Source organism: Aeromonas rivuli, assembly GCF_020149575.1.
Lineage (GTDB): Bacteria > Pseudomonadota > Gammaproteobacteria > Enterobacterales > Aeromonadaceae > Aeromonas > Aeromonas rivuli.
Map to the genome: position 1 here is coordinate 4,017,501 of NZ_CP079742.1, position 112,447 is coordinate 4,129,947.

The 112,447-nt window shown below is 60.2% G+C and carries 111 protein-coding genes, 1 tRNA gene and 5 pseudogenes (2 of these 117 only partly in view); 43 read left to right on the forward strand and 74 right to left on the reverse strand.

The features are described 5' to 3' along the window. The 27 genes from KYK33_RS18455 to rpsJ all read right to left on the reverse strand — a co-directional run. Positions 1-920: the 5' portion of a DNA-directed RNA polymerase subunit alpha gene (locus KYK33_RS18455; protein WP_005307997.1), read on the reverse strand. 70 nt of this gene lie to the left of the window's left edge; only the first 920 of its 990 coding nucleotides appear in the window; it begins with the start codon at positions 918-920; its stop codon lies off the left edge, out of view. Positions 921-945: 25 nt separating this feature from the next. After that, the gene (rpsD, locus tag KYK33_RS18460; RefSeq protein ID WP_005890929.1) at positions 946-1,566 is read right to left on the reverse strand and encodes a 30S ribosomal protein S4; all 621 of its coding nucleotides are present in this window, start codon (positions 1,564-1,566) and stop codon (positions 946-948) included. A 39-nt stretch (positions 1,567-1,605) separates the two neighbouring features. Continuing rightward, positions 1,606-1,995, reverse strand: coding sequence for a 30S ribosomal protein S11 (gene rpsK / locus KYK33_RS18465; RefSeq protein WP_005319702.1), 390 nt, complete (start codon positions 1,993-1,995; stop codon positions 1,606-1,608). A 14-nt stretch (positions 1,996-2,009) separates the two neighbouring features. Next, positions 2,010-2,366 carry a 30S ribosomal protein S13 gene (gene rpsM, locus KYK33_RS18470; protein ID WP_005307991.1) on the reverse strand — a complete coding sequence of 119 codons (357 nt, stop codon included), beginning with the start codon at positions 2,364-2,366 and terminating at the stop codon, positions 2,010-2,012. Between the two features lie 139 nt (positions 2,367-2,505). Further along, complete coding sequence (gene rpmJ, locus KYK33_RS18475; RefSeq protein ID WP_005319705.1) at positions 2,506-2,619, reverse strand: 50S ribosomal protein L36; 114 nt, start codon at positions 2,617-2,619, stop codon at positions 2,506-2,508. Positions 2,620-2,646: 27 nt separating this feature from the next. Next, on the reverse strand, positions 2,647-3,975 hold the full coding sequence (secY, locus tag KYK33_RS18480; protein WP_005890927.1) for a preprotein translocase subunit SecY: 1,329 nt from the start codon (positions 3,973-3,975) through the stop codon (positions 2,647-2,649). A gap of 8 nt (positions 3,976-3,983) precedes the next feature. Beyond that, positions 3,984-4,421: a 50S ribosomal protein L15 gene (gene rplO, locus KYK33_RS18485; protein ID WP_005890925.1), complete on the reverse strand. Its 438-nt coding sequence runs from the start codon at positions 4,419-4,421 to the stop codon at positions 3,984-3,986. A 2-nt stretch (positions 4,422-4,423) separates the two neighbouring features. Then, positions 4,424-4,603: a 50S ribosomal protein L30 gene (gene rpmD / locus KYK33_RS18490; RefSeq protein ID WP_005307985.1), complete on the reverse strand. Its 180-nt coding sequence runs from the start codon at positions 4,601-4,603 to the stop codon at positions 4,424-4,426. A 6-nt stretch (positions 4,604-4,609) separates the two neighbouring features. Continuing rightward, positions 4,610-5,110 (reverse strand): 30S ribosomal protein S5, encoded by a 501-nt coding sequence (gene rpsE / locus KYK33_RS18495; RefSeq protein ID WP_005890922.1) that lies wholly within the window; start codon positions 5,108-5,110, stop codon positions 4,610-4,612. 14 nt (positions 5,111-5,124) lie between these two features. Next, complete coding sequence (gene rplR, locus KYK33_RS18500; RefSeq protein WP_005890919.1) at positions 5,125-5,478, reverse strand: 50S ribosomal protein L18; 354 nt, start codon at positions 5,476-5,478, stop codon at positions 5,125-5,127. 9 nt (positions 5,479-5,487) lie between these two features. Beyond that, positions 5,488-6,021 carry a 50S ribosomal protein L6 gene (rplF, locus tag KYK33_RS18505; protein WP_005890917.1) on the reverse strand — a complete coding sequence of 178 codons (534 nt, stop codon included), beginning with the start codon at positions 6,019-6,021 and terminating at the stop codon, positions 5,488-5,490. A 13-nt stretch (positions 6,022-6,034) separates the two neighbouring features. Then, complete coding sequence (rpsH, locus tag KYK33_RS18510) at positions 6,035-6,427, reverse strand: 30S ribosomal protein S8 (protein WP_005890915.1); 393 nt, start codon at positions 6,425-6,427, stop codon at positions 6,035-6,037. A gap of 19 nt (positions 6,428-6,446) precedes the next feature. Beyond that, positions 6,447-6,752 (reverse strand): 30S ribosomal protein S14, encoded by a 306-nt coding sequence (gene rpsN, locus KYK33_RS18515; protein WP_005319722.1) that lies wholly within the window; start codon positions 6,750-6,752, stop codon positions 6,447-6,449. 10 nt (positions 6,753-6,762) lie between these two features. Further along, positions 6,763-7,302, reverse strand: a complete 540-nt coding sequence (gene rplE / locus KYK33_RS18520; protein ID WP_005890912.1) for a 50S ribosomal protein L5 — start codon at positions 7,300-7,302, stop codon at positions 6,763-6,765. A gap of 13 nt (positions 7,303-7,315) precedes the next feature. Beyond that, positions 7,316-7,633, reverse strand: a complete 318-nt coding sequence (gene rplX / locus KYK33_RS18525) for a 50S ribosomal protein L24 (protein WP_005890910.1) — start codon at positions 7,631-7,633, stop codon at positions 7,316-7,318. A gap of 11 nt (positions 7,634-7,644) precedes the next feature. After that, the gene (gene rplN / locus KYK33_RS18530) at positions 7,645-8,013 is read right to left on the reverse strand and encodes a 50S ribosomal protein L14 (protein WP_005890908.1); all 369 of its coding nucleotides are present in this window, start codon (positions 8,011-8,013) and stop codon (positions 7,645-7,647) included. A 147-nt stretch (positions 8,014-8,160) separates the two neighbouring features. Next, entirely contained in the window at positions 8,161-8,409 is a 249-nt protein-coding gene (rpsQ, locus tag KYK33_RS18535) for a 30S ribosomal protein S17 (RefSeq protein WP_005890905.1), read from the reverse strand. Further along, positions 8,409-8,600: a 50S ribosomal protein L29 gene (rpmC, locus tag KYK33_RS18540; protein ID WP_005319733.1), complete on the reverse strand. Its 192-nt coding sequence runs from the start codon at positions 8,598-8,600 to the stop codon at positions 8,409-8,411. Before rpmC ends, rpsQ begins: the two co-directional genes overlap by 1 nt. Beyond that, entirely contained in the window at positions 8,600-9,013 is a 414-nt protein-coding gene (gene rplP, locus KYK33_RS18545) for a 50S ribosomal protein L16 (protein WP_005307963.1), read from the reverse strand. The genes rpmC and rplP overlap by 1 nt, the downstream gene beginning before the upstream one ends. A gap of 13 nt (positions 9,014-9,026) precedes the next feature. Beyond that, positions 9,027-9,737: a 30S ribosomal protein S3 gene (rpsC, locus tag KYK33_RS18550; RefSeq protein WP_005890900.1), complete on the reverse strand. Its 711-nt coding sequence runs from the start codon at positions 9,735-9,737 to the stop codon at positions 9,027-9,029. Positions 9,738-9,740: 3 nt separating this feature from the next. Then, entirely contained in the window at positions 9,741-10,085 is a 345-nt protein-coding gene (gene rplV, locus KYK33_RS18555; RefSeq protein ID WP_005890899.1) for a 50S ribosomal protein L22, read from the reverse strand. Between the two features lie 10 nt (positions 10,086-10,095). Further along, positions 10,096-10,374 carry a 30S ribosomal protein S19 gene (gene rpsS / locus KYK33_RS18560; protein ID WP_005307960.1) on the reverse strand — a complete coding sequence of 93 codons (279 nt, stop codon included), beginning with the start codon at positions 10,372-10,374 and terminating at the stop codon, positions 10,096-10,098. 22 nt (positions 10,375-10,396) lie between these two features. Then, the gene (gene rplB, locus KYK33_RS18565; RefSeq protein WP_042042663.1) at positions 10,397-11,218 is read right to left on the reverse strand and encodes a 50S ribosomal protein L2; all 822 of its coding nucleotides are present in this window, start codon (positions 11,216-11,218) and stop codon (positions 10,397-10,399) included. A 15-nt stretch (positions 11,219-11,233) separates the two neighbouring features. Next, the gene (gene rplW, locus KYK33_RS18570) at positions 11,234-11,536 is read right to left on the reverse strand and encodes a 50S ribosomal protein L23 (RefSeq protein ID WP_005319747.1); all 303 of its coding nucleotides are present in this window, start codon (positions 11,534-11,536) and stop codon (positions 11,234-11,236) included. Beyond that, complete coding sequence (gene rplD / locus KYK33_RS18575; RefSeq protein WP_005890881.1) at positions 11,533-12,138, reverse strand: 50S ribosomal protein L4; 606 nt, start codon at positions 12,136-12,138, stop codon at positions 11,533-11,535. The genes rplW and rplD overlap by 4 nt, the downstream gene beginning before the upstream one ends. A 17-nt stretch (positions 12,139-12,155) precedes the next feature. Further along, positions 12,156-12,788 (reverse strand): 50S ribosomal protein L3, encoded by a 633-nt coding sequence (gene rplC, locus KYK33_RS18580; RefSeq protein WP_042042661.1) that lies wholly within the window; start codon positions 12,786-12,788, stop codon positions 12,156-12,158. 21 nt (positions 12,789-12,809) lie between these two features. Beyond that, on the reverse strand, positions 12,810-13,121 hold the full coding sequence (rpsJ, locus tag KYK33_RS18585) for a 30S ribosomal protein S10 (protein WP_005307944.1): 312 nt from the start codon (positions 13,119-13,121) through the stop codon (positions 12,810-12,812). Positions 13,122-13,498: 377 nt separating this feature from the next. On the opposite strand from rpsJ, the gene KYK33_RS18590 reads away from it, so the two are divergent. After that, the gene (locus tag KYK33_RS18590; RefSeq protein WP_224431458.1) at positions 13,499-14,413 is read left to right on the forward strand and encodes a DMT family transporter; all 915 of its coding nucleotides are present in this window, start codon (positions 13,499-13,501) and stop codon (positions 14,411-14,413) included. Between the two features lie 62 nt (positions 14,414-14,475). Here the strand turns inward: KYK33_RS18590 and envZ are convergent, their stop codons facing one another. The 3 genes from envZ to greB all read right to left on the reverse strand — a co-directional run bounded on the left by envZ (position 14,476) and on the right by greB (position 17,079). Continuing rightward, the gene (envZ, locus tag KYK33_RS18595) at positions 14,476-15,783 is read right to left on the reverse strand and encodes a two-component system sensor histidine kinase EnvZ (RefSeq protein ID WP_224431459.1); all 1,308 of its coding nucleotides are present in this window, start codon (positions 15,781-15,783) and stop codon (positions 14,476-14,478) included. Next, entirely contained in the window at positions 15,780-16,499 is a 720-nt protein-coding gene (ompR, locus tag KYK33_RS18600) for an osmolarity response regulator transcription factor OmpR (RefSeq protein WP_005890831.1), read from the reverse strand. The genes envZ and ompR overlap by 4 nt, the downstream gene beginning before the upstream one ends. A gap of 67 nt (positions 16,500-16,566) precedes the next feature. Beyond that, positions 16,567-17,079, reverse strand: coding sequence for a transcription elongation factor GreB (gene greB / locus KYK33_RS18605; protein WP_042042658.1), 513 nt, complete (start codon positions 17,077-17,079; stop codon positions 16,567-16,569). A gap of 94 nt (positions 17,080-17,173) precedes the next feature. On the opposite strand from greB, the gene KYK33_RS18610 reads away from it, so the two are divergent. Further along, positions 17,174-19,501, forward strand: a complete 2,328-nt coding sequence (locus KYK33_RS18610; RefSeq protein WP_224431460.1) for a Tex family protein — start codon at positions 17,174-17,176, stop codon at positions 19,499-19,501. A gap of 126 nt (positions 19,502-19,627) precedes the next feature. Here KYK33_RS18610 and KYK33_RS18615 read toward each other — a convergent pair whose 3' ends face one another. The 3 genes from KYK33_RS18615 to bioH are packed head-to-tail and all read right to left on the reverse strand — an operon-like array spanning position 19,628 to position 21,310. Continuing rightward, positions 19,628-20,167: a hypothetical protein gene (locus tag KYK33_RS18615; protein WP_224431461.1), complete on the reverse strand. Its 540-nt coding sequence runs from the start codon at positions 20,165-20,167 to the stop codon at positions 19,628-19,630. A gap of 40 nt (positions 20,168-20,207) precedes the next feature. Next, positions 20,208-20,453 carry a flagellar biosynthesis protein FlgE gene (locus tag KYK33_RS18620; protein WP_224431462.1) on the reverse strand — a complete coding sequence of 82 codons (246 nt, stop codon included), beginning with the start codon at positions 20,451-20,453 and terminating at the stop codon, positions 20,208-20,210. Between the two features lie 50 nt (positions 20,454-20,503). Then, complete coding sequence (bioH, locus tag KYK33_RS18625) at positions 20,504-21,310, reverse strand: pimeloyl-ACP methyl ester esterase BioH (RefSeq protein ID WP_224431463.1); 807 nt, start codon at positions 21,308-21,310, stop codon at positions 20,504-20,506. A gap of 32 nt (positions 21,311-21,342) precedes the next feature. Here bioH and KYK33_RS18630 point away from each other — a divergent pair, with 32 nt between their 5' ends. Together KYK33_RS18630 and nfuA are read left to right on the forward strand one after the other, a co-directional pair. Continuing rightward, entirely contained in the window at positions 21,343-22,059 is a 717-nt protein-coding gene (locus tag KYK33_RS18630; RefSeq protein ID WP_224431464.1) for a ComF family protein, read from the forward strand. Between the two features lie 178 nt (positions 22,060-22,237). After that, complete coding sequence (nfuA, locus tag KYK33_RS18635; RefSeq protein ID WP_042042648.1) at positions 22,238-22,816, forward strand: Fe-S biogenesis protein NfuA; 579 nt, start codon at positions 22,238-22,240, stop codon at positions 22,814-22,816. Positions 22,817-22,954: 138 nt separating this feature from the next. Here the strand turns inward: nfuA and gpsA are convergent, their stop codons facing one another. From gpsA to KYK33_RS18650, 3 genes are read right to left on the reverse strand one after another with little or no spacing between them, the layout of a single operon-like run. Then, positions 22,955-23,959: an NAD(P)H-dependent glycerol-3-phosphate dehydrogenase gene (gpsA, locus tag KYK33_RS18640; RefSeq protein ID WP_224431465.1), complete on the reverse strand. Its 1,005-nt coding sequence runs from the start codon at positions 23,957-23,959 to the stop codon at positions 22,955-22,957. 3 nt (positions 23,960-23,962) lie between these two features. Then, positions 23,963-24,433 carry a protein-export chaperone SecB gene (gene secB / locus KYK33_RS18645; protein WP_042042645.1) on the reverse strand — a complete coding sequence of 157 codons (471 nt, stop codon included), beginning with the start codon at positions 24,431-24,433 and terminating at the stop codon, positions 23,963-23,965. A 44-nt stretch (positions 24,434-24,477) separates the two neighbouring features. After that, positions 24,478-24,909 carry a rhodanese-like domain-containing protein gene (locus KYK33_RS18650; protein WP_005890807.1) on the reverse strand — a complete coding sequence of 144 codons (432 nt, stop codon included), beginning with the start codon at positions 24,907-24,909 and terminating at the stop codon, positions 24,478-24,480. A 347-nt stretch (positions 24,910-25,256) separates the two neighbouring features. On the opposite strand from KYK33_RS18650, the gene gpmM reads away from it, so the two are divergent. After that, positions 25,257-26,786 carry a 2,3-bisphosphoglycerate-independent phosphoglycerate mutase gene (gpmM, locus tag KYK33_RS18655; protein ID WP_042042644.1) on the forward strand — a complete coding sequence of 510 codons (1,530 nt, stop codon included), beginning with the start codon at positions 25,257-25,259 and terminating at the stop codon, positions 26,784-26,786. A 9-nt stretch (positions 26,787-26,795) separates the two neighbouring features. Continuing rightward, complete coding sequence (locus tag KYK33_RS18660) at positions 26,796-28,190, forward strand: peptidoglycan DD-metalloendopeptidase family protein (RefSeq protein ID WP_224431466.1); 1,395 nt, start codon at positions 26,796-26,798, stop codon at positions 28,188-28,190. A gap of 108 nt (positions 28,191-28,298) precedes the next feature. Here KYK33_RS18660 and KYK33_RS18665 read toward each other — a convergent pair whose 3' ends face one another. Further along, a complete protein-coding gene (locus KYK33_RS18665) occupies positions 28,299-28,949 on the reverse strand; it encodes a Qnr family pentapeptide repeat protein (protein ID WP_224431467.1) in 651 nt (216 codons plus the stop codon). Positions 28,950-29,035: 86 nt separating this feature from the next. Here KYK33_RS18665 and KYK33_RS18670 point away from each other — a divergent pair. After that, positions 29,036-30,036: pseudogene (locus KYK33_RS18670) on the forward strand (substrate-binding domain-containing protein). Positions 30,037-30,157: 121 nt separating this feature from the next. Here the strand turns inward: KYK33_RS18670 and KYK33_RS18675 are convergent. Beyond that, complete coding sequence (locus KYK33_RS18675) at positions 30,158-30,799, reverse strand: bifunctional 4-hydroxy-2-oxoglutarate aldolase/2-dehydro-3-deoxy-phosphogluconate aldolase (protein ID WP_224431468.1); 642 nt, start codon at positions 30,797-30,799, stop codon at positions 30,158-30,160. Between the two features lie 25 nt (positions 30,800-30,824). Then, a pseudogene (locus KYK33_RS18680) lies at positions 30,825-31,187 on the reverse strand (phosphogluconate dehydratase); the annotation flags it as partial. Here KYK33_RS18680 and KYK33_RS18685 point away from each other — a divergent pair. The 4 genes from KYK33_RS18685 (at position 31,131) to KYK33_RS18700 (ending at position 37,181) form a co-directional block, all read left to right on the forward strand. Beyond that, on the forward strand, positions 31,131-31,343 hold the full coding sequence (locus tag KYK33_RS18685; protein WP_263480054.1) for a GntT/GntP/DsdX family permease: 213 nt from the start codon (positions 31,131-31,133) through the stop codon (positions 31,341-31,343). The pseudogene KYK33_RS18680 and the gene KYK33_RS18685 overlap by 57 nt on opposite strands. 147 nt (positions 31,344-31,490) lie before the next feature. Next, the gene (gene pssA / locus KYK33_RS18690; protein WP_224431469.1) at positions 31,491-32,840 is read left to right on the forward strand and encodes a CDP-diacylglycerol--serine O-phosphatidyltransferase; all 1,350 of its coding nucleotides are present in this window, start codon (positions 31,491-31,493) and stop codon (positions 32,838-32,840) included. A 157-nt stretch (positions 32,841-32,997) separates the two neighbouring features. Beyond that, complete coding sequence (gene recG / locus KYK33_RS18695) at positions 32,998-35,067, forward strand: ATP-dependent DNA helicase RecG (protein WP_224431470.1); 2,070 nt, start codon at positions 32,998-33,000, stop codon at positions 35,065-35,067. A gap of 56 nt (positions 35,068-35,123) precedes the next feature. Beyond that, the gene (locus KYK33_RS18700; protein WP_224431471.1) at positions 35,124-37,181 is read left to right on the forward strand and encodes an AsmA family protein; all 2,058 of its coding nucleotides are present in this window, start codon (positions 35,124-35,126) and stop codon (positions 37,179-37,181) included. Between the two features lie 63 nt (positions 37,182-37,244). On the opposite strand, the gene KYK33_RS18705 is transcribed toward KYK33_RS18700, so the two are convergent. Then, positions 37,245-38,147, reverse strand: a complete 903-nt coding sequence (locus tag KYK33_RS18705; protein ID WP_042042633.1) for a bifunctional GNAT family N-acetyltransferase/hotdog fold thioesterase — start codon at positions 38,145-38,147, stop codon at positions 37,245-37,247. Between the two features lie 51 nt (positions 38,148-38,198). On the opposite strand from KYK33_RS18705, the gene KYK33_RS18710 reads away from it, so the two are divergent. Then, positions 38,199-38,852 (forward strand): spermidine synthase, encoded by a 654-nt coding sequence (locus KYK33_RS18710; RefSeq protein ID WP_042042631.1) that lies wholly within the window; start codon positions 38,199-38,201, stop codon positions 38,850-38,852. A 6-nt stretch (positions 38,853-38,858) separates the two neighbouring features. Here KYK33_RS18710 and dtd read toward each other — a convergent pair whose 3' ends face one another. From dtd to typA, 3 genes are all read right to left on the reverse strand, one after another. Next, a complete protein-coding gene (gene dtd, locus KYK33_RS18715) occupies positions 38,859-39,296 on the reverse strand; it encodes a D-aminoacyl-tRNA deacylase (RefSeq protein ID WP_224431472.1) in 438 nt (145 codons plus the stop codon). 202 nt (positions 39,297-39,498) lie between these two features. Further along, a complete protein-coding gene (locus KYK33_RS18720) occupies positions 39,499-40,371 on the reverse strand; it encodes a virulence factor BrkB family protein (RefSeq protein ID WP_224431473.1) in 873 nt (290 codons plus the stop codon). 262 nt (positions 40,372-40,633) lie between these two features. Then, positions 40,634-42,445, reverse strand: a complete 1,812-nt coding sequence (gene typA / locus KYK33_RS18725) for a translational GTPase TypA (protein ID WP_042042628.1) — start codon at positions 42,443-42,445, stop codon at positions 40,634-40,636. A gap of 349 nt (positions 42,446-42,794) precedes the next feature. Between typA and glnA the strand changes: the two genes are divergently transcribed. From glnA to KYK33_RS20265, 5 genes and pseudogenes are all read left to right on the forward strand, one after another. Continuing rightward, positions 42,795-44,204 carry a glutamate--ammonia ligase gene (glnA, locus tag KYK33_RS18730; protein WP_042042627.1) on the forward strand — a complete coding sequence of 470 codons (1,410 nt, stop codon included), beginning with the start codon at positions 42,795-42,797 and terminating at the stop codon, positions 44,202-44,204. A 100-nt stretch (positions 44,205-44,304) separates the two neighbouring features. Continuing rightward, on the forward strand, positions 44,305-44,859 hold the full coding sequence (locus tag KYK33_RS18735) for a DUF4124 domain-containing protein (protein WP_224433055.1): 555 nt from the start codon (positions 44,305-44,307) through the stop codon (positions 44,857-44,859). A gap of 80 nt (positions 44,860-44,939) precedes the next feature. Then, a complete protein-coding gene (gene glnL / locus KYK33_RS18740) occupies positions 44,940-45,995 on the forward strand; it encodes a nitrogen regulation protein NR(II) (protein WP_005890758.1) in 1,056 nt (351 codons plus the stop codon). 9 nt (positions 45,996-46,004) lie between these two features. Beyond that, positions 46,005-47,423: a nitrogen regulation protein NR(I) gene (gene glnG, locus KYK33_RS18745; RefSeq protein ID WP_042042621.1), complete on the forward strand. Its 1,419-nt coding sequence runs from the start codon at positions 46,005-46,007 to the stop codon at positions 47,421-47,423. A 20-nt stretch (positions 47,424-47,443) separates the two neighbouring features. Beyond that, positions 47,444-47,567 (forward strand): annotated as a pseudogene (locus KYK33_RS20265) (helix-turn-helix domain-containing protein); the annotation flags it as partial. Between the two features lie 273 nt (positions 47,568-47,840). On the opposite strand, the gene KYK33_RS20270 reads toward KYK33_RS20265, so the two are convergent. The 6 genes and pseudogenes from KYK33_RS20270 to rluD all read right to left on the reverse strand — a co-directional run bounded on the left by KYK33_RS20270 (position 47,841) and on the right by rluD (position 54,206). Then, positions 47,841-48,317 (reverse strand): c-type cytochrome, encoded by a 477-nt coding sequence (locus KYK33_RS20270; RefSeq protein ID WP_370736615.1) that lies wholly within the window; start codon positions 48,315-48,317, stop codon positions 47,841-47,843. A 21-nt stretch (positions 48,318-48,338) separates the two neighbouring features. Then, positions 48,339-48,755, reverse strand: a pseudogene (locus KYK33_RS20275) (c-type cytochrome); the annotation flags it as partial. Beyond that, positions 48,752-49,381: a c-type cytochrome gene (locus tag KYK33_RS18760; protein WP_224431476.1), complete on the reverse strand. Its 630-nt coding sequence runs from the start codon at positions 49,379-49,381 to the stop codon at positions 48,752-48,754. The pseudogene KYK33_RS20275 and the gene KYK33_RS18760, both read right to left, overlap by 4 nt. A 166-nt stretch (positions 49,382-49,547) precedes the next feature. Next, a complete protein-coding gene (clpB, locus tag KYK33_RS18765; protein ID WP_224431477.1) occupies positions 49,548-52,136 on the reverse strand; it encodes an ATP-dependent chaperone ClpB in 2,589 nt (862 codons plus the stop codon). A gap of 237 nt (positions 52,137-52,373) precedes the next feature. After that, the gene (gene pgeF, locus KYK33_RS18770) at positions 52,374-53,111 is read right to left on the reverse strand and encodes a peptidoglycan editing factor PgeF (protein ID WP_224431478.1); all 738 of its coding nucleotides are present in this window, start codon (positions 53,109-53,111) and stop codon (positions 52,374-52,376) included. 114 nt (positions 53,112-53,225) lie between these two features. Then, positions 53,226-54,206, reverse strand: coding sequence for a 23S rRNA pseudouridine(1911/1915/1917) synthase RluD (gene rluD, locus KYK33_RS18775; RefSeq protein WP_042042615.1), 981 nt, complete (start codon positions 54,204-54,206; stop codon positions 53,226-53,228). A 116-nt stretch (positions 54,207-54,322) separates the two neighbouring features. Between rluD and KYK33_RS18780 the strand changes: the two genes are divergently transcribed. Next, positions 54,323-55,078 (forward strand): outer membrane protein assembly factor BamD, encoded by a 756-nt coding sequence (locus KYK33_RS18780; protein WP_042042677.1) that lies wholly within the window; start codon positions 54,323-54,325, stop codon positions 55,076-55,078. A 135-nt stretch (positions 55,079-55,213) separates the two neighbouring features. Here the strand turns inward: KYK33_RS18780 and KYK33_RS18785 are convergent, their stop codons facing one another. The 4 genes from KYK33_RS18785 to yqhD form a co-directional block, all read right to left on the reverse strand. After that, complete coding sequence (locus KYK33_RS18785) at positions 55,214-56,497, reverse strand: L-cysteine desulfidase family protein (RefSeq protein WP_396021404.1); 1,284 nt, start codon at positions 56,495-56,497, stop codon at positions 55,214-55,216. A gap of 363 nt (positions 56,498-56,860) precedes the next feature. Further along, entirely contained in the window at positions 56,861-58,345 is a 1,485-nt protein-coding gene (pntB, locus tag KYK33_RS18790; protein ID WP_224431479.1) for a Re/Si-specific NAD(P)(+) transhydrogenase subunit beta, read from the reverse strand. An 11-nt stretch (positions 58,346-58,356) separates the two neighbouring features. Continuing rightward, complete coding sequence (locus KYK33_RS18795; RefSeq protein WP_224431480.1) at positions 58,357-59,880, reverse strand: Re/Si-specific NAD(P)(+) transhydrogenase subunit alpha; 1,524 nt, start codon at positions 59,878-59,880, stop codon at positions 58,357-58,359. A gap of 507 nt (positions 59,881-60,387) precedes the next feature. After that, positions 60,388-61,551 carry an alcohol dehydrogenase gene (gene yqhD, locus KYK33_RS18800; RefSeq protein ID WP_224431481.1) on the reverse strand — a complete coding sequence of 388 codons (1,164 nt, stop codon included), beginning with the start codon at positions 61,549-61,551 and terminating at the stop codon, positions 60,388-60,390. Between the two features lie 144 nt (positions 61,552-61,695). Here yqhD and KYK33_RS18805 point away from each other — a divergent pair, with 144 nt between their 5' ends. Together KYK33_RS18805 and KYK33_RS18810 are read left to right on the forward strand one after the other, a co-directional pair. Beyond that, complete coding sequence (locus KYK33_RS18805; RefSeq protein WP_224431482.1) at positions 61,696-62,598, forward strand: AraC family transcriptional regulator; 903 nt, start codon at positions 61,696-61,698, stop codon at positions 62,596-62,598. 16 nt (positions 62,599-62,614) lie between these two features. After that, positions 62,615-63,142 carry a lipocalin family protein gene (locus tag KYK33_RS18810; RefSeq protein WP_224431483.1) on the forward strand — a complete coding sequence of 176 codons (528 nt, stop codon included), beginning with the start codon at positions 62,615-62,617 and terminating at the stop codon, positions 63,140-63,142. Positions 63,143-63,184: 42 nt separating this feature from the next. Here KYK33_RS18810 and KYK33_RS18815 read toward each other — a convergent pair whose 3' ends face one another. Together KYK33_RS18815 and KYK33_RS18820 are read right to left on the reverse strand one after the other, a co-directional pair. Continuing rightward, complete coding sequence (locus KYK33_RS18815) at positions 63,185-65,074, reverse strand: methyl-accepting chemotaxis protein (RefSeq protein WP_224431484.1); 1,890 nt, start codon at positions 65,072-65,074, stop codon at positions 63,185-63,187. A 468-nt stretch (positions 65,075-65,542) separates the two neighbouring features. Beyond that, a tRNA-Trp gene (locus KYK33_RS18820) sits at positions 65,543-65,619 on the reverse strand. A 202-nt stretch (positions 65,620-65,821) separates the two neighbouring features. On the opposite strand from KYK33_RS18820, the gene KYK33_RS18825 reads away from it, so the two are divergent. The 4 genes from KYK33_RS18825 to KYK33_RS18840 all read left to right on the forward strand — a co-directional run bounded on the left by KYK33_RS18825 (position 65,822) and on the right by KYK33_RS18840 (position 68,837). Continuing rightward, positions 65,822-66,364, forward strand: coding sequence for a hypothetical protein (locus KYK33_RS18825; protein WP_224431485.1), 543 nt, complete (start codon positions 65,822-65,824; stop codon positions 66,362-66,364). A gap of 274 nt (positions 66,365-66,638) precedes the next feature. Further along, positions 66,639-67,559, forward strand: coding sequence for an aspartate carbamoyltransferase (gene pyrB, locus KYK33_RS18830; RefSeq protein ID WP_224431486.1), 921 nt, complete (start codon positions 66,639-66,641; stop codon positions 67,557-67,559). Positions 67,560-67,648: 89 nt separating this feature from the next. Further along, a complete protein-coding gene (gene pyrI / locus KYK33_RS18835) occupies positions 67,649-68,113 on the forward strand; it encodes an aspartate carbamoyltransferase regulatory subunit (protein WP_005890729.1) in 465 nt (154 codons plus the stop codon). A gap of 232 nt (positions 68,114-68,345) precedes the next feature. Then, on the forward strand, positions 68,346-68,837 hold the full coding sequence (locus KYK33_RS18840) for an arginine repressor (protein ID WP_224431487.1): 492 nt from the start codon (positions 68,346-68,348) through the stop codon (positions 68,835-68,837). A gap of 188 nt (positions 68,838-69,025) precedes the next feature. Here the strand turns inward: KYK33_RS18840 and KYK33_RS18845 are convergent, their stop codons facing one another. The 4 genes from KYK33_RS18845 to arcA form a co-directional block, all read right to left on the reverse strand. Further along, complete coding sequence (locus tag KYK33_RS18845; RefSeq protein WP_224431488.1) at positions 69,026-70,432, reverse strand: YfcC family protein; 1,407 nt, start codon at positions 70,430-70,432, stop codon at positions 69,026-69,028. A gap of 119 nt (positions 70,433-70,551) precedes the next feature. Further along, positions 70,552-71,556, reverse strand: coding sequence for an ornithine carbamoyltransferase (argF, locus tag KYK33_RS18850; protein WP_224431489.1), 1,005 nt, complete (start codon positions 71,554-71,556; stop codon positions 70,552-70,554). 82 nt (positions 71,557-71,638) lie between these two features. Next, a complete protein-coding gene (arcC, locus tag KYK33_RS18855; protein ID WP_224431490.1) occupies positions 71,639-72,565 on the reverse strand; it encodes a carbamate kinase in 927 nt (308 codons plus the stop codon). Between the two features lie 62 nt (positions 72,566-72,627). After that, positions 72,628-73,848: an arginine deiminase gene (gene arcA / locus KYK33_RS18860; protein ID WP_224431491.1), complete on the reverse strand. Its 1,221-nt coding sequence runs from the start codon at positions 73,846-73,848 to the stop codon at positions 72,628-72,630. Positions 73,849-74,623: 775 nt separating this feature from the next. Here arcA and KYK33_RS18865 point away from each other — a divergent pair. Continuing rightward, positions 74,624-74,800: a hypothetical protein gene (locus KYK33_RS18865; protein WP_198135285.1), complete on the forward strand. Its 177-nt coding sequence runs from the start codon at positions 74,624-74,626 to the stop codon at positions 74,798-74,800. Between the two features lie 122 nt (positions 74,801-74,922). Here KYK33_RS18865 and KYK33_RS18870 read toward each other — a convergent pair whose 3' ends face one another. From KYK33_RS18870 to KYK33_RS18900, 7 genes are all read right to left on the reverse strand, one after another. Continuing rightward, the gene (locus KYK33_RS18870; protein WP_224431492.1) at positions 74,923-75,081 is read right to left on the reverse strand and encodes a hypothetical protein; all 159 of its coding nucleotides are present in this window, start codon (positions 75,079-75,081) and stop codon (positions 74,923-74,925) included. Positions 75,082-75,767: 686 nt separating this feature from the next. Continuing rightward, positions 75,768-77,501 (reverse strand): methyl-accepting chemotaxis protein, encoded by a 1,734-nt coding sequence (locus tag KYK33_RS18875; RefSeq protein ID WP_224431493.1) that lies wholly within the window; start codon positions 77,499-77,501, stop codon positions 75,768-75,770. 55 nt (positions 77,502-77,556) lie between these two features. Further along, complete coding sequence (mglC, locus tag KYK33_RS18880) at positions 77,557-78,567, reverse strand: galactose/methyl galactoside ABC transporter permease MglC (protein ID WP_224431494.1); 1,011 nt, start codon at positions 78,565-78,567, stop codon at positions 77,557-77,559. Between the two features lie 16 nt (positions 78,568-78,583). Then, positions 78,584-80,104 carry a galactose/methyl galactoside ABC transporter ATP-binding protein MglA gene (gene mglA / locus KYK33_RS18885; protein WP_224431495.1) on the reverse strand — a complete coding sequence of 507 codons (1,521 nt, stop codon included), beginning with the start codon at positions 80,102-80,104 and terminating at the stop codon, positions 78,584-78,586. Between the two features lie 52 nt (positions 80,105-80,156). After that, positions 80,157-81,143 (reverse strand): galactose/glucose ABC transporter substrate-binding protein MglB, encoded by a 987-nt coding sequence (gene mglB / locus KYK33_RS18890; RefSeq protein WP_224431496.1) that lies wholly within the window; start codon positions 81,141-81,143, stop codon positions 80,157-80,159. Between the two features lie 235 nt (positions 81,144-81,378). After that, positions 81,379-84,441 carry a beta-galactosidase gene (locus tag KYK33_RS18895; protein WP_224431497.1) on the reverse strand — a complete coding sequence of 1,021 codons (3,063 nt, stop codon included), beginning with the start codon at positions 84,439-84,441 and terminating at the stop codon, positions 81,379-81,381. Positions 84,442-84,734: 293 nt separating this feature from the next. Continuing rightward, positions 84,735-85,739 carry a substrate-binding domain-containing protein gene (locus tag KYK33_RS18900; protein ID WP_042042586.1) on the reverse strand — a complete coding sequence of 335 codons (1,005 nt, stop codon included), beginning with the start codon at positions 85,737-85,739 and terminating at the stop codon, positions 84,735-84,737. A 204-nt stretch (positions 85,740-85,943) separates the two neighbouring features. Between KYK33_RS18900 and galE the strand changes: the two genes are divergently transcribed. From galE to bacA, 6 genes are all read left to right on the forward strand, one after another. Beyond that, the gene (gene galE / locus KYK33_RS18905) at positions 85,944-86,957 is read left to right on the forward strand and encodes a UDP-glucose 4-epimerase GalE (protein ID WP_224431498.1); all 1,014 of its coding nucleotides are present in this window, start codon (positions 85,944-85,946) and stop codon (positions 86,955-86,957) included. A gap of 85 nt (positions 86,958-87,042) precedes the next feature. Further along, positions 87,043-88,089 carry a UDP-glucose--hexose-1-phosphate uridylyltransferase gene (locus tag KYK33_RS18910; RefSeq protein WP_224433057.1) on the forward strand — a complete coding sequence of 349 codons (1,047 nt, stop codon included), beginning with the start codon at positions 87,043-87,045 and terminating at the stop codon, positions 88,087-88,089. Then, on the forward strand, positions 88,086-89,237 hold the full coding sequence (galK, locus tag KYK33_RS18915; protein ID WP_224431499.1) for a galactokinase: 1,152 nt from the start codon (positions 88,086-88,088) through the stop codon (positions 89,235-89,237). Before KYK33_RS18910 ends, galK begins: the two co-directional genes overlap by 4 nt. After that, positions 89,234-90,202 (forward strand): galactose-1-epimerase, encoded by a 969-nt coding sequence (locus KYK33_RS18920; RefSeq protein WP_224431500.1) that lies wholly within the window; start codon positions 89,234-89,236, stop codon positions 90,200-90,202. The genes galK and KYK33_RS18920 overlap by 4 nt, the downstream gene beginning before the upstream one ends. Before the next feature lie 126 nt (positions 90,203-90,328). Then, a complete protein-coding gene (locus KYK33_RS18925; protein ID WP_224431501.1) occupies positions 90,329-91,324 on the forward strand; it encodes an aldo/keto reductase in 996 nt (331 codons plus the stop codon). A 104-nt stretch (positions 91,325-91,428) separates the two neighbouring features. Beyond that, positions 91,429-92,244, forward strand: a complete 816-nt coding sequence (bacA, locus tag KYK33_RS18930) for an undecaprenyl-diphosphate phosphatase (RefSeq protein WP_224431502.1) — start codon at positions 91,429-91,431, stop codon at positions 92,242-92,244. Positions 92,245-92,339: 95 nt separating this feature from the next. On the opposite strand, the gene KYK33_RS18935 is transcribed toward bacA, so the two are convergent. The 3 genes from KYK33_RS18935 to KYK33_RS18945 form a co-directional block, all read right to left on the reverse strand. After that, positions 92,340-92,993, reverse strand: coding sequence for a ChrR family anti-sigma-E factor (locus KYK33_RS18935; protein WP_224431503.1), 654 nt, complete (start codon positions 92,991-92,993; stop codon positions 92,340-92,342). An 86-nt stretch (positions 92,994-93,079) separates the two neighbouring features. Beyond that, positions 93,080-93,655 carry a sigma-70 family RNA polymerase sigma factor gene (locus KYK33_RS18940; RefSeq protein WP_224431504.1) on the reverse strand — a complete coding sequence of 192 codons (576 nt, stop codon included), beginning with the start codon at positions 93,653-93,655 and terminating at the stop codon, positions 93,080-93,082. Between the two features lie 201 nt (positions 93,656-93,856). Continuing rightward, positions 93,857-94,423, reverse strand: coding sequence for an LON peptidase substrate-binding domain-containing protein (locus KYK33_RS18945; RefSeq protein WP_224431505.1), 567 nt, complete (start codon positions 94,421-94,423; stop codon positions 93,857-93,859). A 312-nt stretch (positions 94,424-94,735) separates the two neighbouring features. Between KYK33_RS18945 and argS the strand changes: the two genes are divergently transcribed. From argS to hslU, 4 genes are all read left to right on the forward strand, one after another. Beyond that, a complete protein-coding gene (gene argS, locus KYK33_RS18950) occupies positions 94,736-96,481 on the forward strand; it encodes an arginine--tRNA ligase (RefSeq protein WP_224431506.1) in 1,746 nt (581 codons plus the stop codon). Between the two features lie 3 nt (positions 96,482-96,484). Continuing rightward, positions 96,485-97,297 carry an SPOR domain-containing protein gene (locus tag KYK33_RS18955; RefSeq protein WP_224431507.1) on the forward strand — a complete coding sequence of 271 codons (813 nt, stop codon included), beginning with the start codon at positions 96,485-96,487 and terminating at the stop codon, positions 97,295-97,297. A 224-nt stretch (positions 97,298-97,521) separates the two neighbouring features. Next, a complete protein-coding gene (gene hslV, locus KYK33_RS18960) occupies positions 97,522-98,055 on the forward strand; it encodes an ATP-dependent protease subunit HslV (protein WP_042042565.1) in 534 nt (177 codons plus the stop codon). An 81-nt stretch (positions 98,056-98,136) separates the two neighbouring features. After that, complete coding sequence (gene hslU, locus KYK33_RS18965) at positions 98,137-99,465, forward strand: HslU--HslV peptidase ATPase subunit (protein ID WP_224431508.1); 1,329 nt, start codon at positions 98,137-98,139, stop codon at positions 99,463-99,465. Positions 99,466-99,530: 65 nt separating this feature from the next. Here the strand turns inward: hslU and KYK33_RS18970 are convergent, their stop codons facing one another. Then, entirely contained in the window at positions 99,531-100,937 is a 1,407-nt protein-coding gene (locus tag KYK33_RS18970) for an MFS transporter (protein WP_224431509.1), read from the reverse strand. A gap of 183 nt (positions 100,938-101,120) precedes the next feature. On the opposite strand from KYK33_RS18970, the gene KYK33_RS18975 reads away from it, so the two are divergent. The 7 genes and pseudogenes from KYK33_RS18975 to KYK33_RS20280 all read left to right on the forward strand — a co-directional run. Then, the gene (locus tag KYK33_RS18975; protein WP_224431510.1) at positions 101,121-102,041 is read left to right on the forward strand and encodes a LysR family transcriptional regulator; all 921 of its coding nucleotides are present in this window, start codon (positions 101,121-101,123) and stop codon (positions 102,039-102,041) included. Between the two features lie 302 nt (positions 102,042-102,343). Continuing rightward, positions 102,344-104,890: a nitrite reductase large subunit NirB gene (gene nirB / locus KYK33_RS18980; protein ID WP_224431511.1), complete on the forward strand. Its 2,547-nt coding sequence runs from the start codon at positions 102,344-102,346 to the stop codon at positions 104,888-104,890. A gap of 37 nt (positions 104,891-104,927) precedes the next feature. After that, entirely contained in the window at positions 104,928-105,245 is a 318-nt protein-coding gene (nirD, locus tag KYK33_RS18985; protein ID WP_224431512.1) for a nitrite reductase small subunit NirD, read from the forward strand. Between the two features lie 51 nt (positions 105,246-105,296). Further along, on the forward strand, positions 105,297-106,109 hold the full coding sequence (gene nirC, locus KYK33_RS18990) for a nitrite transporter NirC (RefSeq protein WP_224431513.1): 813 nt from the start codon (positions 105,297-105,299) through the stop codon (positions 106,107-106,109). Positions 106,110-106,121: 12 nt separating this feature from the next. Then, positions 106,122-107,522, forward strand: a complete 1,401-nt coding sequence (gene cysG, locus KYK33_RS18995) for a siroheme synthase CysG (RefSeq protein ID WP_224431514.1) — start codon at positions 106,122-106,124, stop codon at positions 107,520-107,522. Positions 107,523-107,706: 184 nt separating this feature from the next. Then, positions 107,707-108,192, forward strand: coding sequence for a ribonuclease E activity regulator RraA (gene rraA / locus KYK33_RS19000; protein WP_224431515.1), 486 nt, complete (start codon positions 107,707-107,709; stop codon positions 108,190-108,192). Positions 108,193-108,325: 133 nt separating this feature from the next. Next, positions 108,326-108,469, forward strand: a pseudogene (locus KYK33_RS20280) (hypothetical protein); the annotation flags it as partial. 48 nt (positions 108,470-108,517) lie between these two features. Here KYK33_RS20280 and KYK33_RS19010 read toward each other — a convergent pair. The 3 genes from KYK33_RS19010 to KYK33_RS19020 form a co-directional block, all read right to left on the reverse strand. Then, entirely contained in the window at positions 108,518-109,192 is a 675-nt protein-coding gene (locus tag KYK33_RS19010; RefSeq protein WP_224431516.1) for a 7-cyano-7-deazaguanine/7-aminomethyl-7-deazaguanine transporter, read from the reverse strand. Between the two features lie 104 nt (positions 109,193-109,296). Then, positions 109,297-109,590 carry a DUF3630 family protein gene (locus KYK33_RS19015; protein ID WP_224431517.1) on the reverse strand — a complete coding sequence of 98 codons (294 nt, stop codon included), beginning with the start codon at positions 109,588-109,590 and terminating at the stop codon, positions 109,297-109,299. 55 nt (positions 109,591-109,645) lie between these two features. Beyond that, positions 109,646-111,073, reverse strand: a complete 1,428-nt coding sequence (locus KYK33_RS19020; protein ID WP_224431518.1) for a protein adenylyltransferase SelO — start codon at positions 111,071-111,073, stop codon at positions 109,646-109,648. A gap of 105 nt (positions 111,074-111,178) precedes the next feature. On the opposite strand from KYK33_RS19020, the gene KYK33_RS19025 reads away from it, so the two are divergent. Further along, on the forward strand, positions 111,179-111,481 hold the full coding sequence (locus KYK33_RS19025) for a c-type cytochrome (RefSeq protein ID WP_042042549.1): 303 nt from the start codon (positions 111,179-111,181) through the stop codon (positions 111,479-111,481). 173 nt (positions 111,482-111,654) lie between these two features. Here KYK33_RS19025 and recQ read toward each other — a convergent pair whose 3' ends face one another. Continuing rightward, positions 111,655-112,447, reverse strand: partial view of an ATP-dependent DNA helicase RecQ gene (gene recQ, locus KYK33_RS19030; RefSeq protein ID WP_224431519.1) — the end only. It continues 1,043 nt past the right edge of the window; the window shows 793 of its 1,836 coding nt (coding positions 1,044-1,836); the start codon falls outside the window, past its right edge; it ends in the stop codon at positions 111,655-111,657.

Consider the following 112,447-nt stretch of genomic DNA (forward strand, 5'->3'; position numbering starts at 1 on the left):
AACACATCCTTGATCTCAGTCAGGGACTTCTTACCGAGGTTGGGAGTCTTAAGCAACTCAACCTCGGTACGCTGTACCAGATCACCAATATAGTGGATAGCTTCTGCCTTCAGACAGTTCGCAGAACGAACTGTCAGCTCCAAATCATCGACAGGACGCAGCAGGATCGGATCGAACTCGGGTTTCTCTTCTTTCTTCTCGGGCACGCTGACATCGCGCAGATCCACGAAGGCTTCCAGTTGCTCAGCCAGAATAGTGGCAGAACGACGGATAGCTTCTTCAGGATCCAGAGTACCATTGGTCTCCATGTCGATGACCAGCTTGTCCAAGTCGGTACGCTGTTCCACACGTGCTGCCTCAACATTGTAGGCAATACGAACGATGGGGCTGAACGCAGAGTCCAGCAACAGGCGACCGATAGGACGCTCTTCATCATCGTTGTGAACACGAGCAGAAGCAGGCACATAACCACGACCGCGCTGAACTTTCAGGCGCATGCTGATCTCAGCGTTTGCACCAGTCAGGTGGCAGATTACGTGCTCCGGGTTAACAATCTCGACTTCATCACCGTGAGTGATATCACCTGCGGTAACGGGGCCTGTTCCAGACTTGGTCAGGGACAGAGTTACCTCGTCCTTGCCTTCCAGCTTCACAGCGATACCTTTCAGGTTGAGCAGGATTTCAAGAATGTCTTCCTGTACACCTTCTTTGCTGCTGTACTCATGCAGCACGCCGTCGATCTCGACTTCTGTGACTGCACAACCGGGCATAGATGACAGCAAAATACGACGCAGGGCATTACCCAGCGTGTGACCAAAACCACGCTCAAGTGGCTCAAGAGTCACTTTTGCGTGAGTCGGGCTAACTTGCTCGATGTCAACTAGCCGCGGCTTAAGAAAATCTGTTACAGAACCCAGCATTGTGTCCTCTCTTTAGAAGCTAGCTTTACTTGGAGTAAAGCTCGACGATCAGCTGCTCGTTAATGTCGGCAGACAGGTCAGAACGCTCTGGCAGGCGCTTGAAAGCACCTTCCATTTTAGCGGTATCAACCTCTACCCAAGTCGGCTTCTCACGCTGACCAGCAACTTCCAGGGAAGCTTTGATACGCGCTTGCTTCTTAGCCTTCTCACGAACGCAGATCACGTCCTCAGGGGAAACCTGGAAAGAAGGAATGTTAACAACGCGACCGTTTACCAGGATAGCCTTGTGGCTCACCAGCTGACGTGATTCAGCGCGGGTAGCGCCAAAGCCCATGCGATAAACGACGTTATCCAAACGACCTTCCAGCAGCTGCAACAGGTTTTCGCCGGTGTTACCTTTTTGACGGGCAGCATCACGGTAGTAGTTGCGGAACTGTTTTTCCAATACGCCGTAGATACGACGAACTTTTTGTTTCTCGCGCAGTTGCACGCCGTAGTCAGACAGACGCGCTTTACGCGCACCGTGTTGACCAGGAGCAGTGTCAATCTTGCACTTGGAATCTATCGCACGAACACCTGACTTCAGGAAGAGGTCGGTGCCCTCACGACGGCTAAGCTTAAGCTTAGGACCGATATATCTTGCCATCTTCTTTCTCCAACAATCCTAGACCAATAAGCAACAGCGTTATACGCGGCGCTTCTTGGGAGGACGACAACCGTTGTGCGGGATCGGAGTCACATCAGTAATATTAGTGATGCGGAAACCAGCCGCGTTCAGCGCGCGGATGGAGGACTCACGACCGGGACCCGGACCTTTGACCATGACTTCCAGGTTCTTCACGCCGTATTCTTTGGCGATCTCACCAGCACGCTCAGCAGCTACCTGGGCAGCAAACGGAGTGGACTTACGGGAACCACGGAAACCTGAACCACCAGAGGTAGCCCATGACAGAGCATTGCCCTGACGGTCAGTAATGGTCACGATTGTGTTGTTGAAAGATGCATGAACGTGTGCAATACCGTCGCTCACTTGCTTTTTAACGCGCTTGCGAGCACGAGTCGGAGTTTTAGCCATTTTCTACCTTCCCGTTACTTCTTGATAGCCTTGCGCGGACCCTTACGGGTACGAGCATTGGTCTTGGTACGTTGACCACGAACAGGCAGGCTACGACGGTGACGCAAACCACGGTAGCAACCCAGATCCATCAAGCGTTTGATGTTCATGGATATCTGACGACGCAAGTCACCTTCAACGGTGAATTTACCTACTTGCTCGCGCAGACTCTCGATCTGAGCTTCGTCCAAGTCTTTAATTTTCACATTCTCAGCGATACCGGCTGCGGCACAAATGGCCTTGGAGCGGGTACGACCGACGCCATAAATCGCAGTCAACGCAATGACTGCATGTTTATGGTCAGGAATGTTAATGCCAGCGATACGGGCCACTGTTCACTCCTACATAGAGTAGATAACGACCACCACAAAGCCCGTGAGCGGATACGTGGCGGTCAACCAATACACAACAAAAGTTGGCTGGCTATATTAGCCAGCACAACTGTTTGTTGCAAGTCCTAACCGTAAAAAATTAGCCTTGGCGCTGTTTATGCTTTGGCTCGCTGCAAATCACACGCACCACACCGTGACGCTTGATGATTTTGCAGTTACGGCAGATTGCCTTAACGGAAGCACGAACTTTCATTGCTTAACTCCGTAACTACGCCGACCTTTAGCGGCCGTAGCCCTTCAGGTTGGCCTTCCTCAGGACGTCGCCATATTGATGAGACATCATATGGGTTTGTACCTGAGCCATGAAGTCCATGATAACCACCACGATAATCAGCAGCGAAGTGCCGCCGAAATAGAACTGTACGTTCCAGGCAGTCATCAGGAACTGGGGTACCAGACAGATAAAGGTTATATAGAGTGCACCTGCCAATGTCAGGCGAGTCATAACCTTATCGATATAACGTGCTGTCTGCTCGCCCGGGCGGATCCCCGGGATAAAGGCTCCACTCTTCTTCAGGTTATCTGCCGTCTCGCGTGGATTGAACACCAACGCAGTATAGAAGAAACAGAAGAAGATAATGGCTGCTGCATACAGCATCTCATACAAGGGCTGACCCGGCTGCAGGACCATAGAGACCTGCTGCAGAACGTCTGCTACCTTGCCCTCGCCCTGACCAAACCAAGAGGTGATGGTCCCTGGGAAGAGGATGATACTGGATGCGAAAATCGCAGGAATCACACCGGCCATATTCACTTTCAATGGCAGGTGTGTGCTTTGCGCGGCAAATACCTGGCGGCCTTGTTGACGTTTTGCATAGTTAACGACGATACGACGCTGACCACGCTCTACGAACACCACAAAGTAAGTCACTGCGAAAACAATCAAGCCCAGCAACAACAACAGCAGGATGTGCAATTCCCCTTGACGTGCCTGTTCGGCCGTAGCACCAATGGCATGAGGCAGCCCAGCAACGATCCCGGTGAAAATAATCAACGAGATGCCGTTACCGATACCACGCTCGGTAATCTGTTCACCTAACCACATTAAAAACATGGTGCCGGTAACCAGACTCACAACCGCCGTGAAATAGAAGCCCAAACCCGGATGAGTCACGAGTCCTTGCATCATATTCGGCAGACCGGTTGCGATACCAATGGCCTGGAAGGTTCCCAAAATCAATGTACCCCAGCGGGTATACTGATTGATCTTGCGACGGCCGGATTCACCTTCTTTCTTGAGTTCAGCAAGAGCGGGATGAACCACGGTCAGTAACTGGATGATGATCGACGCCGAAATGTACGGCATGATCCCCAACGCAAGAATAGAAGCACGCGAGAGTGCACCACCACTGAACATGTTGAACATCTCAATGATGGTGCCCTTCTGTTGCTGGAACAACTCGGCCAGTACGGCGGCGTCAATACCAGGAATCGGCACATAAGAGCCTGCACGGAAAACGATAATCGCCCCGAGAACGAAGAGCAGACGGCTCTTCAGTTCACTCAGACCACCCTGCGCTTTAACATCCAATCCTGGTTTCTTAGCCATTGTACTGATTATTCCTCGATTTTACCGCCAGCGGCCTCGATGGCTGCACGTGCACCTTTGGTGACGGACACACCACGAACGGTCACAGCACGGTCAATGTTGCCAGACAGAACAATTTTAGCGAAAACGATGTTCTTAGTCAGAACGCCGGCTTGCTTCAAAGTGCTCACATCGACCACATCACCTTCTACCATGGCGATTTCGTTCAGACGCACTTCGGCAGAAACCAAAGATTTGCGAGAGAAGAAACCGAACTTCGGCAGACGGATTTTCAAAGGCATCTGGCCGCCTTCGAAACCAGCGCGGACTTTACCGCCACCGGAACGAGAGGTCTGACCTTTAACACCACGACCACCAGTCTTGCCCAGACCAGAACCAATACCACGGCCTGGACGGTGCTTGACAGACTTAGAGCCTGGGGCCGGAGACAGAGTGTTCAGACGCATGCTTAGCCCTCCACCTTAACCATGTAGTAAACCTGGTTGATCATACCACGGACGCAAGGAGTATCCTCCAGCTCAACGGTGTGACCAATGCGACGCAGACCCAGACCACGCAGAGTCGCCTTATGCTTAGGCAGACGGCCGATAGAGCTGCGCGTTTGAGTTACTTTTACAGTGTTAGCCATGTCGCATTACCCCAGAATTTCTTCAACGCGCAGACCACGCTTGGCAGCGATCTGGGCCGGGGATTGACCCTGTACCAGAGCGTCTACAGTTGCGCGAACAACGTTGATCGGGTTAGTGGAACCGTAGGTCTTTGCCAGCACGTTGTGGATACCAGCAACTTCCAGCACAGCACGCATGGCGCCGCCTGCAATGATACCAGTACCTTCAGAGGCCGGCTTCATGAACACGGTGGAACCGGAGTGAACGCCTTGCACCGGGTGGTGCAGAGTGCCATTGTTCAGTTCTACCTTGCTCAGGTTACGTTTAGCCTGTTCCATCGCTTTTTGAATAGCGGCGGGAACTTCACGGGCCTTACCGTAACCGTAACCTACACGGCCGTTACCATCACCCACCACGGTCAACGCGGTGAAGGACATGATACGACCACCTTTAACAGTTTTCGAAACACGGTTTACTGCAATCAGCTTTTCTTGCAGTTCGCCGGCTTGAGATTCGACTTTAGCCATCTTCGACTCCTAGCTTAGAACTGAAGACCAGCGTCACGAGCAGCGGTAGCCAGAGCGGCTACACGACCGTGATACTTGAAACCGGAACGATCGAAAGATACGTTCTGAATGCCTTTGGCGATAGCTCGCTCAGCGATAGCTTTACCGACTGCGGTAGCTGCATCTGCATTACCGGAGTACTTGATTGCTTCACTGATGGCTTTCTCTACTGTGGAAGCAGAGGCCAGAACTTCGGAACCGTTGGCTGCGATTACCTGCGCGTAGATATGACGCGGGGTACGGTGAACAACCAGACGGGTTGCTCCCAGTTCCTGCATCTTCTTCCGAGCACGAGTAGCACGACGGAGACGAGCTGCTTTCTTGTCCATAGTGTTACCTTACTTCTTCTTAGCTTCTTTAGTACGCACTTGCTCGTTGGCATAGCGTACACCCTTGCCCTTGTAGGGCTCCGGAGCGCGGTAAGCACGGATATCGGCGGCGACTTGGCCAACCATCTGCTTGTCTACACCACGGAGAATGATCTCAGTAGCAGTAGGACACTCAGCGGTCACACCAGCCGGCAGCGCATGCTCAACCGGGTGAGAGAAGCCCAGGGCCAGCGCGACAGCATTGCCCTTGATGGAGGCTTTATAACCTACACCAACCAGCTGCAGCTTACGCTCGAAGCCTTGGGTAACACCGATTACCATGTTGTTGACCAATGCACGTGCAGTACCAGCCTGAGCGTCGGCACCAGTGGAGCCGTCGCGCGGGGCGAACTTGAGTACATTGTCTTCTTTGGTCACTTCTACACCGGCGTGAATAGAACGAACCAGGGAACCTTTACCACCTTTGATGGACAGTTCCTGACCGTTCAGAGTCACCTCTACGCCAGCAGGAATAGTGACGGGTGCCTTAGCAACACGAGACATATCCTACCTCCTATTAAGCGACGTAGCAGATGATCTCACCGCCCATGCAAGCTTTACGAGCTGCACGGTCAGTCATCACACCTTTAGACGTGGACACGATAGCAACACCGAGACCGCCCATAACTTTCGGCAGGTCAGTAGTGCGCTTATAAATACGCAGGCCGGGACGGCTTACGCGTTGGATCAGTTCTACAACCGGTTTGCCCTGGAAATATTTCAGTTCAATTTCCAGTTCCGGTTTCACATCGCCAGCTACGGAGTAGCCAGTGATGTAACCTTCTTCTTTCAGCACGTGGGCGATAGCCACTTTCAGCTTGGAAGAAGGCATGGAAACCGCAACTTTGCTCGCCGCTTGACCGTTACGGATGCGGGTCAGCATGTCCGCGATCGGATCTTGCATGCTCATAGTCTAACTCCCGAGATTCTTACCAAGAGGCCTTTTTGAGACCTGGAATTTCGCCCTTCATGGCATGCTCACGCACCTTGATGCGAGACAGGCCAAACTTGCGCAGGAAACCGTGCGGACGACCAGTAATATTGCAACGGTTACGCTGGCGGGACGGACTGGAATCACGGGGCAGCTGTTGCAGTTGCAAGACAGCATCCCAACGCGCTTCTTCAGAAGCGTTCATATCAACGATGATAGCTTTCAGCTCGGTTCGCTTAGTGGCGAACTTGGCTACCAGCTTCGCACGCTTTGCTTCACGTGCTTTCATGGATGTTTTAGCCATAACCCTAACCTTACTTGCGGAATGGGAAGTTAAAGGCAGCCAGCAGAGCACGGCCTTCTTCATCGGTATTCGCGGAAGTGGTGATGGTGATATCCAGACCACGGACGCGATCGACTTTGTCATAGTCGATTTCCGGGAAGATGATTTGCTCACGCACGCCCATGGAGTAGTTACCACGACCATCGAACGCTTTAGCATTCAGGCCACGGAAGTCACGGATACGCGGTACGGAGATGCAGATCAGCCGTTCCAGGAACTCCCACATACGCTCGCCACGCAGGGTTACTTTACAACCTATCGGGTAGCCTTCACGAATCTTGAAGCCCGCAACAGATTTGCGAGCTTTGGTGATCAGCGGCTTCTGACCGGAAATGGCAGCCATATCGGCAGCAGCATTTTCCAGCAGTTTCTTATCAGAAATCGCCTCACCAACACCCATGTTCAGGGTGATTTTCTCGATCCGAGGGACTTGCATGATCGTCTTGTAACCGAACTGCTTTGACAGTTCTTGTGCTACATCGGATCTGTAGTAATCATGCAGTTTCGCCATCGTTAAACTCCAATTACTTCACAAGTTCGCCGGTAGACTTGAAGAAACGAACTTTTTTGCCGTCTTCAATCCGGAAACCAACACGGTCAGCCTTGCCAGTGGCAGAGTTGAACAGTGCTACATTTGAAACATCGAGGGGGGCTTCTTTGGTGACGATACCGCCAGCCTGACCCAAAGCGGGTACCGGCTTCTGGTGTTTCTTCACCTGGTTGATGCCTTCCACGAGAACCTTACCTTTAGCAATCAGAACTTGAGTGACTTTGCCACGCTTGCCCTTGTCTTTGCCGGTAAGAACTATCACTTCGTCTTCGCGACGGATTTTAGCTGCCATCGTTCGACTCCTTACAGTACTTCGGGTGCCAGGGACACAATCTTCATGAACTTCTCATTACGGAGTTCACGGGTCACCGGGCCAAAAATACGAGTACCGATTGGCTGTTGGTTGCCGTTAAGCAAAACAGCCGCATTGTTGTCGAAACGGATGACTGAGCCGTCCGGACGACGAACGCCTTTACGGGTGCGTACGACCACCGCGTTATATACATCACCTTTCTTCACTTTACCGCGAGGAATGGCTTCCTTGATGGAAACTTTGATGATGTCGCCGATGCCGGCATAACGGCGGTGCGAGCCACCCAGAACCTTAATACACATTACACTGCGAGCGCCGGAGTTGTCGGCTACACCCAGCATACTTTGCATCTGGATCATTTTAGTGCTCCGCTTTGTTTACTTCTTATCCCTTACGGGATCTGGCTGCCTTCAAAAGGCGCGAAACTATAACACAGAGAAATTGGAAAAGGTAGCCTAAAAAACAAACGGCCCCCGATGGGGGCCGTTTGGACTACAAAAGGCTGATTAAGCCTTTTCCAGGATCCCGACCAGGGTCCAAGACTTGGTCTTGGACAGCGGACGGCACTCGCGGATTTCCACGAGATCGCCAGCTTTACACTCGTTGGTCTCATCGTGTACGTGCAGCTTGGTAGTGCGCTTGATGATCTTACCGTAGATCGGGTGCTTTACCTTGCGCTCGATAGCGACGGTGATGGATTTATCCATCTTGTCGCTAATTACACGACCTTGCAGAGTACGGATTTTGTCAGTCATTACGCACCTGCCTTCTCAGTCAGTACAGTCTTGATACGTGCGACATCACGACGCACTTGCTTCAGAGTGTGAGTCTGAGCCAGTTGGCCAGTGGAAGCTTGCATGCGCATGTTGAATTGCTCACGCAGCAGACCCAGCAGCTCCTGGTTCAGTTCATCGACGCTCTTTTGACGCAGATCTTGAGCTTTCATCACATCACCGTCTTAATTACGAAAGTGGTCTGAACGGACAGCTTAGCAGCGGCCAGGGCGAATGCTTCACGGGCCAGAGCCTCGGGAACACCGTCCATCTCGTACAGAACCTTGCCAGGTTGGATCGGGCATACCCAGTATTCGACGTTACCCTTACCTTTACCCATACGAACTTCGAGGGGCTTTTCGGTAATGGGTTTGTCCGGGAACACACGGATCCAGATTTTACCCTGACGCTTGACGTGACGGGTCATGGCACGACGGGCTGCTTCGATTTGACGAGCAGTCAGTTGACCACGGGATGTCGCCTTCAGGCCAAAGGTACCGAAGGATACTTCGTTACCAGAGTTGGCCAGACCGCGGTTACGACCCTTATGGGTCTTGCGGAATTTAGTACGCTTTGGTTGCAACATTTACCGAATCTCCTTACTTACCGCGGCGTTTGTTATCGCGCTTGGGCTTCGCAGGAGCTTGCTCTTGAGCAGCGGCAGCATTAACTGCAGCCAGACCACCCAGAACTTCGCCCTTGAAGATCCAAACCTTAACGCCGATCACACCGTAGGTGGTGTGGGCTTCAGAAGTTGCGTAGTCGATGTCGGCACGCAGGGTGTGCAAAGGCACACGACCTTCACGGTACCATTCGGTACGCGCGATTTCAGCGCCGCCCAGACGACCAGACACTTCCACTTTGATGCCCTTGGCACCCAGGCGCATTGCGTTTTGTACGGCGCGCTTCATAGCACGACGGAACATTACGCGACGTTCCAGTTGGGAAGTGATGCTGTCAGCAACAAGTTTGCCATCCAGCTCCGGCTTGCGGACTTCGGAAATGTTGATCTGTGCAGGCACGCCAGCGATAGCGGCGACAGCTTTGCGCAGTTTCTCAACGTCTTCGCCTTTCTTGCCGATCACGACACCCGGACGAGCGGTGTGAATGGTCACACGGATGCTCTTGGCCGGACGCTCGATGGTGATCTTGGACAAGGAAGCGTTTTTCAGCTCCTTGGTCAGGAACTGGCGTACTTGGAAATCGCTGTACAGGTTGTCAGCGAAGTCTTTGGTGTTCGCGAACCAGGTAGAATTCCAAGGCTTGGTAATACCCAGGCGAATGCCATTAGGATGTACTTTCTGACCCATTGCTTATCTCCCAGCCTTAGCGTCGGATACCACTACAGTGATGTGAGCGGTACGCTTGAGGATACGATCCGCGCGACCTTTGGCACGAGGACGGATGCGCTTCATGGAAGGACCTTCGTCGACCATGATAGTAGCAACACGCAGGGCGTCGATATCGGCGCCTTCGTTGTGCTCAGCGTTTGCAATGGCAGATTCCAGCACCTTCTTCACCAGCACTGCAGCCTTTTTCGGGCTGAAGGTCAGGAGAGTCAGAGCCTTGTCTACGGACAGACCACGTACTTGATCGGCTACCAGACGAGCTTTCTGGGCAGAAGTACGGGCATAACGGTGTTTAGCGATAGCTTCCATCATTTATCCCTTAGCGCTTCTTAGCCTTCTTATCAGCAGCATGGCCGCGATAAGTACGAGTCGGTGCGAATTCACCCAGTTTGTGACCGATCATTTCTTCGGTAACGAAAACCGGAACGTGCTGACGACCATTATGGACAGCGATGGTCAAACCGATCATGTTCGGGATGATCATTGAGCGACGGGACCAGGTTTTAACCGGCTTTTTATCCCCGCTTTCCACCGCTTTCTCTACCTTCTTCAGCAAGTGCAGGTCAATAAATGGACCCTTCTTGAGAGAACGTGGCATGGTGATTCCTCTATGTTAACAATTACTTGTTACGACGACGTACGATGTACTTGTCGGTACGCTTGTTCTTACGGGTCTTGAAGCCCTTAGCCTTCTGGCCCCAAGGGGACACAGGCTGCATGCCCTTGTTACGACCTTCACCACCACCGTGCGGGTGATCAACCGGGTTCATCGCCATACCGCGAACGGTCGGACGAATACCACGCCAGCGGTTGGCACCGGCTTTACCCAGTTGACGCAACATGTGCTCGGAGTTACCCACTTCGCCGATGGTAGCGCGGCACTCGGACAGAACTTTACGTACTTCGCCGGAACGCAGACGCAGAGTTACATAGTTACCTTCACGAGCCAGGATCTGGATGAAAGTACCAGCGGAACGAGCCAGCTGGGCACCTTTACCAGGTTTCATCTCAACGGCGTGAACGGTAGAACCGACCGGGATGTTGCGCATCGGCAGGGAGTTACCCACCTTGATGGCAGCATCAGCACCAGAAGCGATCGGATCGCCAGCTTTCAGGCCTTTAGGGGCCAGGATGTAACGACGCTCACCGTCTGCATACAACACCAGGGCGATGTTAGCGGTACGGTTAGGATCGTATTCCAGACGCTCTACTTTGGCAGGAATGCCGTCTTTGTCGCGTTTGAAGTCGACGATACGGTAATGCTGCTTGTGACCACCACCGATATGACGGGTAGTGATACGACCGTTGTTGTTACGACCACCGGACTTGCTTTTGCTGTCCAGCAGAGCGGCGAAGGGCTTGCCCTTGTACAGCTCTTGGTTGACGATCTTAACGACGTGGCGGCGGCCCGGAGAAGTAGGCTTGCACTTAACGATTGCCATTTTTCAGAACTCCTCTTACTCGGCTGCGCCCATGAAGTCGATGTCCTGACCAGCTTTCAGGGTCACATAAGCCTTTTTCCAATCGGAACGACGGCCTACACGCGCACCTGAGCGCTTGGTCTTACCCTTCATGTTCAGGGTACGGACGGTCTCAACTTCGACCTCGAACAGTTTCGCAACTGCAGCTTTGACTTCCGCCTTGGTGGCGTCGACAGCAATTTTGAACACGATAGTGTTCTGCTTCTCGGCGACCATGGTGCTCTTTTCAGAGATATGCGGAGCCTTCAGAACTTTCAACAGACGCTCTTCGCGGATCATGCCAGCATCTCCTCGATTTGCTTAACTGCATCAGCAGTCATCAGAACCTTGTCGAAAGCGATCAAGCTGACGGGGTCGATACCGGCTACGTCACGCACATCGACCTTGTACAGGTTGCGAGCGGCGAGGAACAGGTTCTCATCGACTTCAGCAGTCACGATCAGAACGTCTTTCAGTTCCATCTCTTTCAGCTTGGCGATCAGTTCTTTGGTCTTCGGCGCTTCGATGCCGAATTTCTCGACAACGATCAGGCGCTCTTGACGTACCAGCTCGGACAGGATGCTACGGATAGCGCCGCGGTACATCTTCTTGTTTACTTTTTGGCTGTGATCTTGCGGCTTAGCAGCAAAAGTCACACCACCGGAACGCCAAATAGGCGAACGGATGGAGCCAGCACGGGCACGACCAGTACCCTTCTGACGCCACGGCTTTTTGCCGCCACCAGACACTTCAGAGCGAGTCAGCTGCGCGCGAGTACCCTGACGGGCACCTGCGGCATATGCAACGACGACCTGGTGAACCAGAGCTTCGTTGAATTCGCGCCCGAAGGTAGTCTCGGAAACTTCAAGAGCGCTCTTGGCGTCTTTCATTACCAATTCCATTACTATCTCCTCAGACGTTACGCTTTAACGGCAGGTTTGACGATCACGTTGCCGTTGGTAGCACCCGGTACTGCACCTTTGATGAGCAGCAGGTTGCGTTCAGCGTCAACACGAACCAGTTCCAGGTTCTGAGTCGTTACACGCTCAGCTCCCATGTGACCAGCCATCTTTTTGCCCTTGAATACCTTACCCGGGGATTGGTTCTGACCGATAGAACCCGGAGCGCGGTGAGACAAGGAGTTACCGTGGGTCATATCCTGGGTGCGGAAGTTCCAGCGCTTAACAGTACCGGCAAAACCTTTACCCTTGGATGTGCCAGTAACATCTACCAGCTTAACGTCAGCGAAAAGATCTACTTTCAACTCGCCGCCAACAGTGAAAGTTTCACCGTTGTTCAGACGGAATTCCCACAGACCACGACCGGCTTCTACACCAGCTTTGGCGAAGTGGCCCGCTTCCGGCTTGGTCACACGGCTGGCTTTTTTGGCGCCAGTGGTAACCTGAATAGCGTTGTAGCCATCGGTTTCTACAGATTTGACCTGAGTTACACGGTTAGCTTCAACTTCGATAACAGTCACCGGGATAGAAACGCCATCTTCAGTGAAGATGCGAGTCATACCCACTTTGCGACCTACAAGACCGATTGTCATTGTTATCAATCCTTTCCGTAATTAGCCCAGGCTGATCTGGACGTCTACACCGGCTGCCAGATCCAGACGCATCAGGGCGTCTACGGTCTTGTCAGTCGGCTCAACGATGTCTACCAGACGCTTGTGAGTGCGGATCTCGTACTGATCACGCGCATCTTTGTTGACGTGCGGGGAGATCAGGACGGTGAAGCGCTCTTTGCGAGTCGGCAGCGGGATAGGACCGCGAACCTGCGCGCCAGTGCGCTTTGCAGTTTCAACGATTTCCGCTGTGGACTGATCTATCAGACGATGATCAAAAGCCTTCAGGCGAATACGGATTCTTTGGTTCTGCATTGACAGAGCTCCAATAGATAAAAGAACATAAATCAACACCGCCCGACTGGAAATTATCCCGCCAGAGGTGTGATTTTTCACGTTTCCCCCCATATCGGGAGGACTGTAAGGCTGGCAACTCGTAAACGGGAAGCTCAGCATGCAGACATATCGTCTGGCTTACCTCATGGGTAAGCGGGGGGAATTATACGGATATTTTCAATTGGCGCAAGCTGACTCGTGCAGATAGTGCGCAATTTTTACCCGCAATGGTTCTCCCCGGAGAGCCAGACCTCCGGACAGCCGCCAATCCCATCCAGCTAACGACAGTAGCGAGGTCAGACTGCTAGACTGCGGAGCCAATTGCCCCTTCAGCTGATCATGCAAGGATCTGCAGTATGTTGAAAAATCAGAAGAGAGCCTATCAATACGGTCTGTGCGCCGTGGCACTCTGGTCCACGGTTGCCACCGCCTTCAAGCTGTCGCTGCGTTACTTCGAGCCGGTACAACTGCTACTGGTCGCCGCCCTCACCTCGACCCTGGCTCTGGGTGCCCTGGTGCTCAAACAGGGTAAGCTGCCGCTGCTGGGGCTCTATTTGCGAGAGCGCCCTCTCTATTATCTGGCGCTGGGCACTCTCAATCCTTTCCTCTATTACCTGCTGTTGTTCAAAGCCTATGACCTGCTGCCGGCGCAACAGGCGCAGACCATCAACTACACCTGGGCCATCAGCCTGAGTCTGCTGGCCGTGCCCTTCCTCGGTCAGAAACTGCGCCGCCGGGATGGGGTGGCCATACTGCTCGGCTACTTCGGCGCCCTGGTGATCGCCACCAAGGGTGATCTGCTCGGCCTGCAGTTCGACAGCCCGCTCGGCGTGGGGCTGGCACTGCTCTCTACCCTGATCTGGGCGGGCTACTGGATCCTCAACACCCGTAATCAGGGGGATCCCATCGTCAGTCTGTTGCTCGGCTTCCTGCTCAGCCTGCCGCTCATTCTGGTGGCGACCTGGTGGCTGGCCGACTTCCGCATGACCGCCTGGCAAGGCTGGGCTGGCGCCATCTATGTCGGGCTGTTCGAGATGGGCTTTGGCTTCGTACTCTGGTTGATGGCCATGCGCAGTGCCACGGACACGGCGCCGCTCAGCAATCTTATCTTCATCTCCCCCTTCGCCTCCCTGATCCTGCTCAACCTGCTGATCGGCGAGGAGATACATCCGGCCACCCCCATAGGCCTGGCTCTCATCGTCATCGCCTTGCTGGTACAGCAGCTCAAATACGGCAAACGCTACCGCCAACCAGCCGCGCCAGATGCCTGAGCAAGATCCCGGATAACAGAGAGGGGGCCATTGGCCCCCTCTCTGTCTCTAGATTCACCCCATTAGTCAACCCACTCCAGGGGCTGCTGTTTGGGCAGGCGGATCTCGACCAGCAAGCCGCCCCACATCGAGACGCCGAGCCGCAATGTGCCGTGGTGCTGCGCCACTATCTTGGCGACGATGGCGAGCCCCAGGCCACTGCCCCCTCCGGTGCGCGCCAGGCTGCCCTGAGTGAAGGGTTTGAGCACCCGCTGATAATCTCCCTCCGGGATGCCCGGGCCATCATCGGACAGCCGCAGGCGGACCCAGTGACCATCGTCCCTCAGCTCAGAATGTACCCGAGTGGCGCCATAACACTGGGCATTACCGCACAGATTATTGAGCACCCGCCGCAAGCCAAGGGGGTGGCACTCGACCAGCACGGCCTCGGTTGGCAGGGCCAGCTCCAATTCCAGTCCCTGATCCCCCTGTAGCAGCAGCACATCGTGGATCAGCTGGGTCAGGTCGGTGGTCCGGGTTTCGACCTCGCCAGCCGGTCTTATGTAGTCGATGAACTGATCGATGATGGCATTGGTTTCATCGATGTCGGCGTTGATACTCTCCTTGAGTCCCTCTTCCCGGGACGACATCATCTCGGTGGCGAGACGGATGCGGGTGAGCGGGGTGCGCAAATCGTGGGAGACGCCAGCCATCATCAGGTTACGCTCCTCGATCAGATCCTTGATGGAATGGGACATGTGGTTGAAGCTGCGGGTCAGCCGGCGCAGCTCCCGCGAGCCCTTCTCGGGCAGTGCATCGGGGAATTGTCCCCTTGCCACGGCGACAGCCCCCGCCTCCAGCGCCTCGAGCGGGTGCATCAACTGACGGGCAAAATGCCAGGCGCCAAACAGCACCACTACCAGCAATATGCTCAGATAAAGGAGCAGTGGCTGAATGTCGTCATCATCTATCTCGGTGAGCGGCACCCGCAGCCAGATCTCGCTCGCCTGGGGCGGCTGGATCCAGATGATGTAGTGATCCTGGATCTCCACCCGGACCTGGGCCGGGCCGCCCAGCTCATGACTGATCCCCTCCTCCAGATATTCATAACGCTTGGCCATCTTCAGGCCGTGCTGCTCAGCCTCGTGCTGACTGTAAATATCGATGCCCGTCGCCATGTGGACCAGGGCCTCAGCTTCATCGGGCAGGGTACCGTCCAGTTCGGCGGGGAAGATGAGCTTGACCTGATTGGCCAGCAGGTGACTGATCTGCTTGACCGTGGGCTCCAGCAGATAGTTGTAGAAGGCGGCATAGGAGACCAGCTGATAGACCAACAGCACCGAGCCCAGAAACCAGAGGGTACGGGAGAACATGCTGGTCGTGCGCCTCATCGGCTCTCTCCGTCCGGTACAAACACATAGCCCAGACCCCAGACGGTCTGCAGATACCTGGGTTGGGCCGGATCCTGCTCCAGCAAGCGACGCAGGCGCGACACCTGCACATCGATGCTGCGCTCGGTGGCGGTATATTCCCGGCCACGGGCCAGATTCATCAACTTGTCACGGGATAGCGGCTCACGGGGATGACTGACCAGCACCTTGAGCACGGCGAACTCGCCGCTGGTCAGGGAGAGGGGCTCATGGTCCCGGGTCAGCTCCCGGGTCGCGAGATCGAGGCGGTAGGCACCAAAGCTGACGACCTTCTCGGTGGCGGAGGGGGCACCTGGCAGCTCCACCTGATGGCGGCGCAGCACGGCACGGATCCGGGCCAGCAATTCCCGCGGGTTGAACGGCTTGGGCAGATAGTCATCGGCGCCCATCTCCAGGCCGACGATGCGATCGACCTCGTCCCCCTTGGCGGTGAGCATCAACACCGGGATCTGGTTGCCCGCTTCGCGCAGACGGCGACAGATGGAGAGGCCATCTTCCCCGGGCAGCATGAGATCGAGCACCATCAGGCTGAAGTTCTCCCGCGCCAGCAGGCGATCGGCCTGCTCACCATTGGCGACGCCGCGCACCCCGAACCCCTGTTCGCTCAGATAACGCTCCAGCAGGGCCCGCAGCTTGAGGTCATCATCGACCACCAACACCTTGTATTGCTGACTCATTTTGCCTCTCCTTACCCATGAGGGGTCATCCTAGGCGCTTGCCCTGCCCCGGCCAAGACGAAAAGTGTTACCGGTTATTGCTTGGGAGCGTTGCCCGCGCCTCGAAGGGGCTGTAACGGATTTCGTTGATATACCAGAACTGCAAGCCGGACGGCGTGCTCACCTCCACCTCGTCATCGACCTGTTTCTTGAGCAGGGCACGCGCCAGGGGGGAGTCCACGCTGAGTTTGCCTTCAGAGAGGTTGAACTCGTCGGGCCCCACCAATCGATAGCGCACCCGCTGACCGGCTTCATCTTCCAGCTCAACCCAGGCGCCAAAGAAGACCCGCCCCTGCTGCTGGGGGCTGGGATCCACTATGGTGAGGGCATCGAGCCGCTTGCCAAGAAAGCGCAGCCGCCGGTCTATTTCCCGCAGTCGCTTCTTGCCATAGATGTACTCGGCATTCTCGGATCGGTCGCCGAGGGCCGCGGCCTCAGACACCGCCTGCGTCACCCTGGGCCGCTCCTCCTTCCAGAGGGTCTTGAATTCCCGATCCAGTTCGAGCCACCCTTCACGGGTGATATAATCGCTTTTTTTCATCTTTACATGTCCTTGCCACTTGGGTTCTATTCTAACCCCGCGTGGGGTGGGCCCGCGAGCCGCCAGCCAGTGACCATGGAGACCCAGAGCACAGATGCAAACCATAGAACGACAGATAGCCAGCGAGCTGAATGCCCGCCCACAGCAGGTACAAGCCGCCATCCGCCTGCTGGACGAAGGGGCCACCGTGCCCTTCATCGCCCGCTACCGCAAGGAGGTCACCGAAGGGCTGGATGACAGCCAGCTACGCACCCTGGAAACCCGGCTCGGTTATCTGCGCGAACTGGAAGATAGGCGCCAGGTGATCCTCAACTCCGTCAAGGAGCAGGGCAAGCTGACCCCGGAACTGGCCCGTGCTTTGGGCGAGGCCGATACCAAGACCCGCCTCGAAGATCTCTACCTGCCCTACAAACCCAAACGCCGCACCAAGGGGCAGATGGCCATAGAGGCTGGGCTGGAACCCCTGGCCGATCGCCTGTTCGCCAATCCCAATCTGGATCCCGAGCGAGAGGCCGCCGCCTTTATCAATATCGAGGCTGGCATAGCCGATACCAAGGCGTCCCTCGACGGTGCCCGCTACATCTTGATGGAGCGCTTCGCGGAGCAAGCCCCCCTGCTCGCCCGGCTGCGCGATTATCTGTGGCACAACGCCACCCTGCGCGCCCGGCTGGTCGAGGGCAAGGAGCAGGAGGGAGCCAAGTTCAAGGACTACTTCGAACATGACGAACCGCTACACAAGGCCCCCTCCCATCGGGTGCTGGCCATGTTGCGTGGCCGCAACGAAGGGATGCTCAATCTGGCGCTGATAGTGGGTGAGGATGAGGCCAGCCACCCCTGCGAGGGCATCATCGCCCAGCAGGTTGGCGTCAAGGCCCAGGGCCGTCCCGCCGACAAGTGGCTGCAAGGGGTGGTGAGCTGGACCTGGCGCATCAAACTCTCCTTGCAGATGGAGACCGAGCTCATCGGCCAAGTCCGCGAACAGGCCGAAGAAGAGGCGATCAAGGTGTTCGCCATGAATCTCCAGGATCTGCTGATGGCGGCGCCGGCCGGCATGCGTTGCACCATGGGGCTGGATCCCGGCATCCGCACCGGGGTCAAGGTGGCAGTGGTCGACGCCACCGGCAAGCTGGTCGATAGCGCTACCATCTATCCCTTCGAGCCGAGAAAGCAGGTGGAACAGAGCCTGACCACCCTGCGCGATCTCTGCGTCAAGCATAAGGTAGAGCTGGTCAGTATCGGCAATGGCACCGCCTCCCGCGAGACGGATCGCCTGACGGCTGAACTGTTCAAACGCTACCCGGAGGCCCGTGCTCAGCAGATCGTGGTCAGCGAGGCGGGTGCCTCCGTCTACTCCGCCTCCGAGCTCGCCTCCCAGGAGTTTCCGGGTCTTGATGTCTCCATCCGCGGCGCCGTCTCCATCGCCCGCCGCCTGCAAGATCCCCTGGCCGAGCTGGTCAAGATAGATCCCAAGAGCATAGGGGTGGGCCAGTATCAGCATGATGTCGGTCAGAGCCAGCTGGCCCGCAAGCTCGATGCCGTGGTGGAAGATTGCGTGAATGCGGTCGGTGTGGATGTGAATACCGCCTCGGTACCGTTGCTGACCCGGGTCTCCGGCCTCTCCCAGACCCTGGCCCAGAACATAGTGGCTTACCGTGATGAACATGGCGCCTTCAAGAGCCGCCAGCAGTTGCTCAAGGTGAGTCGACTCGGCCCCAAGGCGTTCGAGCAGTGTGCCGGTTTCCTGCGCATTCGTGGCGGCACTCATCCCCTCGATGGCTCGGCGGTGCATCCCGAGTCTTACCCTGTGGTGGAACGGATCCTGGCGCAGCTCCAGCAGGCGGTAGACGACCTGCTCGGCAACGGCCCCCTGCTACGTAGCCTCAAGCCAGCCGACTATGTCGATGACAAATTCGGGGTGCCGACTGTCACCGATATCATTGGCGAGCTGGACAAGCCGGGCCGGGATCCCCGTCCCGAGTTCAAGACCGCTACCTTCAAGGAGGGGGTGGAGAAGATAAGCGACCTGCAACCCGAGATGGTGCTGGAAGGGGTGGTCACCAACGTCACCAACTTCGGCGCCTTCGTCGACATAGGGGTCCATCAGGATGGCCTGGTGCATATCAGCTCCCTGACCGATCGCTTCATCAAGGATCCCCGCGAGGTGGTCAAGACAGGGGACGTGGTCAGGGTCAAGGTGCTGGAGGTGGATGCCCCCCGCAAACGCATCAGCCTGACCATGCGCCTGGATCAGCAGGCCGGCGATCAGGGGGGACGCAAGCCCAGAGCAGAGACAAACGACCGGGCGGCGCCCCGGGGGCAAGCTGCCAAACCGGCTCGCCCCCCACAGCCAGGCAGCAAACCGGCCGAGAATGCCGCCTTCGGCAACGCCTTTGCGGCCGCGTTTGCGAAGGCTAAAAAATAGCGCCTCAAATGCCCGGATAAACAAGAAGCCCCGCGAGGGGCTTCTTGTTGTAGGGGATCTCCCCTTCTCTGCCGCTATCCCGTGCAGAGCATCAGGCTCAAGGAGCCCTGTCATGGCAACGGCGGTTCAGATTTTCAGATCGAATTGCTGGGGCGTGGCGGGTCGGCTGGCAGTGCGATAGCGCTGGGCGATGGCCTGGCTGCGTATCTCCATGTAGGCATTCAACACCCCGCCTTGCATGCCGGGATGAGCATATTGGCCAACCCGGGTTGATAGCCCACCACCGAACACCAACGCCGAGGCGACCCCGTGGCTGCCCCTCTGATCCCCTGCCCGCTCGGCATCTTGATGACTCTCCCGATGCGTCCCTTGCTGGCTGCCCTGGCCGTCCTGATGCCCACGCTCATCGACCCGCTGAGGTAGCGAATGAGGAGCCGAGGAGAGGGTGCCCGCCCCCTCCCGCATCGCACCGTCACGGAGCAACCCCTGGCGGAGGGTCTGCCTCTCCTGATCCTGCTGACTGGCCGATTTCTGGCTGCCGCTCGCGGCAGCACCCTGGGGGGGCTGGGGGATCAGTTCGGCGCGGCGATTGTCGGTGCGCGCCGCTTCCGTCTGAGGTTGCAGCGCGTTGGGCAGGCTGGGGGGAAGCGTGACGTTGAGGCTCATGATAGTGCTCGGCCGCCCCAAGGGTGGCCAAGCAGGCCTCTTAGACCCGAATGTCGATCAGACTGCCGAGCATGTCACTGGCCGTCTGGATCACCCTGGCCGAGGCACCGGCCTGCAGCTCACCGAGCTTGAGGTTGATCAGCTCGTCGGTGAGCGCCACCGGGGCCGCCTCGGGTTCAGGTCGCGCCACATTGACGCTGGCAATGGCCTCGCTTGCCTGGTCAACCCTCTGCTCGGCCCGCTGATATCCCTGCAGGCCAGTGGTAAAGGCGGAATCAATTTGCATGGTGCTATCTCCCTGACAGTGGAGTAAGTATCCACCGCCTCGCGGGATTATCAAAGCATGGCGCTCGATTTTGAATCAGCGCAGTCAGTCCCCATGGCGAGCCACTCCCTCAGACCGCTGACAAAAAGCTCAGGGTGAGAAATAAAGGGAGCATGGGAAGCCTTGGCCAGTATCTGGCTCTCGCTGCGAGGATAGCGTTCATCGAGCAGCGCAATGCTGGCCCTGGGCACCAGGGAGTCGAGGCGACCATAGACTCGTAGCCAGGGCAGAGCCAGCTGCGCCAGCTCCTCGCGCAAGTCCACCTCGGCCAGCATGGTCAGGCCCGCCGTGAGAGCGGCCAGCTGCGGCGCAGGCCGCTGCGCCAACCACTGTTTCAACTGGCGGATATCGTCCCGGGCATGTTCGCTGCCCATGGCCTGAATGGCCAGGAAGCGCTCCACCGTCTGGCGAAAATCCCCCCCCAGCGCCGTCATGAAACCCTCCAGCACCTTGGGAGCTATACCGGGCCACTCCTCTCGCGCCATGAAGCAGGGGGAGCTGGCAACGGTGATGAGGGAGGCGACCCGCTCCGGTGTATCGAGGGCAATGCGGCTCGCCACCAGACCACCGAGGGACCAGCCGAGCAGGTGGGCGCGCGGCGGCAATATGGCAGCGACCTGCCGCGCCAGCCAGTTGAGGTCGTAATCCACCCCCTCGGCCAACGGGCTGGCGCCAAAGCCGGGCAAGTCGATCAGATGCAACCGAAAATGCGGACTGAGCAGGGGGGCTATCCCATGCCAGACGGCACCATTCATGCCCCACCCATGCAACAACACCAGATCTGGCCCCTGACCGAGGCGCTCCACCACTATGCTCATCAGACTCCCTCACATCCATTCATTGGGGTCGCATGTTAAAGCGCCTGCTCGCCAAAGCAAGTCCGATCCTCGGTACCCCGGTCGACTGGTTGGGACTCTGCCTGCTCTGTCGACAACCCTGTGACACCGATCCCCTACTCTGCCACTGGTGTCGTACCAGCCTCCGCCAGCAAGAGCATCGCTGCCGACTCTGCGCCACCCCTCTCGAAGAGATGTGGCCACTCTGTGGCCGCTGTCAGCGCAGGCCGCCCCCCTGGGACAGGTTGCAGGTCATAGGGGACTATCTGCCACCCTACCCCTGGCTTATTCCTCGCCTGAAATATGGTGGCGACTTGCTGCTGGCCCCCCTGCTCGCCAGGCTGCTGGCCGATCACCTGACCCTGGAGGATCCCCCCGAGGCCATCATCCCTGTGCCCTTGCATTGGTGGCGCCAGTGGCGCCGTGGTTTCAATCAGGCCGAGCAGCTGGGTCTCTGTCTGAGCCGTTTAACCGGCATCCCTCTCGATCTTCGGGTCATTCGCCGCATCCGGGCGACCCCTCAGCAGACCCAGCTCAGCGCCAGCCAGCGCCGCCGCAATCTCAAGGGGGCCTTCCACATCGCTCCCCATCACTACCAGCATGTCGCCCTGCTCGACGATGTGGTCACGACGGGTGCTACGGCGGGTCAGCTCACCCGCCTGCTCCATGAGAGCGGGATAGCAAGAGTCGAGGTGTGGGCGCTGTGCCGTACCCTGCCCCATGTCAAGTAACTGCGGTCCTGTGAGCCAACCGGAACAGTGGCAACATAACAGTGCCATCGGGCGGCGTGAGGTGTAGATCCTGCGTGCCATGGCTGCGCGTCCAAGCCTTGAACACGCGCTATCCAAGGGGCGGCAACCGCGTTATCATGAATACCCTAGTCGTACACTCAGGTTTATGAGGATAGTGATGATCAGCATTTCCGACACCGCCCAGGCGCATTTCCGCAAGCTGCTGGAAAATCAGCCTGATGGCACCAACATCCGGGTGTTTGTGGTCAATCCGGGAACCCAGAACGCCGAGTGCGGCGTCTCTTACTGCCCACCGGATGCGGTGGATCCGGAAGATCAACACCTCCCTTACAGCGGCTTCGACTGCCTGGTCGATCCCCTGAGCGCCCCTTACCTGGTCGATGCCACCATCGACTTCGTCACCGATCAGATGGGCTCCCAGCTCACCCTCAAGGCACCCAACGCCAAGATGCGCAAGGTGGCCGACGATGCCCCCCTGGCCGATCGCATCGAATACGTGCTGATGTCAGAGGTCAACCCCATGCTGGCCGGTCACGGTGGCAAGGTGACCTTGATTGACATCACCGACGACAAGCTGGCGATTTTGCAGTTCGGTGGTGGTTGCAACGGCTGTTCACAGGTGGATTACACCCTGAAAGAGGGGATCGAGAAGCAGCTGCTGGAGAAATTCCCGGGCGAGCTCAACGGCGTCAAAGATGCCACCGAGCACCAGCGTGGCGATCACTCCTACTATTGATAGCGCAGGCATGAGTACCCCTGTGCTCATGTCCGTTATCCATTGAGGTTGCCCTGCCCCCTCGTACATTACCCATGAAAAAGCCCCGCCAATTTGGCGGGGCTTTTTGCTATCGGATATGCCGGGATCAACCAGGGATCATTCGTCGCGCTTGTCGCGACTGAGCAAGGCGATGGCAGCATCGAACGGGTTGCGGCCCTGATAGAGCACCTGGAAGATCTGCTCGCAGATGGGCATCTCGACCCCGTAACGGGCCGCCAGCAGATGCACTTCCTTGGTGTTGCGATAGCCTTCCACCACCTGACCGATCTCGGCCATGGCGGTATCCACCTCTTTACCGGCCCCGAGCGCCAGACCGAAGCGGCGGTTGCGGGACTGGTTGTCGGTACAGGTCAGCACCAGATCCCCGAGCCCCGCCATCCCCATAAAGGTCTTGGCATCGGCACCCAGGGCCGCACCGAGGCGCTGCATCTCCACCAGACCCCGGGTGATGAGCGCGGTTCTGGCGTTGGCGCCAAAACCCAAGCCGTCGGAGAGGCCGGCGCCGATGGCGATGACGTTCTTGACCGCCCCCCCCAGTTGCAGACCGATGAAGTCCGGATTGGTATAGACCCGGAATGATCGGCCGCAATGGAGCAGATGGGAGAGGTCGTCGGCGAAATCGTCGTGGGTCGAGGCGACCGAGATGGCCGTCGGCAAACCGGCGGCCAGCTCTTTGGCGAAGGTAGGACCCGAGATGACCGCCAGCGGTATCTCCTCCCCCAGTATCTCGCGGGCCACATCCTGCAGCAGCCGGCCGCTGTCCGGCTCCAATCCCTTGGTGGCCCAGGCGATACGAGTATCGGGACGCAGGAAGGGTTTGATCTCGGTCAGCACCTGGCCAAAGACATGACTCGGCACCACCAGCAGCAGCACGGGAGCGGCTTGTACCGCCTGCTCGAGATCCGCGCTCAGCTGCAGCGTAGCGGGGAAGGGCACATCCGGCAGGAAGGCCTTGTTGCAACGATCGGCTTCCAACACGGCGACATGAGCCGGATTATGGCCCCATAGCAGGGTCGAATGACCGTTACGGGCCAGAGAAATGGCAAGGGCGGAGCCATAAGACCCCGCCCCCAACACCGAAATCGCGATCGGGTCGGCCATTGATCAGGCTTCCGCTGTTGCCTGTTGAACCTGAGCCTGTGCCATGTGCTGGGCAAACAGGGCATCGAAGTTGACCGGTGCCAGGTTCAGCTGCGGGAAGGAACCCTTGCTGACCAGGTTGGCCACGGCTTCGCGGGCATAAGGGAACAGAATGTTCGGGCAGAAAGCGGCCAGGCAATGCGCCAGCTGTGGCTCCGGCAGGTTGCCGATGCTGAAGATACCGGCTTGCTGCACTTCACACAGGAAGGCGGTCTCGGTTTCCAGCTTGCAGGTGACGGTCAGGGTCAGTACAACCTCATACACGCCGTCAGCCAGGACGCTGGTCTTGGTGTCCATGTCCAGCTTGACGTCCGGTTGCCACTCTTTCTGGAAGATGTGCGGCGTGTTCGGCGCTTCGAAGGAGACATCCTTGGTGTAAACACGCTGGATGTGGAATTCCGGTTGTACTTCCTGGTTGTTGATTTCGTCAGCCATTCTTTTGATTCCTTTGATAAAAATGTTGGGCGCACGCCCTTAAATCAGCGTTTTTTGGTTACCGGCAGATTGTCTGCACGCCATTGGGCCATGCCACCGCTGAGCACATACACCTGCTTGAAGCCGGCCTTGCTCAACTGACGGGCCGCGCCACCAGCGGTCATCCCCGACTCGCACACCACTATGATGGGGGCATCTTTATGCTTTTCAACCGCGCCCAGATTATTGGCCTGGATCTGGCTGGCGGGCAGGTGCTGGGCACCGGCCAGATGACCCTTGGCATATTCGTCCTGGCTACGGGTATCAACCACGATGGCGTTCTCACGGTTGATGAGCAGCGTTGCACCGTGGTTATTTACCGTTTTAACCGGAGAGAGGCTGGCACGTACCGTGGTGTAGATCAGGGTGCCCGCCAGACCCAACCAAGCCGCCGACAACAGCGGATTGCGGGTCGCAAAATCCAAATACTCTTGCATCTTTTACTATCCAAAGACCGAGACAAGTGGCCGAGTATACATGGGCCCCCAGTGAAGATCAGCCATCTTGGCGGCAAAGCGAGAGCGGGCTCCCATCAAGGTGCCGCCTCGGGCCACCTCCCCCTCAATGGGCCGTCTTCTATATAAGGAGGGAGGCTTGATGGTCATCTTGGGCAACGGGATAACCCTCGATAGACAAGCTGACAACATGCCGAAAACGGCTCGATAACAGCGAAAAATCCAAGGGGGAGAGGCGCTTGGGGATCAGGTGACTATTTCGGCAGATGTAGTAATATTACGCTAGTTTCGATTCCCCAGTTCATTCCTATCCGAGAGGACATAGCTTTATGTCAACAGCGAAAAAACCCCTGGTTTTGGTCATCATGGACGGTTGGGGCTACAGCACCAAGCAAGAGCACAATGCCGTTGCCGCCGCCAAGACCCCGAACCTGGACCGCCTGGCCCATGACTACACCAGCACCCTCATCTCAGGCTCCGGCCTGGACGTGGGCCTGCCCGATGGCCAGATGGGCAACTCCGAAGTGGGCCACGTCAACATTGGCGCCGGTCGCATCGTCTATCAAGAATTGACCCGTATCTCCAAGGACATTGCTGAAGGTACTTTCTTCAATAACGTCGAGCTGGGCAAAGCCGTCGACAGCGCCGTCAGCAACGGCAAGGCCGTGCACATCATGGGCCTGATGTCTCCGGGTGGCGTACACAGCCATGAAGAACACATCATGGGTATGATCGAGATGGCCGCCAAGCGTGGCGCCGAGCAGATCTACTTCCACGCCTTCCTGGATGGCCGCGACGTCCCGCCGCGCTCCGCCCAATCCTCCATCGAGCAGTTCGATGCCCTGTTTGCCCGTCTGGGCAAGGGTCGCTTCGCCTCCATGATCGGCCGCTACTTCGCCATGGACCGCGACAACCGCTGGGATCGCGTGCAGCAAGCCTATGACCTGATGACCCAGGGCAAGGGCGAGTTCACCGCCGACAACGCCAGCGACGCCCTGGCCGCCGCCTATGCCCGCGACGAGAACGACGAGTTCGTCAAGGCCACCCGCATCGGTGCCGCCGCGCCCATGAACGACGGCGATGCGCTGATCTTCATGAACTTCCGTGCCGACCGTGCCCGCGAAATCACCCGTGCCTTCGTCGATAGCGATTTCACCGGCTTTGCCCGCGAAGCGACCCCGGCCCTGAACTTCGTGATGCTGACCGAATACGCGGCCGACATCAAAGCCGTCTGCGCCTATCCGCCCACCGCGCTGGTCAACACCCTGGGTGAGTGGCTGGCCAAGCAGGGCAAGACCCAGCTGCGCATCTCCGAAACCGAGAAGTACGCCCACGTCACCTTCTTCTTCAACGGTGGCGAAGAGGCCTGCTTCCCCGGCGAGGATCGCGAGATCGTCGCCAGCCCGAAAGTGGCCACCTATGACCTGCAGCCGGAGATGAGCTCGGAAGAGCTGACCGACAAGCTGGTCGGCGCCATCAAGAGCGGCAAGTACGATGTCATCATCTGCAACTACCCGAACGGCGACATGGTCGGCCACACCGGTGTGTTCGATGCCGCAGTCAAAGCCTGTGAAGCCGTTGACCACTGCATCGGCCGCGTCACCGAAGCCCTGGCGGAAGTGGGTGGCGAATGCCTGATCACCGCCGACCATGGCAACGCCGAGAAGATGCTGGACGAAGAGACCGGTCAGGCCCACACCGCCCACACCAACCTGCCGGTGCCGCTCATCTATTTCGGCCGCAAGGCTGAAGTGGCGCAAGATGGTAAATTGTCCGATCTGGCCCCGACCATGCTGACCCTGATGGGTCTGCCGGTGCCGCCGGAAATGACTGGCAAGCCCCTGATGATTCTGAAATAATCCTGCCCCATGCGGGGATGCGGATATATTTCACTCAAAACCAGTCGCGTCTGCCTGTTGGCAGGCGCGCTGTTTTTTGCGTTTGGCCCGGCCCCTGTGTCGGCAGCCAACGAACTCGGTCAGATGCAGTCCCAGATAAAGGATCAGCGCAAGACCATCAAGCTCAGCAAGGGCGAACTCGCCAAGCTCAACAATCAGTTGAAGCAAGATGAGCAATCCATTTCCGCGGCGGCCGCCAAACTCAACGAAACCAGGCGGCAGCTGCAGCAGAACCAGCGCAAGCTGGTTGAACTGCAACAGAACAAGAGCGAGCTGGAGCAAGAGGCCAAGCACCAGAAGCAACTGCTGGCCAAACAGGCCGAGAGCGCCTTCCAGGCCGGTAATCACGACTATCTCAAACTGCTGCTTAATCAGCAGGATCCGGCCAAGATCAGCCGCTCCCTCGACTATTACGACTACCTCAACAAGGCGCGCATCGAGGCCATCGATGCCCTGCGCGCCACCCGCACCAAGCTCGCCAAGAACCAGCAAGCCACCCAGCAGACCGAACAGGCACTGCAGAGCCTGCTTGGCGAGCAGCAAGAGCATCACCAGAGCCTGCTGGCCAGCCAGCAGAGCCGCGCCAAGGTGCGCAACCAGCTGCAGCAATCGGTACAAAATGACGAACAGAAGCTGACCAAGCTGGTCAAGGCGGAGAAAGCCCTGAAGGCCCGGCTAGAAGAGCTGCGTCGCCAGCGGGAAGAGCAGGAACGCCGTGAACGGGCCGAGCGGGAGCGACTGGCCAAGCTGAAGGCCGAGCAGGAGCGCCAGCGCCGTCTGGAGGCACAACGCCTGGCCGCCGAGCAGAAGCGGATTGCCGAACAGCAGCGGATCGCGGCCGCGCAGCAGAAGGTCGGCGAACAGAAGCGGCTCGCCGCCGAGCAGCAGAGAATCGCCGCGCAACAAGGCAGGGTTGCACAGCAGCAAGCCACCGCCCGCAACAGCGCCAAGGCAGCTGCCAACGGCTACGCCGGCCTCAGCACCAACGGCAGCCTGCGCTGGCCGGTGCAGGGCCCCATCCTCATCTCTTACGGCTCCCAGCGCACCGGCCAGCTCAAGTGGAAAGGCACCCTGATCGGTGCCAACGAAGGGGCCCAGGTCAAGGCAGTGGCGCCGGGGCAGGTGGTCTATGCCGACTGGCTGGATGGCTTCGGCATGTTGTTGGTGATTGACCATGGAAAGGGCTACATGAGTCTGTATGGTCATAATCAGTCGCTGCTACGCCAGACCGGTCAGAAGGTAGAGCAGGGTGAGCCCGTCGCCTTGGTCGGTGACAGCGGTGGCCAGGACAGGCCCGGTCTCTACTTCGAAATCCGCTACCAGGGCGAGGCGATCAACCCCAGCAAGTGGCTGGCGCGCCGCTAAGACCACTCATCAGTTCACACAAAGAGCCCGCGACTGCGGGCTCTTTGTTGTCTACCGCTCCCCGACTGACGAGGGCGACATGTTGAAAGATGACGGAGTGACGAGGGCTCAGGGGAAGACCTGGATGCCCAGGGTCTCCAGCAGGCCCTGCTGCTGGTACTCGCTGATCTGGACCCCCTGGAGATCAACCCGGCGCAGATCCAGACCGGGCAGATCGCAGCCACGCAGATCGCAGCCGGTGAGTGTGACACTCTGCCAGTCAAATTGGCCAAACTCCCCATGACTCAGATCCGAGCCCACCAGGGAAGCCCCTCTCAGGTTCGCGTTCTGCCAGCGGTTGCTGCTCAGCTCGCAACGCTCCAGCAGACAGGACTCCAGATTGGCGAAGCTGAAGTTGTTGCCGGTCAGATAGGCCTCGCAGAAGTAGCTCTTGGGGGTGATCTGGTTGGCGAAGCTGGCCTGGGCGAGGTTGATGCCCACCGCCTGGCAGTCGCGCATCTCCAATCCCAGGCACTGGCTGCGGCTGAGATCCGCCAGGGTGAGATCGCAGCGCAAGAAACTGGCTTCGCGCAGATCGCAACCCTGCAGCAGGCAGTGCTGCTCCGTCTCCCTGTCATAGAAGCGACACTCCACGAAGCGGCACTCCCGCAGATCCAGCCAGGAGAAGTTGCACCCCAGAAAGAGGCAGTGCTCGAATTGCTCCCCCTCCACCTCATCGGCCGCGAACCTGTGCCCCTGGAATGTCTTGCCCTTCACCATGATTCTCTCCTCTTCACTGGCGTCATATGCTAACTTTTTGCGCAAAAACGGTAATGTTACACGTAGCATTACCCCGGGATCCCATCATGAACGACAGCCGTAAACGCCGCCCTACCCTGCAGGAGATTGCCGATCTGACTGGCGTGACCAAGATGACGGTGAGCCGCTACCTGCGCGATCCCCAGGCCGTGGCCGAGGCTACCCAGGAGCGGACCGCCGCCGTCGAGCAGCTTGGCTACATACCCAACCGGGCGCCGGAGATTCTCTCCAACGCCACCAGCCGCGCCATCGGCATACTGATCCCCTCCCTCTCCAACCAGGTGTTCTCGGCCCTGGTGCGTGGCATAGCGTCGGTGACCCGGCCCGCTGGCTATCAGACGCTGCTCGCTCACTAGGGCTACAGCCCGGAGCGGGAAGAGGAGCAGGTGGCCTCCCTGCTCTCCTATCATGTGGATGCCTTGATCCTCTCGGACAGCCTGAATACCCCCCGCACCCGCAAGATGATTGCCACCGCCGGCATCCCGGTGGTGGAGACCATGGATCTGCCGGAGCAGCCCATCGATCTGGTGGTCGGCATGGATCATCGCGCCGCCGCCCAGGCCATGGTAACAGAGATGCTGAGTCGAGGCCGCCGCCCCATCTATCTGGGAGCCCGACTCGATGTGCGTACCCGACTGCGGATGGAGGGTTATGACCGGGCCATGGCGTAGGCTAATCTGCCCGGTCGCCACCTGCTGACCGAGCGCGCCTCCAGCTTCACCCTGGGGGGGAACTGCTGGAGCAGGCCCTGGCCGAGTATCCGGATCTCGATGGCCTCTACTGCACCAACGACGATCTCGCGGTCGGCGCCCTGCTGCGCTGCCAGGCGCTGGGCATAGCGGTACCAGAGCGGCTCGCCATCGCCGGCAGCAATGCCCTGGACATTGGCCGCGCCATGAGCCCCAGCCTGGCCAGTATCATTACCCCCCGTGAAGCCATGGGGCGCGAGGTCACCACCCTGCTGATGGCGAGGCTCGCCGGCAAGCCAGTGTCCCATACCCGGATCGATCTCGGTTTCACCCTCTATCAAGGTGACAGCCTGGGCTGAATTCCCCTCATCCACAGCACGCTGGGTCGCGCGCAATATAAAAGAGAGGCCACCCTGGGGTGGCCTCTCTTGTGGGGTGCCGTCACGGACCCGGGGAGATGGGCTCTTGATCAACGCTTGCTTAGCGTGCCACCAAGGCAACCGCCTCGCGGGAGAGGCGGGTCACCTCTGCCCAGTTGCCACTCTTGAGCGCCTCGGCTGGCAGCATCCAGGAGCCGCCGACGGTGGCAACGTATTTCAGTGCCAGGTAGTCGGCGACATTGTGCGGGCCTATGCCACCTGTGGGACAGAAGCGGATCTGCGGCAGGGGCGCGGCGATGGCGGCAAGCGCCTTGGTGCCGCCATTGGCTTCGGCCGGGAAGAACTTGAGATGGTCATAACCCGCTTCCAGCGCCTGCATCACCTCGGAGGCGGTGGCCACCCCCGGGATCAGTGGCGCCGTGCCGCTGGCGCCATGGGCCAGCAGTGCCGGTGTCATGCCCGGGGAGATGACGAAGCGCGCCCCGGCGGCCACAGCGGCATCATACTGGGCACTGTTGAGCACAGTACCGGCGCCCACCATGGCGTCCGGCATCGCCTCGGCGATCAGCTTGATGGCCTCCAACGCCACCGGGGTACGCAGGGTGATCTCGAACACCGAGATGCCACCGGCCAGCAGGGCTCTGACCATGGGCAGCGCCTGATCCAGTTCATTGATAACCATGACAGGCACCAGCGGAGAGGCGGCAAACACCTCGGCCGGGGTCAGTTTCCAGTTTTTCATCGTCTTTTCCTTATTCGACTCGTCATTACTCGAAAATGGTGGCGCCACACTCGGCGCTCGATACGGTGCGACGCATCACACTGAACAGTTAACGGCCCCACCCCTCTTGCTCCAGGCTGAGATCGATCTCGGCCTGAGTGCGGCCAGTCAATTCGCTCAGGCAATCGAGGCGGCCGGACTCTGCATCCAGACGCAACATGTCGCCGTCGCGCAGCAGGCCGATGGCGCCGCCATGCAGTGCCTCCGGCGTGACGTGGATGGCGGCCGGTATCTTGCCGGAGGCGCCGGAGAGACGACCATCGGTGACCAGGGCGACCTTGTACCCCGTCTTCTGCAAGTCGCCGAGCACGGGCATCAGCATGTGCAACTCGGGCATGCCGTTGGCTCCATCGTGCTGTCCCACGTCAACGACTCCGGCTTCTGGCTGGCGAACCGTTATCTGGGGCTCTCCGAGAAGCAGACACTGCAGACCTGGACGGTGATGGAGACCATCATCGGCACCACGGGCGGCGTGGTCGCCATGATCATTTTCAGCCTGCTTTAAGCACAAGCCTGTCAATAAAAGGCCTCCATCCTGAGGCCTTTTTCACCTTTCTGATGATTGTTGCTTTGGCTGAGGGGGTGAGATTGCTAGAATCGCCTATTCGTCGCCCCGAGTGGAACGCTTAACTCAGTGATATCAGGTTTCTCTATGCATTCATCGGCCCATTATCGACACCTGTTGGCGAACTTGCCCCAGATTGCCGTCGCCGCACAACAGTTCCAGACACTCTACAGTGCCCGGGATTTCAAGAGCCGGATCCTGTCGCTTATCCAGCACGCCCGTCAGCGCATCTATCTGGTCGCCCTCTACCTGCAAGATGACGAGGCTGGCCGTGAAATCATGGCCGCCCTCTACGCCGCCAAACAACGCAATCCAGCCCTCGACATCAAGCTGTTCGTCGATTTTCACCGTGCCCAGCGCGGCCTGATCGGCAAGGGCAAACAGGGGGGCAACCATCTGATGTATCAAGAGATGGCTGCCCAGCATCCGTACCAGATCGAAACCTACGGCGTACCGGTCAAGGGGCGCGAGCTGCTGGGGGTACTGCATCTCAAGGGCTTCATCTTCGATGACACCCTGCTCTATTCCGGTGCCAGCCTGAATGACATCTATCTGCATCAGCAGGAACGTTACCGCTTCGACCGCTACCACCAGATAGAGAGCACAGAGCTGTGCCGCGCCATGGTCAACTACGTGGATGACCAGTTCGTCGCCAATCCCGCCGTGCAGCGCCTCGACAGTGCCGAGATCCCGACGGCCAAGCAGCTCAAGGGACCTATCCGCCGCTTCAAGATGAGCCTGCGCCAGAGCCAATATCGCTTCAACACCAGCAAGGCCGATGGCCAGCAGATCGCCATCACGCCGCTGGCGGGCCTGGGCAAGCGCAACAACCTGCTCAACCGCACCATTCGTAATCTGGTGCGCGCCACCGAGCGGGAGATCTTTATCTGCACCCCCTATTTCAACCCGCCCAAGGAGCTGAACAAGGACATAGAGTCCCTGCTCAACCGGGGTTGCAAGGTGACCATAGTGGTGGGTGACAAGACGGCCAACGACTTCTTTATCCCCCCCGGTGAGAAGTTCAGCACCATCGGCGGCCTGCCCTATCTGTATGAGACCAATTTGCGCAAGTTCGCCGAGCGCAATCAGCATCACATCGATGCGGGTCGACTCAACCTCATGCTGTGGCGTCATGAGCGCAACTCCTATCACCTCAAGGGCATCTTCGTCGATGAGGAGTGGGCCCTGCTCACCGGCAACAACCTCAACCCGCGCGCCTGGGCGCTGGATCTCGAGAATGGCCTGCTCATTCAGGACAGGGATCGCCAGCTGGCCGAACAGTTTGCCACCGAGAAGGCCAACATACTGGCCAACACCAGCCGCATCGGCAACTACAGCCAGGTGGAAGAGCCCAAGGACTACCCGGAGCAGGTGCGCAAGCTGCTGGCCCGGATCCACAGGGTCAAGGCGCACCTGTTGTTGAAACGCATTATCTGATCCCCTGCCCATGCTGCGCCTAACACCAAAGGCCTGCCGTTTTCGGCAGGCCTTTGTCATGGCGGCTGGCTGCTTGTCGCTGCAACGCGGCTTGCACCGCAACCTCAATAACCCCTATCATCTGGACATATTTACAGTATTCGCGGGCATCTAATTGATGAAATTGGATAAAATTCCTCTCGATAGCCTGAAGGGCGTCGGCAGCAAGATGCAGGAGAAGTTCGAGCGGCTCGGACTGGCCACCGTGCAGGATCTGCTGTTCCACCTGCCCCACCGCTACGAAGATCGCACTCAGGTGTGGCCCATCGGCGATCTCATTCCCGGTCTACATGGGGCGGTCGAGGGAGAGATCCAGGATACCCAGCTGGTGATGGGCCGTCGCCGCATGCTGGTGTGCCGCATCAGCGACGGCACCGGCTCCCTCACCCTGCGATTCTTCAATTTCACCGCCGCCCAGAAAAACAGCCTGGCCCAGGGCAGACTCATCCGTTGCTTCGGCGAGACCCGACCCGGCAAGTTCGGCCTGGAGATGGCCCACCCCGAATACAAGCTGCTCGGCGAGGAACAGGCTGGCCAGACCGAAGAGGCGCTCACCCCCGTCTATCCCGCCACCGAGGGGCTGCGTCAGCTCACCCTGCGCAATCTCACCGATCAGGCTTTGCTCTTGCTGGCGCAACACGGGGTGGAAGAGCTGTTGCCCGCCGGTCTCTATCCCCAGCAGACGGATCTGGCTGCCGCCCTGCAACTGCTGCACAGGCCACCCCCCTCGGTCGCCCTGGATCAACTCGACAGCGGTCAACATCCGGCCCAGCGCCGTCTGGTGCTCGAAGAGCTGCTGGCCCACAACCTGTCGATATTGAAAGTTCGGGCCCAGGCCCAGACCCAGCATGCCCACGCCCTGGCGCCCGCCCCCGAGCTGGTTCAGCGTCTGCTGGGTGCCCTGCCCTTCAGCCCCACCGGCGCCCAGAGCCGGGTAGTGGCGGAGATAAGCCACGATCTGCAACAGAGCCATCCCATGATGCGGCTGGTACAGGGGGACGTGGGCTCGGGCAAGACCCTGGTGGCGGCCTTGGCGGCACTGCAGGCCATCGGCAGCGGCTGCCAGGTGGGATTGATGGCGCCGACCGAGCTGTTGGCCGAACAACACGCCATCAACTTCAATCACTGGCTGGCTCCCCTGGGGATCCAGGTCGGCTGGCTGGCGGGCAAGCAGAAAGGCAAGGCGAGGGAGGAGGCGCTGGCTGCCATTGCCGATGGCAGCGTGCGCATGATTGTCGGCACCCACGCCATCTTCCAGCAGCAGGTGGTGTTCGAGCGCCTCGGGCTGGTCATCATAGACGAACAGCACAGATTCGGGGTGCATCAGCGCCTCGCCCTGCGCGAGAAGGGAGAGCGGGAGGGGGTCCACCCCCACCAGCTCATCATGACCGCAACCCCCATTCCCCGCACCCTGGCCATGACCGCCTATGCGGATCTCGATACCTCCGTCATCGATGAACTGCCGCCGGGCCGCACTCCAGTCACCACGGTCGCCCTGCCGGACAGCCGCCGTGGCGACGTGATAGAGCGGGTCAAGCTCGCCTGCCAGGAGGGCAAGCAGGCCTACTGGGTCTGCACCCTGATCGAGGAGTCCGAGGTGCTCGAGTGCCAGGCCGCCGAAGATACCGCCAGCGAGCTGCAGACCCTGCTGCCCGGCCTGCATATCGGTCTGGTCCACGGCCGGATGCGCCCCATCGAGAAGCAGCGGGTCATGGAGGAGTTCAAGGCGGGCATCTTGCAGCTACTGGTCGCCACCACCGTCATCGAGGTGGGGGTGGATGTGCCCAACGCCAGCCTGATGATCATCGAAAACCCGGAGCGACTCGGGCTGGCCCAGTTGCATCAGCTGCGGGGCCGGGTCGGCCGGGGATCGGTCGCCTCCCACTGCGTGCTGCTCTATCACGCCCCGCTCTCCAAGACGGCCCAGAGCCGGCTCGGGGTGTTGCGGGAGACCAATGACGGCTTCCTGATCGCCCAGCGCGATCTGGAGTTGCGTGGCCCCGGCGAACTGCTCGGCACCCGCCAGACCGGCTTGGCGGATCTCAAGATAGCCGATCTGGTACGCGACCAGGCGCTCATTCCCCAGGTGCAGAAGCTGGCCCGCTATCTGATGGATCAGCACCCTGGTCATGTCGAGCCCCTGATCCGCCGCTGGCTGGGTCTGCGGGATCACTACTCCAATGCCTGATCCCGGAGAGCCCCACTCTGTTGCCACTTAATCTGATGCCAAGGAGGCTGTGACTCATGAATGCCTGGTTACGCGCCCTGCTCTACACTCTCGCTTTCCTGTTGCTGTTCGTCTGGATGGGACTGGGGCTGTTCGATGCCGAGCGCGCAAAGGACCCCATCGCCAGCTGGCTCAGCCGCCAGACCGGTGAACCCGTGGCCATAGGCCGGCTGGTGTTCAACCCGCTCCACCCCTATACCCTGCTGGCGGAACAGGTGAGCTATGGCGAGGCGGTCAAGTTTGACAAGGTCTACATCGAGGTCGACAGCATAGACTGGCTCAGCCGGGATGTGCGCCTCGCCCATCTGGACCTGATCAAGCCCAGCATCCGCTGGCCACTGCCCAACCAGCTGCCGAGCCTGCCGCTGCGCTCCCTCACAGTGCAAGACAGCAAGATTGACGGGCTCAACCTCATCAGCGATGGGCTCAAGCTGCAGGGGGCCAGCGCCACCCTGAGCAACTGGCAGCTGCTCAGCCCGGGCCAACCCGTGCTGGCGGATCTCTCGCTCAACATCAACCGGCTGGAGACGCCCAAACTGACCCTGACCCGCCTGGCGCTGGCAGGCAAGCTGCAAGGCCAGGTGCTGACCACGGATCGACTGGTGACTCAGTTGTTTGACGGTGTCGCCGAGGCTGGCGTGGTGCTGGACTGGCCCGCCCGCAGCCTGCGCCTGCAGGATCTCAAGGCCAGGGGGCTGCGCATCGAGCTGGCGGACCTTGGCGACCAACCCTGGCCCCTGCGCCGGGTCAATCTGGATCGCGGCGACTTCCAGCATGTCAGTCTCAACTCCCTGACCGACGAGTTCTCCCTCAATGACTTCAATGGTGAATTGAGCCAGTTCGAGTGGCAGAGGGGCAGCGCGGCCAGCGGCCAGCTGCTCGGCAGCCTAGGAGATGCGGGCCGCGGCCTGTTTCAGCTGGAAGATATCGAGGGGCAGCTGAGCTTCTCCGGTCAGCAGATCAGCGCCACCCTCAAGGGCAAAGGCTATGACGGCAGCTTCGACGCCATGTTCAGCCTGGATCCCGATCGCCAGCAGTTGCGCCTGCGCCAGCTGAGCCTGACTGGCATGGACATCAGCCTGCCCCAGGGGTGGTGGCAAGCCTGGCAGGCCGCGCGTCCAGCGCGGCTCGAGATAAGCCAGCTTCACTTCGACAAGCTGAGGGTGCTCTCCTTCGATGAGGCTCTGCCACTCTCCCTGAGCGGCTGGAACCTGGATTTGCAGCAGCTGGGGCTGGATGGCAGACAGCCCCTGGCCCTGAGCGAACAGGGGCTCCTCAACAGCGACTGGATAGAGCTGGCCTGGGACGGCCTCTCGGCCCGCAATGGTCAGCTGGCCCTCAGCGCGGCCCCCGGGCTCTGGCAGCTGAGCAAGCTCAGCAGCCAGTTGCCCGATGAGGGCAGTCTGGCTATCAATGGCCAGTGGAGCAGCGAGGCGCAACTCCCCTCCAGCCTCACCCTCAAGGGCGAGAAGCTGGATCTGGCTCAATGGGGCAAGCTGCTCCACAGCCCGCTCTCCTTTGCCGGCAAGGCCGATCTCGCCATGGATCTGCAAGCCAGCTTGCCAGAGTGGCGCACCAGCCTGAGCGGCACCCTGAGTCTGGATGCCAAGGACCCCTTCTGGGACGGTGTGAAACTGGATCCTCTCCTCGATGAGTGGTTTGCCCAAGCCACGCCCCCGGGCCTGAGTCAGGACGCCCTTTGGCAAGCCATGCAGGGGGGTGATACCCCCTTCTACCAGCTAGCCCTGGCCGCGACTATTCAGGGGGGCAAGCTACAACTGACCCGCGGCGGCGCCTCCACCATCACTCACTTGCTCGCCTTGAGCGGCGGTCTGGATCTGGGCGGCGATCTGTGGCAACTCGACATAGGCGCCCTCAATCGAGAGGGGTGCGCCGAGCTCATCGGCCAATGGCGCGGTCCGCTCGCGGCCCCCGAACTCGCCTGGCAGCTCAGTGCAGCCAAGGCAAGTTGCGACTGGCAGGTTGGGGTCAGCTACCCCGCTCAGGGGCGTGACACCCCGCTCCATCGCCCCCCAACCCCCGATAGTCCGTCGGCGGCGAACTCAGGTGGCTGAGCCCTGCTGATGCTTTACCCATCAGCACAGAGGCCTCCCTGGGGAGGCCTCTGTGCTTGCGTCCTAGCTGCGCTTCGCTGGCTGCACCACATAGCGGCCGAGGAACTCGGCGGCGAGCTGGCTGCCGCTGAACAGCTTTATTTTGAGGCTGAACTTGGCCGATTTCCCCTCCCGCAACGGTTGCAGCACGGCGGGCATCCCCTCACGAGCCACCCTGGCCTCCGGCTCCTTGGTCACCGGGCGGTAATACTTGATATCCCCCTCCGCCAGCACGGTATCACCGACCAGTCCCTCTTCCTTCAACTGCAACCAGATCAGGCCCCAGCCTGCCAGCACGCACTGGCTATAGATGCTGCCGGCGAACATGGTGTCATGGACATTGAGGTTGGCCGCCAGATTGGCCTTGAGATGGAAGGTCTGGCCGTCGTAATGGGTGATGTGTACCCCCATCTTTTCGCTGATGGGAATGCCCCTCGACCAGCGGGTGGTGAGATCCTGGCACCATTGGGGTCTGTACTCTATGGTCTGCAGCGGGCTCAGAGACTTGATCATCTGACGGTGGGGAATACGACCGAACGAGACGGGGCCCTCACCCACCTCGATAAAACCGCATCTGCGATAGAACTCCACCGCCTCCTGGCGGGCATTCATCACCAGCCGCTTGACCTTCTCCTCACAGGCGAGCTGTTCCAGATCCGCGACCATGCGCATCCCCAACCCCTGACCACGGTACTCGGGCAGCATGGCCATGAAGCGGATCTGGGCCTCGTCCCCACCCACGAACAGGCGGCCCACGGCGATGGGGGTACCATCGGGGGCCAGCATCATGCGATGAATGGCGACTGAGTCATATTCGTCTCGCTCGGAGCCAGGGGGAAAGTTGAATGGCTTGCGCAGCAGTTCCCAGCGCAGCTGGTAATAAGCATCCAGCTCTGACTCTGTTTGAGGGGTTACCACCCGGTACATAGCGACATCCTTGGGTTACACTGGTCGAAAGCCATCTTGCCGTGCAATTTCATGGACTTCAATCTACAGACGTATCAGGCCGAACAGTTATTACATCTGGGAGTCAGTCCGAGCCGCCGCATCTGCGTTCAGCAAAATAGCGCTCATCGCTGGCTGGAGATAGATGGCGTGGTGCAATCCGCCATGGTGCGCACCGCACCGCAACAGCTCTGTCTGCCCCACCAGCAAGCCATCGCCAACCTGCTGCCAGCAAGGGCCGAACGCATACTTGAGCTGGGTCTCGGCGGCGGCGACATAGGCCGTCACCTGCTGGGTCGCTGGCCAGAGGCCAGCCTCGACAGCGTGGATCTCGACGCCGAGGTGATCAGCCTCTATCGCGACTTCTTCATGACGACGGGAAGTGCGGAGCGCCAGTGCCTGCATCAGGCCGATGCCCTCGCCTTCCTGCTCGAGCAGAGCGGTGACTACGATCTCATCCTGGTGGACTTGTTCAGTCAGGACGGCAACCCGCCCCTGCTGTTCAGCCCCCACTTCTATCAAGCCCTGGCGAGTCGACTGCGCGGTGAACTCATCATCAATCTGCTGCCCAGAACCGGACGAGAGCGGGATCAGGTGCTGCTGCTGGTCGAGCGCTGGATAGGCCAGCCGCAGTTGAGGGGAGTGCCGGGTTGCATCAACCAGATAGTCCATGCTCGCCAAGCCTGAGAAGCCTCATACCTGCAACCAGAAGGTGACGGGGCCATCGTTGAGCAGTGCCACCTTCATGTCGGCGGCGAATCGCCCGGTCTCGGTCCGCAGACCCGCCCCCCTGGCCTGGTCGATAAAGTATTCATAGAGCCTGTTGGCCTCCTCCGGCCTGGCGCCCCCCGAGAAGCTGGGCCTCATCCCCTTGCCGGTGTCCGCCGCCAGGGTAAATTGGGATACCACCAGCAGACTGCCCCCCACCTGGCTCACATTGAGATTCATCTTGCCGTTCTCGTCGGAGAAGATGCGATAGCCACTCACCTTGTGCAGCAGCTTGTCGACCTTGCCCTCGTCATCCCCCTGCTCCACCCCGAGCAGCACCAGCAGCCCCTGATCTATGGCGCCAACCACTTCTCCCTCAACGGTGACGCTGGCCTCGCTAACCCTTTGAATCAATGCAATCATCCGCGACTCCTTTGCCTGGTACAGCTTGAAATGAAACGACCGCCCCGGGGCGGTCGTCCATGTTACCAACAAGAGGCCGAGTCAGCCCAGTTCCTCAATGGCCGGCTTCTCATCCCCCCGAGACAGGCCGTGGTCTCGGCAGCGAGCTGAACAAGCTCACATAGCCAGACAAACAGGATAGGCCCGGAGGGCGCCTGTCGAGCTAGCCCAGCTCTTCAGCGCCCGGCTTCTCGTACTCTCCCAAGCAGGCGGTAGTCTCGGCGCCCAGTAGTACCACCAGCCAGCTTAAGTACACCCAGACAAAGAGGATGGGGATCGTCGCCAAGGCACCATAGATGGCCTGATAAGAGGGGAAATTGGTGATGTAGAGCGCGAAGCCACGCTTGGCTAACTCAAACAACACGGCCGCGACCAGGGCACCGACCAGGGCGTGGGAGAGCCGCACCTTGCAGTTGGGCACCACAGTATAAATAAGCAGAAAACCAATGACGGAGAAGAGGAAAGGCAGGCCCCGCAGCAGCCAGTAACCGACCCCGAACAGCGCCTCTCCCTGGAAGATCCGCAGCGAGATGATATAGGAGGAGACGGCAATGCTGGCCCCGATGAGCACAGGGCCCAGGGTCAGGATCATCCAGTACATGGCGAATGCCTGGCCGAGGGGCCTGCCCCGGGTAGAGCGCCAGATGTAGTTGAGGTTCTTGTCGATGGCCGAGATGAGCATCAGCGCCACCACCACCAGCGCCCCTATCCCCACGGCCGTGGTATTGGTGGCATTGGCAACGAAGCCATCGATGTACTGCTTGAGGGCATCTCCCGCCGTCGGCACGAAGTTGGCGTAGACGAACTGCTCCATCGCCTGCTTGATCCCTTCAAACACCGGGAAAGCCGACATCATGCCAAACACGACCGCTATCATGGGCACCAGGGAGAGCAGGGTCACATACGCCAGATAGCCCGCAGTGACCGTCAGCCGGTCTTGTTGAAAACGACCCCAGACGAAGTGGGCGAAATGGCGGCCATCGTGGCGCAAGAATGCGGAGGCGTGCGCCAGTTGCTGGCGAAAATGATGTTGCATATTAACGTCCTACGAGACAGATCCTGCCCCCTATTGTGTCAGACTCGCCACGGGATTGCCCGACCCCAGATAAAATGAGTCCTGTTTCCGACCTGACGGCGTCATCTCTGCGACTGCCCCGATGAGGGTCACCGAGCCCGGATCACCACCCCATTCCCGACGCCTTCCTTGCCATGCGCCCATAAAAAAATCCGAACACCAGGGGTGTTCGGATTTTTTATCACCACCATCAGACCGGATTAGCGGCCTGATGGGAGAGAGATCAGGCGCGACCGGAGCGCTTGCGATCCATCTCGGTCAGCAGCTTCTTACGAATACGTACTGCCTTGGGAGTGATCTCTACCAATTCATCGTTGTCGATGAACTCGAGAGCCTGTTCCAGGGTCATGCGGATCGGCGGAGTCAGCACTTGAGCTTCATCGGTACCGGAGGCACGCATGTTGGTCAGCTGCTTGCCCTTCAGGCAGTTCACGGTCAGATCGTTGGAACGGGAGTGAATACCGATCACCTGGCCTTCGTACACTTCGGTCGCGTGACCGATGAACAGACGACCACGGTCTTGAAGACCGAACAGGGCGAAGGTCAGGGCCTTACCGGTCGCGTTGGAGATCAGCACGCCGTTCTGACGCTCGCCGATGCTGCCACCCTTGTGCGGGCCGTAATGGTCGAAGGTGTGGTACAGCAGACCGGTACCTGAGGTCATGGTCAGGAATTCGGTCTGGAAACCGATCAGGCCACGGCTCGGGATCATGAAGTCAAGACGGACACGACCCTTGCCATCCGGGGTCATGTTGGTCATCTCGCCCTTACGCAGGCCGAGTTGCTCCATGACAGAACCCTGGTGGGTCTCTTCCACGTCCACGGTAACGGTTTCGAACGGCTCGTGCAGGACGCCGTCGATGGTGCGCAGGATAACTTCCGGACGGGATACCGCCAGCTCGTAACCTTCGCGACGCATGTTTTCGATCAGGATGGACAGGTGCAGTTCACCACGGCCGGAGACGCGGAACTTGTCCGGATCTTCAGTCTCTTCCACGCGCAGGGCCACGTTGTGGACCAGTTCATGAGTCAGACGCTCCATGATGTTGCGGGAGGTCACGAACTTGCCTTCTTTACCGGCGAACGGTGAGGTGTTGACCTGGAAGGTCATGTTCACGGTCGGCTCGTCAACGGAGAGTGGCGGCAGGGCTTGGACAGCATTGTTGTCACAGATGGTGTCGGAGATTTTCAGCTCGCCCAGACCGGTGATGGCAATGATGTCGCCCGCTTGCGCGTCGGCCACTTCGGTACGGGACAGACCCAGGTAGCCCAGTACCTGACCCACTTTACCGGTCCGGTTCTTGCCGTTGGCACCGACGATGGTAACTTGCTGGTTGGTTTTGACGCGACCACGGGTGATACGGCCGATACCGATAACACCGACGTAGGAGTTGTAGTCCAGCTGGGAGATCTGCATCTGGAAGCCGCCGTCGACATCAGCCGCAGGTGCTTCCACGTTGTCAACGATGGCCTGGAACAGGGGTTCCATGTTGTCGGACTCAACGCTTTGGTCCATGGTGGCCCAACCGTTCAGTGCAGAGGCGTAGACAACTTTGAAGTCCAGCTGCTCATCGGTGGCACCCAGGTTGTCGAACAGATCGAAGACCTGATCCATTACCCAGTCAGGGCGAGCACCCGGACGGTCGATCTTGTTGATGACGACGATCGGCTTCAGACCCTGGGCGAATGCTTTCTGGGTGACGAAACGGGTTTGCGGCATTGGGCCGTCAACGGCGTCAACCAGCAGCAACACGGAGTCAACCATGGACATGACACGCTCTACTTCACCACCGAAGTCGGCGTGACCCGGGGTATCAACGATGTTGATGCGGTAGTCGTTCCAACGGATTGCAGTGTTCTTGGCGAGAATGGTAATACCACGTTCTTTTTCCAGATCGTTGGAATCCATCAGACGCTCTTGACCATCAGTGGTACGGTCGAGGGTTCCAGACTGCTGCAGCAGTTTATCAACCAGGGTAGTTTTGCCGTGGTCTACGTGCGCAATAATCGCAATATTGCGTAAATTCTCTAACATTCTCGCCTCAATCACCGGGTAAAATTGGGCGCTAATTGTACTCTCGCCTTTGTGATCTGCCTAGCAGAATCGCAGTAGATTCACGCACTGCAATGGATCTGGATCATAGACCCGCGCCAACAAGCCTGTTTATATGGGGGTTCCTGCCCTCTTGCACTTGTTTGGCGCACCAAAAAGATCCCAGGTAGCACCAAATTGGTGCAATGTAGGGCGGAAGCAGCAGATTTTGGGACGCCAAGATGCGGCAACTGCCCTGAAATCATGCTGTCACAAACTTGGCACGATACTCGCTTATGTGAATGTGATGACGAATTCACCCAAAGAGTTTTAACACCGGAGGTTACTTAGCATGTCAGCTCAGAACGTAATGGCCTTGATCCAGGAACATGAAGTCAAGTTTGTCGACCTGCGCTTTACCGACACCAAGGGTAAAGAGCAGCACGTTTCCATCCCTTCCCACCAGGTCAACGAAGAGTTCTTCGAAGACGGCAAGATGTTCGATGGCTCCTCCATCGGCGGCTGGAAAGGTATTAACGAGTCTGACATGGTGCTGATGCCGGATGCGGCCTCCGCCAAGCTGGATCCGTTCACCGAAGAGACCACCCTGAACATCGTCTGTGACATCCTGGAACCGGCCACCATGCAAGGCTACGATCGCGATCCGCGCTCCATCGCCAAGCGTGCCGAAGACTTCCTGAAGTCCAGCGGCATCGCCGATACCGTCCTGTTTGGACCAGAGCCCGAATTCTTCATGTTCGACAACATCACCTTCTCGAACACCATGGGCCACAGCTTCGTCAAGATTGAATCCGAAGAAGCCGCCTGGAACTCAGGTACCGCCTACGAGCACGGCAACAAGGGTCACCGCCCCTTCGTCAAGGGTGGTTACTTCCCGGTTGCACCGGTTGACTCCTCCCAGGACATTCGCGCCGCCATGTGTCTGGTGCTGGAAGAGATGGGTCAGGTCGTCGAGGCCCACCACCATGAGGTGGCTACCGCCGGTCAGAACGAGATCGCCACTCGCTTCAACACCCTCACTCTGAAGGCTGATGAAGTCCAGGTGCTGAAGTACGTGATCCACAACGTGGCCCACGCCTACAACAAGACAGTCACCTTCATGCCAAAACCCATGTTTGGCGACAACGGCTCCGGCATGCACTGCCACCAGTCTCTGGTCAAGAACGGCGTCAACCTGTTCGCCGGTGACCTGTACGGCGGCCTGTCCGAGATGGCACTGCACTACATCGGCGGCATCATCAAGCACGCCAAGGCCATCAACGCCTTCGCCAACCCGACCACCAACTCCTACAAGCGTCTGGTACCAGGCTACGAAGCCCCGGTCATGCTGGCTTACTCCGCCCGTAACCGTTCCGCTTCCATCCGTATCCCGGTCGTACCTAGCCCGAAAGCACGTCGCATCGAAGTGCGCTTCCCGGATCCGGCTGCCAACCCCTACCTGGCCTTCGCGGCCCAGCTGATGGCCGGTCTGGACGGCATCATCAACAAGATCCATCCGGGCGATGCCATGGACAAGAACTTGTACGACCTGCCGCCGGAAGAAGCCGCAGAAGTGCCGACCGTTGCCGGCTCTCTGGACGAGGCCCTGGCAGGTCTGGATGCAGATCGCGAGTTCCTGACCCGTGGTGGCGTGTTCAGCGATGACTTCATCAACTCCTACCTGGAGCTGAAGCAGCACGACGTGGACCGCGTCCGCATGACCCCGCACCCGCTGGAGTTTGAACTGTACTACTCTGTCTAACAGATACAGTCAGAACCCAATAGAGAAAAAACCCGCCTCATGGCGGGTTTTTTCTCTGATAGGCTTTAGGCGAGATCCCACCAAGGAGAGATGGATGAGAATGAGCCGCTATGCCGGGTTCTTGCTGCTGATCTGCCTGAGCGCCCAGGGGGCCAAGATCTACTCCTGGATCGACAGCAGGGGGATCACCCACTACACCAGCACCCCTCCTGCCGGTCAGCAAACTCAGGAAATCGATCTGCGGGTCGCCCCCCTGGTCGGCACCAGCACCCATTCGGTACAGGTCGATAATTACAACCACCTCATTGGCGCCGATGTCAGACAGGCCGAACTGGCCATCTCCCTGCTCTCCCCCGAGCCAGACAGCACCCTGCGCGACAACACGGGCAACATAGTGTTCGAAGCCCAGGTCACCCCAGTCCCTCCACCCCAGTTCGATCTGCGTCTCTTGCTCGATGGCAAGGAGCGGGTCCGGGTCCACAACACGCTGATCATCCGCCTGGAAAATCTGGATCGGGGCACCCACAGGGTGCAGCTCGAGCTACTGGCAAAAGACGGTACGATCCTTGCTAAATCAGAAGTTGTGACTTTCTATCTGCACAGAACCAGAGCCAATCAGGCAGCCACCCTGGGCCCTACGCCTCATAAAGGGTGATCCTCTGCACCTATGCGGGTAGACTGAATGCACTATATTGGTGCATTGCCGGTGTGTAGCACCGTTTTAGGGAGAAACCTGTGCCAGTCCGCTCGGATCAAGCCAAGACATTACTCGACAACCTGCTGACTGCCGTCATCCTGATGGACGAACGTCTCTGCATTCAGCACGTCAATCCTGCGGCAGAACAGCTGCTCTCCCTCAGTCAACGCCGGCTGATCGGGCTGGAACTGCCCCATCTGCTGGAACACATCTCCCTCGACTTGCAACGCTTTCGTCAGTGCCTCATCTCGGGGCAAGGCTTCACCGACAGCGAGGTGACCCTGGTCGTGGAAGGGGAGCCTCGCCTGGTCGAACTCAGTGCCAGCCCCCTGGCCGACCATGAACAGCGTTTGATCGTGGTAGAGCTGCGCAAAATCGACCAGCAGAAAAAGATCAGTCAGGAGTTGCAACAGCATGCTCAACAGCAGGCGGCCAGAGAGCTGGTGCGCGGTCTGGCCCACGAGATTAAAAACCCCCTGGGTGGCCTGCGTGGCGCGGCCCAGTTGCTGCAAAAGGAGCTGCCGGATCCGGCCTTGCGTGAATATACCGGCATCATCATCGAGCAGGCTGACAGGTTGCGGTTGCTGGTCGATCGCCTGCTTGGCCCCCAGCGTCCCGGCCGCCATCAGGTTCACAATGTCCACTCGGTACTGGAGCAGGTTCGCCGCCTGGTGGAGCTGGAACTGCCAGGCGGTATCCGCATAGAGCGGGACTATGACCCCAGCATTCCCGAATTCGAGATGGAACCGGATCAGCTGCAACAAGCCTTCCTCAACATAGTGCGCAACGCCGCCGAGGCACTGGTCAGCCAGACAGGCCTGATCAGCCTGCGCACCCGCACCGTGTTCCAGATCACCATCCATGGCCAGCGTTACCGGCTCGCCGCCGAGATAAAGATCATCGACAACGGACCCGGCATCCCGGATGCCATCCGTGACACCCTCTTCTACCCCATGATCACCGGTAAAGAGGGGGGAACGGGGCTCGGCCTCTCCATCGCCCAAAACCTGATCGATCAGCACAAGGGCCGTATCGACTGCATCAGTTGGCCAGGACATACCGAGTTCACCGTTTATCTACCGCTTCGCAAATAAGGGAACGTCATGACCGCAAAAGTATGGATCGTCGATGACGACAGTTCGATCCGCTGGGTGCTGGAGCGCACCCTGGGCAACGAGGGTTTCGAGTGCGAGAGTTTCGCCGATGGCGAGGCCCTGCTGCACTCCCTGGAGGCACGATCTCCCGATGTGATCCTGTCCGACATCCGCATGCCCGGCATCGATGGCCTCAGCCTGCTGGAGCAGATCCATCGTCGTCAGGCGGACTTGCCCATCATCATCATGACCGCCCACTCGGATCTCGATTCCGCCGTCAACGCCTACCAGCGTGGTGCCTTCGAATATCTGCCCAAGCCGTTCGATATCGAGGAGGCGGTCACCCTGGTGCGCCGCGCCGAGAATCACCTGAAAGAGCAGCGCACCAAACGCAAGACCCGCCCGCAAGACGCCAGCAGCAGCCCGGAGATCATCGGTGAAGCCCCCGCCATGCAGGAGGTGTTTCGCGCCATAGGCCGGCTGTCGCGGTCCAGCATCTCCGTGCTGATCAACGGCCAGAGCGGCACCGGCAAGGAGCTGGTCGCCCACGCCCTCCATCGCCACAGCCCGCGTGCCCACAAAAACTTCATTGCCCTCAACATGGCGGCCATCCCGAAAGATCTCATCGAATCTGAGCTGTTCGGCCATGAGAAGGGCGCGTTCACCGGGGCCAACAACATTCGCCATGGCCGCTTCGAGCAAGCGGATGGCGGTACCCTGTTTCTCGATGAAATCGGCGACATGCCACTCGATGTGCAGACCCGGCTGTTGCGGGTACTGGCCGATGGCCAGTTCTATCGCGTCGGCGGCCATCAGCCGGTACAGGTGGACGTGCGCATCATCGCCGCCACCCACCAGAATCTGGAGAAGCGGGTCGCCGATGGCGAATTCCGGGAGGATCTGTTCCACCGCCTCAACGTCATCCGCATCCATATCCCGGCCCTCAAGGAGCGCCGTGAGGATATCCCCCAGTTGGCGCACCACTTCCTGCTGCGAGCCGCCAAGGAGCTCAACGTCGAGGCCAAGAGTCTGCACCCGGATACCCAGGTGTTCATCAGCCGGCTCCCCTGGCCTGGCAACGTGCGTCAGTTGGAAAACGTCTGCCGCTGGCTGACCGTCATGGCCTCGGGACAGGAGGTGCTGGTCGCCGATCTGCCTCCCGAGCTGCTGACCCCGATCACCAGCGTCGCCGAGCCGGGTCAGCCTGCACTGGCCGGTGGCTGGCAGCAACAGCTGCGCGACTGGGTCGCCGCCAAGCTGGCTCTGGGAGAGATAGACATACTGGCCGATGCCATGCCTCAGTTCGAACGCATCATGCTGGAGACGGCGCTGGAGCATACCCATGGCCATAAGCAGGAGGCGGCACGCCTGCTTGGCTGGGGTCGTAACACCCTCACCCGCAAGCTGAAAGAACTCGATTTTTCCTGAATATCGACCGACGCCATGCTCCAACGCCCGAACGCATCATGCTGGAGACGGCGCTGGAGCAACCCCATGGCCACAAGCAGGAGGCGGCACGCCTGCTTGGCTGGGGTCGTAACACCCATCACCCGCAAGCTGAAAGAACTCGATTTTCCTGAGCTCGGCTGGCCCCCAGCCACAAGGGGGGCCCGCCATGCTGCGATTTCAAGCCTCTCCTTTGCCAGCCCCATCATGATCCCAACGGCAGCGGCTCAGCACACAGCGGCCCCCTTCCGGGCTTGGCAATGCCATGAAAAAATCCGCCGTCTTTCGCTGCAATGCGAAAAACGGCGGATAGTGTCGACGCTTGTCAGACTAACATTGCCCCTGGCGGCTCACTGACACTGCGCATAGCGTCTCAGCGAGCTTGTCTCCCATGAGGGCTCAATATGCCTTGCTGCCCAGCAAGTGACCATCGACCGGCGAGGGTAAGCCGTACTGGGAGTTCTTGCCATGAAACGCCTTGGTGGTCTGGCCAAGGTCGCCCTTGAAGCGGGGATCCTGGGGCCTTTCCTGACTATTGATGTAAAGCGACACATCCCAAGCCTGCTGGTCGCTCAGGCTTCCCCCCTGAGAGAGCGGCATGTTGCTCTTGATGAAGGCGGCCGCCTTGTCGATGCCGTGCATACCCGCGCCCCAGTTGTAGCTCTCCTTGCCCCACAGTGGCGGGAAGACGTAGCGATCCGCTACCTTCTTGCCCTCCCCCTCGGCGCCGTGGCAATCGGCACAGCGCTCGGCATAGACGCTCTGGCCCCGCTTGAAGTCGGGGGACTGGGGAGGGGTGGCGATGGTGAAGAAGTTGCGACCCGGCAGCTTGTCACTGATGGGGGCACCGCTCGCCAGCCAGTAGGAGTAGGCCACCAGATCGCGGATGGCAGGGCTGTCATAGGCGGGAGGCTGCCCCCCCTTGGCATTCATCGAATAGAGGAAGCAGCCTTGCAGCCGATCCTCATAGGTGTTCACCTTGTTGTTCTTCTTGCGATAGGCGGGATAGGAAGGATAGGCACCCCACAGCGGACTGGCGCCGGGAATGATGCCGGAACCCAGATGGCAATTGCTGCACTGCAGACCATTACCGGACTGACCTTGCCCCTTGAGTTGCTGGGTGTTGACGAACAGGCTGTAGCCCCGCTTGATGGCGGCACCCATCTCACCATCCGGCACCGCAGACCAGTCGGGCACCTTGTGATAGTTGCCATCCGGCGCCTTCTCTCCAAGGGGGACGCTGAACTGATCATCAAAGGATTCGGCATGGACCAGCCCAGCCAGCAGGCAGCTCATCAGATAGAGATATTTCATTTCGTCACCCCCTGGGCGGCGAAGTAGTTGGCTACGGCCTCCACTTCTGACTCGCTAAGCGACTTGGCGATGGCAGACATGGATCCCATGGCGCCCGCCGGACGCTTATCCGCTTTCCAATACATCAGCTGACGCTTGAGGTAGGCAGGATCCTGGCCGGCGAGGCGTGGAAACAGGGGCATGACGCCAATGCCACTGGGCCCATGACAGGCAACACAGGCAGGCAAGTTACGATCCGGTTTACCCGCCAGAGCCAGCCGCTCACCAGCGTCCATATCTCCCGGCCATTTCTCCCCACTCCAGTGCAGCGCCACTTCCTTGGCCGCCGACTGGCTGGCGAAGTGGTTGGCTGCACGCTTTATCTGCTCGTCGCTGAGTTGATAGATGATGGGATTCATGAAGTCGCTGACCCGTTTTCCGCTGCGAAAGGCGTGCAGTTGCTCAGTCAGATAGGCTTCTGATTGTCCCCAGAGGCTGGGAATATTGGACTCTTTCGGCACGCCATTCAGACCATGGCAGGTGGCACAGATTTGGGGTACATCCTGGGTTGCCTGAGCGGCCTGGGCCAAAGGGGGCACCAGACAGGTCAACAGGGTGGTGAGCAGGGCTCGCATCTTTATCGACAAGGATGTATCTCCAATCAACAGCGGTAAAATCCATATTACTTGTCAGGGTAACACCCCCTATCGAAGAGGGGTAGCCATAGCATAGCTGCTCTCCAGTGGTCCGATCTGGCCAAAGAAAACGCCAGCCCGAGGGCTGGCGTTGTTATAACGGATGAGATCACTGGCCTCATTGCGAGATGGTGAGACCCTGGCTGTCGGCCCCCAGGCTCAACAGCTTGCCTGGAACCACCCGACCACTGAGCAGGGCCTGGGCCAAGGGGTTCTCCACCTTCTGCTGGATGGCCCGCTTGAGGGGACGCGCCCCGTAGACGGGATCGAAACCGGCATGCACCAGCTTGGTCAGCAACTCCTCGCTCACCTCCACCTCGAAGCCCTGGGACTCCAGACGGCCCATCAGGCTCTTGAGCTGGATCCGGGCGATGGACTTGATGTGATCCTCGCCGAGGGGGTGGAACACCACAGTCTCGTCGATCCGGTTGATGAATTCCGGCCGGAAGCTGCGGGTCAGCAACTCCATCAATAGACCTTTTATCTCGCCATAATCCTTCTCGGCACTCTCTCTTCCAAAAGTATGCTCCTGGATCAGATCCGAGCCGAGGTTGGAGGTCATGATCACCACCGTATTGCGGAAATCGACGGTACGGCCCTGACCATCGGTCAGACGACCATCGTCCAGCACTTGCAACAGGATGTTGAACACATCCGGGTGCGCCTTCTCCACCTCGTCCAGCAGGATCACCGAGTAGGGACGACGGCGTACCGCCTCGGTCAGGTAACCCCCCTCCTCGTAACCCACGTAGCCGGGGGGCGCACCCACCAGCCGCGCCACGCTGTGCTTCTCCATGAACTCGGACATGTCGATGCGCACCATGGCGTCCTGGGTATCGAACAGAAACTCCGCCAGCGCCTTGCACAGCTCTGTCTTGCCCACCCCGGTCGGGCCGAGGAACAGGAAGGAGCCGATCGGTCGGTTCGGATCGGACAGCCCGGCCCGGGAGCGGCGAATGGCGTTGGACACAGCTTCCACCGCCTCTTCCTGGCCAATCACCCGGCTGTGCAGCTGCTCTTCCATCCGCAGCAGCTTGTCGCGCTCCCCTTCCAGCATCCGCGCCACCGGGATCCCGGTCCAGCGCGCCAGCACGTCTGCGATCTCCACATCGGTGACCCGGTTGCGCAGCAAGCTGGTCTCCTGCATCTCGGCCTGAGTGGCGAGATCGAGCTGCTTCTCCAACTCGGGGATGCGGCCGTATTGCAGTTCGGACATGCGGGCCAGGTCCCCGGCGCGGCGTGCGACGTCGAGATCCTGACGGGCCTGCTCCAGCGCGGCCTTGATATGCTGGGTACCGGCCAGCGCCGCCTTCTCCGCCTTCCAGATCTCTTCCAGCTCGTTGTAGTCGCGCTCCTTCTCGGTCAGCTCCTGACTGAGCAACTCCAAGCGCTTGCGACTGGCGTCGTCATCTTCTTTGAGCAGCGCCTGCTGCTCCAGCTTGAGCTGGATGATGCGCCGCTCCAGCCGATCCAGCGACTCCGGCTTGGAGTCGATCTGCAGCCGGATGCTGGCCGCCGCCTCGTCGATGAGGTCGATGGCCTTGTCCGGCAGCTGGCGATCGGCGATGTAACGGTGGGACAGCTGAGCCGCCGCCACGATCGCAGGGTCGGTGATCTGCACATGGTGGTGCAGCTCATAACGCTCCTTCAGCCCGCGCAGTATGGCGATGGTGTCCTCCACCGAGGGCTCCTCCACCAGCACCTTCTGGAAGCGGCGCTCCAGGGCGGCATCTTTCTCCACATACTGTCTGTATTCATCGAGGGTGGTGGCGCCGACGCAGTGCAGCTCACCCCGCGCCAGGGCCGGTTTGAGCATGTTGCCCGCGTCCATGGCTCCCTCGCCCTTGCCGGCGCCGACCATGGTGTGCAGCTCGTCGACGAAGAGGATGACGTTGCCCTCCTCCTTGGCGAGATCGCTGAGCACGGCTTTGAGCCGCTCTTCGAACTCACCGCGATACTTGGCGCCCGCGACCAGGGCCCCCATGTCCAGGGAGAGCACCCGCTTGTTCTTGAGCCCTTCCGGTACCTCGCCGTTGATGATGCGCTGAGCCAGCCCCTCGACGATGGCGGTCTTGCCGACCCCGGGGGCACCGATCAGCACGGGGTTGTTCTTGGTACGGCGTTGCAGCACCTGGATGGTGCGACGGATCTCTTCGTCCCGGCCGATCACGGGGTCAAGCTTGCCTATTTCGGCGCGCTCGGTGAGATCGATGGTGTACTTCTCCAACGCCTGGCGATTCTCCTCGGCATTGGCGTCATCGATCTTCTTGCCGCCACGGACCTTGTCGATGGCCTGCTCGAGTTTCTCTTTGGTCAGACCCTGGCTGCGCAGCAGCTCGCCTAGGTTGCCCTTCTCATCGAGGGCCGCCAGCAAGAAGAGCTCGGATGAGATGAACTGATCCTTGCGCTGCTGAGCCAGCTTGTCACAGACGTTGAGCAGGCGACCCAGGCCATTGGAGAGCTGTACATCGCCCTCGACGCCGCTCACCTTGGGCAGACGGTCGAGCTCCTCGCCGAGGCGGGAGCGCAGGGCATTGATGTCTATCCCGCACAGGGTCAGCAAGGGACGGCTAGACCCACCATCCTGATTGACCAGGGCGGTCATCAGATGGACGGGTTCGATAAATTGGTGATCACGACCCAGTGCGAGAGACTGGGCATCGGAAATAGCGACTTGGAATTTACTGGTCAGGCGATCGAGGCGCATTGCACTCCTCCCTTTGAAACAGACGCCGCCTTGGGCGGCAACAACGGAACTTTCTGATAAGGAAGATGAGGTCTGCAGCCAGGATTTCAAGGGGAGTGGTTGTTTATTTTTTCCTCAATGGCGATTTCAGAGAGGGCCGCGCGTTATCCGGCAAGGGGCGAGCCGGTGCGCTGTTCCGGCCAGAGGGACAGGCATTCATAGGTGGGCGCTCACCGGCTTCGCTGAGCGCCCACCTGTCTACTCTGCCAGCCAGATGAGGGAGGCCATGCGGCCGGTCTGGCCATCCCGGCGATAGGAGTAGAAACGCTCGCGGTCGCTGAAGGTACAGTGCTCGCCCCCATAGACGGCGCTCACTCCGGCACGGGCCAGGCGCAGCCGGGCCAGCTGGTAGATATCTGCCAGCCACTTGCCCTCATTGGCAGACGGGATGAAGGCGGCAACGGCTTCGGCCTGCTCGGCGAGAAAAGCGTCACGCACCTCGCCACCGACTTCAAAGGCACTGGGTCCTATGGCCGGGCCCAGCCAGGCGAGTATCTCGGCGGGTTTGCAGCCCATGGCTTTGATGCTGGCCTCCAGTACGCCATTTTGCAGACCACGCCAACCGGCATGAGCGGCAGCCACCACGGTGCCCGCCCGGTCGCACAGCAGCACCGGCAGGCAGTCGGCCGTCATCACTATGCAGGCCAACCCCGCCTTGTGGGCGCAGGCGGCATCGGCCTCCGGCGTACCCAGCGTCCCGTCGCTGACCGGATGCACTTGGGTACCGTGCACCTGATTGAGCCAGTTGAGCCGACCCGGGATCCCGGCCGCTTGTTGCAACAAGTCGCGATTGGCTTCGACCAAGGCAGCCTCATCCCCGACATGGGTCCCCAGGTTGAGACCGGCAAAGGCGCCTTGGCTCAGGCCACCATCCCGGGTGGTGGAAAGGGCCCGGACCCGCGCCGGGGCAGGCCAGTTCGGTACTATCGTCTCCATCACTGACTCCTTATCAATCATGAAAAAATCCCATAAAAAACGGGGCACCCACTGGGTACCCCGCCCTTCGCACTCTCTTGGACCACTCCGTATCATCCGGCCTGGTCGACGCGCTTAGCCCCAGATCAGATCATCCGGATTGGCCAGGGTATCGGCACGCATTGCCTCCATCAGATCCAGCATGTCCTGCGGCGTTGAGGAGTGCCACTGCATGACTTCGCCGGTGATGGGGTGAGCCAGTTGCAGCATGGTGGCGTGCAGGGCCTGACGGTGGAAGCCGCGCAGGGCAGCAGTCAGCTCGGGGGTGCCGTTGCGCAGCAGACGCATACGACCACCGTAGGCGGGATCGCCCACCAGCGGGTGCTTGATGTGCGCCATGTGTACCCGGATCTGGTGAGTACGACCGGTTTCCAGTCGCAGTCGCAGGCGGGTATGGCCACGAAACTTCTCATGGACCCGATAGTGGGTCACGGAATCACGGCCATTGGGAATGACAGCCATGTGGGTACGCTGGGTAGGATGACGGCCTATGGGCGCATCCACGGTACCGCCTGCGGTCATATGACCGATGGCAACCGCTTCATACTCACGGGTGATCTGGCGGGCCTGCAGCGCCTCCACCAGATGGGTCTGCGCCGGGATTGTCTTGGCGATGACCATCAAGCCAGTGGTGTCCTTGTCCAGACGGTGGACAATGCCGGCGCGAGGCACTTCGGCTATCTCGGGATAGAGGTGCAGCAAGGCGTTCAGCACTGTGCCGTCCGGCGTGCCTGCCCCCGGGTGAACCACCAGACCAGCCGGCTTGTCGATCACCAGAATATGCTCATCTTCGAAAACGATGTTGAGCGCTATATTCTGGGCATCCCAGCGGGTGTCGTCTTCCAGCTCGACCGTGACATGGACCTGCTGCCCCGAGATGACTTTCTCACGGGGGATGTTGGCAACCTGACCATCCAGGGTCACTCTGTCTTGCAGGATCCACTCCTTGATCCGGGTGCGGGAGTAGTCGGGAAATATTTCTGCCAGAGCCTGATCGAGTCGCTGCCCGAATTGGTGATCCTGGAATTCGCCTGTTAATTCAATATGCTGGCTCATGTATGGTCTCTTGAGCGGGGGTTTCAATTCGAAATAATCCGGGTATTCTAGCTTTTCTTTTAGCCAAGCATAACGGATACTTTGCCAATTTCGTGGAAATGGACCGGATGTTGTTGATGGGAAAGAAGTCTCACCTGCTGATGTCGCTCGCCTTGGTCGCTACCCTGATCACTGGCTGTTCCAGCACCAAACCCAAGGTACCCGACGAACCGCCGGAGACCCTGTACCAGAAAGCACGCCTCAAGCTGGATGCCGGTAACTATGTGAATGCTATCGAGTTATTGGAAGCATTGGACTCTCGTTATCCCTTCGGCGCCTACTCTAATCAGGTGCAGCTCGACCTCATCTATGCCTATTACAAGCAGGATGATACCGCCCAGGCGACTGCCAATATCGACCGCTTTATCCGCCTCAATCCGGCGCACAAAAATATAGATTACGTCTTCTATATGCGTGGCCTGACCAACATGGCGGGGGATTACAATTTCTTCCAGGATCAGCTCGGCATAGCGCGGGATGACAAGGATCCTTCCTACGCTCGTCAGGCGTTCCAGGACTTCAAGACCCTGCTGCAGAACTATCCGAACAGCAGTTACGCCGCCGATGCCCGTGCGCGCATGATAGGCCTGAAAAACCGCCTCGCGCGCTACGATCTGAGCGTGGCCAAATATTATGTAAAGCGTGATGCGCTGATCGCCGCCGCCAACCGCGCCAAGCAGGTGGTTGAGACCTACCCGGACACGCCGGAGACCGAAGAGGCACTGGAGATCATGATCGAGTCCTACGACACCCTCAAGATGCCAACTCTGGCCCAGCACGCCCGCGAAGTGCTTGGCAAGAACTACCCGGAAAACCGGCACGCCAAGGGCTGATCACCTCTGCCCGAACAGAAACCGATGGCCCCGGTCATCGGTTTTTTTTTGCCTGTCGATCCGACGCTGCCCGGCAGTATCCTCTTCGAGTGGGAGCACCGCAGTCTACAACTCGCGCCCCGCCACACGACTGACTCAGTTGCGCTGCTTGGCTCGCATGATGTTGATGATCTCGATATCGGTATCCAGCATGCCCTTCCTGGATAGCTGACCCAGGTTGGCAATGGTCTGATCCACGTCGTCCGAGACGATGCCCTCGCTCTGAGGCACCCGCAGGTTGTTGATCGCCATCAGGGAGGATTTGACCGCCGCCGAGGTAGAGGTCGACACCTTCATGGAGCAGGCACTGCCGGCGCCGTCACAGATGATGCCGGAAACATCGCCAATCATGTTGTTGATGCAGTGGCTTATCTGTTCGAACTTGCCGCCCAGCAGCCAGGTGATGGCGGAGCCCGCCCCCATGGCAGCGGTACTGGCCGCGCACAGGGCGGAGAGCTTGTTCTGATGCATCTTGATGTAGATGGCCACCAGATGGCTCATCACCAGTGCCCGGATCAGCTGCTCCTCGCTCGATGCGAGGAAGCGGGCGGCGGCGACCACCGGCATGGTGGCGGCAATGCCCTGGTTGCCCGAGCCCGAATTGGACATGGCGGGCAGCATGGCGCCGTCCATGCGCGCATCGGAGGCGGCAGACGACAGTCGCATGGCCAGGGTCATCAGATCGTCGGAGAGCAGCTTGCGCTCCACCTGATCGGTCAGCATCTTGCCGATGCTCAGGCCATAGCCCTGCAACCCTTCGTCAGCCAGGGCCTGGTTCATGCTGGCCGCCTCGCCAATGAAGGTAATGTCGGCAAGCGGCACCTCGAGAGAAAACTCGACTATCTCCTTCAGGGTCAGGGCGGGCTTGGCCGATCTGGCTGGCTGGATCTGCACCCCGGGGGCGCTGGCTTGCTCCATCAACACCTCGCCATCCTTCTCCATCAGCACGATGCGGGTGTGATCCGTGCAAATCACCACCCGGGCACTGTGACCATCGGCCTCCGCCAGCACCTCGGCGTAGAGCACGTCCGGCACATCCTTCACATCGACCTTGATGAGAGGCAGCAACGCCTTGGCGGCTTCCACCTGGGCCGGAGTGAGTTGCTTGAGCACCTCCAGCCCACCATCGGGGTTACCCCCCGTGATGCCCACCGCCGCAGCCACAGGCAGGCCTATCATGCCGGTACCGGGTACCCCGACCCCCATGCCGTTCTTGAACAGATTGCCACTGACCCAGACGCTCAGGCGCTGCGGCGTCTGGCCCAGCAGACGGCGGCAATTGGCGGCGGCCAAGGCCACCGACATGGGTTCGGTGCACCCCAGGGCCGGCACGACCTCACGCTTGAGCAGGGCAATAAATTCGATCCATTGTGACTTCATCTGCAAGTGCTCCATGGTCTGGCGCGGCGCCTCTTCTATGTCAGACATACTAAATATTGCGGGAAAACTAAAAATTAGTTGATAAACCCCGGCGTGATGGCAGGCATTATGCCCGACTTTTGAGCGATTACCACAACCAAGCCCAGGGAATAATGGCGGGATCAAATCTGAAGAATCGGCAGTGAGGGCCGAGTGGCTATCGCCCTCGGCCATCCACTTCAACGAGGCCACCACCTGGCGTCTGTCAGGCGATGAGACATGCTCAGGGCAAGGCGCCACAGGGCCCGACGCCATCAGAACGCCAAACGGCAGGCACAGAAAAGGGGGCCTTGGCCCCCTTGAATGCTTTTGCTGTGACCTGGATCAGAGCGCCTTGAGGATAGCCTCGACGCTGGCCTTGGCATCGCCAAACAGCATCTGAGTGTTATCCTTGAAGAACAGCGGGTTCTGGACACCGGCATAGCCTGTGTTCATGGAGCGCTTGAAGCCGATGACGTTCTGCGCTTTCCACACTTCCAGCACCGGCATGCCGGCGATGGGGCTGCCCGGATCTTCCATGGCGGCCGGGTTGACGGTGTCGTTGGCACCGATCACCAGTACCACGTCGGTATCGGTGAAGTCGTCATTGATCTCGTCCATTTCCAGAACGATGTCATACGGCACCTTGGCTTCCGCCAGCAGCACGTTCATATGACCTGGCAGACGACCGGCAACCGGGTGGATACCGAAGCGCACCTTGACGCCGCGATCCCGCAGCTTCTGGGTGATCTCGGCCACCGGGTACTGGGCCTGCGCCACCGCCATGCCGTAGCCCGGAGTGATGATGACGGAGCTGGCGTTCTTCAGCATGTCGGCCACATCTTCGGCGTTGGTTTCGCGGTATTCACCCATCTCCTGATCAGCCGTAGAGGCGACACCGTCGGAGCCGAAGCCACCGGCGATCACCGAGATGAAGGAGCGGTTCATCGCCTTGCACATGATGTAAGAGAGGATGGCACCGGAGGAGCCCACCAGGGCACCGACCACGATCAGCAGGTCGTTGGAGAGCATGAAGCCCGCCGCCGCCGCCGCCCAACCGGAGTAGGAGTTGAGCATGGAGACCACCACCGGCATGTCGGCGCCACCGATGGAGGCCACCAGATGCCAGCCGAACGCGAAGGCGATCAGGGTCATCAGTACCACCGCCATGGTGGAGCCACCGGCGTTGACGAAGTGCACCATCAGCGCCAGGGAGACCAGCACGGCCAGCAGGTTCAGCTTGTGGCGATGGGGCAGCATCAGCGGCTTGGAGGAGATCAGGCCACGCAACTTGCCGAACGCCACTATGGAACCGGTGAAGGTCACGGCGCCGATGAAGATACCGAGGAAGACTTCCACCAGGTGGATGTTCAGCATGGCGCCGGTGAGGTGCTCGGCCTGAGCGGCACTGGCCGCCTGCTCGAACGCCGCCCGGGCCGCGGCCAGAGTCGCATCCAGATTGGAACCGACAGAGACCACGACAGCCGCCGGTGCGGAGGGGTGCAGATCGATGAAGCTGTTGAAGCCCACCAGCACCGCCGCCATCCCCACGAAGCTGTGCAGCACCGCCACCAGCTCGGGCATCTCGGTCATCTCGACCTTGAGTGCCAGCCGCACGCCGATGGCGCCGCCGATGACCATGGCCAGGATGATCCAGTGCACACCACTGGTTTCCGGATTGAGTACGGTGGCGACGAGGGCGATGGCCATCCCCGCGATACCGAACAGGTTGCCATGTTTGGCCGTTTCTTGCTTCGACAGTCCGGCGAGACTGAGGATGAAGAGCACGGCGGCAACGATATAGGATGCTGTTACCAGTCCTTGAGACACGTTAAACCCCCTTAATCCTTACGGAACATCTTCAGCATGCGCTGAGTCACGGTGAAGCCACCGAAGATGTTGATACTGGCAATCAGCACGGCGACAAACGAGAGCGCGGTGACGAGTGTCGAACCCTGACCAATCTGCAGCAAGGCACCGACCACGATAATGCCGGAGATGGCATTGGTGACCGACATCAGCGGCGTGTGCAAGGAGTGAGATACGTTCCACACCACGTAGTAACCGACCACACAGGCCAGGATAAATACGGTGAAGTGGGACAAGAAGGCGGCGGGTGCCACGGCGGCGACCCAACCGAAGGCGGCGATGCCGAGGGCACCAAACACATACTTCTTGTTGGATGGCTTCTTGGCTTCGGCCTTCTTGAGCGGGGCGGCTGCCGGTTTTTGCGGCGCGGCAGAGACGGCAATGGCGGGGGGCGGGAAGGTCACGTCACCGGCCTGGATCACCGTCATGTTGCGCTGAACCACGTCCTCGAAGTCGATGGCAACCTGGCCGTCCTTCTCCTTGCACATCAGCTTCATCAGGTTGACCAGGTTGGTACCGTAGAGCTGGGAGGATTGGGCAGGCAGGCGGCCAGGCAGGTCGGTGTAACCTATCACCTTGACGCCGTTCGGGGTCACGAACAACTCGGTCGGCACAGTGTATTCACAGTTGCCACCGGTGGCCGCTGCCAAGTCCACGATCACCGAACCCGGCTTCATGCTGTCGACCATCTCTTTGGTGATCAGCTTGGGAGCGGGACGACCCGGGATCAGGGCGGTGGTGATGATGATGTCCACTTCCTTGGCCTGCTGGGCAAACAGCTCCATCTCGGCCTTGATGAACTCATCGGACATGACCTTGGCGTAACCATCGCTGGAGGCACCATCTTCGCCGCCGAAGTCGAGCTTGAGGAAACTGCCCCCCATGGACTCAATCTGCTCGGCCACTTCCAGCCGGGTATCGAAGGCACGCACTATGGCGCCCAGGGAACCGGCGGTGCCGATGGCAGCCAGACCGGCCACACCGGCGCCGATCACCAATACCTTGGCAGGGGGTACCTTGCCAGCTGCGGTGATTTGACCGGTGAAGAAGCGACCAAACTGGTGCGCTGCTTCGACCACGGCGCGATAGCCACCGATATTGGCCATGGAAGAGAGGGCGTCGAGGGACTGGGCACGGGAGATCCGCGGCACCATGTCCATCGCCATCACATTGATGTTGCGTGTCGACAGCTTCTTGACCAGCTCGGGGTTCTGAGCGGGCCAGATGAAGCTCACCAGGGTGGCACCATCTTTAATTTCGGCGATCTCGGCGTCGGTCGGGGCGTTGACCTTGAAGATAAGGTCGGCTTGCCAGACGTTCGGCACCACGCTGGCACCGGCAGCCTCGAAGGCGGCGTCATCGAAGCTGGCCAACTGGCCGGCGCCAGTCTCGACAGCAACCTCGAAGCCGAGCTTTTTCAGCTGCTCAACGGTGGCCGGGGTCGCTGCGACCCGGGTCTCACCGGCGAGACTCTCTCTCGGTATTCCAATCTGCATGACTATTCCCTGATGGTTAATAAATAATCGCGACCTAGTGTCTCATCTCTCGCGAAACAAGGCGCGGCCAAATTGCAGGCCAAGGACTCTTTGTTATGAAAATCAGCAGGCTCTTCCGCAACCTCCTGTCATGGTCAGGCCCCCGCTTTTCAGGTGCGAAGGTGATTAGTATCAAATTTTGGAGTTTTATTACAACCGCCGTCCGGATGGTACGCGTACAGAAATCAGCCCATCCAGGACCGTGATTTAAAAAAACAAACCAAATTAGCGACTTATACCAGTAAAAAGCACTGGAAAAAGTGATCCAACCAGTCAAAAAAAATGTTTTGCTGGCCCTCTATCTTAGCGCTTTTTGTTCTTACGAAATTCACTCCAATCGCAGATATCGGAGTGAACAGGGTAAAAGTAACGGTTTCGTAACAAGGAAGGGGCCGATCCCCCGCCAAAATGGCAGGATCCGGCCCCTACTGTCAGTCGTTTAGTGCGGTGGTAAGGTGAATGCTCCCCTTACCAGGCGGCTTCATAAATATGCCGACTCTGCGCCAGGTCGATGTCGCCATGCTCCCCGAGGGCCGTCATGCCGTGCTCTTCGAGCTTGGCCAGCAGAGTGTCGATATTGGCGTCGGCCAGGCCGTAGTCCCGCAGCCGGGTCTTGACCCCCATCCGCTCGAAGAAGTCGCGGGTGGCTTTGATGGCGCCGTCGATGCGCTCTTCTTCGCTGCCGCTGCGCAGATCCCAGACCCGCTCGGCGTATTGCAGCAGCTTGGCGTGCTTCTGTTCACGCTTGGCGTCGAGCAGGGCGGGCAGCACCACCGCCAGGGTCTGGGCGTGGTCGAGGCCGTGCAGGGCGGTCAGCTCGTGGCCCAGCATGTGGGTGGCCCAGTCCTGGGGCACGCCGGCTCCGATCAGGCCGTTGAGGGCCAGGGTGGCACTCCACATGATGTTGGCGCGCACCTCGTAATTTTCCGGCTCCACCAGCGCCTTGGGGCCCTCTTCAGCCAGGGTCAGCAGCAGGCCTTCGGCGAAGCGATCCTGCACCTTGGCGTTGACCGGGTAGGTGAGGTACTGCTCCAGGGTGTGGATGAAGGCATCCACCACGCCGTTCGCCACCTGGCGGGCCGGCAGTGTATAGGTGAGCACGGGATCCAGCACGGCGAAGCGCGGCATCACGAAGGGGGAGAAGAAGTGCTGCTTGTCGCCGCTGCTCCTGCGAGTGATGACGGCCCCCATGTTCATCTCGGAGCCGGTGGCCGGCAGGGTCAGCACGGCGCCGAGGGGAATGGCGGAAGCCACCTCGCCACCGACCGTCTCGAGGATGTGCCAGGGCTCCTTGGCCAGATCGTAGTGAGCGGCCGCGGCGATGAACTTGGTGCCATCGAGCACCGAGCCGCCGCCGACGGCGAGCAGGAAGTCGATCTGCTCGGCACGGGCCAGCTCGACCGCCCCCATCAGGGTCTCGTAAGCCGGGTTGGGCTCTATGCCGCCGAACTCGAACAGGGTCAGGCCCGCCAGCTCGCTGCGGATCTGCGCCAGCAGGCCGCTACGCACCACGCTGCCGCCACCGTAGGTGATGAGGACACGGGCGTCGGCCGGGATCTGGCCGCGCAGCTGGGCCACCTGGCCCTTGCCGAACAGCACCTTGGTGGGGGTATGGAGAGTAAAGTTGTTCATCGACATTGCCTTCTTCTGATAGTCCGGCGGCCTGGCCGCAAAATGTTGGTTGCATTTTTCTACAGGTAACACCTACCATCAAGGCAACATTCTGCACATTGCTTGCCTATTTCTACAAATCATCAGAATCCACCCGGAGCGACCATGTCCAACCGTTACGCCGATCTCGCCGCCAGGCTGGCCCGCCACGTCACCACCCCAGGCATCACAGCTTCTCCGGTTGAGCAGGTGAACCTTATCTACACCACCGAGTATCACGGCCGCACGCCCGTGCTCTACCAACCGCGGATGATCGTCATACTGCAGGGACACAAGGTGGGCTATCTGGCGGATCAGGTGTTTCGCTACGACCCCAGCCACTACCTGCTGATGACACTGCCGCTGCCCTGCGAGTGCGAGTGCTTCGCCTCCCCCGAGCAGCCCCTCATCGGCTTCTCCCTGGAGATCAACGTCGCCACCCTGCAGGAACTGCTGCTGGAGCTGGGGGATGCCCTGCCCGCCCCGGCTGTGCAAAAGAGCGGCGTGCACTCTGTCCCCCTGTCCGAAGACATGTTCTGCGCCGCCGAGCGATTGATCGATCTGATGGACAAGCCCCACCACGCCCGGGTGCTGGGGCCGCAGACGGTGCGGGAGATGCTGTTCTACGCCCTGCACGAGGGGGGCGGCCCGGCGCTGCAGGCGCTGGCCAATCGTCACAACCATGTGGGCCAGATAGCCCGGGTGCTGCGTATGATAGAGGCGCGCTACGCCGACACCCTGACCATGGAGGAGCTGGCGCGGGAGGTGAACATGAGTGTCTCCGCCTTCCACCACCACTTCAAGGCGGTCACCGCCACCTCGCCCCTGCAGTACATCAAGTCGTTTCGCCTGCACAAGGCGCGCATGATGATGCTGCACGACGGCATCAAGGCGGGGGCGGCAGCGGCCAGGGTCGGCTACGAGAGCAACTCCCAGTTCAGCCGGGAGTACAAGCGCTTCTTCGGCAGCACGCCGACGGATCAGGCCTCCCGCTTCCGGGAAGGCCAGTTGCACATCATCGAAGGCTAACAGAGAGAGATCCCCCATGCGTTCACTGCTTTGTCTGCTCACCGCCTGGCTACTGACGGCCTGCACCGGCCTCGCCGACGGCATCCGCCCCGTCACCGGCTTCCAGCTCGACCGCTACCTCGGCACCTGGTACGAAATCGCCCGTCTCGACCACAGCTTCGAGCGGGGACTGGAGCGGGTGAGCGCCAGCTACAGCCTGCGTGACGACGGCGGCGTCAAGGTGCTCAACCGCGGCCTGCAGAGCGATGGCAGCTGGCGCGAGGCCGAAGGCAAGGCCTACTTCGTGGACAAGCCTACCGAGGCGCGGCTCAAGGTGAGCTTCTTCGGCCCCTTCTACGGCGGCTACAACGTCATCGATCTGGACCCCGACTACCAGCTCTCCCTGGTGACCAGCTACAACCACGACTATCTGTGGATCCTCTCCCGCTCCCCCCAGCCGCCCAAGGCCAAGGTGGATGCGCTGATCGCCAAGGCGAAGGGGCTGGGCTTTGCCACCGACCAGCTTATTTGGGTCAGGCAGGCCCCTGCCCCGACGCCGAAATAGAACAGGGCAGCCCGCGGGCTGCCCTGTTTCTTGCTTGCCGGTTTAGAGCCGGAAGCGCCCCAACTCCTCGGCCAGGCGCTCGGTCAACGACTTGAGCTCGGCGGCCTGAGCCGCCTCTTCCTGCGCCTGCTCGGCCAGCTCTTGGGAGACATGGCGGATATTTTCGGTGTTGCGGCTGATCTCGCCGGTGACCGAGGTTTGCTCCTCCGCCGCCGCCGCTATCTGGGTCGCCATGTCGCTGATGGTGCCGATGGCCTCGTTGATCCGGCTCAGGCTCTGGTTGGCCGATTCCGCATCCTCGACGCTGGTGCCCGCCAGCTGACGACTGGTCTCCATGCCACTTACCGCTCGGCGAGTGGTCTGCTGCAGTGTCTCTATCATCTGTTGGATCTCGTCGGTGGAGTCATGGGTGCGCTTGGAGAGCACCCGTACCTCGTCGGCGACCACGGCGAAGCCACGGCCCTGCTCACCGGCCCTGGCCGCCTCGATGGCGGCGTTCAGCGCCAGCAGGTTGGTCTGCTCGGCGATGCCGCTGATGGTTGCCAATATGCCGCTGATCTTCTGGGCGTGGGCATCGAGCTCGTGGATGATCTGGCTGGCATCGGCCACCTCGTCCGCCAGCCCGGTGATGCTGCGCTGACTCTGACCGACCTGGGACTGACCGGCGACGGCCAGCTTGACCGCCTCCCCCGAGGTGGTGGCAGCGAATTCGGCATTACCCGCTATCTCCTGGGTGGCTGACGCCATCTCGGTCACCGCGGTCGCCACCATGACGATCTCGTCCTGCTGCTCGCGCACCCGCTGGCTGCGAGCCTGGGCACCGGCTGCCTGACTGCGAGACTGTTCGGCCAGTTGCTGACCCACCTCCCGCAGCCGGCTGACGATACCGTGCAACCGGGCCACAAACTGGTTGAAGCTGCGGGCAAGCTGGCCCACCTCATCCTGGCTGCGAGTCTGGATCTGGACGGTGAGATCGCCCTCGCCATGGGCGATGTCATTGAGAGCGCTCGCCACCCGGCCCAGATCCTGGAACAGGTACTTGAAGGTGCTGGTCAGGATCAGGCCAAACAGCAGCAAGAGGCCGCCGCCTATCATCACCAGCTGCCAGAGCAGGCTGTCGAGGGGGGCCAGCAACAGATCCCGCTTCATGACCATGGTCAGCAGCCAGTCGGTATTGGGAATGGCCCGCACCAGCACCATGCTGGCCTGGCCACCTATCTCGACCTCCTGCAGTGACCCCTGCTGACTCATGGCTTGCAAATGGGCGACATCCAGATTGGCATCCAGATCCTGGCTCCGCTTCAGGGTCAGCGCCTGGTCAGGATGGGCGACGATGAGGCCGTTCTTGTCCAGCAACATGGCGTAGCCATCTCCGTGCACCCGCATGGCCAGCACGTCCTTGATCAGCTTGTCCAATGCCAGGTTGGCACCGACCACGCCAGCCAGCCTGCCTTGCTGCATCACGGGCGCGGCCAGGGTGACCACCAGTTGCTGCATGGTGACGCTGACATAGGGCTCGGTGATGATGAGACCACCCACCTTGGCGGCATCCTGGTACCAGGGGCGCTCGCGCGGGTCGTAGTTGCCCTTGTTGAGGGAGGGATCGTTGCGGGTCATCACCCCCTCCGCCGAGCCGTAGTAGGCCAGTCCGAAGCCACCGGAGCGCAGGGTCTGCTGCAGATGAGACACCAGATCCGCCTCCGGATACCGAGCAATCACATCCACCTGGGCACTGAGGCTCTCCCGCCTGTCCTGCATCCAGTTGCCTATCCCTTCTGCGTAGGCGCCAGCGTAGTTGCGTGCCTCGCTGTCGATGGCATTCAGGGTCTGGCTCTTCAGGCTGAAGTAGACGATCGAGCCCAGCAGGCAGACAGTCAGCACTACGACCCCCAAACTGGTCGCCAGCAACTTGCCGCGAAGGGAAAGGTTCATGGAAACTCCTCATAACGGTAGAGAGGGTGTCAAATAAAAACTGCACACCTTATGTGGTCTATATCGACCGGAAACACCCGACCATGAACCGCCACTGCTTAATTTTTGATAGGTCAATAGGCGGTGCCCGCCACCACGCCCACCGAAGAGCAAAACGCACAATGAGGCAGGCCGCCCGCCTGCGGCTAGAGCAGCCAGGCCGACGAACCGCTCACGCCGCCTCCCGGCATTGGGTGGCACAGTCCATGTGGTGTCGCGCAAGGAAACGGATGGCACCATTGCCGGAAACGGCAGGGTAGAAAACGGCAACAGGGACGAGCGAAGGGCGACTTGGCCAAGCCATTGAAAAGCAGGGGACACCGGGGGTGAGCAGCAGGCGTCAGGGGAAACAAACGAGCAAGGTCGCCCTGGAGAGCAGGAAACGCAGAAATGCGAAAGGCCAGCTCAATGAGCTGGCCTTTCTAAAAATGGCAGGGGCGGCAGGACTCGAACCCGCAACCATCGGTTTTGGAGACCGCTGTTCTACCAATTGGAACTACGCCCCTGCAACAAACGAGGCGAATTATACAAAGCCGGGATCAAAGGTAAAGGCTTTTTTTCTCACTTTCGATGCGATTGCACAAATGACGAGCAACTCAGGGTTATTTGCACAACTTCACCGGGTAACTTGCTGTATTTGCAGCCTTGCCAGGGTAGGAAAGGCCCACTAATGGGGGTAGGGTGGATCTTGGCAAGAGGAGGCTGCTCATGCTCAATTACCGATTACTTCAACAACTTGCACCGCTCAACTTCAGGGATGAACGCAACACCGAGTCCCTGCCCGACTATCTCGATCGGGTCGCCCCGCTGGTGCCCTTCATTCCCCAAAATGTGCTGGCCCAGTGGATTTACCGTCATTGGCGCGGTTTTGAGTCCAACTGGAGCTTTATCGACCTCGCCCAGCACCGCTTTGAGTGTGAAGCCTGGCCCACGGCGCAGATTGTCACCCAGGTCGGCTCCCGCCACATGGAGGCGATCGCACGTTGGCAGGAGCTGCTCAACCACAACAGTTACGTGCGCCGCTCCTGGCTCGGTGACTACATGTTGAGTCAAGGCAGCTGGCCCGAGCCCATCATAGTGTTGGCGACCGATGAGCAGAGCCGGTACCCGGATGGCCGAGCCATGCCTGCCCCCTGTTGTCTGCTGGAGGGACATCACCGGCTCGCCTATTTACGGGCCATGGCCTTCGAGGGGGCCTCGCTGCAGCCTCTGCACCAGATCTGGCTTTGTCGCCCCATTCGCAACAGTTAAACGTTTTTTTGCCGTAAAAGTGCCTAAGAAATAAATTTTTGACAATTCAAAAAGCGACTCTATAATCTGTCCGGTTTTGAAAAAGGTCGGGACATGACGATGCAGTTTTTGAACAAGAAAACAGCCTTGCAGACGGGTGGAGCGCACCAGAGCGGCCCCGTTGTTTCCGATTCCCGACCCACAGATCCCCAACTTATTTTGAGAAGAGCCCCTGTTTCAGGGGCTTTTTTTTGTGCCAGAAAAACCTTCATAGATGCCAAAGGGAATGCAGACGATGACCAATCCACTCTATAACAAACACGTCATCTCTATCTCGGATCTGACCCGCGCCGAGATGGAACTGGTGGTCGAGACCGCTCAGCGGTTGAAGGCCGAACCCAACACCCAGCTGTTGCACAACAAGTTGGTCGCCAGCTGCTTCTTCGAAGCCTCCACCCGTACTCGACTCTCCTTCGAGACCGCAGTACAGCGCCTGGGCGGCAACATCATCGGTTTCGCCGACGGCGGCAACACCAGCGCCAAGAAGGGCGAGACCCTGGCCGACTCCATCAAGATCATCGGCTCCTACTCCGATGCCGTGGTGATGCGTCACCCCAAGGAAGGGGCTGCCCGCCTCGCCTCCGAGTTCTCCCGGGTGCCTGTCATCAACGGCGGTGACGGCTCCAATCAACATCCGACCCAGACCCTGCTCGATCTCTTCTCCATCCGGGAGACCCAAGGCAAGCTGGACGGCCTCAACGTGGCCTTCGTCGGCGACCTCAAGTACGGCCGCACTGTGCACTCCCTGGCCCAGGCCCTGAGCCTGTTCAACTGCCGCTTCTTCTTTATCTCTCCCGAGGCGCTGGCGATGCCGGACTACCTGTGCGAAGAGCTGGAAGAGAAGGGCATCCAGTTCAGCGTGCACGAGACCATGGAAGAGGTGATGCCGGAGCTGGACATCCTCTACATGACCCGGGTCCAGAAAGAGCGCTTCGACGAGACCGAATACAAGCACATGGCCGCCAAGTTCGTGCTGGATCTCAGTACCCTGGCCGGCGCCAAGCCGGGCATGAAGATACTGCACCCCCTGCCCCGGGTTGACGAAATAGACGCCGCCGTCGACAAGACCCCTCACGCCTACTACTTCCAGCAGGCGGAAAATGGGGTCTATGCGCGCCAGGCACTGCTTGCTCTGGTGCTGAACGAAACCGTTTAAGGAGCGCTTCCTGGCCCGGCCAGCGGCAATCCGTCACTCTATTGCGCGCCAGACACTGGTGCTGAATGAATTCGTCTGAGGGGAATATCATGCCTGACAAGAACCAACTGCAAGTCGAAGCCATCCGTCACGGCTCCGTCATCGACCACGTCCCTGCCGGTCAGGGCATCAAGATCCTGAAACTGTTCCAGCTGATCGAGACCCAGGAGCGGATCACCGTCGGCTTCAACCTCAAATCCGGTGCCCTCGGCAAGAAGGATCTCATCAAGATTGAGAACACCCGCCTGACCGAACAGCAGGCCAACCAGCTGGCGCTGTTCGCCCCCAATGCGACCGTCAACATCATCGAAAACTTCAACGTGGTGAAGAAGCACCAGCTGGCCCTGCCGGAGTTCATCACCGGGGTATTCCACTGCCCCAACTCCAACTGCATCTCCCACAACGAGCCGGTGGATAGCTACTTCAGCGTGCGCGAGGTCAAGGGTGCTGTACGCATGAAGTGCAAATACTGCGAGAAGTCCTTCACCCAGGATATCGTCAGCGAGCGTTACTGATATCCGGGCCACTGGGCCTGGCAAGAGGAATGTTCCATCTTCGACTGGGCCCCAAGGGGCCCATTTTTGATACGGGTCACAGCCCGCAGCTGTCGTTTAGCTATAATTTGCCATCTCAGCCATGGTTAGCCCCATGGATCCACTACCCGATACTTTCTTGTCAGTCGATCTCACCAGTGTTGTCACGCCCTGGCATAGATCTCACTGATGAAAAGGGCAAAGGACATCCATCTTGGTCAAGACCCATTTCCACCCGTTGGAGCAGGAAACAGACACGGCTCAGCTCGATGCCTGCCGCCGCATCATAGGCCAGCACTGCTTCAGCACCCAGGAAGAGATCCGCCACGAGCTTGCCAAGCAGGGCTTCACCGACATCAGCCAGTCCACCATCTCCCGGCTGCTGCGCCGTCTCGGCGTGGCCAAGGCCCAGAATGCCAGCGGCAAGAAGATTTACACGCTAGTGGAGGATCAACTGGAGCCTGCCGGTTGCAGCCGTTCTGTGCACGACATGGTGCGCTCCGTCGACCATAACCGCCAGCTGGTGCTGATCCACACCACCCCGGGCGCCGCCACCGTGGTGGCTCGACTGCTGGATCGTCATGCGAATCCCGAGATCCTGGGCGCCGTCGCGGGCAATGATGTGGTGCTGGTCGCCCCGCGCCACATCAGTCGCACCCATCAGGCTCATGAAGCCGTGCTGCGCACCCTGGCCCAGGCGCGCTAAACCAGCCCCGAATGCAGCAAGGCGACCTCTGGGTCGCCTTTTTCTTGCCTGAGCGCCGCTCGTATCATCACCCGCCTCTGCCGTTTTCCCCCACGCCGCCCAAATTGCTCCACGGCAAATGGCCAGCCACTTTTTCCAGCCATAAAAAACGGGAGCCAGCGGCTCCCGTTTCATCACAAGGGTAAGGCTTAGGACAGCATGGCCCCCAGGCTCAGGCAGACCACGATCAGCACGGTCAGGATGCCGAGCAGCGGCGCCACCCACTTCAGCCAGCGCACATAAGGCACCTTGGCGATGGCCAGGCCACCCATGACCACGGCGGAGGTCGGGGTCACCAGGTTCACCAGGCCGGAGGCAGACTGGTAGGCAGTGACCACCAGCTCGCGACCCACGTTGGCGAAGTCGGCAAGGGGAGCCATGATCGGCATGGTCAGCACCGCCAGGCCGGAGGAGGACGGCACCAGGAAGGAGAGCACCACTTCCAGCACGAACATCACGTTGATGAACACCACTGTGGAGAGGCCGGTGACGATCCCTTCCGCACTGTTCAAGATGGTGTGGGTGATCATGCCGTTGTCCATCACCACCACGATACCGCGGGCGATACCAATGATGAGGGCCACACCGAGCAGGTCACGGGCACCGTCGATGAAGTTGGAGGTCAGCTCCTCCTCGCTCATGCGAGAGATCACACCGACTATGATGGCGGCGGCCAGGAAGACGCCGGAGATCTGCGCCATCCACCAGCCGAGCACGGCCACCCCGTAGATCATCACTGCGAAGGAGGCCACGAAGATACCCAGCACTATCTTGCGGGTCAGGGTGAACTCCAGCATCTCGTCACTCTTGTTGCCGAGGAAGTGGGCACGGTTCTCATCCCACTTGTCGGCCACCAGGGACTTGCTGGGGTCGTTGCGCACCATCTTGGCGTAACGCATCACGTAAGCCACGCACAGCAGCCAGCCGGCCACCAGCATGGCGACCCGCAGCCAGATGCCGTCGGTGAAGGAGATGCCGGCCGCGTTGGCGGCAATCACGGTGGCGAACGGGTTTATGGTGGAGCCGAGCGTCCCTATACCGGCGCCGAGCAACACGGTCGCGGCGGCGACCACGGGGTCGAAGCGGGCGGCCATCATCACGGGCACCAGCAGGGTGTAGAAGGGCAGCGACTCTTCCGCCATGCCGTAGATGGTGCCCCCTGCGGCGAACAGCGCCATCAGGATCGGGATCATCCACTCCTCGCGGCCACGCAGACGATCGGTGACGCGCTCGATACCGGCATCGATGGCGCCGGTCTTGGTCACTATGCCAAGGAAGCCGCCGATGATCAGGATGAAGAGGGAGACGTCGATGGCGCCAGCCTCATAGGTATCGTGGTTGTAGAGGCCGTCGATGGGTGCCAGCAGCACGTCGACGATGCCCTGGGGATTGGCCTCTACCAGCTTGTAGGTGCCGGCCACCGGCACTTCTTTGCCGAGGGCTTCATTCATTACCATGTCGTATTTGCCGGCCGGCACTACCCAGCTCAGGGCGGCCACCAGGGCGATCAGCACAAACAATATGGTGTAGGCTGACGGGAACTTGAATTTGGTCATGGTCCAGCTTCCTTCTGTGGTGCGGTATCCATGTATCTGCGGGTCGTAGGGTTAGAGGTGTTATGCCGCCGTCACATGGTTGAAAAACCGGGGGTTTCCCCCCGGTACCACCGGCGACCTTAGTCGCCCAGCGTAGCAACCATCACTGCCTTGATGGTGTGCATCCGGTTTTCGGCCTCGTCGAAGACTATGCTGTGCTCGGATTCGAACACGTCCTCGGTCACTTCCAGACCCTTCATGCCATATTTGTCAGCCACTTCCTTGCCCATGGTGGTCTCATCGTTGTGGAACGCCGGCAGGCAGTGCATGAACTTCACATCCGGGTTCTTGGTGGCGTTGATGACGTCCATGTTGATCTGATAGGGAGTCATCAGTTTCACCCGTTGATCCCAGGCTTCTTTCGCTTCACCCATGGAGACCCAGACGTCTGTGTAGAGGAAGTCGGTACCCAGCACACCCTCTTTCACGTCTTCGGTCAGGTGAATGCGGGCACCTGTCTCTTCGGCGATCTGGCGGCACTGGGCGACCAGCGCTTCTTCTGGCCAGAAGGCTTTGGGGGCAACCAGGCGGATGTCCATGCCCATCTTGGCGGCACCGACCATCAGGGAGTTACCCATGTTGTTGCGGGCGTCACCCAGGTAGGCGAACTTGATCTGATCCAGGCGCTTGTCCTTGCCGTGCTCCAGCATGGTCATGAAGTCCGCCAGGATCTGGGTCGGGTGGAATTCGTTGGTCAGGCCGTTCCAGACCGGGACGCCGGCATGGGCGCCCAGCTCTTCGACGATCTCCTGGCCGTAGCCACGGTATTCGATGCCGTCATACATGCGGCCCAGCACACGAGCGGTGTCCTTCATGGACTCCTTGTGGCCGATCTGGGAACCGCTTGGGCCAAGGTAGGAAACCTGGGCGCCCTGGTCGAAGGCCGCGACTTCGAAGGCACAACGGGTGCGGGTGGAGGTCTTCTCGAAGATCAGGGCAATATTTTTTCCGCTTAGATGCTTGCGCTCATAGCCACCGTATTTGGCCTTCTTCAGGTCGATGGCCAGGTCGATCATGTATTGGATTTCGCGCGGGGTGAAGTCCAGCAGTTTCAGGAAGTTACGGTTACGCAGATTAAAAGCCATGATGAGTTCTCTCTATATTTGTTCAGACCAATTTGGGCAGTGTTATTGACTACGCATACACAGTACAAAGTTGTTCGGTTACTCAGGCATTCACGGTATGGGTGGCGACGATATTGGTGCCCGCCTCGCCCCTGAGGATGGCCAGACCATCTTCCAGGGAACCGATCCCGACCATGCCGCCGGTCGCTTTGACAAATTCACAGGACGCCTCGATCTTCGGCCCCATGGAGCCGGCATCGAACTGGACGCCAGCCAGCTCGGCCGGGCTGGTGACCCGCAGCGGGTGCTGGGTCGGCTTGCCCCAATCCAGGTAGACGGCATCGGCGTCGGTCAGGATCAGCAGGGCGTCGGCCTTGATCTGCTTGGCCAGGTAGGCGGCAGACATGTCTTTGTCGATGACGGCTTCGATGCCGGTCAGACGCTGGCCATCCCAGGTCACCGGAATGCCGCCACCACCGGTACAGATGATGAGGTGCCCCTGGGCAATCAGGGTCTCGATGGCATCGCCTTCGACGATGCGCTGGGGCAGCGGGGACGGCACCACGCGGCGGAAGAACTTGCCGTCGGCCTTGACGCTCCACTGCTTCTCGACCGCCAGGGCGCGGGCTTCGGCTTCTTCATAGACGGGACCGATGAACTTGGTCGGATTGGCGAAGGCCGGATCTTGCGGGTCGACCTGCACCTGGGTCAGCAGCGCGGTGACGTTGCGACTCGGCATCAGGTTTTTCAGCTCCTGGATCAGCATGTAGCCGATCATGCCCTGGGTCTCGGCGCCCAGCACATCCAGGGGATAGGGGGAGACCTTGGTATAGGCGCTGTTTTGCAGGGCCAGCAGACCGACCTGCGGGCCGTTGCCGTGCACCAGTACCACGTTGTACTCCTCGGCGATCCGGGCGATGGTCTTGGCGGCGGTGGCGATGTTCTTGCGCTGGATATCCGCTTCAAGGGGTTCGCCGCGACGGAGCAGGGCATTGCCCCCCAGGGCGACGACGACAGTTGGTTTTTTCATGAGTGTTACTCTCGAATCTTGGGGTAGGTGGCGCCAGCCTCTGCCGGCGCCACGCCGTCTTGTCAGATGCCGTCACGTTCCATCGGGCAGCTCATGCAGCGGGCGCCGCCGCGGCCACGTCCCAGCTCTTCACCCGGGATGGGCAGCACTGTGATGCCGGCCTTGTCGTACTTCTCGTTGGTGTAGGTGTTGCGCTCGTAACCCACCACCACGCCGGGACGCACTGTCAGCACGTTGTTGGCGTCGTTCCACTGCTCGCGCTCGGCCTCGAAGCTGTCACCACCTGTGGTGATGAGCTTGAGCTGATCCACGCCCAGCGCCTTCTCGATGGCGGTGACGAAGTAACCCTCTTCCTTGATGTTCATGCCGGTGGCGCCGCCCGGAGTCAGACTCCAGCAGTTCACATCCTTGCGGATGACCTCCGGATAGACGGAGAAGGTGTCTATGTCCATGTGGGTCATGACGGTATCCAGGTGCATGCAGCTGCGGTGTTTCGGCAGTTGCATGGCGATGACCTGTTTGGCCTGACCGTGCTTGAACAGGCCGCGGGCCAGGTGCTCCACCCCTTGCGGCGTGGTGCGCTCGGACATGCCGATGAGCACGGCGCCACGGCCGATGACCAGGACGTCACCCCCTTCGATGGTGGAGTTGTCGTAGTCACGATCCTCGTCACCGAAGTACTTGATGAAGTCCTGACCGGCAAACTGCGGGTGCCAGCGGTAGATGGCCTTCACATGGTTGGTTTCGCGGCGACGGGCGGCCTTGGCCATGGGGTTGATGGAGACGCCACCGTAAACCCAGCAGGAGGTATCACGGGTGAAGAGGTGGTTGGGCAGCGGCTCTATGATGAAGTCGGTCGGAGCGTGCATGCCCACTACCATGTTGACGCCGCTGAAGGGCATCTCTGAGTAGGTCAGGCCGCCGGAGAGGATGCGGGCCAGCTCGCGGTGCGGCATGTCAGCCAGGAAGCAGCGCACGTCATTGGCCAGGGCGGTGCCGAGGCGATAATCGGAGACCTGATGTTGCAGCAGCCAGGCTTTGGCTTCTGGCACATCCAGGGTTTCGGCCAGCAGGTTGGTCAGCAGGAAGACTTCGACATTCTGATCGCGCAGCACTTGGGCGAACTTGTCATGCTCCTCGCCAGCCCGCTCAACAGAGAGGACATCGTCAAACAGCAGGTCCTGACAGTTGGAAGGGGTCAGACGCTTGAGACTGAGATTGGGGCGATGCAACATGACACGACGCAGTTGGCCAACTTCAGAACCTACATAAAATTTGCTCATGGTTATATTCCGTCTTTCTGGGGTCCATGCGAGTGATTGAATAGACTCCTTCTATTCTTTCTCATGGCCAAGGCGGGATATTCTTTTTGTAGGGTACTCGGCTTATGTTCTATCCTGCCTCTGCCTTTCGAGGTAGAGATTAGGTCTGTAAAAACATGAAAAACCAGACTTAGATCACATCGAGCCATAGCTGAATAAAATGCAGCGCATTTATTTGACCCCACCGACATAACCAGCAATTAAGCCCCTGGATGCTTCGCATAATCATTCATTTCCATACGCTTTTATTCCTTTTCTCGGCCAGGTTGCCATGGGGTAAACTCATATTACATAAGTACCAAATACAATTTTAATTAAATTAATACAACAACTTAACTGTGACGCTCAGCCATGACTGGCTTTATATGCAAGAGTTTGAATTTTTCACTCGCCATTGCGGGGAACTCAGCGAGATAAAAAGTCATCTCCCTACGATTTCGTGCATAGATATTTTATTGTTCTGGATCAAAGCAAGGGACTCAGGATAGTGGGGGAAGGGCTGCTGGCCCCAAGAGAAATGGGGCTGTCCGGCTGACTATGCAATAAAACCGCATCTTGCGGCTTGTCCCTCCCATGACATCGACTTCCACTATTTTGAAACTTTTTTCATTAGTTGAATTTATGACAAATCCTTGCAGTGGGGGTTTGCTCAACTTAACTAGAAAAGTGATCCGGATCACAACGGTATCCATATGACGTTAACGCTTCCGTCATAAATGTCATCAAGGAGAGCTCCATGAACATCAAACCCCTGCTTCTACTTGCCGCACTGGTTCTGCCCATGACGCCAACCCTGGCTCAGGCAGACGGTGCCCCCGCCATGCCGCTGGTGGTATGCCATGTCGACAACATGCCGCAAATGCTGGTACCCGAATATGTCTGCATCTGGCGCGGTGGCACTCAACACTACTAAGCTGCAATGCAAGGGAAGGCGAGCCTTCCCTTGCATCTTCTCCCCATCCCCCAATAGCCATATCCGATCGTTACGCGCCTGCCCTGCCATTCGCTGCCAGAGCGCCCTGCGTCCCCCGACGGCTACCCCTCGCCTCCTGTCACCATGGTGACCGGCATGGCACGGGCTGCATCGCTCGCCTTCCCCGTCTTGAGAGGCACCTTGCTGAAACTTGCCTGGCGGTTCACCCCGGTATCCTGAACAAGAATCCGGGCGCCAAGCCCCACAACCCATGCCGCCATGGCAGCTGCTCCCGACGTCATCACCCGCACCAACAGATGCAGAACCTGTGGCTTAATCCATTCGAGTGAGCCCGACTGAGACTGGCTTGAAGAAGTTGTGAGATATTCGCCATTGAATGCGTGAGCAATAGGCCCATTTCTGGACAGGTATAATCGGATTGATAGATCTTATAAACAGCATAAATAAATTATAATCAATTGATTTATAATCGAAAAAATACAACGCAACATGAATGACAAGGCGACCAGCTAAAACGTTTTTCAAGATGGCGTTGTGAGGCAGTCGAAAATCCTTATAGTTACTCCTGCACGGACGCAGTTGAAGTCAATCAGGAAGATTGGCTGCCAGGGTTGGGCAAATGGACTCACCACAGGATGTGGTAAAGGACACCTCCCAGGATGGAGAAAGTGCGACGGGAATGGATGACTCGTCAGGCCATGATGGCTAAAGGACACCCCAAAGGATTGGGAAGGGGAAACCTAAAGGAAGAGGTATAGTCAGGGATTGCAGGGAGCAACTTCGTTCACGGATATGAACGATAAGACTATCGGGGGCGACGCAAGTCGCCCCCATCTTTTTTGGATTTTTTCCATAAGCTCCCCGCATCAATAGTAAAGGGCGGCTTTCGCCACCCCGCTCATCACTCCGTGATTCATACTCACTCTTCTGCTTATCTCCCCTCTGGCTACGCCAGACGAAAGTGCGCCACTATCCGGCCCAGCCGGTCATAAGTCTGCTTCATGGCCCCCGAGCTTGCCACCGTCGCCTCACCATTACCCTTCAGTTGGCGGATCACCTCGGCGATGGCACTCATGTTGCGATTGATCTCCTCGGCGACGGCACTCTGCTGCTCAGCGGCAGTGGCGATATGAGTGATGAGGCCATTGATCTCCACCACCTCGCCCATCATCGTATCCAGAGACTCATTGACCCGTGTCGTGTTCTCGGCGGCGCTCTGGCAGCGTTGCCTTGTCATGGACATGGCCTCAACCACCCCACTGCTGCCGCGCTGCAAACGGGTCAGCATGGCCTGTATCTCTGCCGTGCTCTGTTGAGTGCGTGCCGCCAGGGAGCGAACCTCATCGGCCACCACCGCAAATCCCCGCCCCTGCTCGCCGGCACGCGCCGCTTCAATGGCGGCATTGAGCGCCAATAAATTCGTCTGCTCGGCAATGCTGCCGATGACGCCCAAGACAGAGCCAATCTGCTGCACCTCTTGCTGCATGGCTTGTACCGAACCCGAGGTCGCTTCCACCTCGTCCACCAGGGCCATGACGCTGCGCATGGCATCATCCACCACCGCCCGTGAGGCATTGGCAAGCTGTTCGCTCTGGCGAGTGAGCGTGGCAGTATCGGCGGCGCTACGGGAGACTGAGACGGCGGTGGCGCTCATCTCGTTGACTGCCGTGACGACCTGTTCCGTCTCGCTGACATGGGTTGCCAGCAGCCGTTGAGCTGCCTGGGTTTGCCCGGTCAGTCCCCCTATCTCGCTATGCAACTGACCGCTGGCCTGGCTCACCTCCTGCATCATCTCCTGCAGCTGGGCGATGAAGCGATTGATGCCCGCCGAGATCTGGCCGAGATCATCATGGCTTGTCACCTGTAAACGCCGGGTCAGATCCCCATTCCCCTCGGAGAGGGCCAGCACCAATCCCTTCAAGGACAAAATAGGTCTATAAGCCAGGTTGAACGCCACCATAGCCAGCACCATCACCACCAGAGCCACCCCCAGCAGAGCCAGGGTGATCTTGCCGTTGATGGCCTGGGTCATGGCCCGGATGTAGGCCTGGTCGACGAAGCCGGTCAGTCGCCATGGCTGACCGCGAATGTCCAGCTCATGCAGCTTGGGGAGGGACTCGCCATCCGGTTTGTCGCTATAGAGCAGCTGCCCCTGGCTATCGGCCAGTTCGAAGTGACGTCCTTCGCCACTCATCTTCTGCAGCAGGGCGCTGAACTCACTCATGTCGAGGTAATAGATGTAGGCAGAATCATCACCGCGCGGCACCAGGATGGAGATGGCAGGCTTGCCCTCTATCTGTTGCAAACCGCTCACCTGGATCTGATTGCGGGCCTGGGGGATCAGCTGGCGCAGCGCCTCGACCCGGGCCGGCTCCTTGATGACGCCGTTGGTGTCGAAGGCCATGTCCCCAATCACCTTGACGATGTTGAGGAACCCCGTCTCCTCCAGGGTCTTCTTGACGTTGGTCACCCCGAAGTTGAGGTTGGCCGCCAGCACTATCTTCTGATTGATGTCCCCCGCCAGCTTCTCTTTGACCAGGGTGATCTGCTCATCGATGTTGTGGCTTGCCTGGTCACGGATGTAACCGCTGATGAAGTGATTGACGCTCACCCAGGAGGTGGCGACCGTGATCAAAATGGCCAGAAGCAGGAGCGCATATATCTTGATCTTAAAAGCCATGGTACCTCCAAAAGAAAACGCAGGGCGAACCTGCGTTTTCTAGCTGCCAATCTGCTTACTTCTTCTTGGCGTATTTCATCGAATCCAACGCCACCGCCAATATGATGATGCCGCCCTTGATGATGAACTGCCAATAAGGGCTGACGCCGATATAGGTCAGGCCGTAGTTGATCAGGGTGAAGATGAGCACCCCGGTGATCACCCCGGCAACCGTGCCCACACCACCGGCAAAGGAGACACCGCCCACCACGCAGGCCGCGATGGCATCGAGCTCATACATGAAGCCGAGGTTGTTGGTGGCGCTGCCGACCCGACCCGCTTCCAGCATGCCGCCGAAGGCGTAGAAGACACCGGCCAGGGCATAGATCATCACCAGGTTGACGGCCACGTTGACGCCGGACACCTTGGCGGCTTCGGGGTTGCCGCCGATGGCGAAGATGTTTTTGCCAAAGCGGGTCTTGTTCCACAACACCCAGACGAAGACGCTGGCGATGGCCGCATAGAAGGTGAGATAGGAGAGCTTGAAGCTGCCTATCCTGATGAACCCCTGGGCAAAACTGGAGAAGCGGGGGTCAAAGCCCGCCACCGGCGAGGCGCCCACGGAATCGAAGTACAGCGAGTTGATGCCGTAGACGATGATCATGGTGCCCAGGGTGGTGATGAAGGGCGTCACGTTCAGGTAGGCCACGATCAGGCCATTGACGAGACCTATCAGGGCACCCACGGCACAGACCAGCAGGATCACCATGGGAATGGGCACCTCCCCCAGGGCGGGGAACACCTTGTTGACGTTGGTCAGCGACTGCAGCATGGTGGCCGCGATCAGCGCCGCCAGGCCCACTTGGCGACCCGCCGACAAGTCGGTGCCCTGGGTGATGATGATACCTGCCACACCCAGCGCTATGATGACCCGCACCGAAGACTGGGTCAGGATGTTGCTGAGGTTGGTGAGGCTCAGGAAGGATGGCTCCTTGATCACGATGATCATGAGCAGCACCATCAACACCACATAGATGCCGTTCTCTTTGAGCGCCTGCATCAGATTGAAATTTTTAGCCGACTCCATAAATATCTTCCTGTCTCTAGAGGTACAAAGATGCCAGGCGCAATATCTCGCTCTGGTCAGTCTCTTTGGTATTGACGATCCCGGCGACCCGGCCATTGCTCATGACCATGATGCGGTCTGTGATCCCCAGCAGCTCAGGCATCTCTGACGAGATAATGATGATGCCCTTGTCCTTCTTGGCCAGCTCCAGGATGAGTTGATAGATCTCGAACTTGGCGCCCACATCAATGCCGCGAGTCGGCTCATCCAGCATCAGAATTTCCGGTTGAGTCAGCAGCCAGCGGCCGATGATGACCTTCTGCTGGTTGCCGCCGGACAGGGAGCCGATCTGCGTCTGTTGGGTCGGGGTCTTGACCCGCATGGAGTCGATGACCCATTGGGTGTCGCTCTTCATCTTTTTGTTGCTGAGCAGCCCCATGGAGCCCTTGTAGCTGTCCATGTTGGCGATCAGGGAGTTGAAGGCGATATCGAGGCGCGAATAGATACCGGTGGAGCGGCGCTCCTCCGTCACCAGAGCGAAACCGTTCAAGATGGCCTCGTGGGCCGTATGGTTCGCCACTTGCTTGCCATGAAGCTTGATGACCCCTTCGCTGTGGTCGCGGATCCCGAACAGGGTCTCGACGATGTCGGTGCGCTTGGCCCCCACCAGCCCGGCGATACCGAGGATCTCGCCCTTGTGCAGGTTGAAGGTCACGTCTTGAATGGAGGGTTGGTTCTTGGCCGTCAGGTGCTCGACCTCGAGGATCACCTCTTTCGGCTGGTTGGTTTTTTCCGGGAAGCGCTGAGTCAATTCACGGCCAACCATCATGCCGATGATCTGATCCATGGTCATGCCCTTGAGCGGTTGAGTCGCCACCCATTGGCCATCCCGCAATATGGTGATCTCGTCACATAGCTGGAAGATCTCCTCCATCTTGTGGGAGATGTAGACGATGCCGCAGCCCTTCTCTTTCAGCTTGTTGATGATCTTGAAGAGGTGGTTGACCTCTTTCTCGGTCAGGGAGGAGGTCGGCTCATCCATGATGACAATCTTGGCATCGTAGGAGAATGCCTTGGCGATCTCGATCATCTGCATCTGGGACACCGACAGGGTGCCCACTTTGACCCGGGGATCGATGTCGATATCCAGCTCGTCAAAAATGTGTTTGGTGTCCTGGTACATCTTGTTGTGATCGACGAACCAACCCTTGGTGGGGTAGCGGCCGAGCCACATGTTGTCCATCACGGTGCGTTGCAATACCAGGTTCAACTCCTGGTGCACCATGGAAACGCCATTCTCCAACGCCTCTTTGGAGGAGGTGAAGTTGATCTCTTGTCCCTTGAAGAAGATCTTGCCCTGATCTTTCTCATAGATGCCGAACAGGCATTTGAGCAGCGTGGATTTCCCTGCCCCGTTCTCGCCCATCAACGCATGCACAGAATGAGGACGGACCCGTAAATTGACATTATCGAGTGCCTTGACGCCAGGAAAACTCTTACTGACGTCAATCATCTCCAACAGCCATTCTGATTGTTGCTGTGTTGTCATATCAGCCATCACATCTGGTTGAAAAAAGGGCAAGGGGATCTCCCTTGCCCTGGAGGGGGGATTACTCGAATTGAGACAGGTTGTCTTTATCTACACCCACGTAGGCAACACGGACGACCTTGTCGACGATGTTCCACTTGGTACCTTCCCCGGCCGGTTTGCCTTCCGCCAGATTCTTGGTCAGATCGAAGGTGGCTTTCGCCTGGTTGGCCGCATCGTTCAGCACTGTACCTGCCATGGCACCGCTCTTGACCATAGCCAGGGCTTCCGGCAGGGCATCGACGCCGAACACCGGGATGGCGCTCTTGCCCTGGGCTTTCAGGGATTCAACAGCGCCCATTGCCATGCCGTCGTTGTTGGCGATGACCACTTCGATCTTGTTGGCGTTGGGGCCGGAGATCCAGGCATCCATCTTGTCTTTGGCCATGGCGGTATCCCACATACCGGTATCCATGTGCAGTTGATCGGTCTTGAGGCCGCCATCGTTCAGGGTCTTGATGACGTAGGTGGTACGGGCTTCCGCATCCGGGTGGCCCGGCTCGCCCTTGAGCAGTACGAACTGGATGACGCCATCTTTGTTCAAGTCCCACTCAGGGTGAGCTTTCCAGTGTTTGGCGATCAGCTGACCCTGGATGATGCCTGACTCCTTGGAGTCGGTGCCCACGTAGTAGGCCTTGTCATAGCTGGCCAGATCGGCGGCACTCGGTTCCTTGTTGTAGAACACAACCGGGATCTCTTCGCCACGGGCCTTCTCAATCACGACAGGGGCTGCGGCCGGATCGACCAGGTTGATCGCCAGGGCCTTGACGCCCTTGGCCAGCAGCACGTCGATCTGGTCGTTCTGCTTGGACTGGTCATTCTGGGAGTCATTCATCAGCAGTTCCACACTCGGGGTCGCCGCCGCTTCCTTCTCGATCGCCTTGCGAACAACTGCCATGAAGTTATCGTCGTACTTATAGACGGTAACCCCGATACGGGTTTCAGCGTGGGCGGTGGCGCCTGCCGTCAGTCCCATCAGCAGGGCGGCAACTGTCGTGATTTTTCTCATTGTTATGCTCCGGTGTGTCTATCTGTTTTGTAGGAAAGCTGTACACCAATCGAGCTGGTGTAAGTCTAATGTAATCAGGTTGTTGTCATTTAATCTGTGATCCTGACGACAAAATGAAAACGTTTACACTCTGTTACATTGTGATTTGTTTGATATAAAACAAATGGTTATATTAACTTGAGGCCTGTTTGAACCTTTCTGTCACTGGGGTAAATGTCAGCTTCTGTCGCCGAAGTCAGCTTAGTAGAGAGTTCCAATAGTATCTCCCCGGTGTCAGCCAATATTCAGGGCGCACGCTCTGGCTCCAGGAGTCATCCCCCCCGATCCCCATATAGAAACCATCGAGGCACAGGTGCAGACCCCCCTCTGCAATCAGGTCGGTCTGATGGCGGGCCTCGGTCAGCTGCGACTGACGGTAGGGACTGATGCTGAAGTGAAACTCCCCCTCGACCCTGAGGTCGGCGAGCTGCAACTCCCGAACCTGAGTACGCAGGCCATTGTCGGTGGGGAAAATATAGGGGGTGTGCAGCGCGGCAATGGGCAGTTGCCAACGACCGAGATCCGCGCTCAGACAGCGATCCGGATAGTTCTCATGAGGGCCACGGCCCAGCCACTCGATACTGTCGACTGTCTCCGCCAGCCAGAGGCTGGCGCCAATCCGGGGCAAGGAGGGGAAGTCATCACTCACCAGGGCGTCGATGGCAAGCCTCATGGCGCCGCCTGCCTCGAAGTCGTGGCGCCAGTGAGTCAGGATCTTCAGTTGCTCGCCGACGAAGTAGCCATGCTCCACCAGCAGGCTGGCCTCCCCCACTCGCGTTATCCCCAGGCAACGGTGGCTCAGCTCACCGAGCCCGGCCTGTTGCCAGCGAGCAATCCAGGAGTGGGGATCCTGATGATCCGCCTCGCTGGTGCCGATGTCGTTATCCAGTGGCGCACGGTAGAAGTGATCCGCCAGCTCCCCGAGGAGACGCTCACGGCCACCCTTGCGCCAACCCGTGATGCGGCCACTCTCCTTGTCCAGACACCATTGGCTCTCACCGGCCAGCACGTGCCAACTCTCAGCCTGCTCCATCAATCGAGCCGATGTCCGGGGTTGAGGGAGTGCGAGAGGGGTCGGCAGGGAAAACTGCTGGCGCCCTACGTCATGATCCGGGGCTGACCAGGGGGTGGCATTCACTTGCTCGATGCAGAGATCCAGCCAGGCCAGCGTGCCGGCAGCGAAAGCAGGCAGAGTGGGCAGCAGGGTCAGGGTCAGCGCCGCCTGAGGCGCCAAGGTGAGTGGGCATTCACCCTCTTGCAGCACCACCCCTTGCTCGCACAACCGCCAACGTAGCCGCTCGTTATCCGTCACGCGAAACAGCAGCTCGCTCTCGATGCGTACCACCAGAGGGCTGTGTGACAGCAGCTCGAAGCGGAACGGCTGCTGGGCCCGCTTGGCCTCGAACAATGCGGGATGGGGCGTCCTGTCCGGGAACAGCAAGCCGTTGATGCAGAACTGGCGATCGTTTTGCAGATCGCCAAAATCACCGCCATAGGCCCAGAAATGGCGGCCATCCTCGGTCAACTTGTCGAGTCCCTGATCGACCCAATCCCAGACAAAGCCACCCTGCAGGCGAGGATGGTCACGAAATGCCCGCCAATATTCGGCGAAGCCACCCAGGCTGTTGCCCATGGCGTGAGCGTATTCGCACAGGATCAGCGGCCGCTGCTCGCCAGGCAGGCCGATCCACTTGGTCAGCGCCCACTTGGGCACCGCCGGGAAGGGTTGATCCTGATGGGTACGGGCATACATGGGGCAGATGATGTCGGTGGCCGGGGTGTCGGCACCGCCCCCCTCGTACTGGACCGGTCGGCTCGGGTCTGCCCGCTTGACCCAGGCATACATGGCATCGTGGGCCGCCCCATAGCCGGACTCATTGCCCAGGGACCAGATGATGATGCTGGGGTGGTTGAAATCGCGCGCGACCAGCCGGGTGACCCGTTCCAAAAAGGCCCCGCTCCAGTCAGGATCCTGCGCCAGGCGGCCCATGGGACTCATGCCGTGGGTCTCCAGATTGGCCTCATCCACCACATAGAGACCCAGCCTGTCACAGAGCCGGTAGAATTCGGGATGGTTGGGGTAATGGGCACAGCGCACCGCGTTGAAGTTGTGCTGCTTCATCAGGGTCAGATCCCGCGCCATGCTGGCCACATCGATGGCATGACCCCGGGCGGGATCATGCTCATGACGATTGGCGCCACGGATCAGCAAGGGCTGACCGTTGAGCCGCAGCAGGCCGCCCTGGATCTCCACCGCCCGAAAGCCCACATCATGGGCCTCGCTCTCTATGGGGGTACCCCGCTCATCGAGCAGGGTCAGGGTCAGACGATAGAGGTGCGGGGTCTCGGCGCTCCACTTGGCGGGATTGTCCACCTTCAAGATCAGTTCGGCATGGTCCTCAAAGCTCCCTTTCTCATCGATGATGGCCGTGCCCACTCCCTGCGCCAGACTGGTCACCGGCTGATCACCCTGATAGAGGGTGGCTCTCAGACTCAGGCCGGCGCCACCCGCCACCCGCACCGCCAGCGTGAGCCGCGCATCCCGGTAGCAGGCATCGAGCAGCGGGGTGATACGCAGATCGGCGATGTGGCGCTCAGGCTTATGAAGCAGCGTGACCGAGCGGAAGATGCCGGAAAGCCACCACATGTCCTGATCCTCGAGATAAGAACCATCGGACCAGCGCAGCACCAACAGGGCTATCCGGTTCTCCCCCTCGCGCAGACAAGGGGTCAGGTCGAACTCGGCGGGCAGGCGGCTGTCCTGGGAATAACCGACCCAGTGGCCGTTGCAAAACAGATGGCAGGCGCTGCTGACGCCATCCAGGATGATGCGCGTCTGTCCCGCAGCCAGCCAATTGGCGGGTAAATGCAGGTTGCGAGAGTAGCAACCGGTCGGATTCTGGCTTGGCACCCGAGGGGGATCACAGGGGAAGGGGTACTTGATATTGGTGTAGATGGGGCCATCGGTCTGCGGCCGTGTGCCCGGATAGGCACCATCTAGCTGCCAGTTGCCGGGCACCCGGATGAGGCAGGCATCGGCCAGATCCTGCTGAACCCACTGTTCGGGTACCCGCTCGGGAGTCTCGAAGAAGGAGAAGTGCCAGTCGCCGTCGAGCAGCAAGCGGGAGTCGGAGGGCAGATCGGCACGTGCCGCCTCTTCGTCGCGCCAACTGGCGAGGGGGGTATGCGTCGCCAGGCGATTGACCGAGGTTACCCCTTGGTTCTGCCAGTCTCGGCGCGCCAGAATCTCCCTGAGCATGTTTCCTCTCCCTGATTATTCGGAAAACAGCTGCAGTGTAGTGAAGTTTTTATGGGGAAACGGCGATCTGCCTCACAAAGATGTAAACGATTACACTTCGATAGATAAGGCCAGGATAATGCGGGGTGAGAGTCACAATAGCCATCATGCGAGCAACCCGCATTGTCCCGTCGATCGGGGGAGCTGGCCGCGGATCCCTCAACCTCCTGCCACGGTGGCATCACTGAATATGCCAGAAACAGCAGACCCGCCATCAGGCGGGTCTGCTGTCTAAACGAGGCCAAGGTGGGGATTTAACTGCGCAGGGGGGCGACCGAGTGACGATTGATCAGGGTCGGCGTATAGATGCGGCTCTGTTGCGCCTCACCTTCACCTGCGGCCAGCTGCAGCGCCAACTTGGCCGCCTGGGCCGCCATGAGCTCGATGGGGTAGCGCATGGTAGAGAGTTTGGGTCTCAGGTATCTGGCGTAGATGATGTCATCGAAGCCGACCACGGAGACCTCCTCCGGCACCTTGAAGCCGTTATCGGCCAACACGGAGATGGCGCCGGCCGCCATGGCGTCGTTGTAGGCCACCAGAGCGGTCACCTTCAGCCCCTTGGCGAGCAGATTGAGCATGGCGCGCTCTCCCCCCTCTTCATTGGGGGTGCCACACTCCACCAGTTCGGCATCTGCCACCACCCCCGCATCGCTCAGGGCGTCGCGATAGCCCTGCAACCGGGAGCTGGCATCTTCGATGGCGTGATCCGAGCCGAGGAAGCCAATACGGCGATGACCCAGCTCCAGCAGATGGCGCGTGGCGGTGGCGGCCCCCAAGCTGTTGTTGAGGGAGATACAGCGCCCCTTCAAGGCGGGAATATCTCTATTAATCAATACCATGCCTGGTACTCGCATGGCGTAATCAATCAGCACTTCGTCACTGAGCACCTTGCTGTGAACCACCAGGGCCTCACAGCGTTTGCCGATCAGCAGCTCGATGGCGCCCCGCTCCTGCTCCGCATTGTGAAAACCATTACCCATCAGCAGGTGCAAGCCCCGCTCCACGGCGACCCCGGACACCCCCTTGATCAGGGCGCCGAAGAAGGGATCGGCCACATCATTGACCACCACTCCCATGGTGTCACAGGTACGGCTGACCAGGGCCCGCGCGTTGGCGTTGGGGGTGTAACCCAGCTCCGCCATGGCCTGCTGGACCAGGGCGCGCGAGGTGGCACTCGCCTTGGGAGAGTTGTTCATCACCCGTGAAACCGTTGCCACCGAGACATTGGCAAGACGGGCGACATCCTTGATGGTGCTCATGCTGTTTTCACTCTTTTCACTGACCGCGACCGGGCCATTATAACCAGCAATCCCTTTGATAACAGGGGAAAAGCGCACTGCCCCCGAGTCGGCTATAAACAAAAGAGTGTAATCGTTTACACAATATTGTTAACCCGCTCACAGTTTAGCCATCAGAGGCTCGGCTAGACTCCTGATCCACACCCCCTTTACCGGAGACAAGGGATGAAGGTATTGGTCACAGGCGGTTGCGGCTACATAGGCAGCCACACTTGCCTCGCACTGCAGGCCGCGGGTATCACACCGCTGATCCTGGATAATCTCTGCAACAGCAAGCTGGCCGTGCTGGATCGCATCGCCACCATTTCTGGTCAGAAGCCTGTTTTTTATCAAGGGGATATCAGGGATTCCGCCCTGCAGGATCGCATCTTCACCGAGCATGAGATTGGCGCCGTCATCCACTTTGCCGCGCTCAAGGCCGTCGGTGAATCGACCCGGATCCCGCTGGCCTATTACCAGAACAATGTCGCCGGTACCTTGGATTTGCTACAGGCCATGGCGCGGGCCCAGGTGCACAACCTGGTATTCAGCTCCTCGGCTACTGTCTATGGCGATCCGGCCAGCGTGCCGATCCGCGAGGAGTTCCCCCGCTCGGCCACCAACCCCTATGGCAGATCCAAGCTGATCATCGAGCAGATCCTCGAGGATCTGCAGGCCGCCGAACCCCAGTGGAGCATGACGCAACTGCGTTATTTCAATCCGGTTGGTGCCCATGAATCCGGCACCATGGGGGAGGATCCCCAGGGCATGCCCAACAATCTCATGCCCTTTTTGACTCAGGTGGCCATCGGCAGACGCCCGCAATTATCGGTATTTGGTAACGATTACCCCACCCTGGATGGCACAGGTGTTCGCGACTATATCCATGTGATGGATCTCGCAGAGGGCCACGTCAAGGCGCTGCAACACTGCGTCAGTCGCCCCGGCGTTCACGCCTATAACCTGGGAACGGGCCAGCCCCAGAGCGTATTGCAAATGGTTCAGGCATTCGAGCAGGCATGCGGCCGACCTGTTCCCTACGCCTTGGAACCAAGGCGCCCGGGAGACATCGCCGAGTGCTGGGCCGATCCCGCCAAGGCCGAACGTGAGCTGGGCTGGCATGCCACCCGGGATCTCCCGGCCATGTGCGCCGACAGCTGGCGCTGGCAATCCCTCAACCCCCAGGGTTATGACCAATGAGCCGCTTGCTGACCGCCGCTACCCGCTCGCTACGGCCCGGTGCCATAGCCTCCCTTTCCATGACAGACAGTCACGAGGTGTGATGATGTTCGATCCCCTGGATCACCCCCACCGCCGCTTCAATCCCCTGACCGGCCAGTATGTGCTGGTCTCCCCCCACAGGGCCAAGCGCCCCTGGCAGGGCCAGATTGAGAAGATAAGCGAGGCGCCGAGCCACGCCCATGATCCCGACTGTTTTCTCTGCGCCGGCAATACCCGTGTCAGTGGCGACAAGAACCCCGACTACAGCGACACCTTCGTCTTCACCAACGACTTTGCCGCCCTGATGCAGGACACCCCGGCTGCGCAGGAGGGCCAGGATCCGCTGCTGCAACTGGAGGCGGTCCGTGGCACCAGCCGGGTCATCTGCTTCTCGCCGGATCACGGCAAGACCCTGCCCGAGCTGGCCCTGCCCGAGATAGAGGCGGTGATCCAGACCTGGCGCGACCAGGTGGCCGAGCTCTCCCAGCAGTGGGATTGGGTGCAAGTCTTTGAAAACAAGGGCGCCGTCATGGGCTGCTCCAACCCTCATCCCCATGGTCAGATCTGGGGCAGCGATTTTCTGCCCAACGAGATAGCCAGGGAGCAGGAGCGCCAGCAGCAGTGGCTGGCCGAGCATGGCCGCCCCCTGCTGCTCGACTATGTGGAACGGGAACTGAAAGATAGATCCCGCATCGTGGTGGAGAGCGAACACTGGCTGGCGGTGGTCCCCTTCTGGGCCGCCTGGCCGTTCGAAACCCTGTTGCTGCCCAAGGCCCATGTGCCCTCCCTGCTGGATCTCACCCGGGAGCAGCAAGAGGATCTGGCGGTGGCGCTCAAGGAGCTCACCAGCCGCTACGACAACCTGTTCGAATGCAGTTTTCCCTACTCCATGGGCTGGCACTTCGCGCCGCCGCACTCGACTTGCCCAGAGGCCTGGCAGCTTCATGCCCACTTCTACCCGCCCCTGCTGCGCTCTGCCACTGTGCGCAAGTTCATGGTGGGCTTCGAGATGCTGGCCGAGACCCAGCGCGATCTCACCCCGGAGCAGGCCGCCGAGCGACTGCGTACCTTGAGCCCCATCCACTACAAGATGCGAGGATCCACCCCATGAATCACCCCAGCCACAGGGCCAGCACCCTCTTCCACAAGGTGTTTGGCCGGGCCGCCGACCTGATGATCCGCGCGCCCGGTCGGGTCAACCTCATCGGCGAGCACACCGACTATAACGACGGTTTCGTGCTGCCCTGCGCCATCGATTACGAGACCTGCGTCGCCATCGGCCTGCGCCAGGATGCCAGGGTGCGGGTCATCGCCGCCGACTACGGGGAGGAGCACGACGAGTTCTCCCTGGATGCTCCCATCGAGCACCACCCGGACCAGCGCTGGAGCGACTATATCCGTGGCGTGGTGAAGTACCTGCAAGCGCGGGGCCAGCCCCTGCGCGGCCTGGATCTGGTGGTCTCCGGCAATGTGCCCCAGGGGGCCGGGCTCTCCTCCTCCGCCTCCCTGGAGGTGGCCATCGGTCAGGCCTTCAAGGAGGCGCTGAACCTCGACATCAGCCAGGCCGAGATCGCCCTCAACGGTCAGCAGGCGGAGAACCAGTTTGTCGGCTGCAACTGCGGCATCATGGATCAGATGATCTCGGCCTGCGCCAAGCCGGACCATGCCCTGCTGCTCGATTGCCGCAGCCTGGAGAGTCGGCTCATCCCCATGCCGATGGATCTCGCTGTGCTCATCATCAACTCCAACGTGCGCCGTGGCCTGGTGGACAGCGAATACAACCTGCGCCGCCAGCAGTGCGAGGCCGCGGCCCGTCACTACGGCGTCAAGGCGCTGCGCGACCTCGATGCCGCCACCCTGGAGGCGAACAAGACCGGACTGGACGAGGCCTGCTATCGCCGTGCCCGCCACATCGTCGGCGAGAATGGCCGCACCCTGGCCGCCGCCGAGGCGCTCGCCTCAGGGGATCTGGTACGCCTCGGCGAACTGATGGCGCAGTCCCATGCCGCCATGCGCGATGACTTCGAAATCACAGTGCCCCCCATCGATGGCCTGGTGGAGATCATCAAGGCAAAGATTGGCAGCGAAGGCGGGGTACGCATGACCGGCGGTGGCTTCGGGGGTTGCGTGGTCGCCCTGCTGCGCCCGGAGCGCTTGAATGAGGTGATCGCCGCCATCGACGTCGAATATCCCGCCCGTTTTGGCCTGCAGGCCGACAGCTATGTCTGCCGCGCCAGCGCCGGAGCGGGTCGGCTGTGAGATCCTTCGAGCTGGAAAATGAGTGCGGGCTGCGGCTACGCGGCCTCGATGTTGGTGCCACCCTGAGCTCCCTGAGCCTGCCGGTTGGTGGGATGAGGCGAGAGCTGCTGCTCGGCTGCTCCGACGCCGACTATCCGACCCAGCAGGTGTGGCTGGGGGCGGTGGCGGGACGTTTTGCCAACCGTATCGGGGGCGCAACCCTTGCGCGAGACGGCCAATGCTGGCCATTGGATGCCAATCAGCCTCCCCACACCCTCCATGGGGGGGCGGGGGGTTTTCATCGCCAACCCTGGCAGATTGAAACCCTGGAGGCCAGCCGGGTGCGGCTCAGCCTGTTCTCCCCGGATAGGGATCAGGGCTTTCCCGGCAACCTCAGGGTGGCGCTGGAATACCGGCTCGAGGAGCGGGATCTGGTGGTGGAGTGCTGGGCCAGTACCGATGCGCCGACCCCGGTCAGCCTGACCAGTCACGCCTACTTCAACCTCGATGGGGGGGGGGATGTGCGTCATCACAAGCTCACCCTGAAGGCGGACCGCTTCCTCGCCACGGATGCCAGCGGCCTGCCCTTGGCGCCCCACGCTGTCGAGGGCCCCTTCGATCTTCGTGGCGGTCGCCTCCTTGGGGATGAGTGGCTGAGCCACCCCCAGCAACGTCAGGCCAAGGGCTACGATCACGCTTTCCTGCTCAATGGGCCACCATCGGAATGGGCCGCCCTGCTGGTCTCGGGTGACGGACAGCTGGCGATGGAGGTGCATACCAATCAGCCCTCGCTGCAGCTCTACACCGGCAACTGGCTGGCCAAGACCCTGGGTCGTGACGGGCAGCGCTATCAGGATTACGACGGCCTCTGCCTGGAGGCCCAGCAGCTGCCGGACAGCCCGAACAGACCCGAGCTGGGGGATCCCTGGCTGCTGCCGGGTCAGCGCTATCACCACCTCACCCGCTACCGCTTTGAGCCTCGCTGAACCAGCACGGGTTTGAGCGGTCAGCGAGAGGCGCTGACCCTGAGCGATCAGGAGAGGTCAGCCATGTCGGACATGACTGGCCCGAGCCACTGAAACCGATGACATTGATATTCAAAAGGAACTTGTATGGATCAGCCCTATCAGGCCAACCTGGCTCGCTACCAGCAGCAGCCCTATCGCGCCGTCGGTCGCCACGGCTTGCGCCTGCCCGCCATCGCCCTCGGGCTCTGGCATAACTTCGGGACAGAGGCCGCCCCCCAGCAGATGAGCGCCATGGTGCGTCAGGCATTCGACCTGGGTATCACTCACTTCGATCTGGCCAACAACTACGGGCCACCGCCGGGCAGTGCCGAGACAAGCTTCGGTCGCCTGCTCAAGCAGGATCTGGCCGCCCATCGCGATGAGCTGATCATCAGTACCAAGGCGGGCTACGTGATGTGGGATGGCCCCTATGGCGATGGCGGCAGTGCCAAGTATCTGTTTGCCAGCCTGCACCAGAGCCTGCGCCGCCTCGGCCTCGACTATGTGGACATCTTCTATCACCACAGGCCGGACTCGCACACGCCCCTGGAAGAGACTTGTCAGGCTCTGGCACTCATGGTGCGTCAGGGCAAGGCGCTCTATGTTGGTCTCTCCAACTATCCCGCCGACCTGGCCCGTCAGGCCGCGATCCGGCTGGCAGAGCTGGGCACTCCCTGCCTGGTCAATCAGCTCAAATACTCCCTGTTTCAGCGGGAGATTGAAGAGCAGACCCTGCCGGTCTGCCATGAACAGGGCATGGGCGTGGTGGCCTTCTCGCCCCTGGCGGGAGGCCTGCTCAGCGACCGCTACCTGGCGGGCATTCCGGCCGATTCCCGCGCCGCCAGCTCTAGCCCCTTCCTCAAGCCGGACCAGCTCACGGCGGAAAAACTGGCCCGGATACGTGCCCTGCACGCCCTGGCCGAGGAGCGCGGACAGAGCCTGTCACAGCTGGCGCTGCAGTGGGTGCTGCGCGATGCCGTGGTCAGTAGCGCCCTCATTGGCGCCAGCAGGCCAGAACAGATCGTCAGCGCCGTTCAGGCCCTGGCTCAGCCCCCTCTGGATACAGCCTGGCAGCAGCGGATCCTGACCGCCCTCGACTGAGCCAGCGGCAATATTCTCTGGTTGCCTGCGTGGTTTTCCGCCATCATTGGCGCGCCCCCGCTTGCGGGGGCGCATCATATCCAGACAACCAAGAGATCCGATCCATGACAGAGTACTACACCCTGTTTGTCGCATTCGTGTTAGGCGTAGTGGAAGGCCTGACCGAGTTTCTGCCCGTATCCTCCACCGGCCATCTGATCATCGTCGGCCATCTGCTGGGCTTCGAAGGCCCCAAGGCCGCCACCTTCGAGGTGGTGATCCAGCTGGGCTCCATCCTGGCAGTCGTCGTCGTGTTCTGGCGCCGACTGTTCGGCCTCATCGGCATTCATTTTGGCCAGAAGCCCCCTCAGGATCACGCCACCCTCTCTCTGGTGCACATCATCCTCGGTATGTTGCCCGCCGTGGTGATAGGCCTCGCCATTCATAGCTGGATCAAGGCAAATCTGTTCGGCCCCCAGACGGTGATGTATGCCCTGGTCGCCGGCGGCATACTGCTGTTGATCGCCGAATGGAAACGCCCTGCGGTGCGCTCCGAAACCCTGGATGACATCAGCTACCAGCAAGCCTTTGGCATAGGTCTGTTCCAGTGTCTGGCACTCTGGCCCGGTTTCTCCCGCTCGGGAGCCACCATCAGTGGCGGCATGCTGATGGGGATCAGTCGCCAGGCGGCGGCCGAGTTCTCCTTCATACTGGCGGTCCCCATGATGATCGCGGCGAGCGGCCTGGATCTCTACAAGAGCCGGGACTTCCTCTCCATGACCGATTTCCCCATGTTTGCGGTCGGTTTTGTCACCGCCTTCGTGGTGGCCATGTTCGCCATCCGCACCTTCCTGGCGCTGATCCGTCGCCTCGATTTCGTGCCTTTTGCCATCTATCGCTTCGTCGTCGCCTTCGCCGTCTACATGGTGTTCGTGCATTAATCTGCCGTGACGAATCAGGCTTGAATGTGAAAAGGGACCCCAGGGTCCCTTTTTTGATGCGTGAATGGCGGTGCTGCCCCGCCGAGCCCTTGGCCTCAATAGAGATGCCCAGAGATACCATTGAGCAAGCGCGACAGCCCCTTGGTGAACTGGATGGGGGCATCCTGCACCGTGTAGCAGAGACAGCCATCGACCGTGTGCGGACTGTGTGCATGGCGACTATCTCGCCAGATGAAATCACCGGCCCCGTAGCGCTGATCGCCATCCTGCATGCTGCCCGCCAGCAGCAAGGTCAGTTCATAGCCCTGATGGGTATGCTCGGGAATGGCACCGCCCGCATCGATGTGCAACAGGCTGGCCCGCACCCCCAACTCCCCCAGGGGCAGGCTATGTTGGCGAACGGGTCCAAAATGCCGCCACTTGGGGGAGCGGTAACGGGCCAGCACCCTCGGCAGCCGATAACACCGACCCGCCACCTCAAGCTGGGTGTCGGTGTGAGACACAGGAATGAGTTCGGGCAGGGGTTGCTGCACTATCATGGCAAGCATGGCGTCCAGCTCGGGGGCGACCTGATCCGGCAGGGGGGCGGCCTCGAGCGCCTCGGCCAGCTGCGCCTCCCACAACGTCACCCGGGCGGCACATTCTGGGCAGAGCTCGCAATGGGCCGATACCCCGACCGCCAGGGGCAGGGGGAGCTCGTTGGCCGCGAAGGCACGCAGCATCTGCTCGGTCGGATGGGATTTAATCATGATACTGCTCCATAAATATGTGCGATCGATATGAGCCTGACCCCGGGGCACCACCCATCACAGGGTCGCTCCTGGTCATGACGAGGCTATGCATCATGACGTTCCACCTGCTCTTTGAGTTTCTGCAGGGCCAGTCGCAGCCGGGACTTGATGGTGCCAAGCGGTACGCCGAGTCGCTCGGCCAGCTCCTGTTGGGAGAGTTCCTGCAGGTAGATGCCACGCACCACCTGCTGCTGCGGCTCAGGCAGCACGCTGACGTAATGGGCCATCTGCCGTGTCAGCACCGCATCCTCGCCACCGGGCCCCTGGGGCAAGTCGGCCCCAAACTCCAGCAGGGGCCAGATCTCTTCGGCGCACAGGTCTTCACGACTGGCACGGCGGCGGCGCAACATGTCGAAGCATTGGTTGCGCATGACGGTGTAGATCCAGGTGCTGGGCGCCCCTTTCTCAGGGTGATAGAGCCGTGCCTTCTGCCAGACCAGCAGCATGGTCTCCTGAACCAGTTCCATGGCATTGGCGTCACTGCCAAGATGGCGCAAACCATAGTTGCGAATACGCGGCGCGAAGTGACGAAACAGGGCGGCAAAGGCTACCTTGTCGGCAGACTCGGCGACCCTTATCAGCTGGGTTTTCAGGTCGGGAACGCCTATGACTGTGTCCATCTGGGGCGAGAGCCTGCTGTGAGTCCGTTGTGACTGGCCAGTATATGTCATAGCCCTTACCCTGGTTGCTACCGTGCAGGTCAATACGGCCAGAGACTCCGTCTGGATCAGCGACGCCTTACTCTTTCTGGTCAAGGAGGGGACGCGCCCTCGCATCGGGCAAGCACCAACGGGGGAGATAAGTGATGGGCAAGGCCGCGATCAGTGGCTGGCAACCAGCAGGTTGCTCAGCAAACTGAGGGCGGGGTGATAGTCCTCGCAGGCCATCAGCCACTGCTTCTGTTCCGGGGGAATGGGCAGTACCTCTATCCAGCGCTGGGCGACCCAGCAGGCATCGTCCCAGTCAGGTTCGCGATAGAGGGCGGCATATTCGGGGTAGTCACTGAACACCTCGCGCAGGGCCTGGGCCAGATTGCGCTGATCCCGTGGCAGACGGCCACACTGCCAGAGCGGCAACTGCTCCACCTCACCGACCCGCAGGCCGTCCGGCTCCTGCCAGAGACGCTGGATACGCAATCGCTCCCCCCCTTGCACCGTGATGCCCAGCAGGCCGTCCGGTAGCATGTCAAAGTCGATGATGCGCACCCGGGTGGCGATGGGGTACATGTTGCGCAACTCATCCCCCTGGCGGCTATCCCACATGCAGAGCCCAAAGCCGGCGTCCCCCGCCTCGGCGATCATCCGCTGGTATCTGGGCTCGAAGATGCGCAGCGGCATGATGCCACCGGGCAGCAAATGAGCGGAGAGGGGAAAGAGCGCCAGTTTCATGTTTGCATCCCATTTCGTGTGCCTTCTCCTGATACGACACCCCAAAGTGGTCAGATCATTCAGACCGAGTAGGAATAAAAACCCCTATTACTATTAGGGGAAAATAGCCTGGACAAGCTGCTTCAATATGCAGTAGAAATGGATAAGCCGCAGACAACAACGCAATATCCTGCAAATCTGCGCACCAAGCAGTGAAATATCCGCCGCCTCAGGGGTGGAGGGTCATCCCTATAGTTTTCTCGGCCCGATGCGGGTAAAATTCACGCCCTTATATATCAGTCATATTTCGACGCATAACCTCGGTGGTCAGTCATGAAAGAGCATATTCATCATCTACTTGAACAGACGGTAGCCAACCTCAAATCCGCAGGCCTGCTGCCAGCGGAGCTGGAAGCCCGAGTGCTGGTAGATCGATGCAAGGATAAGGCTCATGGTGACCTGGCTACCAACCTGGCCATGCTGCTCGCCAAACCGGCCGGCAAGAACCCCCGTGAGCTGGCCGCCGCCATCATAGAACACTTGCCCGCCTCTGACCTGATCGCCAAGGTCGAGATTGCCGGTCCCGGCTTCATCAACTTCTTCTTCAATCAGCAGTGGCTGACCGGGCAGGTCGATGCCATGGTGGCCTGTGCCAACGCCAACGTGAAGCTGCCGACCCCGCAAACCGTGGTGGTGGATTACTCTGCCCCCAACGTGGCCAAAGAGATGGCGGTACACCACATTCGCTCCACCGTACTCGGTGACGTGGCGGCCCGCGCCCTGGAATTCCTGGGTCACAAGGTGATCCGCGCCAACCACATCGGCGACTGGGGCACCCAGTTCGGCATGCTGATCGCCTATCTGGAGAAGATGGAGAACGAGCACGCCAGCGACATGGAGCTCAAGGATCTCGAAGCCTTCTACACCCAGGCCAAGCGCCTGTATGACGAAGACCAGGCCTTCGCCGAGCGCGCCCGCAACTATGTGGTCAAGCTGCAGGGGGGCGATGAGTACTGCCGCACCATGTGGAAGAAGCTGGTCGACCTGACCATGGCCCAGAACCAGCGCAACTACGACCGCCTCAATGTCTTGCTGACCAACAAGGACATCATGGGCGAGTCCATGTACAACGACATGCTGCCCGGCATAGTGGCCGACCTGAAAGCCCAGGGACTGGCGGTCGAGAGCGAAGGCGCCACCGTGGTGTTCCTAGACGAGTTCAAGAACAAGGATGGCGAGCCTATGGGCGTCATCATCCAGAAGAGCGATGGCGGCTTCCTCTACACCACCACCGACATCGCCTGCGCCAAGTACCGTTACGAGACCCTCAAGGCCGATCGGGTGATGTACTTCATCGACTCCCGTCAGCACCAGCACCTGATGCAGGCCTGGACCATCACCCGCAAGGCGGGTTATGTGCCGGAATCCGTGCCCCTCGAGCACCACGCCTTCGGCATGATGCTGGGCAAGGATGGTCGCCCTTACAAGACCCGCTCCGGCGGCACCGTCAAGCTGGTCGATCTGCTCAACGAAGCCGAGGAGCGCGCTGCCGCTCTGCTGGAGAACCGCAACAGCGACCTCAGCGCCGAAGAGAAAGCCGAGGTGGTGCACGCCATCGCCATCGGTGCGGTCAAATATGCGGATCTCTCCAAGAACCGCACCACCGACTACATCTTCGACTGGGACTTGATGCTGTCGTTTGAGGGCAACACCGCCCCTTACCTGCAGTACGCCTACACCCGCATCCAGTCCATCTTCCGCAAGGCCGGTGTCGATGTGAGCAGCCTCAGCGGCAACATCTCGCTCAACGAGGATGCCGAGCTGACCCTGGCTCAGAAGCTGATCCAGTTCTCCGATGCGGTCAATGGTGTTGCCGAGCGTGGCATGCCTCACCTGCTCTGTACTTACCTGTACGAGTTGTCCGGCAACTTCATGACCTTCTATGAAGCCTGCCCCATCAACAAGGAGGGGGTAGAGCCGGAGGCACGTCAGAGCCGTCTGCTACTCTGTGCCGCCACCGCCAAGGTGCTCAAGCTGGGCCTGGGCGTACTGGGCATCCACACCCTGGAGCGCATGTAATTCATGGCGACACGGGATTATGTGGGGAGTGGCTCAAGGAGACGAGCCGGTGGTCGCAATACCAAGAAGGCGCCACCTCGCCGCCGCTTTCCACTGATCCCCGTCCTGCTGGCGGGGGCGCTGGTGGTCGGCTTTGGTGCCTTCCTCTACCTCATCAATGGCAAGGCCGCCGATGGCCCGACCATCGAGGAGCAGGTGCGCGCCAATAAACCCAAGTCCGATGGCCATGCTCTCCCCCAGGAGAAGTGGAGCTATATCGAACGACTCGAGAACAAGCAGGTCGACATCATAGAGCCGCCGCCCCAACCTGGCGTGCTGCCACCTGCTCCGGCAGAGACCCTGACCCTGCAACCCGAGAAGCTGCCCAAGCCGGTGGAAACCAGCATACCCCAGCCTGGTACCCCCATAGGCCAAGTGCAGCCCTATCAGCCCAAGCCGGTCGGCGCCCCTGTGGCCAGCGCCCAGGAGCAGGCCATCGACCGCAAGGCCGAACGGGAGCGCATGGAGCGTGAGTTGCGTGCCGAGCTGGCCCAGGATCAGGCCCAGAAAGCCAAAGCGGCCCAGACGGCTTCGACCGATGGCGGCCGTTACATGATGCAGTGTGCGGCCCTGCGTTCGCAGGATTCCGCAGAGTCTCTCAAGGCGCGTATTGCCTTCTCCGCCGGCCTGAGTGCCAGCTTGCAGAACATCAATACCGCCAACGGCGCCATCTACAAGGTGATGGTGGGCCCCTTCACCGGCAAGGCGGCGGCCGATGCGGCCAACCGCAAGCTGCAAGGTGCCGGCATCAGCGGCTGCATCCCCAAGAAGGGCTGACGACCCACCATAAAAAATGCGGCGCAGTGGCAACACGGCGCCGCGTTTTTTTATCCGTTTTTTACCCGCCCTGACGGCCACCCTCCATCACAGACAGCCCAATCCCCTGCCAAACGTCGGCCCACTCTCGAAATGGAGTGAGGGTTGAAAAGCCGGATCGGCAACCCCATCTCTATTTTCATGCACAGTCATGGCCGTGAACCGGCTCAAGTGAGGTAAGTAAAGTGACGACCATAGTTTCAGTCCGCCGCAACGGCCAAGTCGTGATCGGAGGGGATGGCCAGGTATCCCTGGGCAACACCGTCATGAAGGGCAACGCCCGCAAGGTCCATCGTCTCTATAACGGCAAGGTGCTGGCGGGTTTCGCCGGTGGTACCGCCGACGCCTTTACCCTGCTTGAGCGCTTCGAAGCCAAACTGCAGGCTCATCAGGGCAATCTGGAGCGCGCCGCCGTGGCCCTGGCCAAGGATTGGCGTACCGACCGTGCCCTGCGCCGCCTCGAGGCCCTGCTGGCGGTCGCCGACGAGCACAAATCCTTCATCATCACCGGCAACGGTGACGTGGTGCAGCCGGAGCATGATCTGATCGCCATCGGCTCGGGCGGCAACTTCGCCCAGTCTGCGGCCACCGCCCTGCTGGAAAATACCGAGCTGGATGCCAAATCCATCGTCGAGAAGTCCCTCAAGATTGCGGGCGATATCTGCGTCTTTACCAATGGCAACCACACCATCGAAGTGCTGGACTATGCCGCTAAATAACGCGCCACTAGCCATGCCTGAGTAAAGCGACCCATTTTGCACGGGGTGGACCCTGCCCGCCCCGGATACAGGAATTTCATCATGTCCGAGATGACCCCGAGAGAAATCGTCCACGAGCTGGACAGACACATCATCGGCCAGGCCGATGCCAAGCGTGCGGTGGCCGTGGCCCTGCGCAACCGCTGGCGCCGCATGCAGCTCAGCGAAGAGATGCGCCATGAAGTGACCCCGAAAAATATCCTGATGATAGGCCCGACCGGGGTCGGCAAGACCGAAATCGCCCGTCGTCTCGCCAAGCTGGCCAACGCCCCCTTCATCAAGGTGGAAGCGACCAAGTTCACCGAAGTCGGCTATGTCGGCAAGGAAGTGGACAGCATCATCCGCGATCTCACCGATGTGGCCATCAAGCTCATCCGTGAATCCGAGATGGAGAAGAACAAATACCGCGCCGAGGAAGCCGCCGAAGAGCGCATCCTCGACGCCCTGCTGCCCAACCCCCGCAACAGCTGGGGTGAAGAGGAGAAGGCCGACAACTCCAACAGCCGCCAGATCTTCCGCAAGAAACTGCGGGAAGGTCAGCTGGATGATAAAGAGATAGAGCTGGACTTGGCCGCCCAGCAGATGGGCGTCGAGATCATGGCCCCTCCCGGCATGGAGGAGATGACCAACCAGCTGCAGGGGCTGTTCCAGAACCTGGGCCAGGGTCAGAAGAAGAAGCGCAAACTCAAGGTCAAGGAGGCCATGAAGGCCCTGATCGAAGAGGAGGCCGCTCGTCTGGTCAACCCGGAAGAGCTGAAGCAAAAAGCGATCCATGCGGTCGAGAACAACGGCATCGTCTTCCTCGACGAGATAGACAAGATCTGCAAGCGTGGTGAATCCTCAGGCCCCGACGTCTCCCGCGAGGGGGTACAGCGCGATCTACTGCCGCTGGTCGAGGGCTGCACCGTCAACACCAAGCACGGCATGGTGAAGACCGACCACATCCTGTTTGTCGCCTCCGGCGCCTTCCAGGTGGCGCGCCCCTCCGATCTCATCCCCGAGCTGCAGGGCCGTCTGCCGATCCGGGTTGAGCTGACCGCGCTGACCACGGGTGACTTCGAGCGCATCCTGACCGAACCGAACGCCTCCCTGACCGATCAATATCAAGCCCTGATGGCGACCGAAGGGGTCAAGATCGAGTTCACTCAGGATGGCATTCGCCGTCTGGCCGAAGCGGCATGGCAGGTCAACGAACGCACCGAGAACATAGGTGCCCGCCGTCTGCATACCGTGATGGAGCGTCTGATGGAAGACATCTCCTATGATGCCTCCGAGAAGTCCGGCGAGACCTTCACCATAGATGCCGACTACGTCAATGCTCACCTCGGGGCCCTGATCGAAGATGAGGATCTGAGCCGCTACATCCTGTAAGCTCGCCCCCTCCAGTTAGACAAACGCCTCCCTTCGCGGAGGCGTTTTTTTGTGTCTCATGATCCTCACACCACCGCCAGCGTCTCCTCCCGGCTACGCCCCACCAGCCAGAACGCCAGAGCAATCAGCAGGGCGCTCAGGGCAAAGAGGGCCTGGGTGCCGAACACCAGCTCGCTGGCCATATTCAGGCCCTGCTCTCCCACCAGGGCGGCGAACAGGCCGCCGAGCCCGGCCACCCCGGTCAACTGGCCCAGATTGCGCGACAGGGTCAGCAGACCGGCCACGGCGCCCCGGGTCTGCTCGCTCGCCCCACCCACCACGGCACTGTTGTTGGCGGTCTGGAACAATGCATAACCGGCGGTCAGCAGCAGTATAGGCAGCAGATAGCCGAGCGGGCCGAACTGCCCCGCCGCCCCGGCCAAGCCGAGGGCCGCAGTCCCCATGACTGCAAGCCCCAGCCGGACCACCTGCCGCGCACCCAACCTGTCTACCAGCCAGCCGGCAGGCATACCCGTCAAGGCGGCCAGCAGGGGCCCCCCCGAGATCATGAGCCCGACCGTCGCCATATCGAGGTCAAACACACCGCGCAGGTAAAAGGGGCCGATCAGCAGGGTCAGCACCATGACGCTGGCCACCAGCGCACTGGCGAGCAAGCCCCCCCTGAGCCGGGGGGCGGCCAGCAGCACCAGTGGCAACAGGGGAGAGGGGTCGAGGCGCTCGCGGCGAATGAACAGCGCAGTGACAAGCAAGGCCCCCGCCCACAACCCCAGCGCCAAAGTCCCTCCCGAGGTCAGCGCCAGCCCGTAGCAGAGCAGGGCCGCCACCAGCAGCGACAGGCTAGCGAGGTTCATCCTCTCCTTCTGTGGCGAGGAGCCGTCCCGGGGCAGACCGAGCCGGGCACAACCCAGCGCCAGCAGGCTGAGGGGCACCAGCAGCAGAAAGGGAGCCTGCCAGCCCAACCCGTCGATCAACAGACCGCCAAACGAGGGACCAAGGGCTGTACCGCAGGCCGACAGGGTACCGAGCAGTCCCATGCTCCAGCCACGCCGCTCTGGTGGCACCAGTTGGCCCACCATGGCGAGCGCCAGAGAGAGCATGCAGGCAGCACCGGCTCCTTGCAGGACGCGCGCCGCAATCAGCCAGCCTATGGTGGGTGCCAGGGCGCACAGCAGGGACGCCAATGCGAACAGTCCCATGCCCCAGAGCAGCAAACGCCGCCGGCCAAACCTGTCCCCAAGCCGCCCGGCCACCACTGTCAGGCAGGTGATCCCCAGCAGGTAGGCCACCAGCACCCACTGCACGCTGGCAAAGGGCACGGCAAACACCTGCCCCAGGGCGGGCAGTACCATGTTGGCCATGCTCCCCGCCAGCATGGGCAGCAGGGTGGCGAGGCCGAGTGCCAGCAAGCCTGCACGGCGAGTAGCGGATGAGTGAGGAGCGATGGCGTTGGGCATGGGCATGGGCATGGGCATGGGCAGAGTCTCGGCAGCTGAGGATATCGACAAGGCTAGCCGGAGGGATAAAACAGCGGAAGACGCACGGCTTGCAGCTTATAGCTGCACGACACGCCATATGAAGAGCCGGATCCTCGCGTATGATGAGGCGAGAGGCACCGCCATGAGGCGGTCACCCTGAAGGCTAGGCGAGGCAAGATCATGAGCACACCCGATTTCAATCTGCTGCTAACCCTGGAGGCGCTGCTCGATGAGGGCAGCGTGGCCGGCGCCGCCAGACGGCTGCGGCTCAGCCCCTCCGCCATGAGCCGGGCGCTGGCCCGGCTGCGCGCGACCACCGGGGATCCCCTGCTGGTACGCGCGGGCCGGGGGCTGGTGCCCACCCCCCGCGCCCTGGCCCTGCGCGAACGGGTCAGCCAGCTGGTGCAGGAGGCCGAGGCCGTGCTGCGCCCCCAGCAGGAGGTGGATCCGGCCAGCCTGGTGCGCACCTTCCGGCTGAGGGCCAGCGACGGTTTCGTGGAGAGTGTCGGGGCGGCCCTGCTGGCACGGCTCGCCACCGAGGCGCCCGGGGTGCGGCTGCATTTCATGGCCAAGCCCGACAAGGAGAACCACGCCCTGCGCGGCGGTGAGCTGGATTTCGAGACCGGGGTGATCGGGGCCAACACGGCGCCCGAGCTGCACACCCAGGCGCTGTTTCAGGATCGCTTCGTCGCCGTGGTGCGTCCCGATCACCCCCTATGCGAAGGCCCACTGACCGCCGCCCGCTATGCCGCCGCCCGCCATATCATGGTGTCACGGCGCGCTCAGGAGCACGGCCCCGTCGATGAAGCGCTCGCCGTCTTCAAGCTGGAGCGCACCATCGCCACCCTGGTGCCGGGATTTGCCACTGCGCTGGCGCTGGTGCGGGGCAGCGATCTGGTGGCCACGGTGCCCGCCCTGCACTGCGCCGCCCTGCACGCCGATCTGGTGACCCTGCCCCTGCCCTTCCCCTTGCCCAAAATCACCCTGGCCCTGCTCTGGCATCCTCGGCTGGACGCCGATCCGGCCCACCGCTGGCTGCGCACCCTCATCCGCGAAACCTGCGCCCGCGCCCCCTATCAGGCCAATCCGAAAGAGCAGTGATCTGCGCCGTCATAGCCAGGCGCACCAACCAGATGCCACACAGTGAAAGCACCTCTGCCGAGGTGTTTTTTTCATGATGCCTGACCAGGCGGGCCAGCTCCTCTTGCACCTCCTGGCCTCATGACAGCCGAAGTCCAGAATGCACTACTGGTATACCTATTTATGCATAGCTTTCTATTTCACCAACTTACCCCTTAGGAGATATATAAATAGACACTTGATTTGCATCAATAGCCCACCACTGCTCACTGGTTAGCCTTGGCTCAGATATGACGTTTTATAACTCCAAATCAGAGGCACTCATGAGCAAAGTCAGGCTGGCCGTCATCGGCAACGGCATGGTGGGGCACCGCTTCATCGAAGAGTTGATCGAGCAGGCCGATCCGGACCGGTTCGAGATCACCGTCTTCGGTGCAGAACCGCGTCCCGCCTACGATCGTGTCCATCTCTCCTCCTACTTCTCCCACCACACCAGCGAAGATCTCTCCCTCGTCAAACCCGGTTTCTACGAGAAGCACGGCATCCGCCTGCTGCTCGGCGAGGCGGTGAAAAAAATCGACAGGGCGGCCCGCGAAGTGCACTCCAACAAGGGCACTGTGGTCGGCTACGACAAGCTGGTGCTGGCCACCGGCTCCTACCCCTGGGTGCCGCCCATCCAGGGCAGTCAGCACCACGAGTGCTTCGTCTATCGCACCATCGAAGATCTGAAAGCCATCCGCAGCGCCGCCAAGAGCGGCAAGAGTGGTGTTGTGATCGGGGGCGGCCTGCTTGGCCTGGAGGCGGCCGGTGCCCTCAAGGCGCTGGGCCTCGAGACCCATGTGGTGGAGTTTGCCCCGGTATTGATGGCGGAGCAGCTCGACGGCCAGGGCGGCCAGCTGCTGCGCCGCAAGATCGAGTCCATGGGGGTGCAGGTGCACACCAGCAAGAGCACCAGCGAGATCCTGATGCACGGCGGCAAGGAGGCCAAGCACCGCCTCGCCTTCGCCGACGGCAGCGCCCTTGACGTGGATGTGGTGGTCTTCTCCACCGGCATACGCCCGCAGGACACCCTGGGCCGTTACTCTGAGCTGGCCATCGCCGAGCGCGGCGGTGTGCTGATCGACGATCACTGCCTCACCTCAGACCCCGACATCTATGCCATCGGCGAGTGCGCCGCCTGGCAGGGTCGCTTCTTCGGCCTGGTGGCACCGGGCTACAAGATGGCCCAGGTCACCGTCGACCATCTGCTCGGCGGCGACAACCGCTTCGAGGGGGCGGACATGAGCGCCAAGCTCAAGCTGCTCGGCGTCTCCGTCGGCTCCATTGGTGATGCCCACGGCCGCACCCCGGGCAGCCACAGCTATGTGTTCCAGGACGACCAGGCCGGCGTCTACAAGAAGATAGTGGTGAGCGAAGACAACAGCCGCCTTCTCGGCGCCGTGCTGGTGGGTGATGTGGAAGATTACGGCAACCTGCTGCAGCTGATGCTCAACGCCCTGCCGCTGCCGAGCCACCCGGACACCCTGATCCTGCCAGCCTATGCCGGGGCCAAACCGACCCTGGGGGTGGATGCCCTGCCGGCCAGCGCCCAGATCTGCTCCTGCTTCGACGTCTCCAAGGGCGACATAGCCCAGGCGGTCGCCGAGGGTCACACCACCCTGGCCGCCATCAAGCAGCACACCAAGGCCGGTACCGGCTGTGGCGGCTGCGTGCCCCTCATCAGCCAGGTGCTCAACGCCGAACTGGTGAAGCAGGGCATAGAGGTCAACAACCACCTCTGCGCTCACTTCCCCCACTCCCGCCAGGAGCTGTTCCACCTGGTCAAGGTGGAAGGGATCAAGAGCTTCGACGAGCTGCTGGCCAGACACGGACACGGTTATGGCTGCGAAGTGTGCAAACCGACTGTCGGCTCCATCCTCGCCTCCTGCTGGAACGGCTATGTGCTGAGCCCGCTCAATACCCAGCTGCAGGACACCAACGACATCTTCCTCGGCAACATGCAAAAGGACGGCAGCTACTCCGTCATCCCGCGCATGGCCGGTGGTGAAGTGACCCCGGAAGGCTTGCTGGCGGTAGCCGAAGTGGCCCGCGACTACCAGCTCTACACCAAGATCACCGGCGCCCAGCGCATCGGCCTGTTCGGGGCCCAGAAGGATGATCTGCCCGCCATCTGGCGCAAATTGCTGGCCGCCGGCTTCGAGACCGGTCAGGCCTACGCCAAGGCGCTGCGCATGGCCAAGACCTGCGTCGGCAGCACCTGGTGCCGCTTCGGCGTGCAGGACAGCGTTGGCCTCGGGGTCTTCCTTGAGAACCGCTACAAGGGCATCCGCACCCCCCACAAGATGAAGTTCGGTGTCTCCGGTTGCACCCGCGAATGTGCGGAAGCCCAGGGCAAGGACGTCGGCATCATCGCCACGGACGCGGGCTGGAACCTCTATGTGGGTGGCAACGGCGGCATGAAGCCGCGCCACGCCGACCTGCTGGCCTCGGATCTGGACCGTGAGAGCCTCATCCAGCTGATCGACCGCTTTATGATGTTCTACGTCACCAGCGCCGACAAACTACAGCGCACCTCGGTCTGGCTCGGCAACCTGGAAGGGGGCGTCGACTACCTGCGCGAGGTGATCGTCGACGACAAGCTCGGGTTGAACGAGACCCTGGAGCGCGATATCCAGACCCTGATCGACAGCTACGAGTGCGAATGGTCCCGCACCCTCAATGAGGAGGAAGCGCTCAAGCGCTTCAGCCACTTCATCAACAGCGACAAGCGCGACCCGGACGTGCAGTTCGTCAGCGAGCGTGACCAGCACAGACCCGCCACTCCGGCCGAGCGCATCCCCGTCTACCAGATCGAGGTGGAGACCAAATGATGAAATTAGCCTGCCAACTCGACGTGGAGATGAAGCGATGAAATTAGCCTGTCAACTCAACGACATTTTCCCAGGCACCGGGGTTTGCGCCCTGATCGAAGGGCGTCAGGTAGCCCTGTTCCGCCCGAGCGAAGCGGCCGAGGTGTTCGCCATCGACAATCGGGACCCCTTCTTCGCCGCCAACGTGCTGTCGCGGGGCATCATCTGCGAACACGAGGGCGAGCTCTGGGTCGCCAGCCCGCTCAAGAAGCAGCACTTTCGCCTGAGCGATGGCCACTGCCTCGAAAATACGGCCATGTCAGTGCAAGGCTACCCCGTCGAAGTGCGTGACCAGCAAGTCTGGGTCGCCGTCTAACACCATGAATATCAGGGCTGCCCGCGGGCGGCCCCTCTAAAGAGAATCAACATGTATACCGACACCATCAACAAGTGCGCCGCCAACGCGGCCCGCATCAACCGCTTCGAGCGCAGCGACAAGCTCGGCTTCTGGCTGAGCTCCGCCATGGCCGGGGCCTATGTGGGCCTCGGCATCATCCTCATCTTCACCCTGGGCAATCTGGTGGATCCCAGCATCCGTCCGCTGGTGATGGGGGCCACCTTCGGCATCGCCCTGACCCTGGTCATCATCGCCGGCTCCGAGCTGTTCACCGGCCATACCATGTTCCTCACCTTCGGGGTGAAGACAGGCAAGATCACCATGACCGATCTGCTGCGCATCCTGCCCCAGACCTGGGCTGGCAACCTGCTCGGCTCCATCGCGGTGGCGCTGATCTACTCCTACGGCGGCAGCCTGCTGCCGGACGCGGGCAGCCTGGCCCACAAGGTGGCGCTGGCCAAGACCCAGGCACCGGCCCTGACCCTGTTCATGAAGGGGGTGTTATGTAACTGGCTGGTCTGCCTCGCCATCTGGATGGCGCTGCGCACCGAGGGTGCCGCCCGCTTCATCGCCATCTGGTGGTGCCTGCTGGCCTTTATCGCCTCCGGCTATGAGCACTCGGTCGCCAACATGACACTGTTCGCCCTCTCCTGGTTCGGCGCCCATTCCGAGGCCTACACCCTGGGTGGCATAGGCCACAACCTGCTGTGGGTGACCCTGGGCAACACAGTCTCCGGCGCGATCTTCATGGGCCTCGGTTACTGGTATGCCACCCCCAAGGCGGAGCGCCCGGTCGCGGTGACTGATTCCGGCACCACCGCCAGCCAGCGCAAAGCAGCCTAGTTAGGAGGCCCCATGGACTACTTGCCCATCTTTTGCCGACTCGACAACAAACCCGTGCTGCTGGTCGGCGGCGGCGAAGTGGCGGCGCGCAAGACGCGTCTGCTGCTGGATGCTGGCGCCCGCCTGACCCTGGTCTCCCCCGCCCTCGACCCCGAGCTGGCAGCCCTTGCCGCTGACGGTGAGATAGAGTGGCTGGCCACCGAGTTCGAGCCGGCTCAACTGACGGGCAAGTGGCTGGTGGTGGCCGCCACCGACAGGCGCGAGGTCAACGCGCTTGTCTACCAGAGCGCGAACCAGGCGGGGATATTTGCCAACGTGGTGGATGACCCGAAGCGCTCCAGCTTCATCATGCCGTCCATCATCGACAGATCGCCGCTGATGGTGGCCATCTCCTCCGGCGGCAAGGCCCCGGTGCTGGCCCGGCTGCTGCGGGAAAAACTCGAAGCCCTGCTGCCCCAGCATCTCGGCGCGGTGGCGGCCTTCGCAGGCAGCCTGCGGGAGCGGGTCAAGGCCCGCTTCCCTAGCATGGGAGAGCGGCGCCAGTTCTGGGAGCGGCTGCTCGGCGCCGACCGGCTCGGCCAAGCGCTGGCGCGCGGCGACAAGGCCGCCGCCAACCAGCTTGCCGACGCGCTCTTTGCCGAGGATGCCGCTGCCAAGGGCGAGGTGATCCTGGTGGGCGCAGGCCCCGGCGATCCCGGCCTGCTCACCCTGCACGCCCTGCGCCAGATGCAGCAGGCGGACGTGGTGGTCTATGACCGGCTGGTGTCGGACGAGGTGATGGCGCTGGTGCGGCGGGATGCCAGACGCATCTTCGTCGGCAAACAGGCGGGCAACCACTGCGTGCCCCAGGAGGGGATCAACCAGCTCTTGCTGGACGAGGCGAAGAAGGGGCAGCGGGTGGTGCGGCTCAAGGGCGGCGACCCCTTCATCTTCGGCCGCGGCGGCGAGGAGCTGGAGACCCTGGTCGGCAGCGGCGTGGGCTTTCAGGTGGTGCCGGGGATCACGGCGGCGAGTGGCTGCGCCGCCTACGCGGGCATCCCTCTCACCCATCGGGATCACGCCCAGAGCGTGCGCTTCGTCACCGCTCACGGCAAGGGCGGTGCCCGGGATCTCGACTGGCCCCTGCTGGCCCGGGATCGGCAGACCCTGGTGTTCTATATGGGGCTTTCATCCTGTGGGGTGATCCGCGAGCAACTGCTGGCCCACGGCAAGGGGGGCGACACCCCGGTGGCGCTGATCGAGCGCGGCACCCAGCCGAGCCAGCGGGTCATCCGCGGCACCCTGAACCAGCTGCCGGAGCTGGCGGTCGGGGTCGAGAGTCCGGCCCTCATCATGGTGGGTTCGGTGGTGACCCTGGCGGACAAGCTCGCCTGGTTCGGCCAGTCGGCGTCTGAGGAGAAGGCCTCGGCCTGAGGATTAGCCACCTCGATTTGCGTCATGAAAAATGCGGCTCCCGTGGCCGCGTTCTATGCAGAACATCGCGATGCAGATGGCGCGATGGAAGCCGCCAGTCACTTGTTGTTCAAGGAATATTCATTGAAATGCCAGTCCCACTCCTTATACTGGATCCACCTGTTTCCAGCGGTGGACTGACTCAATGGAATACAATACTTCAGAACTGTGCGACATCTATCAGGACATGGTCGATGTGCTCGAACCCATGCTCTGCTCCTTCGGCGGACGCGCCTCCTTCGGTGGTGTCATTACCACTGTCAAATGCTTCGAATCCAACGGTCTGATCCGTGAAATCGTCAAAGAGAACGGCATAGGCCGGGTATTGCTGGTCGATGGCGGCGGCTCCATGCGCAGGGCGTTGATCGACGGCGAGATCGCCACCACGGCGGCCCAGAATGAGTGGGAAGGGATCGTCTGCTACGGCTGCGTGCGCGAGGTCGATGTGCTGGAGGATCTGGATCTCGGTATTCAGGCCCTGGCCGCCATTCCAGTCGGCGCCGACAACAAGGATGTGGGAGAAACGGATCTGCCGGTCAACTTCGGGGGGGTCACCTTCCTGCCGGACGATCACCTCTATGCCGATACCACCGGGGTCATTCTCTCCCCGGATCCGCTGGATATCGAATAAGCTGATCCATGTTTGCAGAATGGGGGCCTTGGCTCCCATTTTTTATGGGAAAATTCGGGGGAAATGGCTAGAAAATCGGGGAAAATAGACAAAAAAAGAGGGCCAGAAGAACTGGCCCTATAACTGGAAGCAATGTGAGCAATGTCGTGCTTTCACAAGAAGTCACCATGTTGGAACTGATGGGGCCTATCCCGGAACGCAAGTTAACAATAATCATTCTCATTTAACTTGGCAACTGTTATTTGCCGATATTTCAAAAAATGTGCAAAAAAATTGACCACCCTGGGGTGGCCAACTGGATCATCTCTGCTGACAAGCCGGGAACTCAGGCATTGCGCGCCTCGCCCTGCAGGGCAGCAGGATTGGGATCCCCCACCAGCTTGCGGCTGAGGTAGCGCAGCAAGACGCCATAGAGTGGTACGAACAAACCCAGGCTTATCAGCAGCTTGAATACATAGTCCACGGTCGCTATCTCGACCCAGTGCTCCGCCATGAAGGGATCATCACTGCGCCAGAAGGCGATGCTGAAGAAGGCAAGGGTATCGACCAGATTGCCGATCAGAGTCGATGCCGCCGGTGCCACCCACCAGGCCTTGAGCAGCCGCAGGCGGTTGAACACTATCACGTCCATGAACTGACCGATCAGATACGCCATGAAGCTGGCCAGGGCAATCCGGGCCACGAACAGATTGAAGGTCGCCAGATTGGCGATGCCCTGATAACTGCCCTCGAAGAAGAGCACGGACAGCACATAAGAGACCAGCAAGGCTGGCAGCATGACTCGCTGGATGATCTTGCGCGCCAGACCGGCGCCGAAGACTCGGACAGTCAGATCGGTGGCAAGGAAGATGAACGGAAAGCTGAAGGCTCCCCAGGTGGTGTGAAAGCCGAAAATGGTGATCGGCAATTGCACCAGGTAGTTGCTGCTGGCGATGATCAGTATGTGGAACAACGCGAGTCGCGTCAGCGCCGTCTGGTGCTGAGCAGGGGTCAGATTCATATTGTGACCTTTTTGGTTAATGGGGTTAGGGAACCCATAGCGCCACCATGGCGCTAATACGGCAGTGATCGAGGGGCGGCATTATACGCCCCCCGCGCCATAGTTCAATCCTTGTACCGTCGACTCAGCCAGCGCAGGGTTGCACGCCCCTCCTCGTCATCGGCGCTGAGCCAGCAGCCGCTATGATGCTCGAAGTGCAGCCAGATGCGGCTCTCTTCAAACGTCAGTTGCCAACTGTGGCGATCGGCGCCGCTATCTTGCTGTAGCAGCGCCAGCTCCCACTCATCCAGCAGACTGATTGCCAGCGCCGGAAAGTTGTCCCAATCGAGATCAGGATGGGTCAGCAGCAGGGTGCCGCTCGCCTCATCCATGCCCACCACCTGCCAGCTCAATGACATAGACGTCCCCATCCATGATCTCCTACCCGGTTGAGTTGTCGGCTTGAGCACTGATTCAGCTGCTGCATGAGAGCGCCTCCCCCTGATACCAGCTGGGGTGCGGCGTGGCGAGATCTTCGAATTCGCTCTGCTCGGCATAGGGATGCTGCAGCGCAGCATAAAGGCGCTCGAAGGGGGTCATATCCCCCCGCTCTGCCGCCTCTATCACCTGCTGGGCCAGGGCATTGCGCAGCACGTACTTGGGATTGAGCTGATTCATGCGCGCGCGACGCGACCCGCTCTCCTCCCCCTCCCGGGCGAGACGCTCACGATAGCTTGTCAGCCAACCTTGCCAGAGTGCGGCATCGGGCAGCAGGGCAAGCAGGGACGCAGGCCAGGGGCCGTTCGGCTCGACGAGCGCCAGACGGCGCAGGAAGAGGTGGTAATCAACCCCGTCCGCCGCCAGCTGCTGGAACATCTGGCGGAACAGGGCGGGATCCTCCTCCTCCCACTGCGTCAGCCCCAGCTTGCCGCGCATCAGCTCGGAGTAGTGCAGCATCAGATGATGTTCATACTGACCCAGTGCCGCGGCCAGGGCCTCGCCGTCCACATGATCCGCCAGGGCCTGGGCCAGTTTCTGCAGGTTCCAGTAACCCACAGCAGGCTGCTGGCTCAGGGCATAACGGCCGCCACTGTCGGTGTGATTGCAGACAAAGTCGGGCTCGTAGCCATCGATGAAGCCGTAGGGACCGTAATCCAGAGTCAGCCCCAGGATAGACATGTTGTCCGTGTTCATCACCCCGTGGGTGAAGCCAACGGCTTGCCACTTGGCGATGAGCCGCGCGGTACGCCGCACCACCTCGGCGAACAACTCGGCGCCGTTCTCAAGCTCGGGGAAATGGTGGCGCAGCAGGTAATCGATGAGAGCCGGGATCTTCTCCCCCTGGCCGCTCCAGGCGAAGTATTCAAACTGGCCGAAGCGGATATGGCAGGGAGCGGTGCGCAGTACCGTCGCCCCCGTCTCCACCGTCTCGCGATAGACGGGCTCGTCACTGCCGACCAGTACCAGGGCGCGGGTAGTGGGGATGCCGAGGGCATGCAGCGCCTCGGAGGCCAGGTACTCGCGGATGCTGGAACGCAATACGGCGCGCCCGTCTCCGAAGCGGGAGAAGGGGGTCTTGCCAGCGCCCTTAAGATGCAGGTCCCAAAGCTCACCGTCCGGGGTCTGCTGCTGGCCGAGCAACAGGGCGCGGCCATCACCGAGGCGCGCACTGTAGCCGCCGAATTGATGGCCAGCATAGACCTGGGCCACCGGCGCCATGCCCGGCAAGGGCTTGGCCTGACCGCAGCAGGCGAGCCAGTTGGCATCCGTCACCCCCGCCAACCCCAGTTCGGCGAGCAGGGGGCGATTGAGGTGCAGCAGGCGAGGATTGGCCAGGGGCTGGGGGGTTACCGGCTCGCAGGCCCAGGGCAATTCGGTGGCAAAAGTATTGATAAGCTTCATGGTGGTGCGATTCGTCCCTGCGTATGCTCGTGTCACTCTGTTATACCGCCGTCGGCCCAATCCGGCCAACGGGCGATGGTCCAATTTCAGCTCAAGGAGAAGAAGATGCACAAATGGCTATATGCCCTGCCCCTGCTGGCACTGGTATGGGGACATCAGGCCAAGGCGGCCGATGTCGAGGCGGGCAAGGCGAAGGCGGTGGTGTGCGCCGCATGCCATGGCATCGATGGCAAGGCCAGTGTCGCCAGCTACCCGCATCTGGCGGGTCAGAACGCAGCTTATCTCGCCAAACAGATGGAGGCGTTTCGCGATGGCGATCGCAAGGAACCCTTGATGGCCCCCTTCATGGCCATGCTCAGCGATGCGGATATCGACAACCTCGCCGCCTACTACGCCAGCTTGAAGTGACCTTGTGCGCCCGGTAGACGGGCGCCTCATCCCTGTCGCTACATCAACCAGACCCGGCACTTTTGCGGTCGATTGCGCTACATCAATCAGACCCTACCGCCGGCAGTAGTCGATGATCAGCTCCATCTCGGTCATCGGCATCGCCGCTGACCCAATCTCCACCAAGGTCGCTCTTAGCGACGGCAGTAGTCGATGATCAGCTCCATAAAGGCCTCGCCGAAGCGTTCCAGCTTGCGCTGGCCGACCCCATTGACCGCCAGCAGCTCCATCTCGGTCATCGGCATGAGCTGGGCCATCTCTACCAAGGTGGCATCGTTGAATACCACGTAGGGCGGCACCTCCTCCTGTTCGGCGATCTGCTTGCGCAGGCCACGCAGCTCCTTGAAGAGCCGCTTGTCGTAGTTGGCGCTGTCGAGCAGGCCATTGCGCTTCTCCTTGCGGCTGGAGATGGGCTGCAAGCGGGGCACCGCCAGCGCCAGCTTGACCTCGCCGCGCAGCACGGGGCGAGCCGCCTCGGTCAGCTGCAACACCAGGTTGCGGGTGATGTTCTGAGTCAGCAGCCCCTTGTGGATCAGCTGGCGAATGACGCTCATCCAGTATTCGTGGCTCTGATCCTTGCCGATGCCATAGGTCGACAGCTTGTCATGACCATGATCCTTGATGCGCTGGTTAAGCGACCCTCTTAGCACCTCCACCACATAGCCTACCCCGAAGGCCTGACCCACTCGCCAGACGCAGGAGAGCGCCTTCTGGGCATCCTCGCTGCCATCGTAGCTCTGGGGAGGATCCAGGCAGATGTCGCAGTTGCCACACGGCTTGTCGTTGTACTCGCTGAAATAGTTGAGCAGCACCTGACGGCGGCAGGTCTGGGCCTCGGCGAAGGCGGCCATCACGTTGAGCTTGTACTGCTCCACCTGCAACTGCTGGGGATTCTCGATGTTGTCGAGCAGGCGCCGTACCCGGCCA

Excerpts from the sequence above, each read along its gene's own strand:
- argS (WP_224431506.1), top strand. The coding sequence starts at position 94,736 with ATGAAAGAGCATATTCATCATCTACTTGAACAGACGGTAGCCAACCTC.
- rplP (WP_005307963.1), bottom strand. The coding sequence starts at position 9,013 with ATGTTGCAACCAAAGCGTACTAAATTCCGCAAGACCCATAAGGGTCGT.
- KYK33_RS18705 (WP_042042633.1), bottom strand. The coding sequence starts at position 38,147 with ATGTACCGGGTGGTAACCCCTCAAACAGAGTCAGAGCTGGATGCTTAT.
- KYK33_RS18845 (WP_224431488.1), bottom strand. The coding sequence starts at position 70,432 with ATGACCAAATTCAAGTTCCCGTCAGCCTACACCATATTGTTTGTGCTG.
- KYK33_RS18955 (WP_224431507.1), top strand. The coding sequence starts at position 96,485 with ATGGCGACACGGGATTATGTGGGGAGTGGCTCAAGGAGACGAGCCGGT.
- rpsN (WP_005319722.1), bottom strand. The coding sequence starts at position 6,752 with ATGGCTAAAACATCCATGAAAGCACGTGAAGCAAAGCGTGCGAAGCTG.
- glnA (WP_042042627.1), top strand. The coding sequence starts at position 42,795 with ATGTCAGCTCAGAACGTAATGGCCTTGATCCAGGAACATGAAGTCAAG.
- gpmM (WP_042042644.1), top strand. The coding sequence starts at position 25,257 with ATGTCAACAGCGAAAAAACCCCTGGTTTTGGTCATCATGGACGGTTGG.
- KYK33_RS18935 (WP_224431503.1), bottom strand. The coding sequence starts at position 92,993 with ATGATTAAATCCCATCCGACCGAGCAGATGCTGCGTGCCTTCGCGGCC.
- rplV (WP_005890899.1), bottom strand. The coding sequence starts at position 10,085 with ATGGAAGCTATCGCTAAACACCGTTATGCCCGTACTTCTGCCCAGAAA.
- rpsE (WP_005890922.1), bottom strand. The coding sequence starts at position 5,110 with ATGGCTAAAGTCGAATCTCAAGCCGGCGAACTGCAAGAAAAGCTGATT.
- KYK33_RS18710 (WP_042042631.1), top strand. The coding sequence starts at position 38,199 with ATGGACTTCAATCTACAGACGTATCAGGCCGAACAGTTATTACATCTG.
- KYK33_RS18720 (WP_224431473.1), bottom strand. The coding sequence starts at position 40,371 with ATGCAACATCATTTTCGCCAGCAACTGGCGCACGCCTCCGCATTCTTG.
- secY (WP_005890927.1), bottom strand. The coding sequence starts at position 3,975 with ATGGCTAAGAAACCAGGATTGGATGTTAAAGCGCAGGGTGGTCTGAGT.
- KYK33_RS18665 (WP_224431467.1), bottom strand. The coding sequence starts at position 28,949 with ATGGTGAAGGGCAAGACATTCCAGGGGCACAGGTTCGCGGCCGATGAG.
- hslU (WP_224431508.1), top strand. The coding sequence starts at position 98,137 with ATGTCCGAGATGACCCCGAGAGAAATCGTCCACGAGCTGGACAGACAC.
- rplC (WP_042042661.1), bottom strand. The coding sequence starts at position 12,788 with ATGACAATCGGTCTTGTAGGTCGCAAAGTGGGTATGACTCGCATCTTC.
- argF (WP_224431489.1), bottom strand. The coding sequence starts at position 71,556 with ATGGCTTTTAATCTGCGTAACCGTAACTTCCTGAAACTGCTGGACTTC.
- KYK33_RS18620 (WP_224431462.1), bottom strand. The coding sequence starts at position 20,453 with ATGCAAATTGATTCCGCCTTTACCACTGGCCTGCAGGGATATCAGCGG.
- envZ (WP_224431459.1), bottom strand. The coding sequence starts at position 15,783 with ATGAGGCGCACGACCAGCATGTTCTCCCGTACCCTCTGGTTTCTGGGC.
- rplF (WP_005890917.1), bottom strand. The coding sequence starts at position 6,021 with ATGTCTCGTGTTGCTAAGGCACCCGTCACTATTCCTGCTGGCGTAGAG.
- rpmD (WP_005307985.1), bottom strand. The coding sequence starts at position 4,603 with ATGGCTAACACTGTAAAAGTAACTCAAACGCGCAGCTCTATCGGCCGT.
- KYK33_RS18630 (WP_224431464.1), top strand. The coding sequence starts at position 21,343 with ATGTTAAAGCGCCTGCTCGCCAAAGCAAGTCCGATCCTCGGTACCCCG.
- KYK33_RS18650 (WP_005890807.1), bottom strand. The coding sequence starts at position 24,909 with ATGCAAGAGTATTTGGATTTTGCGACCCGCAATCCGCTGTTGTCGGCG.
- KYK33_RS18805 (WP_224431482.1), top strand. The coding sequence starts at position 61,696 with ATGTCCAACCGTTACGCCGATCTCGCCGCCAGGCTGGCCCGCCACGTC.
- mglA (WP_224431495.1), bottom strand. The coding sequence starts at position 80,104 with ATGGCTGATATGACAACACAGCAACAATCAGAATGGCTGTTGGAGATG.
- KYK33_RS18780 (WP_042042677.1), top strand. The coding sequence starts at position 54,323 with ATGGGAAAGAAGTCTCACCTGCTGATGTCGCTCGCCTTGGTCGCTACC.
- rplD (WP_005890881.1), bottom strand. The coding sequence starts at position 12,138 with ATGGAATTGGTAATGAAAGACGCCAAGAGCGCTCTTGAAGTTTCCGAG.
- KYK33_RS18825 (WP_224431485.1), top strand. The coding sequence starts at position 65,822 with ATGCTCAATTACCGATTACTTCAACAACTTGCACCGCTCAACTTCAGG.
- dtd (WP_224431472.1), bottom strand. The coding sequence starts at position 39,296 with ATGATTGCATTGATTCAAAGGGTTAGCGAGGCCAGCGTCACCGTTGAG.
- KYK33_RS18590 (WP_224431458.1), top strand. The coding sequence starts at position 13,499 with ATGTTGAAAAATCAGAAGAGAGCCTATCAATACGGTCTGTGCGCCGTG.
- KYK33_RS19010 (WP_224431516.1), bottom strand. The coding sequence starts at position 109,192 with ATGAATCTGACCCCTGCTCAGCACCAGACGGCGCTGACGCGACTCGCG.
- rplN (WP_005890908.1), bottom strand. The coding sequence starts at position 8,013 with ATGATCCAGATGCAAAGTATGCTGGGTGTAGCCGACAACTCCGGCGCT.
- KYK33_RS18900 (WP_042042586.1), bottom strand. The coding sequence starts at position 85,739 with ATGAGCACCATCAAGGATGTCGCCCGTCTTGCCAATGTCTCGGTGGCA.
- clpB (WP_224431477.1), bottom strand. The coding sequence starts at position 52,136 with ATGCGCCTCGATCGCCTGACCAGTAAATTCCAAGTCGCTATTTCCGAT.
- KYK33_RS18870 (WP_224431492.1), bottom strand. The coding sequence starts at position 75,081 with ATGGCGGCATGGGTTGTGGGGCTTGGCGCCCGGATTCTTGTTCAGGAT.
- rpmJ (WP_005319705.1), bottom strand. The coding sequence starts at position 2,619 with ATGAAAGTTCGTGCTTCCGTTAAGGCAATCTGCCGTAACTGCAAAATC.
- mglC (WP_224431494.1), bottom strand. The coding sequence starts at position 78,567 with ATGGAGTCGGCTAAAAATTTCAATCTGATGCAGGCGCTCAAAGAGAAC.
- rplR (WP_005890919.1), bottom strand. The coding sequence starts at position 5,478 with ATGGACAAGAAAGCAGCTCGTCTCCGTCGTGCTACTCGTGCTCGGAAG.
- arcA (WP_224431491.1), bottom strand. The coding sequence starts at position 73,848 with ATGAGCAAATTTTATGTAGGTTCTGAAGTTGGCCAACTGCGTCGTGTC.
- KYK33_RS18795 (WP_224431480.1), bottom strand. The coding sequence starts at position 59,880 with ATGCAGATTGGAATACCGAGAGAGAGTCTCGCCGGTGAGACCCGGGTC.
- rpsH (WP_005890915.1), bottom strand. The coding sequence starts at position 6,427 with ATGAGCATGCAAGATCCGATCGCGGACATGCTGACCCGCATCCGTAAC.
- rpmC (WP_005319733.1), bottom strand. The coding sequence starts at position 8,600 with ATGAAAGCTCAAGATCTGCGTCAAAAGAGCGTCGATGAACTGAACCAG.
- galK (WP_224431499.1), top strand. The coding sequence starts at position 88,086 with ATGAATCACCCCAGCCACAGGGCCAGCACCCTCTTCCACAAGGTGTTT.
- pgeF (WP_224431478.1), bottom strand. The coding sequence starts at position 53,111 with ATGGAGACGATAGTACCGAACTGGCCTGCCCCGGCGCGGGTCCGGGCC.
- rpsK (WP_005319702.1), bottom strand. The coding sequence starts at position 1,995 with ATGGCTAAAACTCCGACTCGTGCTCGCAAGCGCGTTAAAAAGCAAGTG.
- rplW (WP_005319747.1), bottom strand. The coding sequence starts at position 11,536 with ATGATCCGCGAAGAGCGTCTGTTGAAAGTTCTGAAGGCTCCGCATATC.
- rplE (WP_005890912.1), bottom strand. The coding sequence starts at position 7,302 with ATGGCGAAACTGCATGATTACTACAGATCCGATGTAGCACAAGAACTG.
- pyrB (WP_224431486.1), top strand. The coding sequence starts at position 66,639 with ATGACCAATCCACTCTATAACAAACACGTCATCTCTATCTCGGATCTG.
- rpsD (WP_005890929.1), bottom strand. The coding sequence starts at position 1,566 with ATGGCAAGATATATCGGTCCTAAGCTTAAGCTTAGCCGTCGTGAGGGC.
- ompR (WP_005890831.1), bottom strand. The coding sequence starts at position 16,499 with ATGAGTCAGCAATACAAGGTGTTGGTGGTCGATGATGACCTCAAGCTG.
- pssA (WP_224431469.1), top strand. The coding sequence starts at position 31,491 with ATGCATTCATCGGCCCATTATCGACACCTGTTGGCGAACTTGCCCCAG.
- KYK33_RS18700 (WP_224431471.1), top strand. The coding sequence starts at position 35,124 with ATGAATGCCTGGTTACGCGCCCTGCTCTACACTCTCGCTTTCCTGTTG.
- KYK33_RS18975 (WP_224431510.1), top strand. The coding sequence starts at position 101,121 with ATGAGCACACCCGATTTCAATCTGCTGCTAACCCTGGAGGCGCTGCTC.
- typA (WP_042042628.1), bottom strand. The coding sequence starts at position 42,445 with ATGTTAGAGAATTTACGCAATATTGCGATTATTGCGCACGTAGACCAC.
- KYK33_RS18875 (WP_224431493.1), bottom strand. The coding sequence starts at position 77,501 with ATGGCTTTTAAGATCAAGATATATGCGCTCCTGCTTCTGGCCATTTTG.
- nirC (WP_224431513.1), top strand. The coding sequence starts at position 105,297 with ATGTATACCGACACCATCAACAAGTGCGCCGCCAACGCGGCCCGCATC.
- KYK33_RS18660 (WP_224431466.1), top strand. The coding sequence starts at position 26,796 with ATGCGGGGATGCGGATATATTTCACTCAAAACCAGTCGCGTCTGCCTG.
- KYK33_RS18810 (WP_224431483.1), top strand. The coding sequence starts at position 62,615 with ATGCGTTCACTGCTTTGTCTGCTCACCGCCTGGCTACTGACGGCCTGC.
- arcC (WP_224431490.1), bottom strand. The coding sequence starts at position 72,565 with ATGAAAAAACCAACTGTCGTCGTCGCCCTGGGGGGCAATGCCCTGCTC.
- yqhD (WP_224431481.1), bottom strand. The coding sequence starts at position 61,551 with ATGAACAACTTTACTCTCCATACCCCCACCAAGGTGCTGTTCGGCAAG.
- KYK33_RS18735 (WP_224433055.1), top strand. The coding sequence starts at position 44,305 with ATGAGCCGCTATGCCGGGTTCTTGCTGCTGATCTGCCTGAGCGCCCAG.
- rluD (WP_042042615.1), bottom strand. The coding sequence starts at position 54,206 with ATGAGCCAGCATATTGAATTAACAGGCGAATTCCAGGATCACCAATTC.
- rpsS (WP_005307960.1), bottom strand. The coding sequence starts at position 10,374 with ATGCCACGTTCTCTCAAGAAGGGTCCATTTATTGACCTGCACTTGCTG.
- KYK33_RS18785 (WP_396021404.1), bottom strand. The coding sequence starts at position 56,497 with ATGAAGTCACAATGGATCGAATTTATTGCCCTGCTCAAGCGTGAGGTC.
- greB (WP_042042658.1), bottom strand. The coding sequence starts at position 17,079 with ATGAAAAAAAGCGATTATATCACCCGTGAAGGGTGGCTCGAACTGGAT.
- bioH (WP_224431463.1), bottom strand. The coding sequence starts at position 21,310 with ATGAGCATAGTGGTGGAGCGCCTCGGTCAGGGGCCAGATCTGGTGTTG.
- KYK33_RS19015 (WP_224431517.1), bottom strand. The coding sequence starts at position 109,590 with ATGTCATTGAGCTGGCAGGTGGTGGGCATGGATGAGGCGAGCGGCACC.
- bacA (WP_224431502.1), top strand. The coding sequence starts at position 91,429 with ATGACAGAGTACTACACCCTGTTTGTCGCATTCGTGTTAGGCGTAGTG.
- KYK33_RS18970 (WP_224431509.1), bottom strand. The coding sequence starts at position 100,937 with ATGCCCATGCCCATGCCCATGCCCAACGCCATCGCTCCTCACTCATCC.
- rpsJ (WP_005307944.1), bottom strand. The coding sequence starts at position 13,121 with ATGCAGAACCAAAGAATCCGTATTCGCCTGAAGGCTTTTGATCATCGT.
- gpsA (WP_224431465.1), bottom strand. The coding sequence starts at position 23,959 with ATGGCCGACCCGATCGCGATTTCGGTGTTGGGGGCGGGGTCTTATGGC.
- nirB (WP_224431511.1), top strand. The coding sequence starts at position 102,344 with ATGAGCAAAGTCAGGCTGGCCGTCATCGGCAACGGCATGGTGGGGCAC.
- galE (WP_224431498.1), top strand. The coding sequence starts at position 85,944 with ATGAAGGTATTGGTCACAGGCGGTTGCGGCTACATAGGCAGCCACACT.
- rraA (WP_224431515.1), top strand. The coding sequence starts at position 107,707 with ATGGAATACAATACTTCAGAACTGTGCGACATCTATCAGGACATGGTC.
- mglB (WP_224431496.1), bottom strand. The coding sequence starts at position 81,143 with ATGAGAAAAATCACGACAGTTGCCGCCCTGCTGATGGGACTGACGGCA.
- secB (WP_042042645.1), bottom strand. The coding sequence starts at position 24,433 with ATGGCTGACGAAATCAACAACCAGGAAGTACAACCGGAATTCCACATC.
- rplX (WP_005890910.1), bottom strand. The coding sequence starts at position 7,633 with ATGGCAGCTAAAATCCGTCGCGAAGACGAAGTGATAGTTCTTACCGGC.
- KYK33_RS19020 (WP_224431518.1), bottom strand. The coding sequence starts at position 111,073 with ATGAAGCTTATCAATACTTTTGCCACCGAATTGCCCTGGGCCTGCGAG.
- cysG (WP_224431514.1), top strand. The coding sequence starts at position 106,122 with ATGGACTACTTGCCCATCTTTTGCCGACTCGACAACAAACCCGTGCTG.
- rpsQ (WP_005890905.1), bottom strand. The coding sequence starts at position 8,409 with ATGACTGACAAAATCCGTACTCTGCAAGGTCGTGTAATTAGCGACAAG.
- pyrI (WP_005890729.1), top strand. The coding sequence starts at position 67,649 with ATGCCTGACAAGAACCAACTGCAAGTCGAAGCCATCCGTCACGGCTCC.
- glnG (WP_042042621.1), top strand. The coding sequence starts at position 46,005 with ATGACCGCAAAAGTATGGATCGTCGATGACGACAGTTCGATCCGCTGG.
- KYK33_RS18895 (WP_224431497.1), bottom strand. The coding sequence starts at position 84,441 with ATGCTCAGGGAGATTCTGGCGCGCCGAGACTGGCAGAACCAAGGGGTA.
- KYK33_RS18865 (WP_198135285.1), top strand. The coding sequence starts at position 74,624 with ATGAACATCAAACCCCTGCTTCTACTTGCCGCACTGGTTCTGCCCATG.
- KYK33_RS18910 (WP_224433057.1), top strand. The coding sequence starts at position 87,043 with ATGTTCGATCCCCTGGATCACCCCCACCGCCGCTTCAATCCCCTGACC.
- KYK33_RS18945 (WP_224431505.1), bottom strand. The coding sequence starts at position 94,423 with ATGAAACTGGCGCTCTTTCCCCTCTCCGCTCATTTGCTGCCCGGTGGC.
- KYK33_RS18925 (WP_224431501.1), top strand. The coding sequence starts at position 90,329 with ATGGATCAGCCCTATCAGGCCAACCTGGCTCGCTACCAGCAGCAGCCC.
- nirD (WP_224431512.1), top strand. The coding sequence starts at position 104,928 with ATGAAATTAGCCTGTCAACTCAACGACATTTTCCCAGGCACCGGGGTT.
- KYK33_RS18675 (WP_224431468.1), bottom strand. The coding sequence starts at position 30,799 with ATGAAAAACTGGAAACTGACCCCGGCCGAGGTGTTTGCCGCCTCTCCG.
- KYK33_RS18615 (WP_224431461.1), bottom strand. The coding sequence starts at position 20,167 with ATGAGCCTCAACGTCACGCTTCCCCCCAGCCTGCCCAACGCGCTGCAA.
- nfuA (WP_042042648.1), top strand. The coding sequence starts at position 22,238 with ATGATCAGCATTTCCGACACCGCCCAGGCGCATTTCCGCAAGCTGCTG.
- KYK33_RS18940 (WP_224431504.1), bottom strand. The coding sequence starts at position 93,655 with ATGGACACAGTCATAGGCGTTCCCGACCTGAAAACCCAGCTGATAAGG.
- KYK33_RS19025 (WP_042042549.1), top strand. The coding sequence starts at position 111,179 with ATGCACAAATGGCTATATGCCCTGCCCCTGCTGGCACTGGTATGGGGA.
- rpsC (WP_005890900.1), bottom strand. The coding sequence starts at position 9,737 with ATGGGTCAGAAAGTACATCCTAATGGCATTCGCCTGGGTATTACCAAG.
- KYK33_RS18815 (WP_224431484.1), bottom strand. The coding sequence starts at position 65,074 with ATGAACCTTTCCCTTCGCGGCAAGTTGCTGGCGACCAGTTTGGGGGTC.
- rplO (WP_005890925.1), bottom strand. The coding sequence starts at position 4,421 with ATGCGTCTGAACACTCTGTCTCCGGCCCCAGGCTCTAAGTCTGTCAAG.
- recG (WP_224431470.1), top strand. The coding sequence starts at position 32,998 with ATGAAATTGGATAAAATTCCTCTCGATAGCCTGAAGGGCGTCGGCAGC.
- rplB (WP_042042663.1), bottom strand. The coding sequence starts at position 11,218 with ATGGCAATCGTTAAGTGCAAGCCTACTTCTCCGGGCCGCCGCCACGTC.
- KYK33_RS18610 (WP_224431460.1), top strand. The coding sequence starts at position 17,174 with ATGCAAACCATAGAACGACAGATAGCCAGCGAGCTGAATGCCCGCCCA.